Origin of the sequence: Streptomyces sp. WM6378 (genome assembly GCF_001279695.1) — a bacterium.
In the GTDB taxonomy this organism is placed as follows: domain Bacteria; phylum Actinomycetota; class Actinomycetes; order Streptomycetales; family Streptomycetaceae; genus Streptomyces.
Genome location: NZ_LGDD01000308.1, coordinates 1 through 96583, shown reverse-complemented (window position 1 = coordinate 96583; position 96583 = coordinate 1). Strand labels below are relative to the sequence as shown.

Annotated in this window: 89 protein-coding genes and 1 pseudogene; 55 read left to right on the top strand and 35 right to left on the bottom strand. The window is 69.9% G+C overall.

The genetic code is table 11. The features are described from left to right. Nucleotides 1–358: 358 nt before the first annotated feature. Complete coding sequence (locus tag ADK54_RS29830) at nt 359–1606, top strand: PLP-dependent aminotransferase family protein (RefSeq protein ID WP_078966736.1); 1248 nt, start codon at nt 359–361, stop codon at nt 1604–1606. Between the two features lie 22 nt (nt 1607–1628). On the opposite strand, the gene ADK54_RS29825 is transcribed toward ADK54_RS29830, so the two are convergent. Continuing rightward, complete coding sequence (locus ADK54_RS29825) at nt 1629–2243, bottom strand: helix-turn-helix domain-containing protein (protein ID WP_053728852.1); 615 nt, start codon at nt 2241–2243, stop codon at nt 1629–1631. A gap of 74 nt (nt 2244–2317) precedes the next feature. Then, nucleotides 2318–3046 (bottom strand): DUF4232 domain-containing protein, encoded by a 729-nt coding sequence (locus tag ADK54_RS29820; RefSeq protein ID WP_053728851.1) that lies wholly within the window; start codon nt 3044–3046, stop codon nt 2318–2320. Nucleotides 3047–3403: 357 nt separating this feature from the next. Between ADK54_RS29820 and ADK54_RS29815 the strand changes: the two genes are divergently transcribed. Further along, on the top strand, nt 3404–4771 hold the full coding sequence (locus tag ADK54_RS29815; RefSeq protein ID WP_053728850.1) for a helix-turn-helix domain-containing protein: 1368 nt from the start codon (nt 3404–3406) through the stop codon (nt 4769–4771). A gap of 39 nt (nt 4772–4810) precedes the next feature. On the opposite strand, the gene argS is transcribed toward ADK54_RS29815, so the two are convergent. Continuing rightward, nucleotides 4811–6571, bottom strand: coding sequence for an arginine--tRNA ligase (gene argS / locus ADK54_RS29810; RefSeq protein WP_053728849.1), 1761 nt, complete (start codon nt 6569–6571; stop codon nt 4811–4813). A 168-nt stretch (nt 6572–6739) separates the two neighbouring features. Here argS and lysS point away from each other — a divergent pair, with 168 nt between their 5' ends. Further along, nucleotides 6740–8467, top strand: a complete 1728-nt coding sequence (gene lysS, locus ADK54_RS29805; RefSeq protein ID WP_053728848.1) for a lysine--tRNA ligase — start codon at nt 6740–6742, stop codon at nt 8465–8467. 124 nt (nt 8468–8591) lie between these two features. After that, nucleotides 8592–8816 (top strand): hypothetical protein, encoded by a 225-nt coding sequence (locus tag ADK54_RS29800; protein WP_053728847.1) that lies wholly within the window; start codon nt 8592–8594, stop codon nt 8814–8816. 7 nt (nt 8817–8823) lie between these two features. Here ADK54_RS29800 and ADK54_RS29795 read toward each other — a convergent pair whose 3' ends face one another. From ADK54_RS29795 to ADK54_RS29785, 3 genes are all read right to left on the bottom strand, one after another. Beyond that, nucleotides 8824–10146, bottom strand: a complete 1323-nt coding sequence (locus ADK54_RS29795; RefSeq protein ID WP_053728846.1) for a DUF2637 domain-containing protein — start codon at nt 10144–10146, stop codon at nt 8824–8826. A gap of 104 nt (nt 10147–10250) precedes the next feature. Then, nucleotides 10251–11012 carry a hypothetical protein gene (locus ADK54_RS29790; RefSeq protein WP_053728845.1) on the bottom strand — a complete coding sequence of 254 codons (762 nt, stop codon included), beginning with the start codon at nt 11010–11012 and terminating at the stop codon, nt 10251–10253. Nucleotides 11013–11046: 34 nt separating this feature from the next. Further along, nucleotides 11047–11892, bottom strand: a complete 846-nt coding sequence (locus ADK54_RS29785) for a hypothetical protein (RefSeq protein ID WP_053728844.1) — start codon at nt 11890–11892, stop codon at nt 11047–11049. 201 nt (nt 11893–12093) lie between these two features. Here ADK54_RS29785 and ADK54_RS29780 point away from each other — a divergent pair, with 201 nt between their 5' ends. Next, a complete protein-coding gene (locus ADK54_RS29780) occupies nt 12094–13287 on the top strand; it encodes an RtcB family protein (protein ID WP_053728843.1) in 1194 nt (397 codons plus the stop codon). 619 nt (nt 13288–13906) lie between these two features. Here ADK54_RS29780 and ADK54_RS29775 read toward each other — a convergent pair. Then, complete coding sequence (locus ADK54_RS29775) at nt 13907–14947, bottom strand: hypothetical protein (protein WP_053728842.1); 1041 nt, start codon at nt 14945–14947, stop codon at nt 13907–13909. Between the two features lie 597 nt (nt 14948–15544). Between ADK54_RS29775 and ADK54_RS29770 the strand changes: the two genes are divergently transcribed. Continuing rightward, a complete protein-coding gene (locus tag ADK54_RS29770) occupies nt 15545–16372 on the top strand; it encodes a helix-turn-helix domain-containing protein (RefSeq protein ID WP_078966735.1) in 828 nt (275 codons plus the stop codon). 135 nt (nt 16373–16507) lie between these two features. Here ADK54_RS29770 and ADK54_RS29765 read toward each other — a convergent pair whose 3' ends face one another. Together ADK54_RS29765 and ADK54_RS29760 are read right to left on the bottom strand one after the other, a co-directional pair. Further along, nucleotides 16508–17272, bottom strand: a complete 765-nt coding sequence (locus tag ADK54_RS29765) for an SDR family NAD(P)-dependent oxidoreductase (protein WP_053728841.1) — start codon at nt 17270–17272, stop codon at nt 16508–16510. Between the two features lie 293 nt (nt 17273–17565). Continuing rightward, on the bottom strand, nt 17566–17901 hold the full coding sequence (locus ADK54_RS29760; protein ID WP_053728840.1) for a YnfA family protein: 336 nt from the start codon (nt 17899–17901) through the stop codon (nt 17566–17568). A gap of 106 nt (nt 17902–18007) precedes the next feature. On the opposite strand from ADK54_RS29760, the gene ADK54_RS46305 reads away from it, so the two are divergent. Continuing rightward, nucleotides 18008–18670: a hypothetical protein gene (locus tag ADK54_RS46305; RefSeq protein WP_159047933.1), complete on the top strand. Its 663-nt coding sequence runs from the start codon at nt 18008–18010 to the stop codon at nt 18668–18670. A 47-nt stretch (nt 18671–18717) separates the two neighbouring features. Here ADK54_RS46305 and ADK54_RS29750 read toward each other — a convergent pair whose 3' ends face one another. Next, nucleotides 18718–20259, bottom strand: a complete 1542-nt coding sequence (locus tag ADK54_RS29750) for an FAD-dependent monooxygenase (RefSeq protein ID WP_078966734.1) — start codon at nt 20257–20259, stop codon at nt 18718–18720. Nucleotides 20260–20361: 102 nt separating this feature from the next. On the opposite strand from ADK54_RS29750, the gene ADK54_RS29745 reads away from it, so the two are divergent. Both ADK54_RS29745 and ADK54_RS29740 read left to right on the top strand, forming a co-directional pair. After that, nucleotides 20362–20943 carry a TetR family transcriptional regulator gene (locus ADK54_RS29745; protein WP_199827057.1) on the top strand — a complete coding sequence of 194 codons (582 nt, stop codon included), beginning with the start codon at nt 20362–20364 and terminating at the stop codon, nt 20941–20943. 67 nt (nt 20944–21010) lie between these two features. Further along, on the top strand, nt 21011–21511 hold the full coding sequence (locus ADK54_RS29740; RefSeq protein WP_053728838.1) for a MarR family winged helix-turn-helix transcriptional regulator: 501 nt from the start codon (nt 21011–21013) through the stop codon (nt 21509–21511). 86 nt (nt 21512–21597) lie between these two features. Here the strand turns inward: ADK54_RS29740 and ADK54_RS29735 are convergent, their stop codons facing one another. Continuing rightward, nucleotides 21598–22353 (bottom strand): Mut7-C RNAse domain-containing protein, encoded by a 756-nt coding sequence (locus ADK54_RS29735; RefSeq protein WP_053728837.1) that lies wholly within the window; start codon nt 22351–22353, stop codon nt 21598–21600. Nucleotides 22354–22508: 155 nt separating this feature from the next. Beyond that, entirely contained in the window at nt 22509–23348 is an 840-nt protein-coding gene (locus ADK54_RS29730) for an NAD(P)H-binding protein (RefSeq protein WP_053728836.1), read from the bottom strand. Between the two features lie 368 nt (nt 23349–23716). Here ADK54_RS29730 and ADK54_RS29725 point away from each other — a divergent pair, with 368 nt between their 5' ends. Next, a complete protein-coding gene (locus ADK54_RS29725) occupies nt 23717–24148 on the top strand; it encodes a GNAT family N-acetyltransferase (protein WP_053728835.1) in 432 nt (143 codons plus the stop codon). A gap of 33 nt (nt 24149–24181) precedes the next feature. Here ADK54_RS29725 and ADK54_RS29720 read toward each other — a convergent pair whose 3' ends face one another. The 8 genes from ADK54_RS29720 to ADK54_RS29685 form a co-directional block, all read right to left on the bottom strand. Beyond that, a complete protein-coding gene (locus tag ADK54_RS29720) occupies nt 24182–24721 on the bottom strand; it encodes a GNAT family N-acetyltransferase (protein WP_053728834.1) in 540 nt (179 codons plus the stop codon). Between the two features lie 40 nt (nt 24722–24761). Continuing rightward, a complete protein-coding gene (locus ADK54_RS29715; RefSeq protein WP_053728833.1) occupies nt 24762–25586 on the bottom strand; it encodes a helix-turn-helix domain-containing protein in 825 nt (274 codons plus the stop codon). Between the two features lie 27 nt (nt 25587–25613). Continuing rightward, nucleotides 25614–28196, bottom strand: a complete 2583-nt coding sequence (gene mgtA / locus ADK54_RS29710) for a magnesium-translocating P-type ATPase (protein ID WP_078966733.1) — start codon at nt 28194–28196, stop codon at nt 25614–25616. Further along, nucleotides 28180–28533, bottom strand: coding sequence for an ArsR/SmtB family transcription factor (locus tag ADK54_RS29705; RefSeq protein WP_053728831.1), 354 nt, complete (start codon nt 28531–28533; stop codon nt 28180–28182). The genes mgtA and ADK54_RS29705 overlap by 17 nt, the downstream gene beginning before the upstream one ends. A 71-nt stretch (nt 28534–28604) precedes the next feature. Next, nucleotides 28605–30629, bottom strand: a complete 2025-nt coding sequence (locus ADK54_RS29700; RefSeq protein ID WP_053728830.1) for an ABC transporter permease — start codon at nt 30627–30629, stop codon at nt 28605–28607. 111 nt (nt 30630–30740) lie between these two features. Further along, nucleotides 30741–31559, bottom strand: a complete 819-nt coding sequence (modA, locus tag ADK54_RS29695) for a molybdate ABC transporter substrate-binding protein (RefSeq protein ID WP_053728829.1) — start codon at nt 31557–31559, stop codon at nt 30741–30743. 172 nt (nt 31560–31731) lie between these two features. Then, entirely contained in the window at nt 31732–32127 is a 396-nt protein-coding gene (locus ADK54_RS29690) for a TOBE domain-containing protein (RefSeq protein WP_053728828.1), read from the bottom strand. 241 nt (nt 32128–32368) lie between these two features. Further along, the gene (locus ADK54_RS29685) at nt 32369–32953 is read right to left on the bottom strand and encodes a hypothetical protein (RefSeq protein WP_078966732.1); all 585 of its coding nucleotides are present in this window, start codon (nt 32951–32953) and stop codon (nt 32369–32371) included. A gap of 174 nt (nt 32954–33127) precedes the next feature. Here ADK54_RS29685 and hemL point away from each other — a divergent pair, with 174 nt between their 5' ends. The 7 genes from hemL (at nt 33128) to ccsB (ending at nt 40879) form a co-directional block, all read left to right on the top strand. Continuing rightward, on the top strand, nt 33128–34450 hold the full coding sequence (hemL, locus tag ADK54_RS29680; protein ID WP_053728826.1) for a glutamate-1-semialdehyde 2,1-aminomutase: 1323 nt from the start codon (nt 33128–33130) through the stop codon (nt 34448–34450). Continuing rightward, entirely contained in the window at nt 34447–35136 is a 690-nt protein-coding gene (locus ADK54_RS29675; RefSeq protein ID WP_053728825.1) for a histidine phosphatase family protein, read from the top strand. The genes hemL and ADK54_RS29675 overlap by 4 nt, the downstream gene beginning before the upstream one ends. A 248-nt stretch (nt 35137–35384) precedes the next feature. Next, complete coding sequence (locus ADK54_RS29670) at nt 35385–36629, top strand: hypothetical protein (protein ID WP_053728857.1); 1245 nt, start codon at nt 35385–35387, stop codon at nt 36627–36629. Between the two features lie 77 nt (nt 36630–36706). Next, nucleotides 36707–37315 carry a TlpA family protein disulfide reductase gene (locus ADK54_RS29665; protein WP_053728824.1) on the top strand — a complete coding sequence of 203 codons (609 nt, stop codon included), beginning with the start codon at nt 36707–36709 and terminating at the stop codon, nt 37313–37315. A 31-nt stretch (nt 37316–37346) separates the two neighbouring features. Then, on the top strand, nt 37347–38084 hold the full coding sequence (locus tag ADK54_RS29660) for a cytochrome c biogenesis CcdA family protein (protein WP_078966737.1): 738 nt from the start codon (nt 37347–37349) through the stop codon (nt 38082–38084). A 3-nt stretch (nt 38085–38087) separates the two neighbouring features. Further along, nucleotides 38088–39791 (top strand): cytochrome c biogenesis protein ResB, encoded by a 1704-nt coding sequence (resB, locus tag ADK54_RS29655; protein WP_053728822.1) that lies wholly within the window; start codon nt 38088–38090, stop codon nt 39789–39791. Beyond that, on the top strand, nt 39788–40879 hold the full coding sequence (gene ccsB / locus ADK54_RS29650; protein ID WP_053728821.1) for a c-type cytochrome biogenesis protein CcsB: 1092 nt from the start codon (nt 39788–39790) through the stop codon (nt 40877–40879). Before resB ends, ccsB begins: the two co-directional genes overlap by 4 nt. A gap of 193 nt (nt 40880–41072) precedes the next feature. Here the strand turns inward: ccsB and ADK54_RS29645 are convergent, their stop codons facing one another. Continuing rightward, nucleotides 41073–41351 carry a PLD nuclease N-terminal domain-containing protein gene (locus ADK54_RS29645; protein ID WP_053728820.1) on the bottom strand — a complete coding sequence of 93 codons (279 nt, stop codon included), beginning with the start codon at nt 41349–41351 and terminating at the stop codon, nt 41073–41075. An 88-nt stretch (nt 41352–41439) separates the two neighbouring features. Between ADK54_RS29645 and ADK54_RS29640 the strand changes: the two genes are divergently transcribed. The 3 genes from ADK54_RS29640 to ADK54_RS29630 are packed head-to-tail and all read left to right on the top strand — an operon-like array spanning nt 41440 to nt 44571. After that, nucleotides 41440–42897: a menaquinone biosynthesis decarboxylase gene (locus ADK54_RS29640; RefSeq protein WP_053728819.1), complete on the top strand. Its 1458-nt coding sequence runs from the start codon at nt 41440–41442 to the stop codon at nt 42895–42897. Further along, on the top strand, nt 42897–43799 hold the full coding sequence (gene mqnP / locus ADK54_RS29635; protein WP_053728818.1) for a menaquinone biosynthesis prenyltransferase MqnP: 903 nt from the start codon (nt 42897–42899) through the stop codon (nt 43797–43799). The genes ADK54_RS29640 and mqnP overlap by 1 nt, the downstream gene beginning before the upstream one ends. A 46-nt stretch (nt 43800–43845) precedes the next feature. Next, nucleotides 43846–44571, top strand: coding sequence for a UbiX family flavin prenyltransferase (locus tag ADK54_RS29630; RefSeq protein ID WP_199827056.1), 726 nt, complete (start codon nt 43846–43848; stop codon nt 44569–44571). Here the strand turns inward: ADK54_RS29630 and ADK54_RS48365 are convergent. Next, nucleotides 44568–44693, bottom strand: coding sequence for a hypothetical protein (locus ADK54_RS48365; RefSeq protein ID WP_267887050.1), 126 nt, complete (start codon nt 44691–44693; stop codon nt 44568–44570). The two genes, ADK54_RS29630 and ADK54_RS48365, sit on opposite strands and share 4 nt — an antisense overlap. A 142-nt stretch (nt 44694–44835) precedes the next feature. Between ADK54_RS48365 and ADK54_RS29625 the strand changes: the two genes are divergently transcribed. From ADK54_RS29625 to ADK54_RS29600, 6 genes are all read left to right on the top strand, one after another. Then, nucleotides 44836–45285: an Lrp/AsnC family transcriptional regulator gene (locus tag ADK54_RS29625; protein WP_053728817.1), complete on the top strand. Its 450-nt coding sequence runs from the start codon at nt 44836–44838 to the stop codon at nt 45283–45285. 55 nt (nt 45286–45340) lie between these two features. Next, entirely contained in the window at nt 45341–46504 is a 1164-nt protein-coding gene (mqnE, locus tag ADK54_RS29620; RefSeq protein WP_053728816.1) for an aminofutalosine synthase MqnE, read from the top strand. 14 nt (nt 46505–46518) lie between these two features. Then, entirely contained in the window at nt 46519–47043 is a 525-nt protein-coding gene (locus ADK54_RS29615) for a GNAT family N-acetyltransferase (RefSeq protein WP_053728815.1), read from the top strand. A gap of 111 nt (nt 47044–47154) precedes the next feature. Further along, nucleotides 47155–47451 carry a DUF4229 domain-containing protein gene (locus tag ADK54_RS29610; RefSeq protein WP_053728814.1) on the top strand — a complete coding sequence of 99 codons (297 nt, stop codon included), beginning with the start codon at nt 47155–47157 and terminating at the stop codon, nt 47449–47451. A 470-nt stretch (nt 47452–47921) separates the two neighbouring features. Next, nucleotides 47922–49265, top strand: coding sequence for a dicarboxylate/amino acid:cation symporter (locus ADK54_RS29605; protein ID WP_053728813.1), 1344 nt, complete (start codon nt 47922–47924; stop codon nt 49263–49265). A gap of 387 nt (nt 49266–49652) precedes the next feature. Beyond that, the gene (locus tag ADK54_RS29600; protein WP_053728812.1) at nt 49653–50078 is read left to right on the top strand and encodes an RICIN domain-containing protein; all 426 of its coding nucleotides are present in this window, start codon (nt 49653–49655) and stop codon (nt 50076–50078) included. A gap of 350 nt (nt 50079–50428) precedes the next feature. On the opposite strand, the gene ADK54_RS46300 is transcribed toward ADK54_RS29600, so the two are convergent. Continuing rightward, nucleotides 50429–50938: a hypothetical protein gene (locus ADK54_RS46300; protein WP_159047932.1), complete on the bottom strand. Its 510-nt coding sequence runs from the start codon at nt 50936–50938 to the stop codon at nt 50429–50431. Beyond that, nucleotides 50935–54849 (bottom strand): polymorphic toxin-type HINT domain-containing protein, encoded by a 3915-nt coding sequence (locus ADK54_RS29595; protein ID WP_159047931.1) that lies wholly within the window; start codon nt 54847–54849, stop codon nt 50935–50937. The genes ADK54_RS46300 and ADK54_RS29595 overlap by 4 nt, the downstream gene beginning before the upstream one ends. A 358-nt stretch (nt 54850–55207) precedes the next feature. Here ADK54_RS29595 and ADK54_RS29590 point away from each other — a divergent pair, with 358 nt between their 5' ends. The 4 genes from ADK54_RS29590 (at nt 55208) to ADK54_RS29575 (ending at nt 58779) form a co-directional block, all read left to right on the top strand. After that, complete coding sequence (locus ADK54_RS29590) at nt 55208–55747, top strand: hypothetical protein (protein WP_053728810.1); 540 nt, start codon at nt 55208–55210, stop codon at nt 55745–55747. 130 nt (nt 55748–55877) lie between these two features. Continuing rightward, nucleotides 55878–57410, top strand: a complete 1533-nt coding sequence (locus ADK54_RS29585; RefSeq protein WP_053728809.1) for an FG-GAP-like repeat-containing protein — start codon at nt 55878–55880, stop codon at nt 57408–57410. A gap of 215 nt (nt 57411–57625) precedes the next feature. Further along, on the top strand, nt 57626–58042 hold the full coding sequence (locus ADK54_RS48360) for an acyltransferase family protein (protein WP_053728808.1): 417 nt from the start codon (nt 57626–57628) through the stop codon (nt 58040–58042). Beyond that, on the top strand, nt 58000–58779 hold the full coding sequence (locus ADK54_RS29575; protein ID WP_267887048.1) for an acyltransferase family protein: 780 nt from the start codon (nt 58000–58002) through the stop codon (nt 58777–58779). Before ADK54_RS48360 ends, ADK54_RS29575 begins: the two co-directional genes overlap by 43 nt. 77 nt (nt 58780–58856) lie before the next feature. Here ADK54_RS29575 and ADK54_RS29570 read toward each other — a convergent pair whose 3' ends face one another. After that, complete coding sequence (locus ADK54_RS29570) at nt 58857–59099, bottom strand: DUF397 domain-containing protein (protein WP_053728806.1); 243 nt, start codon at nt 59097–59099, stop codon at nt 58857–58859. Further along, nucleotides 59096–59954 (bottom strand): annotated as a pseudogene (locus ADK54_RS29565) (helix-turn-helix domain-containing protein). Before ADK54_RS29565 ends, ADK54_RS29570 begins: the two are co-directional and overlap by 4 nt. Before the next feature lie 121 nt (nt 59955–60075). Here ADK54_RS29565 and ADK54_RS29560 point away from each other — a divergent pair. Both ADK54_RS29560 and ADK54_RS29555 read left to right on the top strand, forming a co-directional pair. Further along, nucleotides 60076–60516, top strand: a complete 441-nt coding sequence (locus tag ADK54_RS29560) for an ATP-binding protein (RefSeq protein WP_053728805.1) — start codon at nt 60076–60078, stop codon at nt 60514–60516. 70 nt (nt 60517–60586) lie between these two features. Continuing rightward, nucleotides 60587–61612, top strand: a complete 1026-nt coding sequence (locus ADK54_RS29555) for an ALF repeat-containing protein (protein ID WP_053728804.1) — start codon at nt 60587–60589, stop codon at nt 61610–61612. Between the two features lie 147 nt (nt 61613–61759). Here the strand turns inward: ADK54_RS29555 and ADK54_RS29550 are convergent, their stop codons facing one another. Next, a complete protein-coding gene (locus ADK54_RS29550; protein ID WP_053728803.1) occupies nt 61760–62272 on the bottom strand; it encodes a DUF4188 domain-containing protein in 513 nt (170 codons plus the stop codon). 117 nt (nt 62273–62389) lie between these two features. Between ADK54_RS29550 and ADK54_RS29545 the strand changes: the two genes are divergently transcribed. Continuing rightward, complete coding sequence (locus ADK54_RS29545; protein ID WP_053728802.1) at nt 62390–63031, top strand: MerR family transcriptional regulator; 642 nt, start codon at nt 62390–62392, stop codon at nt 63029–63031. A 65-nt stretch (nt 63032–63096) separates the two neighbouring features. Here ADK54_RS29545 and ADK54_RS29540 read toward each other — a convergent pair whose 3' ends face one another. Both ADK54_RS29540 and ADK54_RS29535 read right to left on the bottom strand, forming a co-directional pair. Continuing rightward, nucleotides 63097–64248 (bottom strand): lipase family protein, encoded by a 1152-nt coding sequence (locus ADK54_RS29540; RefSeq protein ID WP_053728801.1) that lies wholly within the window; start codon nt 64246–64248, stop codon nt 63097–63099. A 132-nt stretch (nt 64249–64380) separates the two neighbouring features. After that, the gene (locus ADK54_RS29535; RefSeq protein ID WP_053728800.1) at nt 64381–65388 is read right to left on the bottom strand and encodes an AraC family transcriptional regulator; all 1008 of its coding nucleotides are present in this window, start codon (nt 65386–65388) and stop codon (nt 64381–64383) included. Between the two features lie 94 nt (nt 65389–65482). Here ADK54_RS29535 and ADK54_RS29530 point away from each other — a divergent pair, with 94 nt between their 5' ends. Then, nucleotides 65483–67225: an AMP-dependent synthetase/ligase gene (locus ADK54_RS29530; protein WP_053728799.1), complete on the top strand. Its 1743-nt coding sequence runs from the start codon at nt 65483–65485 to the stop codon at nt 67223–67225. A gap of 190 nt (nt 67226–67415) precedes the next feature. Here ADK54_RS29530 and ADK54_RS29525 read toward each other — a convergent pair whose 3' ends face one another. Continuing rightward, nucleotides 67416–67619: a cold-shock protein gene (locus tag ADK54_RS29525; protein ID WP_003967102.1), complete on the bottom strand. Its 204-nt coding sequence runs from the start codon at nt 67617–67619 to the stop codon at nt 67416–67418. A gap of 318 nt (nt 67620–67937) precedes the next feature. On the opposite strand from ADK54_RS29525, the gene ADK54_RS29520 reads away from it, so the two are divergent. Continuing rightward, the gene (locus tag ADK54_RS29520) at nt 67938–68804 is read left to right on the top strand and encodes a menaquinone biosynthetic enzyme MqnA/MqnD family protein (protein ID WP_053728798.1); all 867 of its coding nucleotides are present in this window, start codon (nt 67938–67940) and stop codon (nt 68802–68804) included. A 28-nt stretch (nt 68805–68832) separates the two neighbouring features. On the opposite strand, the gene ADK54_RS29515 is transcribed toward ADK54_RS29520, so the two are convergent. After that, nucleotides 68833–69882 (bottom strand): alpha/beta hydrolase, encoded by a 1050-nt coding sequence (locus tag ADK54_RS29515; protein WP_053728797.1) that lies wholly within the window; start codon nt 69880–69882, stop codon nt 68833–68835. Nucleotides 69883–70094: 212 nt separating this feature from the next. Between ADK54_RS29515 and ADK54_RS29510 the strand changes: the two genes are divergently transcribed. The 4 genes from ADK54_RS29510 (at nt 70095) to ADK54_RS29495 (ending at nt 74530) form a co-directional block, all read left to right on the top strand. Then, complete coding sequence (locus ADK54_RS29510; protein ID WP_053728855.1) at nt 70095–71861, top strand: serine/threonine-protein kinase; 1767 nt, start codon at nt 70095–70097, stop codon at nt 71859–71861. A 14-nt stretch (nt 71862–71875) separates the two neighbouring features. After that, a complete protein-coding gene (locus tag ADK54_RS29505) occupies nt 71876–72592 on the top strand; it encodes a prepilin peptidase (protein WP_053728854.1) in 717 nt (238 codons plus the stop codon). An 87-nt stretch (nt 72593–72679) separates the two neighbouring features. Continuing rightward, nucleotides 72680–73879: a cyclic dehypoxanthinyl futalosine synthase gene (gene mqnC / locus ADK54_RS29500; RefSeq protein ID WP_053728796.1), complete on the top strand. Its 1200-nt coding sequence runs from the start codon at nt 72680–72682 to the stop codon at nt 73877–73879. Between the two features lie 15 nt (nt 73880–73894). Next, complete coding sequence (locus tag ADK54_RS29495; RefSeq protein WP_053728795.1) at nt 73895–74530, top strand: imidazolonepropionase-like domain-containing protein; 636 nt, start codon at nt 73895–73897, stop codon at nt 74528–74530. Nucleotides 74531–74545: 15 nt separating this feature from the next. On the opposite strand, the gene ADK54_RS29490 is transcribed toward ADK54_RS29495, so the two are convergent. Then, nucleotides 74546–75550, bottom strand: a complete 1005-nt coding sequence (locus ADK54_RS29490; RefSeq protein WP_053728794.1) for a chitinase — start codon at nt 75548–75550, stop codon at nt 74546–74548. 123 nt (nt 75551–75673) lie between these two features. Between ADK54_RS29490 and ADK54_RS29485 the strand changes: the two genes are divergently transcribed. Beyond that, entirely contained in the window at nt 75674–76366 is a 693-nt protein-coding gene (locus tag ADK54_RS29485) for a demethylmenaquinone methyltransferase (RefSeq protein ID WP_053728793.1), read from the top strand. On the opposite strand, the gene ADK54_RS29480 is transcribed toward ADK54_RS29485, so the two are convergent. After that, the gene (locus ADK54_RS29480) at nt 76367–76927 is read right to left on the bottom strand and encodes a GNAT family N-acetyltransferase (RefSeq protein WP_053728853.1); all 561 of its coding nucleotides are present in this window, start codon (nt 76925–76927) and stop codon (nt 76367–76369) included. Nucleotides 76928–77027: 100 nt separating this feature from the next. Here ADK54_RS29480 and ADK54_RS29475 point away from each other — a divergent pair, with 100 nt between their 5' ends. Next, a complete protein-coding gene (locus ADK54_RS29475; RefSeq protein ID WP_053728792.1) occupies nt 77028–78311 on the top strand; it encodes a geranylgeranyl reductase family protein in 1284 nt (427 codons plus the stop codon). Between the two features lie 33 nt (nt 78312–78344). Here ADK54_RS29475 and ADK54_RS29470 read toward each other — a convergent pair whose 3' ends face one another. Both ADK54_RS29470 and ADK54_RS29465 read right to left on the bottom strand, forming a co-directional pair. Next, nucleotides 78345–78887: a hypothetical protein gene (locus tag ADK54_RS29470; protein WP_053728791.1), complete on the bottom strand. Its 543-nt coding sequence runs from the start codon at nt 78885–78887 to the stop codon at nt 78345–78347. A gap of 146 nt (nt 78888–79033) precedes the next feature. Next, a complete protein-coding gene (locus ADK54_RS29465; RefSeq protein WP_053728790.1) occupies nt 79034–79864 on the bottom strand; it encodes a C40 family peptidase in 831 nt (276 codons plus the stop codon). A gap of 744 nt (nt 79865–80608) precedes the next feature. Between ADK54_RS29465 and ADK54_RS29460 the strand changes: the two genes are divergently transcribed. Genes ADK54_RS29460 through nuoN form a run of 14 tightly spaced genes read left to right on the top strand, consistent with a single transcriptional unit; the run spans nt 80609 to nt 96481 of the window. Continuing rightward, nucleotides 80609–80968 (top strand): NADH-quinone oxidoreductase subunit A, encoded by a 360-nt coding sequence (locus tag ADK54_RS29460; protein WP_030494815.1) that lies wholly within the window; start codon nt 80609–80611, stop codon nt 80966–80968. Between the two features lie 17 nt (nt 80969–80985). Further along, nucleotides 80986–81540: a NuoB/complex I 20 kDa subunit family protein gene (locus ADK54_RS29455; RefSeq protein ID WP_053728789.1), complete on the top strand. Its 555-nt coding sequence runs from the start codon at nt 80986–80988 to the stop codon at nt 81538–81540. Beyond that, entirely contained in the window at nt 81537–82262 is a 726-nt protein-coding gene (locus ADK54_RS29450; protein WP_053728788.1) for an NADH-quinone oxidoreductase subunit C, read from the top strand. The genes ADK54_RS29455 and ADK54_RS29450 overlap by 4 nt, the downstream gene beginning before the upstream one ends. After that, nucleotides 82262–83596 carry an NADH-quinone oxidoreductase subunit D gene (locus ADK54_RS29445; protein WP_053728787.1) on the top strand — a complete coding sequence of 445 codons (1335 nt, stop codon included), beginning with the start codon at nt 82262–82264 and terminating at the stop codon, nt 83594–83596. Before ADK54_RS29450 ends, ADK54_RS29445 begins: the two co-directional genes overlap by 1 nt. A gap of 17 nt (nt 83597–83613) precedes the next feature. Continuing rightward, the gene (gene nuoE / locus ADK54_RS29440) at nt 83614–84348 is read left to right on the top strand and encodes an NADH-quinone oxidoreductase subunit NuoE (protein WP_053728786.1); all 735 of its coding nucleotides are present in this window, start codon (nt 83614–83616) and stop codon (nt 84346–84348) included. Beyond that, nucleotides 84348–85709, top strand: a complete 1362-nt coding sequence (gene nuoF, locus ADK54_RS29435; protein WP_053728785.1) for an NADH-quinone oxidoreductase subunit NuoF — start codon at nt 84348–84350, stop codon at nt 85707–85709. The genes nuoE and nuoF overlap by 1 nt, the downstream gene beginning before the upstream one ends. Next, nucleotides 85706–88219 carry an NADH-quinone oxidoreductase subunit G gene (locus ADK54_RS29430; protein ID WP_053728784.1) on the top strand — a complete coding sequence of 838 codons (2514 nt, stop codon included), beginning with the start codon at nt 85706–85708 and terminating at the stop codon, nt 88217–88219. Before nuoF ends, ADK54_RS29430 begins: the two co-directional genes overlap by 4 nt. After that, nucleotides 88216–89568, top strand: a complete 1353-nt coding sequence (gene nuoH, locus ADK54_RS29425) for an NADH-quinone oxidoreductase subunit NuoH (protein WP_053728783.1) — start codon at nt 88216–88218, stop codon at nt 89566–89568. Before ADK54_RS29430 ends, nuoH begins: the two co-directional genes overlap by 4 nt. Beyond that, nucleotides 89561–90241 carry an NADH-quinone oxidoreductase subunit NuoI gene (nuoI, locus tag ADK54_RS29420; protein WP_078966730.1) on the top strand — a complete coding sequence of 227 codons (681 nt, stop codon included), beginning with the start codon at nt 89561–89563 and terminating at the stop codon, nt 90239–90241. The genes nuoH and nuoI overlap by 8 nt, the downstream gene beginning before the upstream one ends. Further along, nucleotides 90238–91062, top strand: a complete 825-nt coding sequence (locus ADK54_RS29415) for an NADH-quinone oxidoreductase subunit J (protein ID WP_053728781.1) — start codon at nt 90238–90240, stop codon at nt 91060–91062. The genes nuoI and ADK54_RS29415 overlap by 4 nt, the downstream gene beginning before the upstream one ends. Next, nucleotides 91059–91358, top strand: a complete 300-nt coding sequence (gene nuoK / locus ADK54_RS29410) for an NADH-quinone oxidoreductase subunit NuoK (protein WP_053728780.1) — start codon at nt 91059–91061, stop codon at nt 91356–91358. The genes ADK54_RS29415 and nuoK overlap by 4 nt, the downstream gene beginning before the upstream one ends. Nucleotides 91359–91372: 14 nt before the next feature. Next, nucleotides 91373–93256: an NADH-quinone oxidoreductase subunit L gene (nuoL, locus tag ADK54_RS29405; RefSeq protein WP_053728779.1), complete on the top strand. Its 1884-nt coding sequence runs from the start codon at nt 91373–91375 to the stop codon at nt 93254–93256. A gap of 4 nt (nt 93257–93260) precedes the next feature. Then, nucleotides 93261–94832 carry an NADH-quinone oxidoreductase subunit M gene (locus ADK54_RS29400; RefSeq protein WP_053728778.1) on the top strand — a complete coding sequence of 524 codons (1572 nt, stop codon included), beginning with the start codon at nt 93261–93263 and terminating at the stop codon, nt 94830–94832. Next, nucleotides 94829–96481: an NADH-quinone oxidoreductase subunit NuoN gene (gene nuoN / locus ADK54_RS29395; protein WP_053728777.1), complete on the top strand. Its 1653-nt coding sequence runs from the start codon at nt 94829–94831 to the stop codon at nt 96479–96481. Before ADK54_RS29400 ends, nuoN begins: the two co-directional genes overlap by 4 nt. The last annotated feature ends 102 nt before the right edge of the window (nt 96482–96583 follow it).

The window sequence follows — 96583 nt, the reverse complement described above, 5'->3', positions numbered from 1 at the left end:
GCGGGGGCTGTGGCAGTGGGTCGGGCGGTGCCTCAGGACATGACTCGGCGAGCGGCCATTGCGGTGGCCCGGACATCGCCGCCGCCATCGGCCCGAACATCGCAGCAGGTCGCGGCCCGTACGCCCGCCCGTGAGCCCGCCCGTACAGCGGTCCAGCCGCTGGCCCGGTCGGCGGAGCACGCCGCAGCCCGTACGCCCGGTACGCCTTCCCGGACCGCGGTCCGCGCACACCCCCGCCAGCCCCGCACCCCGCCCCTCCCGCGCCCGCCCGGATCGTGGAACGGCCTGATCGCGGCGGCAGCACGCTGCATAGGGTGCGGGGTAGTTGGACGTCCGAGCAACTGACAGGAGCCGCCCCATGCCCGCCACCTCATCGGCAGCCGCAGAGCTGGCCGGAGCCGCCGAACCGGCCGGAGCCGCAGAGGCCGCCGCCGTGCCCGTGCTCGCTGCGCGGGCCGCGTCCGTCGGGTCCTCTCCGGTGCGGGAGATCCTCGCGCTGACCGCCCGGCCCGAGGTGATCTCGTTCGCGGGCGGGCTCCCCGCGCCCGAGCTGTTCGACGGCGAGGGCATGGCCGCCGCCTTCCGCGCCGTGATGGAAGGGGAGGCGGCGACCGCCCTGCAGTACTCGACCACCGAGGGCAGCCCGGCGCTGCGGGCCGCGACGGCCGCCCGGCTCAGCGCGCGCGGGCTCGCCACCGGCGCCGACGACCTGCTGATAACCACCGGCTCGCAGCAGGGCCTCACCCTCCTCGCCGCCGCGCTGATCGAACCCGGCGATGTGGTGCTCGTGGAAGATCCTTGCTATCTCGCCGCGTTGCAGGTGTTCGGCTTCGCCGGGGCCCGCGTCATCGCCGTGCCCTGCGACGACGACGGGCCCGACCCCGCCGCCCTCGACGAACTCGTCGCGCGCGAGCGGCCCAAGCTCTTCTACTGCGTGCCCACCTTCCAGAACCCCACCGGCCGCACCATGACCGCCGAGCGGCGCCGCGCGGTCGCCGACGTGGCCGTGCGGCGCGGGCTGTGGATCGTCGAGGACGACCCGTACGGCGAGCTGCGCTACGAGGGCGAGCACGTGCCGTGGATTTCGTCGTACGAGGACGCCGCCGACCGGACCGTGCTGCTCAGCAGCTACTCGAAGATCATGGCGCCGGGGCTTCGCCTCGGCTGGGTGCGGGCGCCCCGCGCGCTGCTGCGGGCCTGTGTGATCGCCAAGCAGGCCTCGGACCTGCACACTCCGACCGTCAACCAGCTCGCCGCCGCCCGCTACCTCGCCGACCGCGACCTGGACGCCCACGTCGCCAAGGTCCGCGCCGCCTACGGCGAGCGCCGCGACGCCATGCTCGCGGGCCTCCCCGACGCGCTGCCCGAGGGCTCCACCTGGAACCGGCCCGAGGGCGGCATGTTCCTGTGGGCCCGCCTTCCGGAGGGGAGCGACGCAACTGCCTTGCTGCGTACGGTGGTTGAGCACGACGTGGCTTACGTTCCGGGCGCGCCCTTCTTCGCGGGCGTGCCCGACCCCGCCGCGCTGCGGCTGTGCTTCGTGACCTCCGCCCCGGACGAGATCCGGGAGGGGCTCGGGCGGCTCGGGCGCGCCCTCAAGGCCTGAACTGCCGTGACTGGAAAGCTGGTTACGCCTTCGGCCTCGCCCTCACGTGCATGCGCTCGCCCTGCCTCCCGAACAGGCTCAGCACCTCCACCGGGCGGCTGTCCGCGCTGCTGAACCAGTGGGGCACCTTCGTGTCCCACTCGGCGACCTCGCCGGGGCCGAGCACCAGGTCGTGCTCCGCGAGGACCAGCCGCAGCCGGCCGTCCAGGACGTACAGCCACTCATAGCCCTCGTGCGAGCGCAGGTCCGGCTCGGTGCCCCGGTGCGGGATCAGCATCTTGTACGCCTGAAGGGGGCCGGGGCTCCGGGTCAGCGGGACGAACGTGCCACCGTTCGGCATGGGGTGCGGGGTCAACCGGACCCGTGGGTCGCCCACTTCGGGTGCCCCGACCAGATCGTCCAGGGGCACTCCGTACGCGCTCGCGAGCGGAAGCAGGAGTTCCAGGCTCGGGCGGCGCTGTCCTGATTCGAGGCGGGACAGGGTGCTCTTCGAGATCCCGGTCGTCTCGGCGAGCGCGGCCAGGGTGAGGCCGCGCTGGGCTCGCAGCCGCTTGAGGCGGGGGCCCACTTCGTCGAGTACCGCCTGGTGGGGCGAGGGTTCGGCGGGTGATGATCCTTCGCGCGGTGGTCTGTCCATGGAGGGCAGTCCACTCTCGTATCCCGGAATCGGCAACACGGGTTGCCGTGGGGGAACTCCGGCCCGCAGACCGGCTACCACGCCTCGATCGAGGACAGGTCCGACTGCCAGTAGGTGGCCATGGCCTGGCTGTCCACGACCGCGACGCTCTTGGAGAGCGCGGCGTACGCGGAGGGGCCCGTGGACTCCATGCCGACCTTGCCCCGGAAGTACACGACGACCTGGCCCGTGTTGTACGACTTGCCGCCGTCGTCCTCGCCGAGGGTGCGGACCATCGCGTACGCGGAGGCGCCCGGAGCCAGCGACACCACCGCCTGGGGGATGGTGTCCTTGTCGACCGCGATCGGGGACTGCTGGGCGTTGGAGAAGGAGACGGCGGGGGCGTCGTAGGCGTTGCACATCGTCTTGCCGGTGTTGGTGACGGTCAGGAGGATGTGATTGATCGGGCGGTTCACCGCGGTCGCGGTCAGCTTCACGTTGGCGCCGGTGCAGGGCGCGTCGGTGGCGCCGCCCCCGGAGGGCTTCTTCGTGGACTTTCCGGTCGCCTTGGCGGGGGTGCCGGGGTGCTTGCCGGAGCCCGTACCCGTTCCCTTGCCGGAGTCCGAACCCGAACCCTTGCCGGCGCCCGCCGCGTCACCCGCCGCCGGAGCGGGGCCGCCGGTCGCCGGGGCGGCGGCCGAGGACGAGGCGTCAGGCTGGCCGCCCGCCTTCGCGTCGTCGGAACCGCCGCCACAGGCGGTCAGGGCGAGGGCGGCGACGAGCGTGGTGGTCGCGGCGGCAGCGATGCGGAAGTTGGTACGCATGATGGTGGTGCTCCCCGTGTGTCGGTAAGTGCGTGAAGTGCGTGAAGTACGTGTCCTGGACGCCGTGCCGGCGTCAGGCTCGGTAGTGGTGGATCAGCGTGATGAGGGTCGCGATGGACACGGCCAGGACGACCGCGGCCATCGAATCCGCGACGTTGAACCGGATGCGAAATCGCATGGACTGCTCCCGGAACGAGCTGTTCGGCTGGTTGCTGCACCTACCTTGCGGGCCGGTCGGAGCGGGCCGCAATCAACGGGGGACAATGGGGGAAGCTGGAACGCTGGAACGGCTGTGACCTGGGGGAATGACCTGTCCCTGGAATGCGTTCCTGGGATGGATGGGGAGGGAACCGGGGCATGGCGACAACGGAGTCCGAGCAGTTGGCGGCGCTGCTGAGGGAGTTGAAGGACCGCTCGGGGCGCAGTTACGGAGTACTCGCGGGCAGGCTCCACATGAGTACGTCCACGCTCCACCGGTACTGCAACGGCGACGCGGTCCCGAACGAATACGCGCCCGTCGAGCGGCTCGCCCGGCTGTGCGGGGCGACCCCCGAGGAGTCCGTCGAACTGCACCGGCGCTGGATCCTGGCCGACGAGGCGCGGCGCCGCGCGCGAGGGGCGAACGCGGGGCCGGTCGCGGCCGAGCCGGCGCCGGTGGCCGCCATACCCGCGCCGGTCCAGGAGCCCGAGCCCCAGCCCGCGCCGGTCCAGGAAAGTCGGCCCGAGCCCGCGGAGCAGGAGACCACGCCGGACTCCTCCATCGAGCTCCCCGACGTCGTGCCCACCACCCCGAAACGTACGAGCCGATTCGGCAGCGGGAAACTGAGCGGCAAGAAGGTTCGGCTCGTGCTCATCGGGGCGGCCGTCGTGGCGCTCGCCGTGCCCGCCGTCGCCGTCGCGAGCCTGTCCGGGCGGGACGACGACAAGAGCTCCACGGTCGCCGACGCCAAGCAGAGCGGGCCCCTGCTCAAGAGCCCGTCGGCCCGCCCGCCGAGCGGTTCGCCCAGCGCGCGCCCGAGCCCGTCCGGCTCGCCCTCCCCGTCCCCCTCATCGGGCAGCCCGGCCCCGAAGGGTCAGCAGAAGCACACTCCGGAGGCAGGCGTTCCGCTGAGCGTCGGCATCAGCTCGTACGACTGGGACGCGCCGTGCGGCAAGTTCTACCTGCTCGACCAGAAGCCCGGTGCGGTGCCGCCGCCCCCGACGAACGAGCAGGACCGGCGCTCTTGGGCGCGGGCGCTTGGCGCGGTCGACGGCGGTGACCTGAAGCTGGAGCTGACCGCGACCGGCAAGAGCCAGGACTCGGTGGTGATCACCGGCATCAACGTGCGGGTGGTGGAACGCCAGGCACCGCTCGACTGGACGGCGTACTCGATGGGTTCGGGCTGCGGCGGCGGCATCGTCCCGCAGAGCTTCGACATCAATCTGGACGCGGCCCAGCCGGTCAGCAAGCCGGTCGCCGGCAAGCAGGCCGACACGGTCGTGCCGGCCAAGGACTTCCCCTTCAAGGTGTCCACGACCGACCCCGAGGTCTTCGACCTGGAGGTGCACACCGAGGCGCACGACGTCAGCTGGTACCTGGAGGTCACCTGGAGCAGCGGCGACCGCTCGGGCAAGATCCCGGTCTACGACAACGGGAAGCCGTTCCGCACCAGCGCGGTCAAGGGCCGTCCGGCGTACGAGTACCGCCTGGACACCAACGTGTGGGACCACCTGGCGACCGGGTGAACCGGGCGGCCCCACACGGGAGTTGATGCCGGACAGACCCTAGAGGCGCTCGGGCGTCCGGATGCCGAGCAGGGCCATGCCCTGGTGTAGCGTCCGGGCCGTCAGGTCGCAGAGGAACAGCCGGTTCTCGACCACGTCCTGTGCCGGGCGCGGCTTGATCACCGGGCACTGGTCGTAGAACGTCGTGAACAGCGACGCCAGCTGGTACAGGTACGCCGCCAGCTTGTGCGGCGCGTACTCGGCCGACGCCTCGTAGACCAGATCGCCGAACGCGTCCAGGTGCAGGCCCAACGCCCGCTCGGCCGGGGCGAGTTCGAGCTCCGGGTGCGCGGCGGCGGTGTCGCCCTCGGACTTGCGCAGGATCGACTTGATCCGGGCGTACGCGTACTGGAGGTACACGGACGTGTCGCCGTTCAGGGACACCATCTGGTCCAGGTCGAACTTGTAGTCCCGGTTCGCCGAGGTGGAGAGGTCCGCGTACTTGACCGCGCCGATGCCGACGTACCGCCCGTTCTCGACGATCTCCTCCTCGGTCAGGCCCACCTTCTCGGCCTTCTCGCGGACGACCGCGGTGGCCCGCTCGGCGGCCTCGTCCAGGAGGTCCTCCAGCTTGACCGTCTCGCCCTCACGGGTCTTGAACGGCTTGCCGTCCGCGCCGAGCACCGTGCCGTAGCCCATGTTGTGCGCCGTGACATCGTCGCCGAGCCAGCCCGCCCGGCGGGCCGCCTCGAAGACCATCTTGAAGTGCAGCGACTGGCGCACGTCCACGACGTAGATCAGCGAGGTCGCGTTCAGGTCGGTGACCCGGTTCCGGATCGCCGAGAGGTCGGACGCCGCGTAGCCGAAGCCGCCGTCCGCCTTCTGCACGATCAGCGGGACCGGCTGGTCGTCCTTGCCCCGGATCTCGTCGAAGAAGACCACGAGCGCGCCCTCGGAGCGCACCGCGACACCGGACTCCTCAAGGAGCCGGGCCGTCTCCGGCATCAGGTCGTTGTACGCCGACTCGCCGACGATCTCGTCGTCCCGGATCTCCATGTCCAGCTTCTCGAAGACCGAGTAGAAGTAGACCTTCGACTCGTCCACGAACTGCTGCCACAGCTCCAGGGTCTCCTTGTCGCCGGACTGCAGGGCGACGACCCGCTTGCGGGCCCGCTCCTTGAACTCCTCGTCGGAGTCGAAGACCGCGCGCGAGGCCTTGTACACCCGGTTCAGGTTCGACATGGCCTGCTCGCCGTCGACGTCCTGCGGCGGGGCCAGCTCGCCGGGGTTCTCGATCAGGTACTGGATGAGCATGCCGAACTGGGTGCCCCAGTCGCCGATGTGGTGCCGGCCGATCGTCTTCTCGCCGGTGAAGTCGAGCATGCCGCGCAGCGCGTCGCCGATGACCGCCGAGCGCAGGTGGCCGACGTGCATCTCCTTGGCCACGTTGGGCTGGGCGTAGTCGATGACGGTGACGCCCGGGTGCTCCTTCAGCGGCACGCCGAGCCGGTCGTCGGCCGCGCGGGCCGCGAGCGTCTCGATGATCGCCCGGTCGGCGAGCGTGATGTTGAGGAAGCCGGGGCCCGAGACCTCGATCTCCTTGATCGCGTCGCCCTGGACCTGGTCGACGACCTTGGTCGCGAGCTCGCGCGGGTTGCCCTTGAGCTTCTTGGCGAGCGCCAGGATGCCGTTGGCCTGGAAGTCGGCCCGGTCGCTTCGGCGCAGCAGCGGGTCGGTGGAGTCGGCCTCCGGCAGGGCAGCCGAGAGGGCGTCCGCCAGGCGCTGCTGGACAGTGGAAGCGAGGGAATGGACCGAGGCCATGAGGTGCCGTTCCTGTCGGGAGTGAGGACGATTGCCCCCCGATTCTCCCACGCGGGCCCCTCCCCTTTCTCCTGAGATACGGGCAACCCCGGAGGAGCTCGTTCCGTCTGGGAGAATGGGCGTGCCAGCCTCTTCGAGGCAGACGAAGGCATTACGAGAAAGAAGGACGTGCCGACCGTGGCTCAGAGCAGCACAGAGACCGACTGGGTCTCCCGTTTCGCGGACGATGTCATCGCCGAGTCGGAGCGACGTGCGCCTGGCAAACCGGTCGTCGTCGCGTCCGGACTCTCCCCCTCCGGCCCCATTCACCTGGGCAATCTGCGCGAGGTCATGACCCCGCACCTGGTCGCGGACGAGATCCGTCGCCGTGGCTACGAGGTCCGCCACCTGATCTCGTGGGACGACTACGACCGCTACCGCAAGGTGCCGGCGGGCGTCGCGGGTGTCGACGAGTCGTGGAACGAGCACATCGGCCGGCCGCTGACCTCGGTCCCGGCGCCGGTGGGCTCGGCGCACCCGAGCTGGGCCGAGCACTTCAAGGCCGCGATGATCGAGGCCCTGGCGGAGCTGGGCGTCGAGTACGACGGCATCAGCCAGACCGAGCAGTACACGACCGGCGTCTACCGCGACCAGGTGCTGCACGCGATGAAGCACCGCGGCGACATCGACGCGATCCTGGAGCAGTACCGGACCAAGAAGGCCCCGGGCAAGAAGTCGCAGAAGCCGGTCGACGAGGCCGAGCTGGAGGCCGCCGAGGGCTCCGGCGCGGCGGCCGAGGACGACGGCACCGGCTCGACGGGCTACTTCCCGTACAAGCCGTACTGCGGCGGCTGCGGCAAGGACCTCACGGTCGTCTCGGCCTACGACGACGACACCACGGAGCTGACCTACTCCTGCTCCGCGTGCGCCTTCTCGGAGACCGTCCGGCTCAGCGAGTTCAACCGCGGCAAGCTGGTCTGGAAGGTCGACTGGCCGATGCGCTGGGCGTACGAGGGCGTGATCTTCGAGCCGTCCGGTGTGGACCACTCCTCGCCCGGCTCGTCGTTCCAGGTCGGCGGCCAGATCGTGTCGATCTTCGACGGCGTCCAGCCGATCGGCCCGATGTACGCGTTCGTCGGCATCAGCGGCATGGCCAAGATGTCGTCGTCCAAGGGCGGCGTGCCGACCCCGGCCGACGCGCTGCAGATCATGGAGCCGCAGCTGCTCCGCTGGCTGTACGCGCGCCGTCGCCCGAACCAGTCGTTCAAGATCGCCTTCGACCAGGAGATCCAGCGGCTGTACGACGAGTGGGACAAGCTGGAGGCCAAGGTCGCCGACGGCTCGGTGCTGCCCGCCGACGCCGCCGCGTACGCCCGGGCCGCCCGCACGGCCGCCGGTGAGCTGCCGCGGACCCCGCGCCCGCTGCCGTACCGCACGCTGGCCTCGGTCGTGGACATCACCGCGGGCCACGAGGACCAGACCCTGCGCATCCTCACCGAGCTGGACCCGGCGAACCCGGTCACCTCGCTCGACCAGGTGCGCCCGCGCCTGGACCGCGCCGAGAACTGGATCACCACCCAGGTCCCGGCCGACCAGCGCACCCTGGTCCGCGAGGAGCCGGACACCGAGCTGCTCGGCTCGCTCGACGACGAGGGCCGCGAATCGCTGCGGCTGCTGGTCGAGGGCCTGGACTCGCACTGGTCGCTCGACGGGCTCACCACGCTCGTCTACGGCGTGCCGAAGGTGATGGCGGGCCTGGCCCCCGACGCCAAGCCGACGCCCGAGCTGAAGGTGGCCCAGCGCTCGTTCTTCGCGCTGCTCTACAAGCTCCTGGTGAGCCGTGAGACGGGGCCGCGCCTGCCCACGCTGCTGCTCGCCGTCGGCGCGGACCGGGTGCGCAAGCTGCTCGCCGCCTGACGTAGCGCACGGCCGAGGGCCGCCACCCGATTCCGGGTGGCGGCCCTCGGTGCATCTTTGGGTGTAGTGCGGTTTCCGTCTCGCGCAGGATGATCCCGGCCCGGCGGCGGGCGACCGTTGACCCATGAACGCGAACATCACCAAGCAGGTCGTCGGATCCCTCGGCTGGGTCGTCGGCATCCAAGGAGCGCTCGGCTTCGCCGGCGGGCTGTTCGGCAACGGCCCCTGGGGCTTCCTGCACAAGATCGCCGACATCCCCCCGGGCGGCTATCTGGCGCTCCTGGCGCTCGGCGCCGTCCCGGCCGTGTGGGCCGAGATGGGCAAGAGGCCGCGCCGCGAAGCTTCTTGACGGTCAGTCAGGCGATGTGGTCCTCGGTGAGCTCCGCCTGGAAGCGCTGCTTGAACTGGGGGTGCAGCTTGCGCAGCAGGGCCGCGCTGTCGGGGTAGCTCACCCCGTGGCTGTCGGTGAGGTGTATGTCGAGCACCTCGACGGTGGGGTAGTTGCTGTACTGGTTCGAGTACTGGCGGAAGACCTCGTAGGCCGTCTCCGCGAACTCGTTGAACTCGGCGTCCGTGGGGGCGGGTTCGGCGGGGGCCTGCTGCTGGGCCTGCTGCTCCGGCACGGGCTGCGGGCCGGCCGCGCGGGGGCCGGGGACACCGAGGCGGCGTTCGCGGCCGGGGCCCGCCGGGACCATCACGGGCTCCTGCTCCGGGTCCTGGCCCGGCTGGAGCTCGGCTTCCGCTGCTGCTCCCGCCTCCGCGAAGGCCGGGTCGTACGTGCCCTCGTACACCTCGGCTGAGACGTGCTGGGCGGCGAACCAGGGGCTCTCGTGCGTGGTGGGCTGCTCCGCCTCGGGCTGCGGGGCCGGGGGCTTGGCCTGGTCCTGGGCCTGGCGCGGGGGCTCCTCGGGGGCGGAGCGGTTGTGGGCCGGGGGCAGTTCCGGCTGCGCCTCGTGCTGCACGATCACCGGCGCGGGCGGAAGCAGCACCGGCTCCATGCCGGCGGCGGCGAGGCCGGCCGGGGCGGTCTCGGCGAGCGGCACGCCGAACTTCGCGAGGCGCAGCGGCATGAGGGATTCGACGGGGGCCTTGCGGCGCCAGGCGCGGCCGTAGACGGACTGGAGGCGGGCGCGGTAGACGAGGCGGTCCTGTTCGAGCTTGATGACCTGCTCGTAGGAGCGCAGCTCCCACAGTTTCATGCGGCGCCACAGCAGGAAGGTGGGGACGGGGGAGAGCAGCCAGCGGGTGAGGCGGACGCCTTCCATGTGCTTGTCGGCGGTGATGTCGGCGATCCGGCCGACCGCGTGCCGGGCCGCCTCGACCGAGACGACAAAGAGCACGGGAATGACCGCGTGCATGCCCACGCCCAGCGGGTCCGGCCAGGCGGCGGCGCCGTTGAAGGCGATCGTGGCGGCCGTGAGCAGCCAGGCGGTCTGGCGCAGGAGCGGGAACGGGATGCGCATCCAGGTGAGGAGCAGGTCGAGGGCGAGCAGCACACAGATGCCCGCGTCGACCCCGATCGGGAAGACGTAGGAGAAGTTCCCGAAGCCCTTCTTGAGCGCGAGCTCGCGGACCGCCGCGTACGAACCCGCGAAACCGATCCCGGCGATCACCACGGCACCCGCGACCACCACCCCGATCAGAATGCGGTGCGTGCGTGTCAGCTGAGTCGCGGCCACCCGCGCCCCCTCCCCTTGTCAAGCAACTGGCGGGCACAGCCTGGCACATGCGTACGGAGTCCGGCCCACAGGGGAGGGCCGGACTCCGTATCGTTGCGCGAGCGCTACTTGTTGTTCGCGGTGGCCACCGCGGTGACCGCCTCCTTGGCGGTGACGGTGGCGCCCTCCTGGACCTCGTTGGTCTGGGGGGCGTCCGCGCCCTGGTAGCCGGTGCCGTTGTAGTCGACGGCGAGCACGACGTTGGCGGTGCGGACCACCACGACGCCGTACTTGAAGTCCGCGTCGGTCTTCTTCAGGTCGAAGGTGATCGCGGTCGCCTGGTCGCCGAGGCCGGGGACCGGCGAGGTCTTCACGTTCTTCGCGTCGGCCGTCGACTGAGCGGCCGAGACGGCCCGGTCGAACTGCTTCTGGGCCAGCGAGTCGCCGGTGCCGAGGCCCTGCGTGGAGTCGTAGCGCTTGAGGTCGATGTCGAGCCAGCGGTAGAGCGAGCCCTGGACGCCCTTGTCGTCGAGGCCGTTCCAGGTGCAGCTCGCCTGGGCCTGCGGGTCCGTGGTCTTGCCGACCTCGCCCGCCTTCGTCTTCGCCTTCGGGACGTACTTGTCGATCGACCCCGCGCCGATCGTCTGGCACGCCTCGGGGAGCTTCTTGAACTTCGCCGGGGCGAGCGAGGGCGACGCGGAGGCCTGCGTGCCGCCGGACGTCGACGAGGACGAGGAGTCCGTCTTCTTGTCGCCGCCCGAGTCGGAGGAGCAGCCCACTGCGACGAGCATCACAGGGACGGCGGCACAGGCGAGGACACGGGCGAGCCGGATGCGCGGGGCCGGGGCGTGGGCCTTTTCGGGGGTGGCCGGGGCTGATCGGTGCATGATTCCTTCGCTCTTCGTTCTTCGCGCTGGCGCGCTATTCGCTGAACTGCTCGACGAGCTTGCCGGCCATGGCCTGGGCCTGCTCCTGCAGCTCCTTGCTGTCGGGGACCACGGCGGATGCCGCGGCCTGGGCGGTGTACTCGATGGTCACGATCACGTTGGACGTGCGGAAGACCACAGTGACGGTACGTTGTCCGGCCCCCGAACCGCCGTCGGAGCCGGACGGGGACAATACGTCGTTCAGGAACGCCGCGTCACCGAGCCCGCTCAGCCGGCGCGGCTGGAGGCCGTCCCCGTCGCTGCTCTCCGAGGGGCTCGGGGAGGCCGGGGAACCGCTCGGCGGGGCCACCGAGGCGGACGGGGTGCGGGGGGCGCCGGAGACGGGCGGGCCGGACGGGGTCGGGGCCGCGGAGGAGGTCGGGGCGGGTGCGGAACTCTTGGGGGCGGGCAGGTTCGCCGCCGTCTCCTTCTTCCCGTACAGCTCCTTGGTCTGGTCGTCGTCGCTCACCGCGGGGTCGTAGGAGACGACCCGCTCGAAGTCGACCGTGAGCCTTCGCACACCGTCGGCCGTCTCGTCCTTCCAGCGGCAGCCGACCCGTCGGTCGGTGTCGTAGGTCAGATCGGCGGTGCCCGCGTACTCCTTGGTGGCGTCGGCCTCCGCGAGGGCGGCCGCGCCCGGCAGCATGTCCTTCAGCGCACTCTTGCTCACGGCCCGGCAGGGCTCGGGAAGGGTGCGGTACTTGCCGGGCTGCGCGGCGGCCGACTTGGGCACGCCCGCCTTGGAATCGTCGGTGGAGCCGTCGCCGCCCGAGGCCGCCGAGCAGCCCGAAGCGAGCGCCACAAGCAGCGCGAGACCGGGCACGTACGCCTTTCGCTGCACGGCTTCCAGGCTCCTTTCAGCAGGACGACGTAGGAAAAAGCGGTTGCCGCCCGAGGGCGGTGGCCGGACACAATGTGTATCGCACGCGCACCTGTGAACGCCGGTCCGCTGTCCTGGATGTGGACCTTGGCGCCAGATTTGCCGTATGTGCACTTTCAGGCGCTTTGGTGCCGTTTTCTGCTCTCGGGGGATCGAAGAATTATGTCGTACGTGGAGATGCCCGGCGCACGGGTGCCCATCAGGATGTGGACCGACCCGGCGTCGGTGGACTCGGGGGCGCTGCAGCAGCTGCGCAATGTGGCCACCCTGCCGTGGGTCAAGGGCCTCGCCGTGATGCCGGACGTCCACTACGGCAAGGGCGCCACGGTGGGCTCGGTCATCGCCATGCGGGGCGCGGTGTGCCCGGCCGCGGTGGGCGTCGACATCGGCTGCGGCATGTCCGCGGTCAAGACCTCGCTGACTGCCAACGATCTCCCGGGCGACCTCTCCCGGCTCCGCTCGAAGATCGAGCAGGCCATCCCGGTGGGCCGGGGCATGCACCGCGACCCGGTGGACCCGGGGCGGCTGCACGGCCTCTCGACGTCGGGGTGGGACGGGTTCTGGGAGCGGTTCGGGGGGATCGCCGAGTCGGTCAAGTTCCGCGAGGAGCGAGCCGTGAAGCAGATGGGAACGCTCGGATCCGGAAATCACTTCGTCGAGTTCTGTCTGGACGAGTCGGGTTCGGTCTGGCTGATGCTGCACTCGGGGTCCCGGAACATCGGCAAGGAGCTCGCCGACTTCCATATCGGCGAGGCGCAGAAGCTGCCGCACAACCAGGGCCTGGTGGACCGCGACCTGGCCGTCTTCGTCGCGGACACCCCGCAGATGGCGGCCTACCGCAACGACCTGTTCTGGGCCCAGGAGTACGCCAAGTACAACCGGGCGATCATGATGGCGCTCTTCCAGGACGTGGTCCGCAAGGAGTTCAAGAAGGCCAAGGTGACCTTCGAACCGGTCATTTCCTGTCACCACAACTATGTGGCGGAGGAGCGGTACGACGGCATGGACCTGCTGGTCACTCGTAAGGGCGCGATCCGGGCGGGCTCCGGCGACTTCGGGATCATCCCGGGCTCGATGGGCACGGGTTCGTACATCGTGAAGGGCCTGGGCAACGCGGCGTCCTTCAACTCGGCCTCGCACGGCGCGGGCCGCAGGATGAGCCGCAGCGCGGCGAAGCGGACGTTCTCGACGCGGGACCTGGCCGAGCAGACGCGGGGCGTCGAGTGCCGCAAGGACTCGGGTGTGGTGGACGAGGCCCCGGGCGCCTACAAGCCGATCGAGAAGGTCATGGACCAGCAGCGCGACCTGGTGGAGGTCGTGGCGAAGCTGAAGCAGGTGGTGTGCGTCAAGGGCTGAGGCGCTGACCTGCCAGTACGTCAACGGCTGAGGTTCTCGCCGGCGCAGAGGCCAGGGGGGCCGAGGTTGTCGCCGGTCCTGCGGCTGGCCGGTTCGTACCGGGGGAGCGCGGCCGGGCCGGGGGCTTTCGCCCCCGGCCGCCGCCTCTTCCCGGCCCGCATGCCGGGAAAGCGCCGGAAGGGGCGCGCGGCTGTGCCTTCGGCGAGCCGGAGGCCTGCCGGGCACTGCCCGTATCACGAGGACGTACCGGGGAGGGGTCCGGTTTTGTCCGGGCGGCGGTGGCAGAAGCCGCCCGGTGTCCGCGGGACGCCCGGCAGGGCATCGTCTGCCCATGCCCTGCACTGCCGGTTCTGGCGTACGCGGACAACGTCCTCGTGACAGCGGACGTCTGGGCGATCCGGTGCCGCCCCGTTACGGGGCGTCCCATTGATCGTCCTCAACCAGCATGCAGGAAGCGGCGGTAGTTTTCCGCTGAAGATTTATCCGCTGAAAAGCGGGGTGGGAAAAGATCCGGCCCGGCGGGCGGGATACGGGTGATCAGGTGGCCGGATGCGCCGGGCTGCCGGGCGGGAACTGCTCGCGTCGGGCCGTGGCGGGGCGCCGCTGAACTGACGGTGCATCAGGCGGTGGCCTGACCGTGGTGCGGCGGGCGGTCGTCGATGAGGCGCTCGTCCGACAGGGCCCACTGATAGGTGAGTTCCTGAAGCGTGGACGCTCCGAACAACTGCCGCAAGGTGTGCACCTCCTTGGAAAGGCTGCGCAGGCCGATCCCCAGGCGCTGCGCGGTGAGCCGCTGCTCGATGCCGCGGGCCATGTCGCGCAGGATCTCGCGCTGGAGCAGCGTGGTGCGCGTCCCGCTGCGGCCGGCCGAGCGGGGCGCGCCGCTGTGCGGGTCGCCGTTCCAGGGGTCGGCGCGCCGCCAGCACTCCTCGAAGACCTCGGCGATGAACGCCACCACGGCCCGGTCCCGCACGTGCCAGGAGGCATGGCCGGGCGCGGAGTTGACGATGTGATCAGAGATGAACGCCTGGCGCCGGTCGATGACCACGCAGCGCTGGAACTGGGTGACCTGGGTACGGAACTGGGCGCCGCGGCCCGTCATCGCGCTCACGTAGGCACGGGTCACCACGTCGTCGCGGCCGGTGTCGAGATACAGGCTGCGGATGTGGACCCCGCGGGCGAGCGCGGCGCAGTCCCGCTCCTCGATGGCCAACCGCTGAGACTGGGTTCGGGGGCCGCAGGGCTGTGCGGTGAGCAACTCGGCGCGGGCCTGGCCGACGGCCTGCTCGATACGGGCGTCGACGAGCTCGGGCTCGCCCAGGAACTCCGAGCCGCGGCCCGAGCGCCACTTGGCGCGTTCGAAGTGCAGGCTCAGCTCGTCGGTGACCTGGGGGATACGGGCCGCGAGCGCGGCCTTGGCCGCCATCCGCCGCAGCTCGTCGTCCAGGCGGCGCCGGCCGGCCTCCTGAGGGTCGAGCGCGATGGGCAGGTGCGGCAGCCGCGGGTCGGTGGTGACCAGGCCCCACTCGGCGAGCTCCGCGAGCGCCCGGGCATCCCGCTCCGGGTCGATGTGCTCATGGCGGGTGACCCGGCCGTAGACGTCGACGGCCTCCGGCGACAACGCTCCGGCGTTGGCCACCCGGCTGTCCGGTTCGCCCATGTCTGCCCCCGTTGCGACGTTGCGTGTGTGCGCCCTGCGTACGCGCGCACCCCGCTACCGCTTGATCCATGCACAGCCCATGAGTCAGCGTACCTGTGGGGTCTCTCCTGGCGGGTGCCTCGGTGGCCACCCGAAGGGGCGGGCGCCAAAGCTGTGCCCGGAGGGGCCGACCGTACCCGACCCGTCCACGAAAGGGCACACCTCGCCAATCACCTCCCGGCCCGCGTTCCGGCCGTGATGGCCGACGCCGTCCACGCCCAGACCGCGGTGACCGCTGTGCTCCCAGCCCCTGACGCCTTCGGGCCCGTCCGGGGCCGTCCGGCTGTCGGCGGGCCGCGCCCCCGCCGGTCCGCACGGGCCGCCCGGCGCCTCGCGGCCACCCCGTGCGCTCCGAGGAATCGATCCGCTCCGACAATGGGACGTACGCCGACAATGGAACGTACGCCGACCAGGGGACGCGCGCCGGGAAGCCGGTGCACGCCGATCACCCGGCCCGGAGCCGATGGCAGAGTCGGGACCGAGAGCCGGGAGCGGCTGTTCCAACCGCGCGGCCAATGGCGAAGTCGCCGGCCGCCCGTTACCGGGGGAGAACCACAGATGGACAAGCCCGCTCTGCGCTCTCTGCTGCGCGAGCGCCGCGCGCTGATCACGCCCGAGAGCCACGGGCTGAGCAGACCCACCCGGCAGGGGCGGCGGGCGCCCGGCCTGTCGCAGGCCCAGATCGACCAGATCCTGCACCGCGCCCCCGACACCTACGGCCGCCTCGAATCCGGCCGCTACCCCAACCCGCCCGCGGACCTGCTGCAGGACGTGGCCCGCCTGCTCGGCATGAACGAGCAGGAGTGGATAGCCCTGTGGCGGTACTGCCTGGGCCAGGATCCGCCGTTCCCGCTGCATTCGCAGTCCGGAGAGGAGATCCCCGGCGTGTGGCAGGAGGCCGTCGACGGCATCGGACACATGGCGTACGTCAATGACCGGTCGTGGAACCTGCTCGCCCACAACGAGCGCTGGACCGAGATGTTCCCCGGCCAAAGGGTGCCGCAGAACACCATGCGGTGGATGGCGCTCGACCCCGCCGCCCGCGAGACCCTGACCGACTGGGAGCACTCCTGGGCGCCGCTGGTGCTGCCCCAGCTGCGGGCCGCGCTGGCGGCCGACCCCACCGACGAGACGCTGGCGCAGATCGAGAAGGAGGTCCTGGAGGACCCGCTCGCCGCCGGGATCTACAACCGGGCCAGCTCCTACCTCCACCTCGACGGCGACGAACGCCCTCTCAACCACGCGGCCCAGGGGCCGGGCTGGGTGACGATGTGCGCCGCCCAGCCGATGGCGGCCCCGGGCGCCCGCATGATCATCCTGGTGTTCCACGCGGGCGAGAAGCGGCGGCACACCCGGGCGCCGATGCTTCGGGCGAGGGTGCAGTAGGTCTGGCGGGGCTGGGGCCGGGCTTGGTCCCCGGCCTGCACCGGTGGGGTGGGCCGGGGTGCGGTTTCGGGCCGCGGTGCGGCTTTGGGCGGCCGGGCTGTGGCGGGCCGGCGTGGGGCGGCCGGCCCGGTCCGGCTACAGCTCGCGGTGGACCTTGGTGTTGGAGGCCTGGGCTCGGGGTCGGACCACGAGCAGGTCGATGTTGACGTGGCTGGGCCGGGTGACCGCCCACGTGATGGTCTCGGCGACGTCGTCGGCGGTGAGCGGCTCGGCCACGCCCGCGTACACCTTGGCGGCCTTCTCGGCGTCGCCGCGGAAGCGCGTCGTCGCGAACTCCTCCGTCTTCACCATGCCGGGCGCGATCTCGATGACCCGCACCGGGCGGCCGACGATCTCCAGACGGAGCGTCTCGGCGAGCACGCGGGCGCCGTTCTTCGCGGCCACGTAGCCGCCGCCTCCCTCGTAGGTGGCGTGGCCCGCCGTGGAGGAGAGGATGACGACCGTGCCGTCGCCCGAGGCTTCGAGCGCGGGCAGCAGGGCCTGGGTGACATTGAGCGAGCCGATGACGTTCGTCTCGTACATCTGCCGCCAGTCGTCCGGGCTGCCGGTGGCGACCGGGTCCGCGCCGAGCGCGCCGCCCGCGTTGTTGACGAGCACCCCGATGGTGCGGAAGGCGGTGGCGAACTCGTCCACGGCGGCCCGGTCCGTCACGTCCAGCGCGTACGCCGTCGCCTGGTGGCCCGCCTCGTTGATCTCGGCGGCCAGCGCCTCGATGCGGTCCTTGCGGCGGGCGGTGACCACCACGCGGTATCCGGCGGCGGCCAGTTGGCGGGCGGTGGCGGCACCGATCCCGCTGCTCGCTCCGGTGACGACGGCGATCGGGGTCCCGGCGGCAGTCATGTCGTGCTCCTCGCGCGTGTGGCGACCGGCGCTGCGGTCGAGGGTGTGGCGGTGGTCGATGGGTTGTCGATCGGCAGGTGGCGATCGGCGGGGTGGCGGTCGAAGGGCGGTGGTCGAAGAGGTGATCGAAACCGATACGCGGCCAGGATAGGCGGGGTGACGCGAGCGCGGCACGGCCGACCGGGACGGGCAGGGCTGGGCCGGGACGGGTGGGGCCGGGGGTGGGCGGGGCGCGTGCGGGCCGGGCCGGGCGGTGTCAGGGGTGGGCGGCGTGCGTCAGGTCGGGGCGGTGTTCAGCGGCCGCGCGGGGCGTACATGATCACGGCCATCCCGGCGAGGCAGATCAGGGCGCCGGTGATGTCCCAGCGGTCGGGCCGGTAGCCGTCCGCGACCATGCCCCAGGCGATCGAGCCCGCGACGAAGACACCGCCGTACGCGGCGAGGATCCGGCCGAATTCGGCGTCCGGCTGGAGCGTCGCCACGAAGCCGTAGATGCCGAGCGCGACGACTCCGGCACCGATCCAGACCCAGCCCCTGTGCTCCCTGACGCCCTGCCAGACGAGCCAGGCCCCGCCGATCTCGAAGAGGGCGGCCAGGACGAACAGAAGAGCTGAGCGTGCGACGAGCATGGACTCAGGGTGGCATGGCGCGGGACCTCGTTCGGGATGGCGTTGTTCGGGGCGGCGCTCGGGGTGGCGTTCCTGGAAAATTTCGGGTGAAAGGTACCTTTCGCTCATGGTGGTTCGTGTGATGAGCAGATCAAGCAGGGTGGGCGGAGCTGGAGCGCCCCACCGGGCCGGCGCCCGCTCGGCCGGCGCCCGTCCTGCCCGGGCCCGCGGAACTCTGGCGACGGTCTCCGTCGCCGTGCTCGTGGCGGCGACGCTGATCGCGACGGGCGCGCCGAGCGGCGCGACCGGGACCGTCGGTGGTGCTGGGCCTGAACGTGGTGTCGTCCCCGCCCGGGCAGCGCCCGCCCCAGCAGCGCCCGCCTCAGCCGTGGCCGGCGGCGCCCTGGACGAGGCGGATGTGTCGTATCACGGGCACGTCTCCCTCTGGAACGGCCGGGTCGGCGTCTGGCTCGCGACGGCCAACCACGGTCCTGCGCCGGTCTCGGGAGCCACCGTGCGGCTCCGGTTCTCGGTGGCTCTCGCCCCCGGCGCCACGCTGCCGCCGAGCTGTCTGCGTACCGGCCCGTCGATGGTGGTGTGCGGCACGGGCTCGATGCGGGCGGCGGGAACCGGCGTGCAGCTCGCCCTGGACGTGGCCACCGTCGGCATCCCGGCCGAGGTGGGCCTCACCATCGACACCGTCTGGAGTGGCGGTACGAGCGACCGCAACCTGGCGAACAACACCCACCGCGTGCTGGCCCTGGCCACGGGCGACCCGTACACCTTCTGAACAGCGGGGTGCATGGGGCGGGTTGGGCCTCCTGAGGCGGCCCGCCGTTACGCGCGCCCCGTCCAGCGGGTGAGGGCCGCGTGCAGGCCGGGCGCGTCCGGGCGGTCGCTTGCCCAGGCCACGTATCCGTCGGGGCGGACGAGCAGCGTGCTGCCGCGCCCGCTCTTCCAGTGGGCGCATGTCGCCTCTTCCGGCGCCGCCACCCGGCCGTCCCGTGGTGTCACCAACACGAACTCGCCCCGCCGCAGCACCTCGTAGAGGCGGCCTTCCGTGAGCTCCAGGTCGGGGACGCGCTTTCCGGTGAGCGGGTGCGATCCGCGCTCTGCTCGGTACGAGATGCCGAGGCCGCTGATCATCCCGATCGCCTTGTCGGCGACAGGACGTACGACTTTGAGGAATCGGGTGATCGCTGAACGGCCTGCCCGCTGAAGGGGGTTGTGGGCCATGGCGAGCCGTACGAGCGCGCCGCTGGTGCGCAGCACCATCGCGCCGACCGGGTGGCGCTCGGCCTGATAGCTGTCGAGCAGAGCCTCGGCGTCGGCGGTGCGGCCCCGCAGCACGGCGGCGAGTTTCCAGGAGAGGTTCGCGGCGTCCTGGAGGCCGGTGTTCATGCCCTGGCCGCCGGCCGGGGAGTGGACGTGCGCGGCGTCTCCGGCGAGGAAGACCCGGCCGACCCGGTAAGCCGGAGCCTGCCGCTCGTCGCTGTGGAAGCGGGAGATCCAACGGGCGTCGTGCATCCCGTAGTCGGTGCCGAAGGCCTCGCGGGCGATCGCGCGGAGCTCGTCGAGGTCTACGGGGGCGGTGTCGGGGACCTGGCGGTTCCGGCTCCACCCCATGACCCGGTAGTAGCCGTCGCCGAAGGGGGCGACGAGGGCGAAGGAGTCGCCCGAGCCGTTGACGGTGAGCATGTCCTCCGGCTCCTCGGTGAGCCGCACGTCCGCAAGCACGATCGAGCGGATCACGGCCACGCCGGGGAACGGCAGGCCGAGCGCCTCGCGGACACCGCTGCGCACGCCGTCGGTGCCGACGAGATAGCGGGCCCGGACCGATACGGGCTCCCCGGTGTCTGCGCCGCGCAGCTCGGCGGTCACCCCCTCGCCGTCCTGACGGAGGCCCAACAGCTCGGTGCCGTAACGGAATTGGACTCCTTCGGACAGGGCGCGCCGCTCAAGGAGCTGCTCCACCTCGTACTGCGGAGCGATCAGCACGTACGGGAAGCGCGTGCGCAGCCTGTTCAGGTCGAGGGTGAGGCGGCCGAACATGTTCATCCGTCCCATGGCCCTGCCCCGCTTGACCAACTCGTCGGCCAGGCCGCGGGCGTCGAGCATTTCCAGCGTGCGCGCGTGGACGCCGAAGGCGCGCGTCATGTTGCTGATCCCGTGCGGCCGGCGCTCGGCGACGGTGACGCTCAGGCCCGCGGCGGCCAGGTCACCCGCGAGCAACAGCCCGGTCGGCCCCGCGCCGACCACAAGGACGTCGCTGATTAAGGGGCCTTCGGGTCGGGCCGCGCGCGGGGAACTTGCGGTGTCGGGCGAGCCGGATGAGTTCGTCGAGCCGGTGGAGCCGGACGAGTTTGTGGTGTCGTTCATGGCTGCCTCCTCGGGTGCCAACGGTTGTTGGTCAACACTTGTTGGCAAATGTAGAACCATCCCGGCTGGCATGTCAACACCCGTTGGCCTACAGTCGTTGGCATGATGACCGAAGCCCCCGCAGGAGGCCCTCGCCGCACCTCCGAAGCCACCAAGGCCGCGATCCTCGAAGCCGCCCGAGAGCGCTTCGCGTCCGACGGCTACGAGCGCGCGACCATCCGGGCCATCGCCCGGGACGCGGGGATCGACCCGTCGATGGTGATGCGTTACTACGGGAACAAGGAGGGCCTGTTCGCCGCTGCCTCCGAGATGGACCTGGGCCTGTCCGACCTGGGAGGACTGCCTGGCAAGCACATCGGAGCCGTGCTCGTCACGCACTTCCTCGACCGCTGGGAGGCCGACGACGTGCTCACCGCCCTGCTGCGGGTCGGCGTCACCAACGCGGCCGGCGCCGAGCGGATGCGGACGATATTCGCCGAGCAGATGATCCCGGTCGCCGCCGGCGTCTGCCCCGACCCCGCCGACGCCCCGCGCCGCGCCGCGCTGGTCTCCTCGCAGATCCTGGGCATGGCGATGGCCCGCTATGTACTGCGCTTCCCGCCCGCGGTCGCCATGTCCCGCGAAGAAGTGATCGCCTGGCTGGCCCCCACGGTGCAGCGCTACCTCACGACCGAGCAGCCGTAGGCCTCCGCCCCGCAGGGACTCTGCCGCGCCGTGCGCCCGCGAGTCCTCTGCGCCGTACACTTTCTGCATGGCACAGAAGAAGAGCCCCGGGGGCCGGGACCGCGCCGAGCGGGCCGGTCTGATGCGCGACCTGGGCGCCGTCTCGCGCCGCTACATGGCCTCGTACGCGCTCTTCAACCAGGCGCTCGCCGACCATCTGGGGCTGCACCCGACGGATCTCCAGTGCCTCAACCTGCTGGGGCTCGAACCCGGGCCCGTCACCACGGGGCGGATCGCCGGGCTGACCGGGCTCACCACCGGTTCCGCGACCCGGCTCGTCGACCGCTTGGAGAAGGCCGGGTACGTGACGCGGCGCCGGGACAGCGAGGACCGCAGGAAGGTGCTCGTCGAGGTGGTGCCCGAGCGGATGGCGGAGCTCGGCAAGGTCTGGGGTCGGCTCAACGGTGCCTGGTGGGAGATGTTCGACGCGTACGAGGACGACGAGATCGCGCTCATCGCCACCCATATGCGCCGGACCGTCGACCTCAGCGCGGCCCAGGTCGAACGCCTCAGGAGCGGGCAGCTCTAAGCCGTTAATGGGTGATGGCCCCAATAGGCCGTTTGTCGTGGGGAGTTGAAGGCGGCCATGCCCGACCGGCAGGCCCGGGGTCGTCGCTATCCGGCCCGGTCCGCCGGGCAGGTCCCGGCTGTGCCGAACTCGCGGACGGCCTCGTCGACGATCGCCTCAAGGCTGGCGTGGTGAGCCCCTCGCCAGTAGACGCGCTCGCAGGAGCCGCACTCCGCGAAGACGTCGTACGTGGTGCGGGTGCCGTGTTCCAGACGCTCGCCCACCGTGTCCTTGTCGGCCTCCCGCAGCGGTGCGTTGCAGGCGGTGCAGCGGGTCCAGGGCGCGAGGGCCGGGGCGAACCGGCCCAGCACGTCCCGGAGTTGCTCGTCCGTCCGGTGGCTGTAGACGTACGCCCCGGCCCACAGCTCCCTGCGGTGCAGCAGCCCGCGGTCCCGGGAGAGCAGGACGCGCTGTTCCTGCGCGGAGAGCGCGGCGAGCGCCGGGTCCCCGATGTCCTCGCTCTCGTACGCCGCGTCGACGCCGAGCAGCCTCAACCGGCGTGCCAGCGTGCCGAGATGGACGTCGAGGAGGAAGCGGAGCGGGGCGCCCGGCACCTTCTGCGGGCGTTCGACGGCGCGCACCTCGATGAACTCGCCCGCCACCGGGATGTGCGAGACCGGGACCTCGCGGCCATCGGCGAGCAGCCGGCCGGCCTCGGTGAGCGGAACGCCCAGCGATTCGACGACGTGGCCGAGGGTGGACACGCCGTCGGTCACGACGGCGCTGCGCCCCTCGCGGCGCTTCGTCGGAACGAAGAGCCGCAGCTCAGGGGCGAAGTCGATATGGATCTCCGGTCCGTTCACGCGGTCAGGATCGCATTGCCGCGGGGGCGGGGGCCAGGGATTTCGGGGCGCGCCCCGGTGCTCACGCCGGAGCACCGGGGGCTCGCTCGTGGTGCGGGTGATCGCCATGGGGTGCCCTGGGGGCGCGGCCCCGGCCCTGCCCCGCCGACCGTCGCCTACGGGCGGAAGGCGTCCGCGTTTTCGCCGGCCCAGGCGGCGAAGGTGCGGGCCGGGTGACCGGTCAGCTCCTCGACGGTGGCGGTGACGGAGTCGGGGCGGCCCTCGTGCGCGGCGAAGTAGCCGAGCAGCGCGTCCGCGATGGTCGGGGGGATGAAGTCGGCCATCGACTCCTTCCAGGCCGCGCCGCTCACGGCGTTGACGCCGATCGGCCGGCCGGTGGCCTCGGCGACCACCGCCACCTGCTCGGCGGCGCTGAGGGAGGCGGGCCCGGTGAGGTGGTGGGCGCGGCCGCGCAGCTCGGGCCTGGTGAGGACGGCGAGCGCGGCCTCCGCGATGTCGGCCTCGTGGATGGGGCTGGTCTGCGCCTCGGGGTAGGGGAGGTCCACGGTGCCGGACGACTTGGCCGCCCAGGCCCAGCCGAGTGCGTTGCCCGCGAAGGCGCCGGGCTGCAGGAAGGTCGACTGGATGCCGGAACGTTCGAGGCCGCGCTCGACGGCGAGGTGCATGGCCGCGATGGCGTTCGTGTCGGCGTCGGTGTCGAGCACGGAGCTGGAGGACAGCAGCGCGATGTGCTGGACCCCGGCGGCCTTCGCCTCGGCGAGGAACGCCTCGATGTGCTTCGGGTTGGCATACAGGAAGACCGACTCGACCCCGGCCAGCGCGGCCGGGAACGTCGCAGGGTCGTCGAGGTCGAGGACGACGCGCTCCACGCCGTCCGGAAGGGTCAGCTTGTCGGGGCTGGCGGAGGCCGCACGAACGGCGATGCCGCGCTCCCGAAGCAGCGGGATGAGGGTGGCGGCGACCTTGCCGCGGCTGCCGGTGATCAGAACCGTCATGGTGGAAATACCCTTCGGGAAAAGGAAGTTGAGGGGCTACGGCAGTGCTGACACGCAAGGAACGAGCCTACGTCGCAGCCGCCTGGTCGAGGCGGGCGCCGACGCGGTGGGCGCGTGATGCGAGGTCTCGGCGGGTGTCGCCCGGGCGTCGACGGGGGCGTCGGTGGCGCTCCAGCGGGTTGAGGCTTCGCCATTAGATTGCACTGTGCAGAATCTGCGTTACGCAGATAAATATCCTCGACGAGGCCGCACTCGTCAAGCGCGTTCCGGCGGGGGGGTGCCCGACAGCCCGGCCGGGGGCGGCCGGGGCTGGCCGGGCAGGGCAGAGTCAAGCGGTGCCGGGCAGGGCGGGGCCTTACCCTTCCCGCATGAAGATCATTGACCTTGAGCCGGGCGACCCGCGTCTGACGGACGACCTGCTGCCGGTGCTCAGCGAGCTCCGCCCGCACCTCACCGATGAACTCTTCGCCGAGATCTACGGGGAGGGACACGCCCAGGGGCTGCGCTTCACCGCCGCCTACGGCGACGACGGGACCTGCGTCGGCGCCGCCGGGTGGCGGATCATCGTCAACACCAGCGCGGTCCGCAAGCTGTACGTCGACGACCTGGTCACCGCCGCGACCGCCCGCTCCACCGGCGTGGGGCACGCCCTCCTCGCGCACCTGGAGGGCCACGCGAGGGCGGCCGGCTGCACCTCCCTCAACCTCGACTCCGGCACCCACCGCACCGACGCTCACCGCTTCTACTTCCGCGAGCGCATGGCGGTGACGGCCTTCAACTTCGACAAGCGGCTGGACTGATCCCGGCGGGCGAGGGAGGCGGCTCGGACGGGGTCAGACCCCGGCCTCCAGGTCCATCCGCCAGTCGTTGGAGCGGAGCCAGGTGCCCGGCGGGTACTCGAACTCGACCTCTCCCGCCCACTCGAACCCGGCCCTGCGGCACGTGCTGTTGGACGCGGTGTGGTCCACGGAGGGGTAGGCGTGCAGCCGGCGCCGGCCGCCCGCGGCACGGGCCTCCGCCACGACCGCCAGGAGCGCCGCGACGGCCAGGCCGCGGCCCTGGAACTCGGGGAGGATGCCGTACCCCGTCTCGTACACCGCCTCGCCCTGCCATATGCGCGGCCAGTACCCGACCGATCCGACGGTCTCGCCCGTCCCTTCGAGGACGACCTTGAACATCCGGCCCTCGGTGGCCGGGCGGGCGCTCATCGCCTTGTACTTGTCGTGCCGGGACAGCACCTTCTCCTCGGACTCCGGGCCGCCGAGGTGGTCGGTCATCTCCGGTGCGTTCTTCCTCCGGAGCAGGCCGAGGTCGCCGTCCGACCAGGCTTCGAGACGGATGTGCGGGGGAACTTCACGGGTCGTGTCGCTCATGTCGAAAACAGTAAACGCCGGGTCTGACAACGGCTGTTGATCAGGCGCGGGAGGCCCCGGGGCGCAGGACCGAGGGCGGCACGCCGAGGGTGGCGGTGAAGTCCCGTACGAGATGGGCCTGGTCGGCGTAGCCCAGCTCGGCGGCCAGCCGGGCCCAGTCGACGGCGTCGTCGGATTCGGCGTGTTCGAGGGCCTCGTGGATGCGGTAGCGCAGCACGACCCACTTCGGGCCGACGCCCACCTGAGCCGCGAAGAGCCGTTGCAGGGAGCGCGCGGACAGCCCGGCCTCGCGGGCGAGTGCGCCGACCCGGCGGACCGTGCGGTCGTGGCGGATGCGGTCGACCAGTTCCATCGCGAGCTCCGCCTGCGGGTCGGGCCGCGGATCGAGGCCGAGCAGGAAGGCGTCGAGGGCGGCGACCCGGTCCTCGTCCCGGTCGGGTGAGAGCACCGCCGTGGGGTCGGCGGTGGGAAACACGGGGTCGGCAGGGATCACCCGGTCCGTCCACTCCGACACCGGGAACCCCGGCGCGAAGGGCCGGAAGCCGCCCGGCCGGAACTGGATCCCGCACACCCGTCCCCGGCCCGCCAACTTCCGCGTGTCCAGGGCGAGTCCGACCCCCGAGAGCTCCAGGAAGTCGGGCCGGCCGTCGTCGTACCGCTGGAAAACCAGGTTGATGGAGGGGTGCGGCACCAGGTGCGAGGCGTAGGGCTGGGGCAGGTCCCAGTCGATCAGCCAGTAGTGCTCCAAGTAGGGGCGCAACTCGGGCGCCGGTTCATGGCGGCGGAACCGTACGTGCGCGAAGAGATCGGCGGCGTCGACGATGCCCCGGGTGTCGCGCCGCGGGCCGGAGTTCTGCGCTGGCATGGGCCGATCCTACGAAGCGGTCGCCTCCTACGGAGTGGCCGTGCGCCGGGCCCGTCGGTCGAACCAGTACAGCGCGCCCGCGTACAGGGCGAGCACCAGGGCGAGCAGCGGGTAGTAGGCCAGGGGCAGTGCGGCCATGCCGATGAGCGGGCCCAGGGGCGAGAGCGGAAGCAGCAGACCGGTCAGCGCGAGGACGCCGGCGGTGACGGGGATCCCGCCGCCGCGGCCCGTGCGCAGCAGGACCATCACCAGGGCCTGGGTCAGCAGGTTCTCGGTGAACCAGCCCGCGTGGAAGGCCGTTTCGGCGCGGGTGTCGCTCACGGCCCAGACGAGTACCGCGAAGGTGGCGAGGTCGGCGACGGCGTTGAGCACGCCGAACCCGGTGACGGAGGCGAGGACTTCGCGGGGCCGCAGCTTCAGCGGGCGGCGCAGCGCCCCGTCCTGCGGCCGGTCGTACGCGAAGGCCAGCTGGGCGGCGTCGAAGCACAGGTTCTGGACCAGGACCTGGGCCGGCAGCATGGGCAGGAACGGCAGCAGCAGACCGGCGGTCAGCATCGCGATGACGTTGCCGAGGTTTGAGGAGAGTGTGATCCGCAGATAGCCCGCGATGGTGGCGCCGCTGCTGCGCCCCGCCACGACGGCGTGGTCGAGCGAGGTCAGATCCTTCGCCGCGAGCACGACGTCCGCCGCCTCGCGGGCCACGTCCACGGCCTCGGGCGGGCAGATGCCGACGTCACAGGCGCGCAGGGCGGGCAGGTCGTTGACGCCGTCGCCGAGGAATCCGGTGACGTGTCCACGTTCGCGCAGGACCCGTACGATCCGGGCCTTCTGCTCGGGGGAGCAGCGGGCGAAGACAGTACTACTGTCGGCGAGTTCGCCCAGTTCGGCGTCGCTGAGGGCGTCGAAGGAGGCGGCGGTGACGACCTCGCCGGGCTCCAGGCCGAGCTCGCGGCAGGCGCGGGCGGCGGTGCCGGGGTGGTCGCCGGTCAGCACCTTCACGGCGATGCCTCTGTGGCGGAGGGCGCTGAGCGCGTCGGCCGCGGTCTCCGCCGTCGCGTCGCGCAGCCCGACCAGGCCCTGGAGGCTCAGCCCGCGCTCGTCCCCGGTGGTGTACGGGCGCCTGGCGGCGGGCCGTTCGGCGAGCGCCACCGCGAGGACGCGCAGTCCGTCGGAGGCCAGGCGTTCGGCGAGCGCCAGCGCCCGGTCCCGTTCGTCGTCGGTGAGCGCGCACCGTTCCAGGACGTCCTCGACCGCGCCCTTGACCACCAGGGTGTGGTGGCCGAGCCGGTGCGGTGTGTTGACCACGGCGGTGGACAGGCGGCGTACCGGGTCGAAGGGGAGGGCGGTGACGGCGTCGTACTCCAGGGCGTCCAGGCCTCCGGGGAAACGGTCCTCGGCGGCATCCAGGAGGGCCTCGTCGAGGGCGTCGGCGCTGGGCAGTTCGGCGAGCTGCAACGTCCACAGGCTGTTGACGGCGGCCCAGTGCAGCACCGAGTCGTCGGGGGTGCCGGCCGTGTCCAGCGCGCAGTCCAGGACGGGCCGGTCCTGGGTCAGGGTGCCGGTCTTGTCGAGGCAGACGACGTCGACGGCGCCCAGGTCGTGCAGCGCGGGCAGCCGCTTGACGATCACCTGGTGGGTGCGGGCCAGCGCGGAGGCGCCCCGCGCGAGGGTGGTCGTCACGATGACGGGCAGCATCTCGGGCGTGAGTCCGACCGCGACCGCCACCGCGAACGGCAGCGTCTCCAGACCGCGGCCGCGGAGCGCGGCGTTGGCCATCAGGACCAGCGGCGGGGGGAGCAGCATGAAGCGGATCAGGATCCAGGAGACGCCGTACACCGACCGGTCGAAGGCGGTCGTGCGCCGGTCGTTGCCCGGCAGCCTGTCGGCCTTCGCGAACCGGGTGTCCGCACCGGTCGCGACCACCACGCCGGTGCCGCTGCCGGAGGCGACGCTGCTGCCCTGGAAGCAGACTTCGGGCCGGTCGAAGTCCTGGGCCTCGACGGCGCGCGCCCGCACCTGCGCGAAGGGCTCGTCCACGGGGTACTTGGGGACCGGCGCGGACTCCCCGGTCAGCGCGGCCTGATGCATCGCCAGGCCGGTGGCCCGCAGCAGCCGCAGATCCGCCGGTACGAGATCGCCGGGCGCCAGGCGCACCACATCGCCCGGCACCACCTGGTCCACGGGTACCTCGCGCGACACCGGCGCCGCGTCGTCGGCCGTCCTGCGCAGTACGGTCGCGGTGCTCGCCACCAGCTCCCGCAGTCCGGCCGCCGACCGGTCGGCGCGGTGCTCGCCGGCCGCCCGCAGCGCACAACTCACCACCACGAGCACCGCGATGACCGCGGCCGTGGCCCAGGCGGCGACCGCCGCGGAGACCAGCGCGAGGCAGGCGAGGACAGCCGTGAACGGGTCGCGCAGACTGCGGAAGAAAATGATCGGGAGGGAGGGAACCCGGCGCGCGGGAAGGACGTTTTCCCCATACCGCGCGAGTCGTTTCTCGGCCTCTGACTCCACCAGCCCCCGGGGGCCGGAGCCGAGTGAACGCAGCAGCTGCAGAGGAGTGCTCTTTGACAACTGCAGAGAAGAGATCCGCTCAGGCGCCCAGGTCACGGACGAGTCCCGAGGGTCCCGGCAGCTTTACGCCCCCGCCAAGCCGGGCCACCAGCCAGCGCACCATCTGGGCCACATCGGGGTCGTCGACGAGATAGACGACCCGGCGCCCCTCCCGCCGGGACCGGACGAGCCCCGCGAGCTTCAGCTTCGCCAGATGCTGACTGACGGCCGGCAGCGCACCGCCGACCCTCTCGGCCAGCCCCGACACATCGGACTCGCCGTGGCTCAGCGTCCACATGATGTGCAGCCGCGCGGGCGAGGCAAGGAGTCCGAAGACGCCCGCTGCCTCGCCGAGCACCTCGGCCGACGGGTCGGTGCTGCTCGTGGTCGTCACCGTCGTCTCCCGTCGCCTAGGTGTGGTGGCCGTTCCTGTCGCCCCCGGGCAGCCATTCTAGGGGCGCCGGCTCACAGGGATACGAGGGTCACCTCGGTTGCCTTCACGCTCGACCACACGGCCGCGCCCTCCACCAGGCCCAGCTCGGCGGCCGCCTGCGGGGTGACCTCCGCGATCAGGTCGGGCGATTCGGCGGACCCGATGAGCACCCGCAGCCTGCTCCCGCTCGCTGTGATCTCCCGCACGGTGCCCGGCCAGACATTGCGGGGGCTGCCGTCGGGACGCTTGCGGTGCACGGACACCGACTCCGGCGCGATGATCGCCAACGCCCGGCTGCCCTCGTGCAGTTGCTCGGCCGCGACGATCCGCCCGCCGCCGGTCAGTGCGAGACCGTCGCCGCTCGCTTCCCCGGCCCAGGCGTTGCGGCCCAGCATCCGGGCCACCCAGGGGGAGCGGGGATTCCGGGTGACCTCGGTGGGCGGCGCGTCCTGGAGGGTGCGTCCGGCATCCAGGACGAGGACGCGGTCCGCCAGGGAGACTGCCTCGACCGGGTCGTGGGTGACGATCAGGCAGACCCCGGCGAACCCGGCCAGGTGGGTGCGCAAGGTGTGGCGGACGTGGGCCCGGGTGGTCTGGTCGAGGGCCGCGAGCGGCTCGTCCAGGAGCAGCAGCCGGGGGCGGGCGGCCAGCGCCCGCGCGAGGGCGACGCGCTGGGCCTGTCCACCCGAGAGCTGGGCGGGCTTGCGGTGGGCGAGGTGGCCGACGCCGAGCCGGTCGAGCCAGCGCTGGGCGGCGGCGCGGGCCTCGCCGCGGGCCACGCCCTGGGCGCGCAGCCCGTACGCCGTGTTGGCGAGCGCGGTCAGATGCGGGAACAGCGCGCCGTCCTGGGGCACCCAGGCGACCCCGCGCTTGTGGGGCGGCAGGGCCGTGACGTCGAGGTCGCCGAGGCGCAGTTCGGCGTGGGCGCGGGGGGTGAGGCCGAGCAGGGCCCGCAGGAGGGTGGTCTTGCCGGCGCCGTTCTCGCCGACGACGGCGATGGTGATGCCGGGGTCCGCTTCCAGCGTCAGCTCGTTGAAGCCGGTCACCTCGGCGTGCAGCGACCAACTCGGCGCAGAATCAGGGGAGTTGAGATCCTCGACGGGCTGCGGGGTGTGTCCGGCGCCTTCCGGCCCGCCCTTGGGGGAGCCGGCCGCGTCCGGGCGCGCGGAGTCGGAATCGGCCGGGCTGGTCGGCGCCGGGTCGGAGTCCAGCGGGGAGGGGTCCGCAAGTGCGGTGGTGGCCGACGAGCCGCCCCGTACCCAGGCGGAGCCGGTCCAGCGGCCGCGCAGGGCGATGAGCACTGCCATGGCGATGGCGAGCAGAAGCAGGGAGACCGAGGTCGCGGCCTCGGGGGAGTCCTGGAGGAGGAGGTAGACCTGGAGGGGCAGGGTCTGCGTGGTGCCGGGGAGGTTGCCGGCGAAGGTGATGGTGGCGCCGAACTCGCCGAGCGCGCGGGCCCAGGTGAGTGCCGCGCCCGCCGCGAGACCCGGCGCGACCATGGGCAGGGTCACGGTGAGGAAGACGCGGAACGGGGAGGCGCCGAGCGAGGCGGCGGTCTCCTCGTAGCGGGGCCGCAGTCCGCCGAGCGCGCCCTCCAGGCTGATGACCAGGAACGGCATCGCGACGAAGGTGGCGGCGACGACGGCGCCGGAGGTGTGGAAGGGGAGGGTGATCCCGAAGGTGCCCTCAAGCCAGGGGCCGAGCAGACCGCGCCGCCCGAAGCCGAGCAGCAGGGCGACGCCGCCGACCGTGGGCGGCAGCACCATGGGCAGCAGTACGAGCGAGCGCACCAGGGTCTTGCCGGGGAAGTCGACGCGGGCGAGCAGCCAGGCCAGGGGCACACCGAGAAGGAGGGAGAGGCCGAGCGCCCAGAAGGAGACGACCAGCGAGAGCCGCAGGGCCTCGGTGACATCGGGGCCGGTCAGGTGCGTGCCCAGTTCGCCCCACGAGGTGCGGGCCAGGATGCCGAGGAGCGGCATCAGCAGGAACGCGATGGCGAGCAGCGCGGGCAGGGCCAGCGCGGCGGGCGGGCGCCGGCGGGTGCGGCTGCGAGTCATGGGAGGTCCCCGGTGTCCTGATGGCGCGGGGTCTGCCCGCCCGGTGTGAACGGGCAGACCCCGCAAGGGAGAAGGGAGTTGGAGTGGTTACGGACAGGCCAGGCGCAGGGGTTACGGCTGCTGGAAGCCGGCGTTCTGGAGGATCTTCTGGGCCTCGGGGGTGGACAGCCACTTCACGAAGGCCGCGGCGGCGTCGGCGTTCTTCGATGTCTTGAGGGTGGCGGCCGGGTACTGGGCGACGGCGTTCTGTGCGTCCGGGATGTCGACCGTGTCGACCTTGCCCTTCGCGGAGGCGGCGTCGGTCTTGTAGACGATGCCCGCGTCGGCCTCGCCCAGCTCGACCTTGCTGAGCACGGCGCGGACGTTCGGCTCCTGGGAGACCGGCTTGACCGTGATCTTCTGGGCGTCGAGGACCTGCTTGCTGTAGCGGCCGACCGGCACCTCGGGGGCCGCGAGGACGACCTTCAGGTTGGGTTCGGACAGGTTCTTGAGGCCTTCGACCTTCTTCGGGTTGCCCTTGCCGGTCGCGATGACCAGGCGGTTCTTGGCGATGATCGACGAGTCGTTCACGTCGGCCTTCAGGCCGTCCATGGTCTTGGTGTCGGCGGTCACCAGGGCGTCGGCGGGGGCGCCCTGCTTCACCTGGGCGGCGAGCTCCTGTGAACCGGCGAAGGAGAACTTCACGTGGGTGCCCGGGTGCTCCTTCTCGTAGGCCGCGCCCGCCGCCTTGAAGACGTCGGTGAGCGAGGACGCCGCGAGGACGGTCAGCTGCGCCGCCTTCGGCTCGGAGCTGGAACTCCCGGACGGGGAGGCGGACTTGTCGCTTCCGCTGTCCTTGCTGCTACTGCTGCACGCGGCGGCCAGCGGGATGAGCAGGGCGGCTGAGACGACGGCCGCGGCGGCGCGGCGGCGCTTGGTGCTGAGAGCCATGACAGACATGGGGTGGTGCTCCTTCGGATGCTTGTCGAGCCGCGCCGGGAGGTGAGGGCTTCCCCTGCTTGCCGTCCTTGGTGGAGGTCCTTTTGTCGGACGTCCCTGCGAGGAACGAGGAGTGAGGAAGGGCGACGCCGGGGGGGACGTTCGTGAGTGGCCGGTTTTCGACCTAGGTGCGGTCGATGTGCACGCTGGTGGACTTCACCCGCGCGGTGGCCTGCATGCCCACCTCAAGGCCCAGCTCTTCGACGGCCTCCCGGGTCAGGAGGGAGACCAGCCGGTGCGGACCGGCCTGGATCTCGACCTGGGCGGCGACATCACCGATCTTGACGGCGGTGACGATGCCGGGGAAGGCGTTGCGGACAGAGGTGTAGGGCACCTCTTCCTCGCCGTTGGAGGACTGGCCGACTTCGATGGAGAAGGCGGCCAGATCCCGCCCGTCGATGAGTCGGCGGCCGCCTTCGTCGCGATGGGTCGTGACGCGGCCGCCGTCGGCCCAGCGGCGCACGGTGTCGGGGCTGACGCCGAGCAGACGCGCTGCCTGGCCGATGGTGTAGGACTGCATGTGCGACAAGATAGGCGGCTTCACGCCGCATATACAAAGGGTCCGGCGGAACATACGCCGCAGCTGCAGAGCCAAATGGATGAAGGTCCAAGCTGATCGCCGCACCCGGCCGGGCCCTACGCCCCGCCGCCCCCGGTCACAAGTCCGCGGCCCGCAGGGCCTTGTTCCCCCACCCGCGGTTCCCCGCCCGCCGCGGTTCCCCGCCCGCGTGGCGGGCGCCCCCGGACGGGCGGTCAGGGGCTCAGGGCCAGACCAGGCAGTAGGGCTGATGCCCCGCCTCATGCAACCGATGCGAGAAGTCCTGCCATTCGTGCAGGAGTTGGTAGACGTTGAAGGCGTCGCGCGGGCCGCCGCGGTCCGGGACGGTGGACCAGATGAAGGCGGCAGCGCCGACCGACTCCTCGCCGACGCCGCGCAGCGGGTCGACGACCGTCATGGGGAGCTTCACCACCGCGTAGTCGGGGTGGAGGACGACGAGTTCCAGGGGCGGGACCTTGTGCAGCGGTATGCCCTGGATGCCGGTGAGGACCATCGCGGCCATCGTCTCCGGCTTGATCTTGGTGAACATGCCGCCCATGCCCAGCTCGTCACCGCCGAGCTCCTCGGGGCGCATGGTCACGGGCACCCGGGCAGCGGTCGCGCCGTCCGGGGCACCGAAGTACTTGTAGGTCACCCCCACACGGCCACTTCCGTTCCCCGCCCCTGCGCCGTCCCCGACCCGGTCGATCCGGTCCTGGGCGTCGCGTCGCCGGTGCCGTCCCCGACGGTGGGCGCGCTCGGGACCCCGGTCATCGGTCCCTTCGCCCAGTCCGCCACCGCGATGCATATCCTTCACCCGACTGCTTGTAGCCCGACTGCTTTGTAGATGGCACGGCCCCCACCGCGCAACCCGATCATCCGCCGATGCAACTCGATCATCTGCGGATCATCGTGTCATTGACCTCCCCCGCGCGGGTGCGGTGAAACACCAGTCCGCAAGATCGCCCGGCCCTCTGCCACCATGGCGTGTGTGAGCTATCCGTACGAATACGACGCCCCAGTTTCGCAGAACCTCTTCGACCGCGCGTCCGCCGTGACGCCCGGCGGCGTGAACTCCCCCGTCCGTGCCTTCCGGGCCGTGGGCGGTACGCCCCGGTTCATGGTGTCCGGTGCGGGTCCGTACCTGACCGACGCCGACGGCCGCGAGTACGTCGACCTGGTGTGCTCGTGGGGCCCGATGATCCTCGGGCACGCGCACCCCGAGGTCATCGCCGCCGTGCAGGAGGCCGTCGCCCGTGGCACCTCCTTCGGCACGCCCGGCGAGGGCGAGGTCGCGCTCGCCGAGGAGATCGTGGCCCGGATCGAGCCGGTCGAGCAGGTCCGCCTGGTGTCCTCCGGCACCGAGGCGACCATGTCCGCGATCCGCCTGGCGCGCGGCTTCACCGGCCGGGCCAAGGTCATCAAGTTCGCCGGCTGCTACCACGGCCATGTGGACGCGCTGCTGGCCGCCGCCGGTTCCGGGGTCGCCACGTTCGGCCTCCCCGACACCCCCGGGGTGACCGGCGCGCAGGCCGGTGACACGATCGTGCTGCCGTACAACGATCTTGACGCTGTGCACGCGGCGTTCCACGCCAACCCGGGCGAGATCGCCTGTGTGATCACCGAGGCCTCGCCCGGCAACATGGGTGTCGTCCCGCCGGCGGACGGCTTCAACGCGGGCCTGAAGGCGGCCTGCGCCAAGAACGGCGCGCTGTACATCTCCGACGAGGTGATGACCGGGTTCCGTACGTCCAAGGCGGGCTGGTTCGGAGTCGACGGCGTAGTGCCGGACCTCATGACGTTCGGCAAGGTCATGGGCGGCGGCTTCCCGGCCGCGGCGTTCGGCGGCCGCGCCGACGTCATGGGGCACCTCGCCCCGGCCGGCCCCGTCTACCAGGCGGGCACGCTCTCCGGGAACCCGATCGCGACCGCCGCCGGCCTGGCCCAGCTGCGGCTGCTCGACGACGCCGCGTACGCCAAGGTCGACGCCGTCTCCCGCGAGATCCAGGCGCTGGTGACCGGCGCGCTCAGCAAGGAGGGCGTGGCCCACCGGCTGCAGACCGCGAGCAACATGTTCTCGGTCTTCTTCACGGCCGACGAGGTCCGCGACTACGACGACGCGAAGAAGCAGGAAGCGTTCCGCTTCAACGGGTTCTTCCACTCGATGCTGTCGCAGGGCGTCTACCTGCCGCCCTCGGCGTTCGAGTCCTGGTTCGTGTCGACCGCCCACGACGAGCGAGCGATCGAGCGCATCGCGGCCGCGCTGCCCGCCGCCGCCCGTGCCGCAGCGGAGGCCACCGCATGAGCGAGACCGGCAACAGCGACCTCACCGTCGTGCACCTGATGCGCCACGGCGAGGTGCACAACCCGGACGGGGTGCTCTACGGGCGCCGCTCCGGCTACCACCTGTCCGACCTCGGCCGGCAGATGGCCGACCGGGTCGCCGAGCACCTGGCGGGCCGCGACATCACCCATGTCGTCGCCTCCCCCCTGGAGCGCGCCCAGGAGACGGCGAGCCCGATCGCCAAGACGCACGGCCTGGACCTCGCCACCGACCCGCGGCTCATCGAGGCGGGCAACGTCTTCGAGGGCAAGACCTTCGGGGTCGGCGACGGCGCGCTGCGCAAGCCCGCCAACTGGAAGCACCTGACGAACCCGTTCCGCCCGTCCTGGGGCGAGCCGTACGTCGAGCAGGTCGTACGGATGATGGGCGCGCTCGAAGCGGCGCGCGATGCGGCTCGGGGGCACGAGGCGGTGTGCGTCAGCCACCAACTGCCGATCTGGATCGTGCGCAGCTTCGTCGAGAAGCGGCGGCTCTGGCACGACCCGCGCAAGCGGCAGTGCACGCTGGCCTCGCTGACCAGCTTCACCTATCAGGGCGACCGGATCGTGTCCGTGGGCTACAGCGAGCCCGCCCGCGATCTCGTACCGGCGCATCTGCTGGCCGGTGCCAAGCCGGTCAAGGGCAAGTCGAAGGCCTTCGGCGCCTGACGTGTCCGGCCGGCCGGATCCCCCCGGCCGGCCAGCCGGCCCGCGCCGGCAACCCGGACCGGCCGGCCGGCCCCCCCCCGCCTTTCCACCGCGCACCCCTCACCTCGTACGGTTTACGAAGATTTGTGCGAGCTGTGGGGAACCATCCCTGTTTCACCCGGCATCTCACAGATTGCCCAACTGCGGTGACGTACTTGGGCTTCGAGGACGACGAGACGACGGTGCACGCGATGGGAACGGACGGGCTTATGCGGGAGATCGGCCGGAACTTCAGCCGAAGGGGCATGCTGGGACTGGGTCTGGGGGCCGCGGCTGCGGCTGGGCTCACCGGCTGCGGCACTTCGGGCGGTAGCGGATCGAGCGGCAAGGGCGGCGACGACGCGGCCGCCAAGAAGGCCGACGCGAAACTGATAGGTGACGGTTCCACTTCGGACACCGGCAAGCAGCCGCACCAGCCCGACAAGCCCGTCCCGCTCGAACCCGGCCAGACCCCGCCCCAGTTCGTCATCTTCTCGTGGGACGGCGCCGGCGAGGTCGGCAACGGCCTCTTCCCGCGCTTCCTCCAGCTCGCCAAGGACCACGGCGCGGGCATGACGTTCTTCCTCTCCGGCCTCTACCTGCTGCCCGAGGCCAAGAAGCGGCTCTACCAGCCGCCGAACAACCCGGTCGGCGCCTCCGACATCGGCTACCTCTCCGACCCGCACATCAAGGAGACGCTGAAGTACGTCCGCCAGGCGTGGACCGACGGCCATGAGATAGGCACCCACTTCAACGGCCACTTCTGCTCCGGACGCGGCACCGTGGAGCACTGGACCGCGGCCCAGTGGCAGAGCGAGATAGACCAGGCGATCGACTTCGTCACCAAGTGGAAGACCAACACCGGCTGGACGGACGAGGACCCGCTGCCGTTCGACTACAAGCGCGAGCTCACCGGCGGCCGCACGCCCTGCCTGCTCGGCCAGGACAACCTGCTGCCCACCGCACAGAAGCTGGGCTGGCGCTACGACGCCTCCTCGCCCGGCGGCACCCAGGTGTGGCCGGTCAAGCGGCACGGCCTGTGGGACCTGCCGCTCCAGCAAATACCCTTCCCCGGGCATTCGTTCCAGGTCCTGTCGATGGACTACAACATCCTCGCCAACCAGTCGAAGAATTCGACCAAGGCGCCGCCGGCCAACTATCCCGGCTGGCGCAAGCAGGCCACCGAGGCGTATCTCGCCGGATTCAAGCGCGCCTATGAAACAAATCGCGCGCCGTTCTACATCGGAAACCACTTCGAGCAGTGGAACGGCGGCATCTACATGGACGCCGTCGAAGAGGCCTTCAAGGGCATCGTGGCGCAGCGGGACGAGAAGAAGGATGTGAGGCTCGTCTCCTTCAAGCAGTACGTCGACTGGCTCGACGTCCAGGACCCGAAGGTGCTCGCCAAGCTCCGTACGCTCAACGTGGGAGAGGCCCCCGCCGGTGGCTGGAACGCGTTCATGAAGACCGTTTAAGCCTTCCTGACAAGGGGCTTTACGGGCACTCAGGGGGGCGCGGAAGATCCCCGGAACCGCCATGCGAAACTTTTCACATGTCCGTGAGTCCTGCCTTCCGACGCCGTCGCACCCTGACGCTGGCCGCGGCTGCCGCGGCCGCCGGTGCGCTGACCCTGACGGCCTGCGGTTCCGGTGGTACGTCCGGTGGTTCCGGTGACACCAAGTTCGTCACCGGTACCGGCGGCATCGCCACCGTCGCCAAGGGCGACCGCCAGAACGCCCCGGAGCTCTCCGGTGAGACCGTCGACGGCAAACAGCTCGACGTCGCCTCCCTCAAGGGCAAGATCGTCGTGCTGAATGTGTGGGGCTCGTGGTGTGCGCCCTGCCGTGCCGAGGCGCCGTATCTGGCCAAGGTCTCCAAGGAGACGAAGGCCAAGGGCGTCGAGTTCGTCGGGATCAATACCCGCGACACCGACAAGGGCCCGGCGCAGCAGTTCGAGAAGGAATTCGGGGTCGACTATTCGAGCCTGTACGACCCGATCGGCAAGCTCATTCTGCGTTTCCCGAAGGGCAGCCTGAATCCGCAGGCCATTCCGTCGACGATCGTTCTCGACCGGAACGGAAAGATCGCCGCACGCGCCCTGATGGCGCTCGACGACACAAAGCTGCACCAGATGATCGACCCGCTGATCGCGGAGAAGTGATCGCGTGATGGCACTGGCCGCCGTCGGCGGAATGAATGAGACGGTCTTCAGCGGGGCCCTTCTGGTGGCCCTGCCGGTCGCCGTACTCGGCGGCCTCGTCTCGTTCTTCTCGCCCTGCGTACTGCCGCTGGTCCCCGGCTACCTCTCGTACGTCACCGGAGTCACCGGCACCGATCTGGCCGAGGCGCGGCGCGGCCGCATGGTCGCGGGCGCAAGTCTGTTCGTGCTCGGCTTCACCGCGGTCTTCGTTTCCGGCGGCGCGCTGTTCGGCTACTTCGGCAGGAACCTCCAGGAGTACGGCGACACGCTCTCCAAGGTCCTCGGCGTCCTGATGATCCTGATGGGCGTCTTCTTCATGGGCCTGATGCCGTGGATGACGCAGCGCGAATTCCGCGTCCACAAGCGGCCGGTGACGGGTCTGGCGGGAGCGCCGCTGCTCGGCGCGCTGTTCGGCATCGGCTGGACGCCGTGCCTGGGCCCGACGCTCACCTCGGTGAACGCGCTGGCGATGGACCAGGCGAGCGCCGGCCGCGGGGCGATACTGACGGTCGCGTACTGTCTCGGCCTCGGGCTGCCGTTCGTGCTCGCGGCGGTCGCCTTCCGCAAGGCGCTCGGCGCCTTCGGCTGGGTCAAGAAGCACTACGTATGGGTGATGCGGATCGGCGGCGGCATGATGATCGTGACCGGTGTGCTGCTGCTGACCGGGGCTTGGGCGGAGCTCGTCCAGCAGGTACAGGGCTGGTCCCAAGGCTTTCAGGTGGGTGTCTGACGCATGAGCAAGACCGAATCGACTCCGGAGCCCGACCTCGGCGAGGCCGGGGCACAGCTCTCCACCGCCCCCACCGAGGAACGCTCCAACGGCCCCGTCGGCATCGGCGTCCTCGGCTGGATCCGCTGGTTCTGGCGGCAGCTGACCTCGATGCGGGTCGCGCTGATCCTGCTCTTCCTGCTGTCGCTCGGCGCCATCCCCGGCTCGCTGATCCCGCAGACCAGCGTCGACGAGATGAAGGTCGCCGACTTCCAGAAGCGGCACGACACCCTCACGCCGATTTACGAGAAGCTCGGCCTCTTCCACGTCTACAGCTCGGTGTGGTTCTCCGCGATCTACATCCTGCTGTTCGTCTCGCTCATCGGCTGCATCGTGCCGCGCACCTGGCAGTTCGTCGGCCAGCTGCGCGGACAGCCGCCGGCCGCGCCCGGCCGCCTGACCCGGCTGCCCGCGTACACGACCTGGCGCACCGACGCCGAGCCCGAGCAGGTCCGCGAGGCCGCGCTCGCCATGCTCAAGAAGCGTCGCTTCCGCGCCCGGATCAGCTCGGACGCCGTCGCCGCCGAGAAGGGCTATCTGCGCGAGGCCGGCAACCTGATCTTCCACGTCTCGCTGATCGTGATCCTGGTGGCGTTCGCCACCGGCCAGCTCTTCAAGTCCGAGGGCGGCAAGCTGATCGTCCAGGGCGACGGGTTCTCCAACACGCTCACCCAGTACGACGACTTCAGGTCGGGCTCGCTGTTCGACACCGAGGACCTGGCGCCGTTCAGCTTCACGCTTGACCGGTTCGACGCGTCGTACGAGCGCAGCGGGCCCGAGCTGGGCACGGCTCGCGAGTTCAAGGCGCACCTCACCTACTCCGAGGGCGCCGACGGCAAGCCGCAGCAGAAGGTCGTCGAGGTCAACAAGCCGCTCGTCGTCGACGGTTCCAAGGTCTACCTGCTCTCGCACGGCTACGCGCCGACGGTCACCGTCAAGGACGGCCAGGGCAAGGTCGTCTTCCAGGGCTCGGTCCCGCTGCTGCCGATGGACAACAACCTCACGTCCAGCGGCGCCATCAAGGTGCTCGACGGCTACCGCGACGCCAAGGGGAACAAGGACCAGCTCGGTTTCGCCGCGTTCTTCGTGCCGACCTTCGGCGGCAAGGGCACCGGCGCGACCCAGATGTTCTCGAAGTTCCCCGCGCCCGACTTCCCGGTGCTCAACATCGGCGCCTACCACGGCGACCTCGGCCTCAACTCGGGCCTGCCGAAGAACGTGTACCAGCTGGACACCAGCAGCCGTTCCATCAAGCCCTTCAAGGACGCCCAGGGCAACATCCTGAAGAAGCTGCTGCTGCCGGGCGAGACCCTTCAACTGCCCGACGGCGCCGGGTCGATCACCTTCGACAAGGGCCCCATCAAGCAGTGGGCGAGCTTCCAGATCTCCCACCAGCCGGCCAACGGTCTCGCCCTCACCGGCGCGATCGGGGCCATCGCCGGCCTCGCCGGCTCGCTGTTCATCCAGCGGCGCCGGGTCTGGGTCCGGGCCGTCCGAGGCGATGACGGAGTGACCGTCGTCGAGATGGCCGGGCTCGGCCGCAGCGAGTCCGCGAAGCTTCCCGAGGAGCTGGCCGATCTCGCGGTCACGCTCATCCCACAGGCGCCGACCGCGCCGGATCCCGAACCCGAACCCTCAGTTGTTCCTGCCGAAGGGGCTGAGAAGTGAATCTCGCCGCCACCACCAATGAGAGCCTGGCGCACACCAGCAACTACCTCATCTACTCGTCGATGGCCGTGTACCTGCTGGCCTTCTTCGCCAACATGGCCGAGTGGCTCTTCGGCACCCGCAGCAAGGTCGCCCGCACGGCGGCCGCGCTGACCGGCGCCGGTCAGCAGGCCAAGGACGCGGGCACCGTCAAGGTCGAGGTCGCCACCAAGAACGGCGGCACCGCCGTCCTGGAGCGGCCCAAGGTCGTGACCCGGTCGGCCGCCGGAACCCGCGACGTGCCGGACGGCCCCGGTGCCTCCGGCGGCGACGAGAAGGGCGACCTCTACGGGCGCATCGCCGTCTCCCTCACGGTGCTCGCCTTCCTCATCGAGTTCTCCGGTGTGCTGACCCGCGCGCTGTCCGTGCAGCGGGCGCCGTGGGGCAACATGTACGAGTTCAACCTGACCTTCTCCACGGTCGCGGTCGGCGTGTACCTGACGCTGCTTGCCCTGAAGAAGAACGTCGGCTGGCTCGGCCTCCCGCTGGTCACCACGGTCCTGCTCGACCTGGGCCTCGCGGTCACGGTGCTCTACACCGCCAGCGACCAGCTGGTCCCGGCGCTGCACTCGTACTGGCTGTGGATCCACGTCTCCACCGCGATCTTCTGCGGCGCGGTCTTCTACGTCGGTGCGGTCGCCACGATCCTGTACCTCTTCCGCGACCGGTACGAGGCCAAGCTCGCCGAGGGAGGCAAGCCGGGTGCCTTCGCGACGTCCGTCCTGGAGCGGCTGCCGGCCGCGTCCACCCTGGACAAGTTCGCCTACCGCGTGAACGCGGCGGTCTTCCCGCTGTGGACGTTCACGATCATCGCGGGCGCGATCTGGGCGGGCGACGCCTGGGGCCGCTACTGGGGCTGGGACCCGAAGGAGACCTGGTCCTTCATCACCTGGGTCGCGTACGCCTGCTACCTGCACGCCCGCGCCACGGCCGGCTGGAAGGGCCGCAAGGCGGCGACGCTGGCGCTGATCGCGTTCGGGTGCTGGCTGTTCAACTACTACGGCGTGAACATCTTCGTGAACGGCAAGCACTCCTACGCGGGCGTCTGACCGGTACGGGATCACCCAGTACTGGGGCGGGCCTCCTGGGGCTCCGCCCCAGACCCCGGGGAGTTCGCCCCACCCCGCCCCTTCCCGCAACCCTCCGGGGGAGAGTTCACCTGCTGCGGACCGTGCGTGGCTGGTCGCGCAGTTCCCCGCGCCCCTAAAAGCCCCGGCAACGCACCCCGCGCGGCGAGGAGGGCTACGCCTCTTCGCCCAAGTCGCGCCGCTTCCGGTCCTCCAGGGACGCCAGGAACGCGGGGTTGTCATCCGGCGCCGTCCAGCGGGCCGGCCCGCGGCGGACCTTGCCGGCGACGAGCCAGGCGACCGGGCCGACCAAGACTTCCCCGAACAGCAGCACGATGATGATCCACACCACCTTGGGGAGGCCCTTGACCTCCGCCTCCGGGGTGTTGAGACAGTCGATGAACGCGTAGATCCACAGCGCCAGGACCAGCAGGAACGGCAGATACCTGAGCATGGTTGGAGGGTCCCCCCGGGAACGGTTGCGGGCCGTGCCTCGGCCCCGGTGACCCGGCCAGGGTATCGGGTGCCCGATACTTGACCCCATGGCTTATGACGATCTCCGATCGCTGCTCAGGGCGCTGGAGCGCGAGGGCGACCTCAAGCGCATCAAGGCCGAGGTCGACCCGTATCTCGAAGTCGGCGAGATCGTCGACCGGGTCAACAAGGCCGGCGGCCCCGCCCTCCTCTTCGAGAACGTCAAGGGCGCGTCCATGCCCCTGGCCATGAACGTGTACGGCACCGACCGCCGCCTGCTCAAGGCGCTCGGCCTCAAGTCGTACGAGGAGATCAGCGACAAGATCGGCGGGCTGCTCAAGCCGGAGCTGCCGCAGGGCTTCGTCGGCATCCGCGAGGCCTTCGGCAAGCTCGGCTCGATGGTGCACGTGCCGCCGAAGAAGGTGAAGCAGGAGGCCGCGCCCGTCCAGGAAGTCGTCCTGACCGGCGACGACGTCGACCTCGACCAGCTGCCCGCGCTCTTCACCTGGCCCGAGGACGGCGGCTCGTTCTTCAACCTGGGCCTCACCCACACCAAGCACCCCGAGACGGGCGTGCGCAACCTCGGCCTCTACCGCCTCCAGCGCCACGACAAGCGCACCATCGGCATGCACTGGCAGATCCACAAGGACAGCCGCAACCACTACGCCGTCGCTGCCAAGAAGGGTGAGCGGCTGCCGGTCGCGATCGCGTTCGGCTGCCCGCCGGCCGTCACGTACGCCTCGACCGCGCCGCTGCCGGGTGACATCGACGAGTACCTCTTCGCCGGGTTCATCCAGGGCAAGCGGATCGAGATGGTCGACTGCAAGACGGTGCCGCTGCAGGTCCCGGCCAACGCCGAGGTCGTCATCGAGGGCTGGCTGGAGCCGGGCGAGATGCTGCCGGAGGGCCCGTTCGGCGACCACACCGGGTTCTACACCCCGCAGGAACCGTTCCCCGCGCTGACGATCGACTGCGTGACGATGCGCAGGCGTCCGCTGCTCCAGTCCATCGTGGTCGGCCGGCCGCCGACGGAGGACGGCCCCCTCGGCCGCGCCACCGAGCGGTTCTTCCTGCCGCTCCTCAAGATCATCGTGCCGGACATCGTGGACTACCACCTGCCGGAGTCGGGCGGCTTCCACAACTGTGCGATCGTCTCGATCGACAAGAAGTACCCCAAGCACGCGCAGAAGGTCATGCACGCGATCTGGGGCGCGCACATGATGTCGCTCACCAAACTGATCGTGATCGTGGACGCCGACTGCGACGTCCACAACCTGCACGAAGTGTCCTGGCGGGCCTTCGGGAACACCGACTACGCCCGCGACCTGACCGTCGTCGAAGGCCCGGTCGACCACCTCGACCACGCTTCCTACCAGCAGTTCTGGGGCGGCAAGGCGGGCATCGACGCGACCGCGAAGTGGCCCGAGGAGGGCTACACGCGCGACGGCGGCTGGCCCGCCATGGTCGAGTCGGACCCGGATACGGCGGCGAAGGTCGACCGCCGCTGGAAGGAGTACGGACTCTAGTGAGCGCCTCAGCCGCAGCAGTCCCGCAGCCGGGCCGCACCAAAGCCTTCCTGCGCCTGGTCATGATCGAGCACTCGGTCTTCGCGCTGCCCTTCGCCTACACCGCCGCGCTGACCGCGATGTTCCAGCTCGACGGCAACATCCACTGGGGGCGGCTGCTCCTGGTCACCGTCGCCATGGTGGGCCTGCGTACGTTCGCGATGGCCTGCAACCGGATCATCGACCGGGAGATCGACGCCCGTAACCCGCGCACAGCGGGTCGCGAGCTGGTCACCGGCGCGGTCTCGGTGCGCTCCGCCTGGACGGGCGCGCTCATCGCCCTCGTCGTCTTCCTCGGCGCGGCCGCCGCCCTCAATCCGCTGTGCCTGGCGCTCGCGCCGGTCGCGGTGATCCCGATGGTGGTCTATCCGTACGGGAAGCGGTTCACCAACTTCCCGCAGGCCATCCTCGGCCTCGCGCAGGCGATGGGCCCGGTCGGCGCCTGGATCGCGATCACGGGCTCGTGGTCGTGGGACGCGGTGATCCTGGGCCTCGCCATCGGCATCTGGATCGGCGGCTTCGACCTGATCTACGCCTGCCAGGACGTCGAGGCCGACCGCGGCCACGGCGTGAAGTCGGTGCCGGCCCGCTTCGGCATCCCGGCCGCGATCCACGGCGCGCGCGGCTGCCACTCCGTGACGATGGCCCTGCTCGTCTGGTACGCCCTCGCGACCGGCGCCGGGTTCTTCTTCTGGCTGGGTCTGCTCATCGTGCTCGCGGCGTTCCTCTACGAGCACACCCTGGTCAAGCCGCACGACCTGTCCCGCCTCAACCGGGCGTTCTTCCAGGTCAACGGCTTCATCGGGATCGCCCTGTTCCTCTGCGCGCTGATCGATCTGCTGGTGCGGGGCCTGACGCTCTGACACCTGGCCGGGCCCTGCCCGCGGGCCGCCGGATAGGCTCGGACACGTGGAGCACGTGAACGTACACAGTCAGCAGCGCACGCCATGGGTCGTCGGCGTGTCGGGTGCCTCGGGGACGCCGTACGCGGCGGCGGTGCTGCGCGCGCTGCTCGCGGCCGGGGAGAGCGTGGACCTGGTGGTGTCGCGGGCCTCGCGCCTGACGCTGCTCGACGAGACCGGCATCGCGTTCCGCGACGCGCACTGGCAGGACGACCTGCGTACGTGGCTGGCGCGGGGCGCGGACGGCAAGCCGGATGCCTTCGCGGCGCCTGACGTGTCGGACGTACGGCACTGGGCGGCCGGGGACCTGGCGGCCGGGCCCTCGTCGGGCTCGTACTCCGTGAAGGGGATGCTGATCGTGCCGGCGTCGACGGCCTGTGTGGCCGGGGTGGCGCTGGGGCTTTCGAAGGACCTGTTGCAGCGGGCCGCGAGCGTGACGCTCAAGGAGCGGCGGAAGCTGGTGGTCGCGGTGCGCGAGACGCCGCTGAACGGACAGACACTCAAGCACCTGGTGACGCTGGACGAGGCGGGCGCAGTGGTGCTGCCCGCCTCTCCGGCGTTCTACGCGGGGGCGACGCACATCCAGGATCTGGTGGACTTCGTCGCGGGGCGCGTACTGGATGCGGCAGGGGTGCCGCACGGCCTGTACCGCCGTTGGGAGGGAGAGCTCGGATCGGGATCCCCCCTGGTCGACCGGGGTCGAGACCTTGGGGGAGGCTCTCGCGGGAACTAGCGCTTCTTGGCGGCGCGCTTGGGGGCGCGGAGCTTCGTCGCGGACGGCTGGTGGGCACGGGACCGGTTGGCCAGGTCCTGAAGCTCGCGCATCCGGGCGTAGGCCATCTCGATCGTGTACACGGTGACAACTCCTGAAAGATCGTCTTTGATCTGCTGGAAATTCATGCAAGCAGCTGAATGATTCGCAGGGTGTCATCCCTGCATGCCTTAGATTCTACACGTAAACTCGCGGTATCGCTGAACAATGGAAGGCTTCAGGCATATGGACGCCGTCGATAGGCAGCTCATCCAGGCACTGCGCGAGAACGGCAGGGCCTCGTACGCGGAGCTGGGCCGGCTCGTCGGGCTCTCCGGCCCCAGCGTCACCGACCGCATCAACCGGCTGGAGGCCGCCGGTGTCATCACCGGATACCGCGCCACCGTGGACGCGGCCTCGCTCGGCCTCGGCGTCACGGCGCTGATCGGCATCTCGCTCTCCGACGCCGCCGACCACGAGGACGTGGCCCGGCGCCTGCGCGACCTCGCCGAGATCGAGGACTGCTGGTTCATCGCGGGCGACGACTCGTACATGCTCAAGATCCGGGCCGGTGACGTGGACGGCCTGGAGAAGACGATCCGCCGCCTCGGCTCGACCAAGGGCGTCTCGCGCACCCGCACCACGATCGTGCTCTCCACCAAGTGGGAGAACCGGGTCGGGGAACTTCCCGAGTAGGGCGGGGCGTACCTTTGGTGGAGCCTGAAAGACACACGTATGGGAGGCGGCCTTGATGGACGCGGGACTCAAGCGCGAGCTGGAGCAGAAGGTCCGGGCCGGTGAGCGGCTCAGCCGCGAGGACGGCATCGCGCTCTACGCGTCGGACGATCTGGCCTGGCTCGGCGGGCTCGCCCACGAGGTGCGCACGCGCAAGAACGGCGACGTCGTCCACTTCAACGTGAACCGTCACCTGAACATGACGAACGTGTGCACGGCGTCGTGCGCGTACTGCTCGTTCCAGCGCAAGCCGGGCGAGAAGGACGCGTACACGATGCGCATCGAGGAGGCCGTCCGCCTCGCCAAGGCGATGGAGAACGACAACCTCACCGAGCTGCACATCGTCAACGGGCTCCACCCGACGCTCCCTTGGCGCTACTACCCGCGCTCGCTCAAGGCCCTCAAGGAGGCGCTGCCGAACGTCGGCCTGAAGGCGTTCACGGCGACGGAGATCCACCACTTCGAGACGATCTCCGGGCTCAGCGCCTCCGAGATCCTCGACGAGCTGATCGACGCCGGCCTGGAATCGCTGACCGGCGGCGGCGCGGAGATCTTCGACTGGGAGGTCCGCCAGCACATCGTGGACCACCGCACGCACTGGGAAGACTGGTCGCGCATCCACCGCCTGGCCCACGAGAAGGGGCTCAAGACCCCCTCGACCATGCTGTACGGGCACATCGAGGAGCCGCGTCACCGCGTCGACCACGTGCTGCGCCTTCGCGAGCTCCAGGACGAGACCGGCGGCTTCCAGGTCTTCATCCCGCTGCGCTACCAGCACGACTTCGTGGACATGCAGGACGGCAAGGTCCGCAACAAGCTCCAGGCGCGTACGACGATGGCGACGGGCGCCGAGTCGCTCAAGACGTTCGCCGTCTCCCGCCTGCTGTTCGACAACGTGCCGCACGTGAAGTGCTTCTGGGTCATGCACGGCCTGCAGACCACCCAGCTCGCCCTCCAGCACGGCGCGGACGACATGGACGGCTCGGTCGTCGAGTACAAGATCACGCACGACGCGGACAACTACGGCACGCCGAACAAGCTGACCCGGGACGACCTGCTCGACCTCATCCGCGAGGCCGGCTTCCGCCCCGTCGAGCGGAACACGCGGTACGAGATCATCCGCGAGTACCCGGGCCCGGACACGGAGCTGCGCGAGACGCCGCAGGCCATGCGCTTCTGAGAGGGCCCTGCTCCATGGCGCTCACTTTTCAGCTCGACCCGCCGGTCACGCCCGTCCTGCGCGACGGGCTGCTCGGCCTGTGGACCGAGGTGTCCAACGCGGACGGGGCCGTCGGGTTCGTCCCGCCGGTCTCCGCCGAGGACGTACGGCCCGAACTGGTCAAGCACTTCGTGGCGATGGCCGAGGGGCGGATGCGGCTGCTCGTCGGGTTCGACGAGGCCGGGCGGGTCGCCGCCACCGCGTTCATCGCGTACAACACGCACCGCCTCATGACGCACTGGGTGTGGCTGTACACGGTCATGGTGCACCCCGCGCACCAGGGCAAGGGGTACGGCCGCGACCTGATGGCGGCGACCGCGGACGCGGTGCGGGGCCTCGACGGCATCGAGGCGATCCGGCTCACCTGCCGGGGCGGCACCGGCGTCGACCGGTTCTACGGCTCGTGCGGCTACAAGGAGGTCGGGCGGGTGCCCGGCGCGATCCGGGTCGCGAACGGCGACGACCGGGACGACATCATCATGCTGCTGCCGCTGACCTGAGCGGGCCCTGGGGCGTGCTGCCCGCCCCGGGGAGCCGCGCCCGCTGAACTGATCCATTTGCGGGCGTGCTTCACTAGTCGGGCAGGGGCCACCGTAGAGAGAAGGTCAGTAGTGAACGCCGCAAAGCCGAGCGCCACCATCTGGTACACCATGCTGCGCGTGGGGATCTTCATCGGCAGCCTGGTCTTCGTCGGCCTGCTGGTCCAGTTCGGCGTGCTGCCGAAGGGGCTCGGCCACTCCAACTTCATCTGGGTGATCCTGCTCGCCCTCGTGATCTCCGCGCCGCTGAGCTTCGTACTCCTGCGCAAGCAGCGCGACGCGATGTCCGTCCAGCTCGTCAACAAGGTGGAGAACGCCAAGGCGAAGCTGGAGGCGAACCGGTCGCAGGAGGACGGTCTCGTCCAGTAGGCGATCCGCGTCAGGTAGTTCACACGCTTGGACGGCCCGGTCCCGAAGCTCACGGCTTCGGGACCGGGCCGCCGCTGTTTCCAGCCCAGTTGGAGTGGCTTCCGGTCGACCCGGGAGTACTCGGGGGTCATCCCGGGGTAAAAGAACTGCTTTGAGGTTCTCAAAGTTCAAGTGTTAACGTGTTCGACATGACGACAGCAGCTGTGCACCAGCACCCCACCGGCGGAGCCGTTCCGCTCGTGGCGCGTCTGCACGTCGACCTCTGCCGCTGCATGTCCGCGGTCTGTTGCCGCGACGTCTGACCCCGGCATCATGCGGCGGTGTCCCCAGCGTTACGTGACCGGTCCACGCTGACCGGTCCCTTGTGAACGGGCGCCGCGCTCATCCGTCAGAACGCCAGAACGTCAGCACCTCTGAAGGTCTCCTGAACGTCTGAACGTCCCCGTCTCCGCTCACCAGGGAGTGTTTCCGTGTCCTCCGCGACCACCGAGGAGAAGCCCAAGCGAGGCTTCTCCATATCGTCCAAGTTCCCCTTCTGGGCCCAGATCATCGCGGGTCTGGTCCTCGGCGGCCTGCTCGGCTGGCTCGCCCGCAGCCAGGACGTCGGCTGGCTCAAGGACACGCTTGAGCAAATAGGCAGCATCTTCGTCCAGCTCCTGAAGCTGGCCGTCGCGCCGCTCGTCTTCTTCGCGATCCTGGTGTCGATCACCAACCTGCGCAAGGTCAACAACGCCGCCCGGCTCGCCACGCGCACGCTGCTCTGGTTCATGATCACGTCGCTGATCGCGGTGGCGATAGGCCTGGTCATAGGCCTGCTCACCAACCCGGGTTCGGGTACCGGCCTGACCCCGAAGGACGGCAAGCTGCCCAAGCACACGGGCTCCTGGCTGGACTTCCTGACGGGCATCATCCCGACGGACGTGGTGACGCCGTTCACCGAACTGAACGTCCTGCAGATCGTGTTCATGGCCGCCGTCGCCGGCATCGCGCTGCTCCAGCTCGGCGAGAAGGCCAAGCCGATCCTGACGCTCAGCGAGGCCGTCCTCGAACTCCTGCAGAAGGCCCTGTGGTGGGTCATCCGGCTCGCCCCGCTCGGCACGCTCGGCCTCATCGGCTTCGCCATCGCCGACTACGGCTGGGACCTCATCGGCAAGTACGCCACCTTCACCGCCGACGTCTACATCGGCTGCGCCCTGGTGATGTTCGGGGTGTATCCGCTGCTGCTCGCCACCGTCGCCAAGGTCAACCCGCTCCAGTTCTTCAAGGGTGCCTGGCCCGCGATCCAGCTGGCCTTCGTCTCCCGCTCCTCGGTCGGCACGATGCCGCTGACGCAGAAGGTCACCGAGCGGCTCGGCGTGCCCAAGGAGTACGCGTCCTTCGCGGTGCCGTTCGGCTCGACCACCAAGATGGACGGCTGCGCCGCGATCTACCCGGCGCTGGCGGCGATCTTCATAGCCCAGATCTTCGACGTGCACCTGGGTGTCGGCGACTACGTTCTGATCGCCTTCGTGTCGGTCATCGGCTCGGCGGCGACGGCGGGCCTGACGGGCGCCACGGTCATGCTGACCCTGACCCTCTCCACGCTGGGCCTCCCCCTGGAGGGCGTCGGCCTGCTCATGGCCATCGACCCGGTCCTGGACATGATGCGTACGGCTACGAACGTGGCGGGCCAGGCGCTGGTGCCGGTCATCGTGTCGGCGCGGGAGAACATCCTGGACCGGAAGGCGTTCGACTCGGTGCACCTTTCTCCGGTCGGCGACGACTACGACGTCCGCGAGGCGGAGCAGAAGGTGACGGTTTCGGCCGCTGCCTGACCACTCCACTCCTGAGACGCCCGTGCCCCCGCCCGTGTGGGGGTGCGGGCGTCTGGCGTGAGGCCCCGAGACCCTTTCCGGGCGGATGGTGGAGCGCCGCAGTGGCCGGTCCCGACCGCCCTCTCGCACCTTGGCGCGGAGCCCACTTGACGGAGACGAGCCCGCCGCTCAGGCCGCACGCGAACGGGCATCCGGAACCGCGGACGAGCCGGATTCCCGCCGCGCCGATGCACCCGCCGGGCGCATATGTACGCCCAAGTCCCTTATAACCAGGCCAAGTTGAATTGTGCCGGATCGGCCGGACGCATCCGTTACGCTCCGACCACTCCACACCTAGGGTGAGGGAGCTCGATCAGACCCGTACACCGTCCTGACCTGGAGGCTTTCATGCCGATCCTGCCCGATGGCGAGTACCTGATCAAGAACGCGGCCGAAGACCTGTACGTGGACGTCTCCGGCGGGAGCCCGCACCCCAACACGCCCATCATCGGCTGGCCGCTCAGCAAGGAGCCCAACCAGAAGTGGCGTCTGACCTGCATCAACGGCATCAACGAGTTCCACATCAAGAGCTCGCTCAGCACCGGTGAGCCGTTCTTCGCGCTGAGCGCCCTGCGCATCTTCCCGCCGCGCATCGCGGTGCAGCCGTTCCCGGAGCGCTGGTCGATCGAGCCCGTCGGCGAGCACCTGTTCCGCATCGCCTTCCCGTACATGGACGGCGTCGTGACGCTCCCCGAGGGCCAGAAGGGCACGCAGCTCACCGTCCAGCCCTTCGAGGGCCTCCGCTTCCAGAAGTGGACCTTCGAACAGGCCTGACTTGCCCCAGCCAGTGGCCGTACCCCTTCTCGGAAGGAGTGCGGCCGCGCTGCGCACCACACAACAGCTCCGTTGGACGGCTCGGGTCCCAGGGCGTCCCGATGTCCTTCGCCAAGGGGGTGAGCGAACGCGCTGGCGGACCGGGCGCGGGAGTCGTCCCAGCCGTCCCCGCAAACAACAAGGCAGCGCCCCTCGGCCGAGATAGCTCCCGGCGAGGGGCACTGCTTTGAAGGCGCAAAGCTATGGCTTGGGCGCGCGGTGAGGCATCGGCTCTCCTCCCGCGGGGGAGATGTGGTCAGCGGGCTCGACTACGCATGAGTCCGAGCTATGTCACCTGCCCCGTTTACTTCTCACAGGAATTTCGGGTCTACGATATCCAGGCTCCAAATATCGCCATGCCCGGGATATACGCCACGCGCGGAGGCCGGATCGCCGATCACGTGGACGCTTACTCCTGTCGTTTTCGATCGATACGTTCTGTACTCCTGCGTGACGGATGGCGGATCGAAAGGCTGACTGCCACCCAGGCGTTGGAGCTCGTCCTCCACGTCCGACCAGGCCGTGTACGGTGCAAGATCGATGCCTGTCAAGCCCTTTACCTTGTCCGCAAGGTCAGGCATGGAGGAAAGTCGGTGAATTTCCAGGACGACGGACTGGCATACCCATTCTGGTTCACCGATGAAGGTGACCTCGAAGAGGCCGTAGTCTCGCCGAAGACTTCTTTTACCTCGACGTCCTTGGAATTCCTCAATGTAGTCGAGAGTGATCTTCTTGTCGACTGCGGCCAGCTTTGCTCCGACGGAGAAATCGAAGACCGATCCTGTAGCGACTGCTCTCGCGATAAATTCTGGTCCGTTCATCTCATCTTCTTCAGTGCGTTGATCAGGCGACTCATCTCGGCTGCACGGTTCTTTTCGTTGCCCCAGTTGTGCTTATTCATCTCGGCCATTGCAGCGCTGGCTTTATCGAGCAGATCTTCGCGGAGCTCGGGGCTGTTGTTGAGGGTATCGAGAACTTTTTGCACGCTCTTGTCGGACGCCCAGCCGTTGCTCATCCTGAGCGGCTTTGCCCCGAGCCCACCGGATTCGTTGGCAAACACGCGGACCTCGTCAGCACCGAAGTGGAGGTGGGCTCCCTTCGTGGCCCAGTCCGAAGCCATTGGAGATACTCGAACTCCGCAAACCTCGTTATGGACCAAGACCGGCGTACGTCCCGCGAACACATAGTAAGTGTGCAGGCTGCCAACCGTCAGGTTGTAGGTTCGGGCGCGCTCGGTGAACGGGGAATTGGACTGCACTGCCGCCATACTGCCGTCGGCGGTTTTCAAGATCATTCCCGGACGAAGGCTGCCAGCTTTCACCCACTTGCTCTCCGACGGGGACCAGAAAGGGTGCTCCCAGGTGGCAGTGAGCAGTTCACTCCCGCGATCGGTGGCTATGATGAGCTTGTTGAAGCTCTTGTCATAGTCGGTAATGATCAGGTCGGACACTTCTTGCGGCTCGGTCTTACCGGATATGGGGTCTGTCGAGACGACCCTGTCGCCGATCTTCACCGCCTCAATGTTCTTCGCGGATTTGTCCGCCATCAGAACCTTGGTTCCGGCAAGGAAGCATGTAGCACACTTGATCAGCCGGCTGGCGCGGGATGCCTCGGCGATGTCCTCGACCCCATCAGCGGCCTTCTTGAGGAGCTTGAGCTTTCCGACCGGGAGGACGCCGGCTACAGCGAGGGCGCACTTTCCGATGGTGGGGTCGTTGACGCAGTCGAGAAGGTCGTTGACGCCGAGGACTTCCATTCCGCCTTGGAGAAGGAGCTTGGCGAGGGCGGGATCGGTGGTCGGGACGACGATGACGGCGTTTTCATCGTATCGGCAGGGCGCGAGGCTGTCCCGACTAGCGAACTGGATACACTCGTGCGTTTTGGGCTTGCTCTGTTCCTGTTGCTTGCGCAGCTCTTCGGCGAGTCGGCGCTCTTCGGCTTCTTCGGCCTGCCGCTTCGTCAGCACGTCTGCCCAAGCCTGCGAGGCAATGGTGTTGGCCTCATCTGCGGACTTGCCCGCCTCCAGGGCCGAGGCTCTGGCATCGGATGCGGCGCTGTCGGCTTCCTGGGCAGATGCCCGAGCGTAGCTCGCGGAGAATGCAGCCTGGGCTGCAGATCCTGAGGCTGCTGCTGCGTCGCGGTCTGCGGCGTCGGCGGCGTTTCGCGCGGTGGCGGCGGACTCGGCAGCCCGATTCGCGCTGGCTTCGGCCTGGTCGGCAGATGTCTTGGCGTCGCTGGCGTACCCCGCAGCGAGCTTGGCGTTCCTATCGGCCTCGGCTGCGGCCTTGTTGGCCTCGCTGCTGGCCTGATTCGCCTCGGCTGCAGCCTTTGCAGCAAGCCATCGGTTCTGCTGCGCCGTGGCCGCGATCCCGTCCGCTTCGTTGATCAGACGCTGGACCTGGGCGACGTGATTGGCGGCGAGCTGGTCCTTGCGGTCGGCCATGTACTGGCCGGACTCGACGAAGGTGTGCAACTCGTCTGCCGGTCCCTGCAACGCAGCCATGGCCGCGCCCTTGACCTCGGGACCGCCATCGTTGAACAGCTTGGTCGCGATCACACGCTCATCGGTGTTGCGAGCCTGATACTGACCGCTGTTGAGGAACGTTGCCATGGCCTTGGCGCTGCCGTCGGCGAGGGCGGCCTTGGAGGCCTCCTTGACGCTCGGCCCGCCCTCGTTATTGATCTTCGAGATCAGAACCCGGTAGTCGGTGGAGGCCACGTCGTACTGGCCGGTGGTCAGGAAGTCACGGACCTCCTGGTCCTTACCGTTCAATACATTCGTGGCGGCTGTCCGCACCGCCTCGTACGGGCTGGCCGAGGCCAGGTCGGAGACTTGTTGGCGCGACTCGTCCGCAGCGGCCTTCTTGGCGCCGGTGCGGAGGTAGGCGATTACCTCGGTGTCCGTACCGGACAGGGCCTGCGCCGCTGCCTCCTGGCGCCAGGAGCCGTACTGCTTCAGGGCGCGCAGCGCGACCGCGCGGCCCTTCGTGGCGATGGACTTGAGGTCGGCCCCGTCCTTGTCGGCCTCGGCGGCCAGCCCGGCGGTGTCGGACGTGATGTTCGCGTCCTCCAGGGCGACCTGAGCCAACTGCCTGGTGAATTCGTCACCGGCCGCCTTGTTGGACTTGGCGCGCTCGACGGCGGCGTTGGTGCGCGTGGCGAGTTCCTCGGCCTCGGTTTCGCGCGCGAGGGCGAAGACCGATTTGGCCGTGGCGACCGCGGAAGTGGCCTGGTCGGCCGCTTCCTTCGCCATACCTGCCTGCTTGGTGGACTCAGCCGCGGCACGGCTGGCGTCTCCCGCGTGGTTGGCGGCGTCTTCCGCTGCCGCCGCGGCCTTGTCGGCGTGGTCGGCGGCTTCGTTGGCGGCGGTACGCGCATCGGACGCGGCCGCTGCCGAACGCCTTGCCAGCGCCTCTGCCGCATTGGCGGCACGGTTGGCCTCGGCGGCATGACGACGAGTCTCCGCGGCGGCAGCGGCGGCCACACCGGAATGGACTCCGGCGGCCTGGGCGGCCGCGTCGGCTTCGTCGGCCGACGCCGCGGCCGCGTTGGCGTTGCCGACGGCACTCCTCGATGCCACGGCGGCAGTGGCCGCGGCGAGGGAGGCCTGGGAGGCCTTCTGGGCCGTGATCGCCGATGTCCTGGCGAGGGCGCCGGCCATCTGAGCGTTCTTGGCGTAGTTCCTGGCCTCTTCGGCCTTGTTCTTGTCGCCGAGGGCGGCGATGGATGCCTTGTACGCATCGTTGGCCGCACTCGCGGCCGTGGCCGCGGCGCTCGCGGTCTGTGCCGCTGCGAGAGCAGCGACGCGGGCGGAGCGAGTAGCCGCGTTCGCCGCGCCGATCGCGGTCTGCGCGGCTTCAGCTGCGGCCTTCGCCGCATTGGCCGCCTGCTGCGCCTTTAGGGCGGCCTCTCCCGCCTTGCCCTTGGCGGCACGGGTCTCGTCGGCTGCCGTTGCCGCAGACTCCATGGCGAGCTTGGACGCGGCGATTGCCTTGGCCGAAGCTTCCTGGGAGGCCGTGGTAGCGTCCTCAGCCTGTTTGCCGGCTTCGATGGCCTGCGCGTTCAACTGGGCGATGGTGGCGTGTTCCTGGTCGCGGTTGCGCGCGGTGAACTGCCCCACTTCCAGGAACTCGGCGACGTCCTCGGGGGTGCCCTGCAGGGCGACCTTTCCGGCCGCCTTCATGGCGGGGCCACCGGAGTTGATCAGCTGCGAGACCTTGACCCGGTTGTCGACCTTCCTGGTGTCGTACTGGCCTTGTGTCAGGAACTTCTCGACGTCGTCCGGGGTGCCCTCCAGGGCCGCCTTGCCGGCGTCCTGGATGCCGGGGCCGCCCAGGTTCATGATGCGCGACACCTCGACGCGCTGGTCGACCTGGAGGGGGGCCTTCCAGCCGTCCCTGATGAATGCGACGACGTCATCGGGGTTCTTGGTGGCGAGCGCCTTCTGAGCCGCGTCCCGCACCTGCGGACCACCCGCGTTGATGATGCGGCTGACCGTCGTGCGGTCGTCGATGGCCTGGGTGGTGGGGGCGTCGGTGAGGAACTGTTTGATGTCCTCGTCAGATCCCAGGAGCGCCTTTTCCGCCGCCTCCTTGATTCCCGCTCCGCCCGTCTCCCACAACTCGACCGCCTGGCCGCGGAAGACGGCCGCTTCGAGGTCCTCAGAGGCAGCCGCGGGCGTGGCCGCGAGCAACCCCGCGGTGAGAGTGACGGGCAGAAGGCCAGCGGTCATGGCGCGTAGGCCGAGGGACTTTCGCCCCAAGGCGCGAGTGGCTGAGGCGCGTTGCGCTCCAGGAGAGCGCATGAGGGATTTCACCTGCTCAGTTCCTTTCGGGTCGGGCGCGCTCAACTGCGGCTGCCCGCCCGGGAAGGCGAGATGAAATGCGGACATGTCCGTCTTGGTGTCGTCAGTGGAAAAGAATGCACTCGTGAAGGCAGGTCGCAGCGAATGCCGCTGAGTCTGGTCAGCGGCAACCCCCCACCTGTGCACACGTAGTTGGGCGCGCGCTCGCATGCATCTTACATATGTTTTACTTACGTGCATCTCATGGGTATCTCATGTACCTGTGCTACACGAATGTGAGGATTCTGTGACGACAATTCGTGCCCGAAAGGCGCTTATTTCGGGCGCTGTCGGCGCTGCCGCGGCAGCCACCGCGCTGGTCGCGTTCACAGCGGCCGAGGCTGCTCCCCGATCGGCGGCCGCTGCGGCCGCGACGACCACGGCTGCTGACATGCCGTCGACCGTCGAGACCTTCGCCTATCCGAACGCGGCGAAGATCCTTGCCGATCAGAAGATCGTCCTGAAGCGGGGTGACGGGCGCATCCTGCTGACCGACTGTGCCTCGGCGTGGGACATTCAGGTCGAATCTCGCACCGGAGGCGTCTACTTCTGCTTCGCCGTCTCCGGCAAGCAGGGCTACCTGACGATGGAGCTGCCCGACACGTACGGAATCTGGACCAAGGAGCACCCCGTCAAGGCCACGCTGACGGCCAAGTCGGACGGTGAGCAGTCCGTTGTCAACGCCCCGGCAGCAGAGGCGGGTCAGGAAACCGGCTATACCCCGGTGGGCGAGACCGGCAACATCGGCAAGCGTTCCGCCCTGGTCGAGCTTCGCGTCACTGGCTGACGGCCGCCTCAGGGTGCTGCCTCCATGCGAGGCGCCCTCAGACGCGAAGGCGTGGATCAGCGCCCATGCCTGCTACGTGGTCCCTGGGTCGAGTGACCCCGTCTCAAACCATCACATTCAAAGGACTGTCATGTCTGTACGAGGTTCACGCGCCGCGTGGACAACCGCCCTGCTCGCCACCACCATGGGTGCCGGGCTCCTGACCGCCGCCCCCGCCTCCGCCCTCGGCGGGGTCGACGTAGCCGCGGGGAACTACGCGTTCACCGCGAAGCTCAATGTAGGTGAGAACTCGGCGTGCACCGGCGCGCTTGTCGCCCCGCAGTGGGTGCTGACCGCCGCCAGTTGCTTCGCCGTGGACGGTGCGCCGGCGAAGGCGGGAGCGCCGGCGGTGAAGACGACGGTGACCGTGGGGCGTAGCGATCTGACGCAGACGACCGGCGCCGTTCGGCAAGCCGTCGAGCTCGTTCCGCGTGCGGATCGCGACCTCGTGATGGTCAAGCTGTCCAACCGGGTCCAGAACGTGACGCCGGTCCAGATCTCCACGACCGCTCCGGCCGCCGGTGACCAGCTCGTGTCGGCCGGGTTCGGCCGGACGAAGGCCGAGTGGGTGCCGAACAAGCTGCACTCGGCCGCCTTCACCGTCGCCTCCGCCGATGCCACGTCCGTGGCGCTCAACGGCTCGGCCGACGCCGTGCTGTGCCAGGGCGACGCAGGTGCCCCGGCGCTTCGCGGCACTGGCGCTCAGGTGGAGCTGGTCGCCGTGAACTCCCGCTCCTGGCAAGGTGGTTGCCTCGGGATGGACGCCGCCGAGACCCGTACCAGCGCGCTCGACGTCCGGGTCGACGACCTGGCTGGCTGGGTGCAGCAGACCTCGTTCCGCACCCAGGACGACTTCACGGGCGACGGCATCGCCGACCTGGCAGCGATCTGGAACGACGGCACCATGCACCTCTACCCCGGCGACAAGGCCAAGGGCCTGGCCGGGACACAGACGCAGCAGCTCGGCGGCAACGCCTGGAAGACCATGAAGCAGCTCGCCAAGGGCGACTTCACCAACGACGGTGTGGCCGACATCATGGCCATCTGGTTCGACGGCACGATGCACCTCTACAAGGGTGACGGCAAGGGCGGCGTGACCGGAGCCGTCACCGTCACGGCCGGTGGCAACACCTGGGGTACGACCAAGCAGATGACCGCCGGTGACTTCACCGGCGACGGCATCGCGGACCTGATGACCATCTGGTCGAACGGAACCATGCACCTCTACCCGGGCAAGGGCGACGGCCAGCTCGAGGAGCAGCGCACCATCACCGTGGGCGGCAACACCTGGGACACGGTCCGTCTGCTTCCGGGCGGCGACTTCGACGGTGACGGCATTGCAGACCTCATGGCCGTCTGGTCCGACGGGACTCTGCATTACTACGCTGGCAACGGCGAGGGGCAGATCACGGACGGCCGCGCGGTCGCCATGGGTGGCAACACCTGGAAGACCGCTCTGTTCATGACGGGCGGCGACTTCACCGGCGACGGCGTCTCCGACCTCATGACCGTCTGGTTCGACGGCACCATGCACCTCTACAGGGGCGACGGCAAGGGCGGCGTGCTGGCCGGTACGGACGTGTGGGGCGGCAACACCTGGAAGACCTCCATCGAAATCGCCTGACCCCCAGGGGCCGGTGGTCGGGCCACGCATCTGCAGGGCCCGGCTGCCGGACGAGAGTGACGCTGTCGACATGAGGTGTTGACCAGGAGCTATGGACTTCGGGCGGTAGGGCCGTGAGAACATGGCTCGCACACAATCTACCCATAGGTAATTCCCGGCTGCCGGGAACAGTCGACCCGTCGCGCTTCTGACCAGGGCGCCGTGGAGGTTTCCCAATGTCCCAGCGCCGGTTGACGGCCAGGCCCCCCCGGCTCGCGGCGTTGGACGGGCTCCGGCTCGTCGCCGCTCTGATGGTGGTCTGCTACCACTACCTCGCCCTCAGTCGGCCCTGGGGCCACAACCCGGCCACGATCTTCCCGACGCTGCACAGGTTCGCCGAGTTCGGCTGGCTGGGCGTCGAGGTGTTCTTCCTGGTCAGCGGGTTCGTCATCTGTATGAGCGTGTGGGGCCGCAGCCTCGGCGACTTCGCCGTCTCCCGCGTCTCCCGGCTCTTCCCCGCCTACTGGGTCGCCGTGCCGCTCACCGCGCTGGTCGTGAAGAAGTGGCCTGAGATCACGTCGATACGTGGCTGGGACGAAACGTCGACGACGTGTACTGGACGCTCTTCGTGGAGCTCAAGTTCTACGTCCTGATGGCGATCGTGGTGCTCTGCGGGGTCACCTATCGCAACCTGCTCATCTTCATCGGGGTGTGGACCGTCGCGGCGGCGCTCGCGCCCAGCCTCGGCTTCCCGGCCCTGGCGGCGTTCGCGATGCCGCAGTACGCGCCGTTCTTCATCGCCGGCATCGCCTTCTACCTGATGCGCCGTTTCGGACAGAACGCCCTGCTCTGGGGCATCGTCCTGTTCCAACTGCTGCTCGCGCAGCGGTACATCCACTACCGCATGGCCAGCAACCTCGGGCACGTTGCAGCCGAGCACCTGCCGACCTGGCCGGTCCGGCTGATCATCATCGCCGGGTTCGCGGTGGTCGGCGCGATAGCCCTCGGGGTCTTCGACAAGATCCAGTGGAAGTGGCTCTCCACCGCCGGAGCGATCACCTATCCGCTGTACCTGATCCACATGTTCATCGGCATGACCCTCATCCACCACTTCCGCGACCGGCTCCCCGCCCCGGTCCTCGTGGTCTCGGTCATCGCGCTGATGATGGCCACCGCATGGCTCATCCACCGCTTCGTGGAACGCCCCGTCGGCAAGTGGATACGCAACTCCATGAAGCGCGGCATCGAAGACGTACGCCTCCACACACCCGCCCGCCGACACGGCCGGACCCGTGTCGTCATCGAGTCCCCCGCCGTTTCCGCTGCGCCAGTGGAATCCGAGAGGGACGCAGCGCTCCTCATGGGAAGTGCCGAACCGCAGGCTCGCTGATCGCGACGGGGGCCGTTCTGGGCGGGCCCGGCAACGACGCGTACGTCAGCCCCGCCCTTTCGAAGGGCTGAGCGTCTTTACTGCGTGGCGTACGCGGTGAACGCCGCCCATGCGGCTGGGGCCACCGCCAGTTGGGGACCCTGGGGGGTCTTTGAGTCCCGGATGTGGATTGCGGTGGGGTGGGCGGCGATTTCTATGCACGCCCCACCTCCTCCGCTGCTGTAGCTCGACTTGCGCCAATTGCAGGCGACCTCGATGCACTGGCCGCCTTCGCCGTCGCTGTAGCTGCTCTTGAACCAGTCAAGTTCCTTGGAATTCATAGCGCTTTCAGCATCTCCTCGATCAGAGACATCGATCTCCGGGGCGTTAGAGCCTGCGCCTGCATGATCCCATAGCGCTCGCTGAACACGCGGACTTCTTCCGGCTCGGTGATCAGGCGAGGATGCCCGTGGAGTTCCGTGTACGCCACCTGCTGGCGTCCTTTGGGGTTGAGTAGGGTGAACGCGCCGCTCAGGCTGGGGTGTTCCTCGCGATCGGTGGGCATCACCTGCAATTGCACCGTTCTCAACCCTCCGATGCGGAGCAACTGTCGTAGCTGCCCTGCCAGGACGCTTCGGCCGCCGATTGGGCGTTGTAGAACGCTCTCCCCCAGGATGAAGCTGAACGTGGGGGGGAGGCCGGCGCTCGAAGATCTGCTGTCGAGCCAGTCGGTCGGTGACCCGCTTCTCGATGGTCGCCTCATCCAGCAAAGGGCAGCGGTGGGTGAAGACTGCCCGCGCGTAGTCTTCGGTTTGCAGCAGTCCCAGAACTGCTTGGGTGCTGTAGTCATGCAGCGCTACCGCCTTGGCCTCAGTGTCCGCATAGTCCCGGAACCAGTCCGGATGCCGGGTCCGTGACCGGGCCAGGGCCTCTCGTACCTCCGGCACTGCTGCCTTCAACACCCCACCAGCATTGAGGAGTTCATCCACGCATTCAAGGAAGTCGGGTTGTGGGGTGCGCGCCCCGCGCTCGATGGCCGAGATCAGGTCTTCGCCGTAGTTGACCGCCGCCCCCAGCTCCCGCTGGCTCGGCCCGGCCCGTTCTCGTAGCACCTTGATCTGTCTGCCCAGCGCCTTGAAGAGGTGGGCCGTGCCGTCCGATTCGACCGGGCGCTCCGGTCGGGCTTCCTGATTCATGCCCCGCACCTCCCGGTTACGGCCGACGTCCCGTACATCGCGCGGCCCGTGGGCGTACAGCTCGCCGGGGTCGTGGTTGTACCCCTGTTCAGGTTACGCACGCCTCGTCACGCTCGGTCACATGAATCCCCAATCTGCCGTCACGGCAACCGAGTTCGTCCAGAGGTTCAGCAGTACGCGGCGCGGCGCGCGGCTCGCTCGGTGGCTGGCGGTGCAGCAGTTGGACGCGTGGGGCATCCCGTACGGGAGCCCGCGTTCCGATGCCGCGGCCCTCGTCGTCGCCGAGTTCGCCGCCAATGCCGTGACCCACGGTCACGTACCCGGGCGGGACTTCGAGCTGCGGCTCGCGCTGGGGGAGCTGTTGCGGATCGAGGTGGGTGATGCGCGAGGAAAGAAGGAGCCCGTCGGCTCGGGGCCGCTCGCGGAGGACGCCGAATGCGGGCGCGGGCTGCTGCTCGTGGCGGCGGTCGCCGTGGCGTGGGGTGTGAAGGCGCGGCCGGGCGTCGGCAAGGTCGTCTGGGCGGAACTCCATTCGTGTGACGAAGGGGTGGGGGTCATGTAAAGGGAAAGTCAAGGGCGGCATAGCATGCGGATGACCATTTCTGGCTTTCTTGGGCAACCGGGGGAATCACATGAAGTTCACGCGTATATCGGCGCTCGTCGCGTCCGCGGCCATCGCGCCGGCTGTTCTGCTCGCCTCTCCGGCGTACGCCGCCGACGCCAAGGCGCCTGCCGTCTCGGCGCCGGACGCCGGGTCGAAGACCCCGGACGAGCAGGCGGACGCCGACATGGAGGAGATCCTGCGGCTGAAGGCGGCGAAGGGTGCGGGGCCCATATTCAAGGAGGCTGCGAACAAGGCGCTCGACGGCGGTCCGGCCGCCATGCGGAAGTTCCTTGAGACTGGCCAGTTCGTGGCCCGCGACAACGACAACCGTGTGGCGATCGCCCAGATCGTCGACAAGGGTGGCCGCGGCGTGCGCGAGGCGGGCGACAAGGCGCTCAACGGCACCCCCGAGGACCGCGTGCGGTTCCTGGAGAAGGGGCAGTTCGAGCAGCGCATCATCGACAACCGCGTCCTCGTCAGCCAGATCATCAACGTCGGTGGCCCGGGTGTGAAGGAGGCCGGGATCAAGGCGCTCCTGGGTACCCCCGCGGACGTCCAGGAGTTCATCGACAAGGGCCAGTTCAAGGCCCGCATCGTCGACAACCAGCTGCTGGCCACTCAGATCGCCAGCAAGGGCGGCCCCGCCGTGAAGGCAGCTGCGAGGAAGGCGCTCAACGGCACCCCCGAAGACGTCCAGGCCTTCCTCGACAAGGGTCAGTACGAGGCTCGCAAGAAGGACGAGGCCGACGCCGCGGCCGCGGCCGCGAAGGACAAGGACAAGGGCAAGAAGGACGACGGGAAGAAGGGCGAGCCCAAGCCCGGCGCCTCCAAGGAGGCCGGCAAGGGCGCCGGTGCTGCCACCGGCACTGGCACCGGCGACAAGGGGGGTATGGCTGTGACCGCTGCCTCTCAGAACACCCCTGCCGGGGGCACCTCCCTCGCCTCCACCGGAGCGGGTTCGGCGCTGCCTTGGGCCGCTGGGGGTACTGCCGTTGCCCTTGCGGGCGGTGCGGGGATCTTGGTGGCCACGCGTCGCCGCCGCGCTGCGGAGTAGGCGCCGGCTGCGGGGCGTCGGGGGATTGCGCAGCTCCCCGCGCCCCTAGAGGGTCGGATGTCGGGTGCGGGTCGTGTGTGGCTGGTCGCGCAGTCCCCCGCACCCCTGTAGGGCGCCCATAGGACGCCCACCCCGCGAAGGCGCCGGCTACTCCGGTGTGGCCGCCTTCACCCGCCGCCCCAACCGCTCCGCCGCCGTCCTCCCCCTGGCCTCCAAGGGAAGGGAGTCCGTCGCCGCCGCCAGGCCGAACGGTGGCATGTCCGCGTAGATCGACTCGTACGAACCCTCGGGCACGATGTACGTCTCGTGCCACAGGCCCACGTGCCCGCGCAGCTTGCCCTTGCGCTCCTTGCGGTTGAGGATCGCCCACGCCCGGTGGTGGAACATCTCCGGCGAGTGCGCGTAGGCGTACAGCTTCTCCTTGGACTCCCAGTACTGGACCACGTAGTACGTGCGCGGTGACGCGGTCAGCATGACGTGTCCGAGGAGGCCGCGGCTCTTGTCCTTCTTGAGTTCGCCGAGCATGCGGAACATGGCTGCGCCCACCGGCACCCACTGGTGCACCGCCCAGAAGTGGTTGACGCGCATCCCGATCAGGAGCACCACCACGTCGCCCTCGGCGGCGGCGGTCGTGCGATTCGGGCTCGGCTTGGCGAACATGGTGCCTCCAGCTCCTCGACGGACGGCTTCCCCGGCTGCCAACTCCCGTGTTGGATAACGGAGTTACCCAGGGTCGATATCTTGGATAATGGCGTTATCCGAGGAAGGGCGCAAGGGATGCGGCTGGCCGAGTTGAGCGAGCGGAGCGGGGTTTCCGCCGCGATGATCAAGTACTACCTGCGGCAGGGCATGCTCGCGCGAGGGCGCAAAGTGGGTGCCACCACGGCCGACTACGACGAGAGCCATCTGCGTCGGCTCCGCCTCGTCCGTGCTCTGATCGAGGTCGGGCGGCTCCCGGTGGCCACGGCCAAGGAAGTCATCGGGTACGTCGACGACGACTCCCTCGACCGCACCATCCGGCTCGGCGCGGCCCTCTGGGCACTGCCCCACGGACCCGACCCGGACGACGGTGACGAGTCCGTGGCCGCCGCCCGGAGCGAGGTGGACCGGCTGCTCGGCATGCTGGGGTGGTCCACCGCCCGAGAGCTCGGTGAACTCTCACCCGATCACCGGGCTCTGATCGTCGCCGTCGCCACGCTCAACCGGCTCGGCTATCCCTGGGACGCCGAGCTCATGGCCCCGTACGCCCAGCTCATGCACCAGGCGGCCGTCCGCGATCTCGACTTCGTCGAGACCCACCCCTCCGAGGCCGAGAAGGTCGAGGTCGCCGTCGCCGCCACCGTCCTCTTCGACCCGATCCTGCGAGCCCTGCACCGCCTCGCCCAGCAGGAAGAATCGGCGCGGCGCTACGGGCTGTAGGGCGCTCGCATGCGCTGAGCCCGCCCCCGGGGATCCCGAAGGCGGGCTCAACTCGACTCAATCCGCTAGCAGTTGGAGCTGGTCGGCTTGCCCGCGAACCTGTCCGCCAGCCAGTTCGCCGCCGGGACTCCGCCCACCGTCACCCCGCCGATGTGGCCGAGCAGCGGCAGTGCGTGCCACTCCACGTTCGCGCCCTTGGCGCACCAGTCGGAGCGGAGCTGCCGGCCCACCGCGTACGGGATCAGCTCGTCGACCGTGCCGTGGTAGAGGTACACCGGCGCGTCCGGGCGGTGCGTGCCGAGCTTCGACTCGGCCAGCCTGGCCTGCCAGTCCGGCTGTTCGAGCGGGTTCTTCACGGTCAGGTCGGTGACGTGCTTGAACGAGCCCACCGTCGTGTCGATCGCCACGCAGTTGTTCTTGAAGTAGTCGACCAGCGCCTTGCCCGCCGGGTTGAGGTACGAGTCCAGCTTCAGCTCGGGGAAGGCCGCGTCCTGGCCGGCCGCCGCCATGAAGATGAGGCCGGAGCCGAGGCCGCCGTCGTTGGACGCGGCCACCTTCATGAGGTCGGCCGGGACGCCGCCGGTCGCGGTGCCCTTCACCTTCAGCTCGGGGGCGTACGAGTCGTGCAGCTCGGCCGCCCAGCTGCTGGCCTGGCCGCCCTGCGAATAACCCATGATCCCCACGGGCGAGTTGGCGTCGACGCCGGGGATGCCGAGGCGCTCGGCCGCTCGGGCCGCGTCCAGCATGGCGGTGCCCTCGGCGCGGCCGACCGTGTAGGTGTGGTCGCCGGGGGTGCCCAGGCCCTCGTAGTCGGTGACCGCGACGGCCCAGCCCTTCTGCACGACCTGGTTGATCAGGGTGGCCTCGACGGCCGTCCCGTACGGGAAGTTGGCGCTCGGCGCACACGAGTCGCCGAGCCCGACCGTGCCGACGGCGTACGTCACGACCGGGCGCGGGCCCGTGCGGCCGTCGTCCGGCACGATGACCGTCCCGGACACGACGTTCGGGGAGCCCTTGGCGGTGGTGGAGCGGTACGTGACGTGCCAGGCCTTGGTGTTGGTCCACTGACCGGGCAGCGGATGGAACTCGGTGGGGGACCGGGTGACGATGTCCCCGGGTGAAGCGGTCGCCGTGTAGTCGGCGAACGCGGTGGGGGTGGCTGCCGACAGGAGGAGTGCGGCGGTGATGGCACCGGCCACTCTGGTACGGACGTGCATGCGGCTCTCCCAACGGTCCTATGGGGCGCGGGCAGTTGAGGAGAAGGTAGTGACTGACCGGTAGGTACGGAGCTGACCGTACCGCTCACCTTCACTGACCCCGGAGACGGCGGAAGGCTCCGGGGGCCGGGCTCAGCGGCCCAGTCGGTACGACCCCGGTGTCGTGCCCGTCCAGCGGCGGAACGCGCGGTGGAAGCTCGTGTCCTCCGAGAAGCCGAGGCGGGCCGCGATCTCCGCGATCGGCTCGCGGCCCTCCGCCAGGCCCGCGATCGCGGCATCGCGCCGCACCGCGTCCTTGAGCTGCTGGAACGAGGTGCCCTCCTGCGCCAGGCGGCGGCGCAAGGTCGCCGGGGACATGGCGAGGCGGGCCGCCGTCTCCTCCAGGGTGGGCAGCCGGGGAGAGGCGCGCAGGGCGCCGGAGAGAGCCCGGCCCACCTGCTCGCCGACCGTCGTCCCGTAGGCGTGGCGGCTGAGGAGTTCGAAGGGGGAGCGGCGCAGCATCTGGGCCAGCGCCGCCTCGTCGCGTACGAGCGGGGCGGTCAGCCAGTGCGCGTCGAACACCGCCTCCGTGCGGGTGTCCCCGAACCGGACCGGGCAGCCGAAGAGCGACTCGTACTCGTCCTTGTGCGGGGGCGGCGGATAGCCGAAGGCTGCGCGGGTCAGCGGGATGCGGCGGCCCACCAGCCAACTGCACAGCCGGTGCCAGATGATCACCAGGCACTCGGTCAGGAACCGGTCCTCGTCCCGGCCCATCAGATCGCCCCGTACCGCGAACACCGCCTCGGGGCCGGTGATGTCGAGGGTGAGGTCGGGCCCGTGCGCGAAGAGGCCGTAGAAGGTGGTGCCGCGTCGCATCGCCCCGCCGAGGTCGCGGCAGCCGAGCACCGCGTAACACATCATCGCGAAGGTGCCGGGGCGGCTCGGGGCGCCGCCGAGCCCGAGGAACTCGTCCCCGGTCGCCCGGTACAGGGCCCGGAAGAGCTGCGCGAACTGGGCCGGGGTGACCCGCGCCCGGTCGTCCCCGAGCAGCAGCGGGGGGATGCCGGACGCCTGGAGCAACGGCACGGTGTCGATGCCGTGCCGCTCGGCGCCGCGCAGCACGGCCCGCACGTGGTGCACGGTGATCGTCGGCTTCGCCATGGTCAACGACGTTAGCCGGGTTGAGCGTTGAGGTCAGCCGGGGTGACGTTTCCCGTCATCCCGCGCGGCCCGGGACCGTACTTACCGTCGGGTCATGAACCCCCAGAGCCCGCACCAGCGCCCGCGCCCCGAGACGCTCGCCGTGTTCACCGAGTGGGCGGCCGGGCGCCACCCGGACCGGCCGGCCCTCAGGTTCCGCGAGGCGGGCGGGGGCTGGGCGACGGTCACGTACGCCGGGCTGCGCGACACCGTACGCCGCACCGCGCGGGGGCTGATCGCGCTCGGCATCGAGGCCGGTGACAGGGTCGCGATCCTCGCCGAGACCCGCCCCGAGTGGACGTACGCGCACTTCGCCTGCCTGGCGGTGGGCGCGGTGGTGGTGCCGGTGTATCCGACGGCGGGCGACGAGGAGACCACCTGGGTCCTCGCCGACTCCGCCGCGAAGGCGGTCATCTGCGAGGGTCCCGCGGAGGCGGCCCGGGTGGAGGGGCTGCGCGGGAAGGTGCCTGCGCTCGCTCACGTACTGCTGATGACCGGGCCCTGTGAGGGTAGGGCGGTGCCGCTGGCGGATCCGGGGGCCCGCGCCGAGTCCGTGCCGCTCGACGACCTGCGGGCCCGGTCCGCGGCCGTCCGGCCCGGCGACGACGCCGAGCTCGTCTACACCTCCGGGACCACCGGCCTTCCCAAGGGCTGCCGGCTCACGCACGGCAACATGGGCGCGGTCCAGGACGCGACCATGCACCTCATCGAGGGCGGCCCCGGCGACCGCACGTACCTCTACCTGCCCCTCGCGCATCTGCTCGCCCAGCTGATCCAGTTCTCGACGCTGCTCTACGGCGGCGAGCTCTGCTACTTCGGCGGCCGGATCGAGGACGTGGTCGGCGAGCTCGCCGAGGCGCAGCCGACCCATCTGCCGTCCGTACCGCGGCTTTTCGAGAAGGTCCACTCGGTCGTGCGCTCGCTCGCCGAGGCGAAGGAGGGCGGCGGCGAGCGGTTCGACGCGGCGGTCGCGATCGGCGTCCTCGCGGCGGACGGGGAGCTTCCGCCCGAGCGTCAGGGCGAGTACGAGGCCGCCGACGCCTCGCTGTTCAGCCTGGTCAGAGCGGCCTTCGGCGGGCGCCTGCGCTGGGCGCTCACCGGCGGCGCCCCCATAGACCCGGCGATCCTCGACTTCCTGCGGGCCTGCGGGATCCAGGTCTTCGAGGGGTACGGGATGACCGAGTCCGCGGGCGTGATCTCGCTCAACCACCCGGGGGCGGTGCGGTACGGCACGGTGGGGCGGCCGGTCGCGGGGTGCGAGGTGAAGATCGCGCCCGACGAGGAGATCCTTGCGCGCGGGCCGATGATCTTCCCCGGGTACCACGCGAACGCCCTGGGCACGGCGGAGGCGCTGGACGCGGAGGGGTGGCTGCACACGGGGGACCTGGGGGCGCTGGACGCGGACGGTTACCTGACGATCACCGGCCGCAAGAAGGACCTGATCATCACGTCCGCCGGCAAGAACCTGACGCCCTCGCACGTGGAGCAGGCCATCGAGCGGGCCCGGATCGTCTCGCACGCGGTGATGGTGGGGGACCGGCGGCCGTATCCCGTCGCGCTGATCACGGTGGATGCGCAGGAGACGGCGGGGCGGGGTCCGGACGAGGTGCACGAGCTCGTGCGGGCTGCGGTCGAGGCGGCCAATGCGCAGGTGTCCCGGCCCGCGCGGATCCGGGGGTTCGCGGTGCTGCCGCAGGACTTCACGGTGGAGCGGGGTGAGCTGACCCCCACCTTGAAGGTGCGGAGGAAGGCGATTCTTGAGCGGTACGCGGCTGAGGTCGAGGGGCTTTACGGCTGAGCGGGGTGCGGGGGCGGTTCGCTTTCGGGTGCGGGCCGTGGGTGGCTGGTCGCGCCCACGCGGCGGACCGCAAAACGTCACAGCCCCGCGCCCCTGTAGGGCGCCCAGCACTGCAAAAGGCAGGAGCCCCGGTCCGGATGGACGGGGCTCCTTGGGTACTGCTAAGTCAGCGATCGCCAACCCGGGCAAGTTAGGCCGGGGTGACGTTCTCCGCCTGCGGGCCCTTCGGGCCCTGGGTGACGTCGAAGTTCACGACCTGGTTCTCCTCCAGGGAGCGGAAACCAGACGCGTTGATCGCGGAGTAGTGGACGAAGACATCCGGGCCGCCGCCGTCCTGGGCGATGAAGCCGAAGCCCTTTTCAGCGTTGAACCACTTCACGGTTCCGGTAGCCATAAGCCCTCCTTGGGCCAAAGGGTTGCCCTGCTCCAGAACCTGCAAACAAGTCTGAAAACTACAAAAGCCTGCGGGTTACATGCTCCGCAGGCTCTGTACTGCAAGGGAAACCAAACTGCAACTTGCGCTGAGCGTAGCACGCAGCTCAGGTGCTGCGGTAGAGGGAAAGATCACTCCGTCCGGACGTTTGACCGGGGGCGGAGCAGGCGATCAGGCTCCCTCGCGAGGCACCCCGTACGGCCCAGCAGGGACGCTCCCGCGGCACCCCTGGCAGGGCCCGGCGCGGTCCACCCAGTGGGACGGGTCTAGCCTCGGCACGTGGACAATTCAACCAGCCCCCAGCACCACGGCGGCCGGCCGCGCGTCGGTCACATCCAGTTCCTGAACTGCCTGCCCCTGTACTGGGGCCTGGCGCGGACGGGGACGCTGCTCGACCTGGAGCTGACCAAGGACAGCCCGGAGAAGCTCAGCGAGCAGTTGGTGAACGGTGACCTGGACATCGCGCCGATCACCCTCGTGGAGTTCCTGCGCAACGCGGACGACCTGGTCGCCTTCCCCGACATCGCGGTCGGCTGCGACGGGCCGGTGATGTCCTGCGTGATCGTCTCGCAGCGTCCTCTTGAGGACCTGGACCGGGCCCGGGTCGCCCTCGGGTCCACCTCGCGGACCTCCGTGCGCCTGGCGCAGCTGCTGCTCGCCGAGCGGTACCAGGTGGCCCCCGACTACTACACGTGCCCGCCCGACCTCGGCCTGATGATGCGCGAGGCGGACGCCGCCGTGCTGATCGGGGACGCCGCGCTGCGGGCCTCGCTGCACGACGCCCCGCGGCTCGGGCTCCAGGTCCACGACCTGGGCACGATGTGGAAGGAGTGGACGGGGCTGCCGTTCGTCTTCGCCGTGTGGGCGGCCCGCAAGGACTACCTGGCCCGCGAGCCCCACGTCGTACAGCAGGTGCACGAGGCGTTCCTCGCGTCCCGGGACCTCTCCCTGGAGGAGGTCACCAAGGTGGCCGAGCAGGCCGCGCGCTGGGAGGTGTTCGACGCCGAGCTCCTGCAGCGCTACTTCACGACGCTCGACTTCCGCTTCGGACCCCAACAGCTCGAAGGCGTAAGGGAGTTCGCGCGGCGGACGGGTCCGACCACCGGGTTCGCCGCGGATGTGAACGTGGAGCTGCTCGCTCCGTAAGGGCTTCGCGCGAAGAACCTCGGACCGTTCAGGAGGAGGGGACCGGGGCGAGCATCTGCTTGCTGATCCACTCCATGGTCCCCTCGCCCATGCCCTTCACGTAGGTGTGGGCGTTGTGGGTGCCGCCCTGGATCAGCTGGAGGCGGGTCTTCACCGGGCCCTTCCCGTACGTGTCGATGAACTTCTTCACGTTCGGCACGACGGTGCCTTCCTTGGTGCCCACCTGGAAGGCGAGCGCGACCTCGGGACCCTTCTCGTCGATCAGGTCCTGGGCCAGCTTCTCCGGGTTGTTCGCCTGCTTCTCGGCCTCGTGGCCGGCCCACAGCGGGGAGTCCGGCACGGTGTCCGGGCCCGAGGCGATCGCGGCCTTGAACAGATCGGGCCGCTTGAGCACCGACTTCAGGCCGACGAAGCCGCCCGACGAGGAGCCCATGAAGGCCCAGCCGTCACGGGACTTGAAGGTGCGGAAGTTGGCCCGCACCAGGTCCGGCACGTCCTCGGTCATCCAGGTGCCCATCTTGGGCTGGCCCGGAATGTCACTGCCGTCGTAGTAGTGCTTGGCGTCCGGGTTGAGGACCGGCATGACCACGATGAACGGCAGGCTCTTGCCGGTCTTGGACCACTCGCTGATGCTGCTCTGCAGCTTGAGGTCGGTGCCCATCCAGTAGTTCTTGGGGTAGCCGTTTCCGCCGGGCAGTGCGATGAGCACCGGGAAGCCGCTGTTCTTGTACTTCTCGTCGAAGTACTGCTTCGGCGCCCACACCCACACCTTGCCGGTGAACCCGGACTTGGCGCCCTTGAGCGTGGTCACGCCGATCTTGGTGCCGTCGCCGAGGCTGCTCTGCGTGGTGAACTCGGCCTTCGGGCCGGTCGGCAGGAGCGTCTGGGCTGCCGCGCCGTTCTTCGCGGAGGCGTCGTCGTTCTTCTTCTGCCCGCCCTGCGCCGAGGCCCCCGGCGACGGACTGCTCGGCCCCGAGTCGAAGCTGACCGGCTTGCCTTCGTCGGAGCAGCCGGAGACCAGCACGACCGAGCCGATGACGGCGGCTGCTATCAGAGCGGCAGGGCGGCGACGCTTCATTCGGGGCTCCGTGAATCTGGCTGAGGGCGGTGGCATTTTGGGCGATTAAGCATGAACTACGCCAGTCAAGAGGGCGGAACCCGCTATTCGGTTCGCTCACATAAGCATGGGATCAGTCTCGGTTGAGGGTGATCCCGCGCACGTACGGCTCTACGCTGCTGTGCGACCGGCTTGACCAGGGTGGGCGTTGGGGGAGCACCGCGATGCAGTCTTTGCAGCCGCTGGAAGCGGGCGAACCGCGGACGATCGGCGCCTACCGGCTGCTCGGCCGGCTAGGGGCGGGCGGCATGGGCCGGGTGTACCTGGGCCGCAGCGCGGGCGGCCGCACGGTCGCGGTCAAGGTGGTGCACCCGCACTTCGCCCTCGACGAACAGTTCCGGGCACGCTTCCGGCACGAGGTCGAGGCGGCCCGGCGGGTGGGCGGCGACTGGACCGCGCCGGTCCTCGACGCGGATCCGGAGGCGCCGGTTCCGTGGGTGGCGACGGGTTATGTGGCCGGCCCCTCGCTGACCCAGGCCGTCATGGACCGCGGCCCGCTTCCCGATCACTCGGTACGGGTCCTGGGCGCCGGCCTCGCCGAGGCGCTTGCCGCGGTCCACGCGCTCGGCCTGGTCCACCGCGATGTGAAGCCCTCGAACGTGCTGCTCACCCTCGACGGGCCCCGCCTCATCGACTTCGGCATCGCCCGCGCCACCGACGGCACCGCCTCGCTCACCGCAACCGGCGTCTCCATCGGCTCGCCCGGCTACATGTCGCCCGAGCAGATCCTGGGCCGGGGCGTGACCGGCGCCGCCGACGTGTTCTCGCTGGGCGCGGTCCTCGCGTACGCGGCGACCGGCGAGCCGCCCTTCCCCGGCGACTCCTCGGCGGCCCTCCTCTACAAGGTGGTGCACGAGTCGCCCGAACTGGGCGCCGGCCTCACCGGCGAGCTGCGCGACGCGGTCGGAGCCTGCCTCGCCAAGGACCCCGCGGACCGCCCGGCCCCCGCCGCCCTCGCGGCCCGCCTCGCCCCGGCAGGAGCGGCCGCGCTGGTCCGGAACGGCTGGCTGCCGGGCCCGCTGGTGGAGGAGGTCAGCCGGTCCGCGGTGCGGCTGCTCGACCTGGAGCCCGGCGAGTCGGTGAGCGGCTCGGGCCCGATCCCGTTCAGCAGCCCGGCGGTCGGGGGCGGGGCGGGCAGCGGTACGGGGCCCGGGTCCGGGTCCGCCGGCGCTTTCGGCCCGCCGGACGCCTCGTACGGCCGGGACGCGGCCCCCTTCCCGGGCCCGCGCACACCCCCGCCGCCCACCGCCCCGCCCGGCCCGGCCGACCGGGGCCCGCGCGTCGCCCTGTCCGTCGCGACGGCCGCCGAGCCGGGCGAACGCGGCCAGGGCCGCAAGGTCAGCTGCACTGTGGCCCTCGCGGTCGCGGGCGCGCTGGCCGCCGTGACGGTGGGCGCGGCCTTCCTCTTCGACCTGCTGCCGGGCGGCGGCAGCGAAGCGACCAATACGGGGGCGAAGCCGCCCGCTTCGAACGGGGCCACGGGGGAACCCGAGCCGGGCACGCGGGCCCCGACCGACGCCGCGACCCCGTCGGGTTCGCCCTCGGGTTCGCCGTCCGGAACCCAACTGGCCGATCTGCCGAGCCAGTTCATCGGAACCTGGCAGGGCCCGACCACGGAGCAGAGCACCGGCCAGCCGCACGGCACGGTCACCGCCGCCTTCACGGCCGGCGGTACGGGCAGCGACGTCGTCCTGACGACCTCGACGATCGACGTGCTGGGCACGAAGGTGGAGTGCCACGGCGTGGGCAAGCTGCTCTCCGGCACGGCGGGCGAGGTGCGCATCGAGGAGCGCACCGACCCGCGCAAGCCCGGCACCGCGGGCCTGTGCACCACCGGCACCGCCGAACTGGTCTTCACCCTCGGCAGCGACGGCAAGCTCACGTACCAGTCCGAGGAGGCGGCCGCCGGAAGGCCCTCCGGCATCCTGACGAAGCAGTGAACGGGCTTGAAGCGGTGAACGGTCCTCTCGTCGCCGGGGCCGCGCTGTGGGGCGCGGGCGCCGGGGTGCTGCTGCCACGCCCGGCCCACCGGCTCTCCGTCGAACCCGACGAGCCGTGGCGGCCCGCCGACCCCGACGGGCGGCCGTTCGCCGGGCCCGCCCGGGGCTGGCTCGGGGCCGCCCGCGGATACGGACCCTCGACTCCGGTCGTCGCGGCGCTGACCGCGCTGGTCTGCGTGGGGCTCGCCGCCACCACCGGTGCCCGCCCGGAGCTGGGGGTCTGGCTGCTGCTCGCGCCGGTGGCCGTGCTGCTCGGGGTCGTCGACCGGGGCGTGCACCGGCTGCCCGATGTGCTGACCCTGCCGCTCGCCCTCGCGGCGACCCTGCTGCTCGGCCTGGCCGCGGTGCTGCCCGGGCACGCGGGGGCCTGGACCACGGCTCTGCTCGGTGAACTCGCCCTGGGCGGTGGGTACTTGGTGCTCGTGCTCATCAACCCGGCCGGCATGGGTCTCGGCGACGCCAAGCTCGCGCTCGGGCTCGGGGCCGCTCTCGGGTGGTACGGCTGGCCGGTGCTCTTCGCGGGAGCCCTGCTCGGGCTCGTGCTCGGCGCGGTCTACGGGGGCGGGCTGCTGGTGCTGCGAAGGGCGAACCGTAAGGCCGCGTTCCCCCTCGGGCCCTTCATGATCGCCGGAGCCTTCGGCGGCCTGCTCCTCGGCGGGCTCGCCAGCTGAGGGCCTGCGGCCCCCGCTCGGGTGGGCAGAGCCGCTGGCGTACGCTGGATCCGCCCGCCCGTAACCCCCTAGAAAGGGACACCTCCGGTGACTGAGAAGGCCGATCTTCAGTCCGTTCTCGACCGTGCCGCCGAGGGTGGGCGGATCACCCCGGAGGAAGCGCTCGACCTGTACCGGTCCGCGCCGCTGCACGCGCTCGGCGCCGCCGCCGACGCGGTGCGCCGCCGCCGGTACGCCGGTACCGAGCACATCGCGACGTACATCATCGAGCGGAACATCAACTACACGAACGTCTGCGTGACGGCGTGCAAGTTCTGCGCCTTCTACGCCGCGCCCAAGGACACCGCCAAGGGCTGGACCCGCGACCTCGACGACATCCTGCGCCGGTGCGCGGAGACCATCGAGCTCGGCGGCACCCAGATCATGTTCCAGGGCGGCCACCACCCCGACTTCGGCGTCGAGTACTACGAAGAGCACTTCTCCGCGATCAAGAAGGCGTACCCGCAGCTGGTCATCCACTCCCTGGGCGCCTCCGAGGTCGAGCACATGGCCCGGATCTCCAAGGTGTCGGTGGAGGAGGCCATCTCGCGCATCCACGCCGCCGGGCTCGACTCCTTCGCCGGGGCCGGCGCCGAGCTGCTGCCCGAGCGGCCGCGCAAGGCGATCGCGCCGCTGAAGGAGTCCGGCGAGCGCTGGCTGGAGATCATGGAGACCGCCCACGGCCTGGGCGTCGAGTCCACCTCCACCATGCTCATGGGTACGGGCGAGACCAACGCCGAGCGCATCGAGCACCTGCGCATGATCCGCGACGTGCAGGACCGCACGGGCGGCTTCCGCGCCTTCATCCCGTACACGTACCAGCCGGAGAACAACCACCTCAAGGGCCGCACCCAGGCGACGATCTTCGAGTACATCCGCATGATCGCGATCGCCCGGATCTTCCTCGACAACGTCGCGCACATCCAGGGCTCCTGGCTGACCACGGGCAAGGAGGCCGGGCAGCTCACCCTGCACTACGGCGCGGACGACCTCGGCTCGGTCATGCTGGAGGAGAACGTCGTCTCGTCGGCCGGGGCCAAGCACCGCTCCAACCTCATCGAGATGATCGACATGATCCGCAAGGCGGACCGGGTGCCCGCCCAGCGCGCCACCACCTACGAGCACCTCGTCGTGCACGAGGACCCGGCGAACGACCCGGTCGACACCCGCGTCCAGTCGCACATCTCCTCGACCGCGATCGAGGGCGGCACCGCCCACCCGGAGCTGAAGCTCCTCGCCTCCAGCTGAGGCCGCGTTCCCGACGTGCTGACGCTTCACGCCGCCGACCTTCTGCTGCCCGGGGACCGCGAGCCGGTCCCGGGCGGTGCGGTGCTCATCGACGGTGACCGGATCGCGATGATCGCCCCGTACGAGGACGTCGCGGCCGAGCACCCCGCCGCCCGCGTCCGCCGCTGGCCCGGCGTGCTCACGCCTGGTCTGGTCAACCGGCACGGGGCGGCCCTGCTCGAACTCGCCTATTTCCCGGACGACCCCTTCGAGGTCGACGAGCTCGGCCCCGAACCGCTGACCGGCGCCGCGCTCGCCGCCCTCGCCCCGAGCGAGTCCCGCCGGGGCAACAGCGCCCGCCGCTGCACCCAGAAGCTGCTCGCGCACGGAGTGGTGGCGGTGACCGGGCCCCTGGTCACCCCGGCGGTGCGAACTGCCGTACGGCGGGCGGGACTTGAGGTGCTGCCGAGCGGTGGCGCGGAGGGTCCGGCGGCCCTCGATCCGTTCGCCGACGCCGAGCCGGGCGAGGCCTTCCGGGCTCCGCTCGCCGTGGGCGGCCCGGCCCGGTTCGCCGTCTTCGCCGTGCCGGACGAGGCCGCGCCGGCCGCGCGGGGCGCCGGGACCTGCATCGCCACCGTCATCGGCGGACGGCTGGTGCACCGGCGCCGGTAAGCCCGGTCGGCCCGGTCAGCTTCCCGACAGGGCCTTCGCGAAGGCGCCCGGCTCCTGGTCCACGCCGCTGCAACTCGCTTGCGCCACGGCCGAGTTGACGCCTGAGCCGCACTTCTGGTCGCGGTACGTCACCCACATGGACAGCCGTCCGACACCCTTGTCCTGGGCGAACTTCCGCACCTTCGCGGCGTCGTCCAGGGTGAACGTCTCGCCCTTCACATCGTTGACGCCGATCATCGACGTGACCCCGAGCCCCTGCCAGGCCGCCGCGTCCGAGAGGCCCAGGACCTGCTGGAGCTGGCCGTGCGCGGCGGTCGCGGCCCGCACCGCGTAGTCGCCCATGTCGCCTCCGTAGGAGGTGCCGTAGTTCATCGTCATCACGTTGACGGCGGAGACCTGCACGCCGTGGTCCTTGGCCGACTTGAGCAGTGCCGTGCCCTCGGGCGTGAGCCCCGTCGGCATCACCGCGAGCGTGAACGTCACCTTGAGGCCGCGCTCCTTCTGGAGCAGGGCTATCGCCTCCGCGCGCCGGGTGAGCGCGGCGGAGTCGGCGAGGGCCGCCCCCTCGATGTCGAAGTCGGCCTCGCCGGCCCCGGCCGCGTCCAGCGCCGAGCCGTAGGCGGCGGCCAGCTGGGCCGGGGTCTTGCAGGTCAGCGCGAGCTCCTTGCCGGCCTGCCCGCCGAAGGACACCCGCACCGCGGCGCCCGACTTCTTCAGCTCGGCCGCCCGGTCCTTGACGTCCTGGTCCACGATGGCCGTGTCGTCGTCCCAGACCGCCCGGCAGGTGTTGCCGTGGGCGACGGCGAACGCCAGGTTGTAGACGGCCGGGGAGCCCACCGCGTCGGTGGGCGAGGCCGTCGTGGCGCTGACGTAGGGGGAGTACGCGCTGTTCAACGGGCCGTTCGCGGCAGGCTTGGCCGGGGCCTCGGGCGCCGCGTCCGGGGTCGAGGAGCACCCCGCGCACACCAGCGCGGCCAAGGCGCCGAGCCCCGCGACCGGCACCCTCAGGAAACTCCGCATGTCGTGTGCACCCGCTCTCGTGGTTCCGCGCCCCCGTGGCACGGAAGGGAGAATGTACGTGGCCCGGCTGTGCCGGTGAGGGCCGGGCACCCGGCTGTGCGGCCTACTGCTTGAATGGGAAGCGTGACCCGCGCATCCCTGGACAAGCAGCCGCACGAAGTCGCCTCGATGTTCGACGACGTCGCGGCGCACTACGACCTCACCAACGACGTGCTCTCCCTCGGCCAGACCCGGCTGTGGCGCAAGGAGGTCGCGAAGGCGGTCGACGCGCGGCCCGCGCAGAAGGTGCTCGACCTCGCGGCCGGCACGGCCACCTCCTCGCAGCCCTTCGCCGCGGCCGGCGCGTACACCGTGCCCTGCGACTTCTCGCTCGGGATGCTCAAGGTCGGCAAGGAGCGCCAGCCCCACCTGCCGTTCACGGCGGGCGACGCGACGAAGCTGCCCTTCCGCGACGACACGTTCGACGCGGTGACCATCTCCTTCGGGCTGCGCAACGTCCAGGACACGGACGCCGCGCTGCGCGAGATGTACCGGGTGACCAAGCCGGGCGGCCGGGTCGTGATCTGCGAGTTCTCGCAGCCGACGTGGAAGCCGTTCCGGACGGTGTACACCGAGTACTTGATGCGGGCGCTGCCCCCGGTGGCCACGGCGGTGTCCTCCAACCCGGACGCGTACGTCTACCTCGCGGAGTCGATCCGGGCCTGGCCCGCCCAGGGCGCGCTGGCCGCGCGGCTTCAGCAGGCGGGCTGGTCCAAGGTGGCGTGGCGGAACCTGACGGGCGGGGTGGTGGCGCTGCACCGGGGTTTCAAGGGCTGATCAGTCCTCACCAAGGTCCAGCCGGAAGCACGGGATCTCCAGGCCCGACACCTTCGACTCGTACGTTCTCGACAGGGTCATCCCCAGCCGTTCCGTCACCGCCAGCGAGCGGGTGTTCTCCGGGTGGACCATCGCCACCACGTGGTCGAGGCCCTTCGCGCGGACCCGCTCGATCGTGGCGCGGGCCGCCGCGGTCGCGTAGCCGCGGCCCCAATGCGCGCGGCCCAGGCGCCAGCCGATCTCCACTTCGCCCGCCGGGCCCCAGTCGTCCAGGGGCCAGGGCTGGGCGCCGGTGAAGCCGACGACCTCGTCGTTCTCGTCCAGCATCGTCCAGAAGCAGAAGCCGTGCTCGGCGTCGTGCCTGCGCTGGCGGGCGGTCAACTCCTCGTAGACGGAGACCTCCGCGGACCGGCCGCCGTGGAACTCCATCACCTCCGGGTCGTCGAACACCCGGTGCCAGGCGTACGCGTCCTCCTCGGTGGGCACCCGCAGCCGTACTACGGGCAGCGGCTCGTCCGGTGCGGCGGACGGTATGGCGGACTCGGGGGAGTCGGAGGTCATGGCGTGGCAACCCTTCGCGATGTCGATCAACAGCCACCCATAGACTGCACATGTCCTGTGCTTCTCGGCACGCAAATTCGAGTCTTCGGGAGATCCCGCTGTGACCGAGCCGCTCTCCGAACACACCGCGGACGTGATCGTCGTCGGGGCCGGTCCGGCCGGTTCGACGACCGCGTACTACCTGGCCAAGGCCGGACTCGATGTGCTGCTCCTGGAGAAGACCGCGTTCCCGCGCGAGAAGGTGTGCGGCGACGGACTGACCCCGCGCGCCACCAAGCAGCTCGTCTCGATGGGGATCGACATCTCCGAAGAGGCCGGCTGGCTGCGGAACAAGGGCCTTCGGATCATCGGCGGCGGCGTCCGCCTCCAGCTCGACTGGCCGGACCTCGCCTCGTACCCGGACTACGGACTCGTGCGCAAGCGCGACGACTTCGACGAGCAGCTCGCCCGGCAGGCGCAGAAGGCCGGCGCGCGGCTGTACGAGCGCTGCAACGTCGGCGCCCCGATCGTCGACGAGCGCACCGGCCGCATCACCGGCGTCAACGCCAAGCTCGGCGAGGAGAAGACCCCGGTCACCTTCCACGCCCCGCTCGTGGTCGCCGCCGACGGCAACTCGACGCGGCTCTCGCTCGCCATGGGCCTGCACCGGCGCGAGGACCGCCCGATGGGCGTGGCGGTGCGCACGTACTTCACCTCGCCGCGGCACGACGACGACTACCTGGAGTCCTGGCTCGAACTCTGGGACCGGCGCGGCCCGCAGGACCGCCTCCTTCCCGGCTACGGCTGGATCTTCGGCATGGGCGACGGCACGTCCAACGTCGGCCTCGGCATCCTGAATTCGTCCTCCGCGTTCCGCGAGCTGGACTGGCGCGAGATCCTCAAGGCGTGGTGCGCGTCCATGCCCGAGGACTGGGGCTACACCCCCGAGAACATGACGGGCCCGATCCGCGGCGCCGCTCTGCCGATGGCCTTCAACCGCCAGCCGCACTACACCAAGGGCCTGCTGCTCGTCGGTGACGCGGGCGGCCTGGTGAACCCGTTCAACGGCGAAGGCATCGCGTACGCCATGGAATCGGGGCAGATCGCCGCGGACGTCATCGTCCAGGCGCACGCCCGCGCGACGCCGTCCCAGCGCGAACTGGCCCTGCACGCCTACCCGAAGATCCTCAAGGACACCTACGGCGGCTACTACACGCTGGGCCGCGCCTTCGTGAAGCTCATCGGCAACCCGAAGGTCATGAAGATCGCGACCCAGCGCGGGCTCACCCACCCGATGCTGATGAAGTTCACCCTGAAGATGCTGGCCAACCTGACCGACCCGACGGGCGGCGACGCGATGGACCGCATCATCAACGGCCTCTCGAAGGTAGCCCCCAAGGCCTGAGCCGGGCGCGGTCTCCAGAAGCGCCGCTCCCTTCTAGAAGCGCCGCTCCACCTCGTCCGTCCAGCGGACGGGGACTTCTCCGGCGAACCGGGACAGACCGGTGCGCAGTTCGTCCGCGGAGAGGTCCCCGCCCTGGCGGCGGGCCACGTATTCGTGCCGCTTGCCGCTGTGCAGCGTCACCCACACCGCGCGATGGTGCTCGTAGCCGCCCGCGTGGCTCTCGTCGCCGTGCTCCCAGATCGCCACGGTGCCTACCTCGATCTCCCGGACCTCCGCCCAGGGCGCGTCGAAGCGCGTGGCGAGGTGTATCCCCGCCGCGTCCGCGCGGATGACCGGGCGCACCGCCCCGTACACGCACGCCAGGACCAGGAACGCGCCGGCCCCCAGGACGAACAGGGCGAAACCCCAGCCAAAGGCGAGTTTGGCCCAGTCGACGGGCCCGTGCCAGGGCCGGATGCCGGTCAGCATCCACAGGCCGAGCACCATGAACACGATCCCGATCGCGGCGAACATGCCGAGCCCGTCGGCGTAGACCTCGTACGACTGCGGATCCGAGTCCCGCACCTGCTCGTCCATGCGCACACCCCCTGATACGTGCATGTTGCCCCGGAACGGGCAGAGTTCAACACATTCCGGGCATGCCGAAGGGCCGTCGCTCCCGAGCGGGGGAGCAACGGCCCTTGCAGGCGGTGCGGATGCGGCTCAGAAGGCCGCTGTACGCCTCAGAGAACGCGGACGGCGCCGGTGGGCTGGTCCCAGTCCAGGCTGCGCTCGACGACACCCGTGGAGGGGTTCTGCGCGCCGACGAACTTGCCGCCGCCCACGTAGATCGCCACGTGGTACGCGGAGCCGGAGCCGCCCCAGTACAGGATGTCGCCCGGCTGCAGGTTGGACAGCGAGACCTGGGTGCCGGTGGCCGACTGGTCCTGCGAGACGCGCGGCAGGTCGACGCCGATCTGGCGGTAGGCGGCCTGCACGAGACCGGAGCAGTCGTACGCGCTGGAGCCGGTGGCACCCGAGACGTACGCCTTGCCGACCTGGGCCAGCGCGAAGTTCACGATGGTGGCGGCGGAACCGGTGGCGTTGGACGCCTTGAACGACGTGCCGGTGGAGGTGGAGCCGCTGTCCGACGAGGACTTGAGCGTGGTGCGCTCGGCGGAGCGGGAGGCGCGCTCGGCGGCGTCGGCCTTGGCCTTCGCCTCCGCTTCGGCCTTCGCCTTGGCCTCGGCGGCCTTCTGCTCGGCGTCGTCCTTGGCCTTCTTCGCGTCCTTGGCGGCGTTGGACGCGGCGGCGTCCTGGGCGGCCTGGAGCTGGAGGTCGGCGGCGACCGTCTTGGTGGCCTGCGCCGTGGCGGCCGCGGTGGTCGCGAGGTCGCCCGTCAGGGTCGGCATCTCGATGGTCTCGTTCACCGGCTGGGCGGCGATGGCCGGGGCGGCCGCGCCTGCCAGCGCGATGGTGCTGAGTACGCCACCGGCAACTCCGGCCCGAAGCGAGACCTTCGAGGCGCTGCGGCGGGGCTTCCGGTGGCTGGGTATGTGAGCGGTGTGGGACATGGGTACAACCGCTATCAGGGGTTCAGGGTTCCCTTCAAGAAACGTGTGCTGCGCCACAGTTGATGGCGGAAGAGGTGAATCCGCTTCTTGCCAGCACTTATTGACGCCGTAACGGACAAAGCTGGCATGCGCGATCAGGGCTGTGATCATGTGTTTTCCATGAAACGCCCGAATTGCCCGACGCCTACCATCCCCTCACGTCGATGGCCAAGCCCCGTTGATTCGACGACCGTTGACGAGTGACGCAGGTCACATCGCGGGTTGATCCAGTCGGCCGAGGGGTGGGGGTGGGCCTCTCGGGGGGTGAGGGTGGCTCTCGTGAAGGGGTGCACGCGTCCACCTTTGGGCGCGGAAGCCCCCCTCTCGGGTGACGGGCGCCCGCTTATCACCGGACGGCCATCCATCGCCAATTTGCCTGTAGCGCACATCTCTTGATAATGCCAGACGGCCGACGACCAGCGGTAACACCTGTAGATGTCACGTCTCGTGATCACTCGGGCGCTTCACGTATGAAGATCACCGCTCATCCGACTTCATGATCCTTCGTCAGGTGGTGGAGATCACAAAGACGTTGGCGCACCCCGTGTCGCAGATCACAGACCGCCGGGCATAGGATGCGGGGCAGTCGGGCTTGTGAACTGCCTCACATGTACGCGATCTTCGCGCTCAATGGGAGGCGGCGAGGCGTTCGCGAGACCCGCTGTGCGGTCCAACGGTCAAGGACGACTGGAAGGAGCGAGGAGCGTGAATGCCTACGCGCCCATCCTCGTGCTCGGCGCCCTCGGGGCAGGGTTTGCGATCTTTTCCGTGGTCATGGCCACGCTAATCGGCCCAAAAAGGTACAACCGGGCGAAACTTGAGGCGTACGAGTGCGGCATCGAACCCACTCCCACGCCGGCCGGCGGCGGCCGCTTCCCCATCAAGTACTACCTGACGGCGATGCTCTTCATCGTCTTCGACATCGAGATCGTCTTCCTCTACCCCTGGGCGGTCACCTTCGACGCCCTGGGGCTTTTCGGGCTCGTGGAGATGCTGCTCTTCGTGCTCACCGTCTTCGTCGCCTACGCGTATGTGTGGCGGCGCGGCGGCCTGGAATGGGACTGAGGGGCTGAGGGGCACCTATGGGACTCGAAGAGAAACTGCCTAGCGGCTTCGTACTGACCACTGTTGAGCAGGCCGCGGGCTGGGTGCGCAAGGCGTCCGTCTTCCCCGCCACCTTCGGCCTGGCCTGCTGCGCCATCGAGATGATGACGACCGGCGCGGGCCGCTATGACCTGGCCCGCTTCGGCATGGAGGTCTTCCGCGGCTCCCCGCGCCAGGCCGACCTGATGATCGTGGCCGGCCGGGTCAGCCAGAAGATGGCGCCGGTCCTGCGGCAGGTCTACGACCAGATGCCCAACCCCAAGTGGGTCATCTCCATGGGGGTTTGCGCCTCGTCGGGCGGAATGTTTAACAATTACGCAATTGTTCAGGGTGTTGACCACATTGTCCCGGTAGATATCTACCTGCCCGGTTGCCCACCCCGGCCCGAGATGCTGCTCGACGCCATCCTCAAGCTCCACCAGAAGATCCAGAGCTCCAAGCTCGGGGTCAATCAGGAGGAAGCGGCCCGCGAGGCGGAGGAGGCGGCCCTCAAGGCGCTCCCCACCATTGAGATGAAGGGGCTGCTGCGGTGAGCTCTCCCGATACTCCGGACACCCCCGAACAGAACGGCGTGCCCGCCCAGCGCGACGACACCGGCGAGGTCATCGGCGTACGCAAGGGCATGTTCGGCGCCGCGAACAGCGGCGACACCAGCGGCTACGGCGGTCTGGTGCGCACCGTCACGCTGCCCGGCGCCTCCTCGCGGCCCTATGGCGGCTACTTCGACGAGGTGGCCGACGAACTCGAAGGCGCCCTGGAGGAGCAGGACCTGCTCCCCGAGAACGCGATCGAGAAGACGGTCGTCGACCGCGGCGAGCTCACCTTCCACATCGCGCGCGAACACCTCCAGCGCGTCGCCCGCACCCTGCGCGACGACCCCGCCCTGCGCTTCGAGCTCTGTACGGGCGTGAGCGGTGTCCACTTCCTCGGGGACAAGGGGCGTGAACTGCACGCCGTCTACCACCTGCGCTCCCTGACCCACGGCCGGCTGATCCGGCTCGAAGTGAGCGCCCCCGACAGCGACCCGCACATCCCCTCGCTCGTCGAGGTCTATCCGACCAACGACTGGCACGAGCGCGAGACGTACGACTTCTTCGGCATCGTCTTCGACGGCCACCCCGCCCTCACCCGGATCATGATGCCGGACGACTGGCAGGGCTTCCCGCAGCGCAAGGACTACCCCCTCGGCGGCATCGCGGTCGAGTACAAGGGCGCCCAGATCCCGGCTCCGGACCAGCGGAGGTCGTACAGCTGATGTCCACATCTAACGGAACGTCGCACGCTTCGGCCCGCGAGACCACCGAGGGACCCGTCTATACGGTCACCGGCGGCGACTGGGACGAGGTCGTCCAGTCCGCGGCCAAGGCCGACGACGAGCGCATCGTCGTCAACATGGGCCCCCAGCACCCCTCCACACACGGAGTGCTCCGGCTGATCCTGGAGATCGAGGGCGAGACCGTCACCGAGGCCCGTTGCGGAATCGGTTATCTTCACACCGGCATCGAGAAGAACCTCGAATACCGAACCTGGACGCAGGGCACCACCTTCGTCACGCGCATGGACTACCTGACGCCGTTCTTCAACGAGACGGCGTACTGCCTCGGCGTCGAGAAGCTCCTCGGCATCACCGACCGGATCCCCGACCGGGCCTCGGTCATCCGGGTCCTGCTCATGGAGCTCAACCGGCTCTCCTCGCACCTGGTCTGCATCGCCACCGGCGGCATGGAGCTCGGCGCGACCACGATCATGATCTACGGCTTCCGTGATCGTGAACTCATTCTCGACCTCTACGAGTTGATCACCGGCCTGCGCATGAACCACGCGTTCATCCGGCCGGGCGGACTCGCCCAGGACCTGCCAGCGGGCGCGGTGGACCAGCTCCGCGAGTTCGTGAAGACCATGCGGAAGAACCTGCCGGAGTACGACAAGCTCGCCACCGGCAACCCCATCTTCAAGGCCCGCATGCAGGACGTCGGATACCTGGACCTGACCGGCTGCATGGCGCTCGGCGCCACCGGCCCGATCCTGCGCTCGGCCGGCCTGCCGCACGACCTGCGCAAGACCGACCCGTACTGCGGCTACGAGGACTACGAGTTCGACGTCCCGACCGCCGACACCTGCGACTCCTACGGCCGCTTCCTGGTCCGCCTGGAGGAGATGCGCCAGTCGCTCAGGATCGTCGAGCAGTGCCTGGACCGGCTTGAGCCGGGGCCGGTCATGGTCGAGGACAAGAAGATCGCCTGGCCCGCGCAGCTCGCGCTCGGCCCGGACGGGCTCGGCAACTCCCTCGACCACATCAAGAAGATCATGGGTACCTCGATGGAGTCCCTGATCCACCACTTCAAGCTGGTGACCGAGGGCTTCCGGGTCCCCGCCGGACAGACCTACGTGGCCGTCGAGTCACCCAAGGGCGAACTCGGCGTGCACGTCGTCTCCGACGGCGGCACCCGCCCCTACCGGGTCCACTTCCGCGACCCGTCCTTCACCAACCTGCAAGCCATGGCGGCCATGTGCGAGGGCGGCCAAGTCGCCGACGTCATCGTCGCCGTCGCGTCCATCGACCCCGTGATGGGAGGCGTCGACCGGTGACAGACATCCAATTGGGCATGCCTCAACTGCCCGCGCCCGACTACCGGGCCGATGTACGCGCCCGGCTGGAGGCGGACGGCAAGGAGATCGTCGCCCGCTACCCCGACAGCCGCTCCGCGCTGCTGCCGCTCCTCCACCTCGTACAGGCGGAGGAGGGGTACGTCTCGCGCACCGGCATGGCCTTCTGCGCGGACCTCCTGGAGCTGACGACGGCCGAGGTGACGGCCGTCGCCACGTTCTACTCCATGTACCGGCGGGGGCCCTCCGGCGACTACCAGGTCGGCGTCTGCACCAACACGCTGTGCGCGGTGATGGGCGGCGACGCCATCTTCGACGAGCTGAAGCGGCACCTGGGCGTCGGCAACAACGAGACCACCGACGACGGCAAGGTCACCCTCGAACACATCGAGTGCAACGCCGCCTGCGACTTCGCGCCCGTCGTGATGGTCAACTGGGAGTTCTTCGACAACCAGACCCCCGAGTCCGCCAAGCGCCTCGTCGACGACCTGCGCGCGGGCCGCCAGGTCGAACCCACTCGGGGCGCGCCCCTGTGCACGTACAAGGAGACCGCGCGCATCCTCGCCGGCTTCCCCGACGAGCGGCCCGGCGCGGTGGCCGCGACCGGCGGCGCGGGACCCGCCTCGCTGGCCGGCCTCAGGCTCGCCCGGGGCGAGACGCAGGGAGCCCGCGTGGTGCACCCCCGCGGCGAGGAACCGCACGACGAGCGCCCGGCCAACGAGGAGGGGGAGTGATGACCTTGGCAACCGAGATCGAAGGAAACGGGAACGGGAGCAGCCCCGAGAAGCTCCTGTCCCCGGTCCTCTCCGCGTTCTGGGACCAGCCCGAATCCTGGACCCTGGAGACCTATCGGCGTCACGACGGCTACCAGGGTCTGCGCAAGGCGCTCGCCATGACGCCGGACGACCTCATCGCGTACGTCAAGGACTCCGGTCTGCGCGGCCGTGGCGGCGCCGGCTTCCCCACCGGGATGAAGTGGCAGTTCATTCCCCAAGGAGACGGCAAGCCGCACTATCTAGTTGTCAACGCCGACGAGTCGGAGCCCGGGACCTGCAAGGACATCCCGCTCCTGTTCGCCAACCCGCACTCCCTCATCGAGGGGATCGTGATCGCCTGTTACGCGATCCGGTCGTCGCATGCCTTCATCTATCTGCGGGGCGAAGTCGTCCCCGTACTGCGGCGGCTGCACGAGGCCGTCAAGGAGGCCTACGCGGCGGGCTACCTCGGCAAAAACGTCCTCGGCAGCGGTCTGGACCTCGAACTCACCGTGCACGCGGGCGCGGGCGCGTACATCTGTGGCGAGGAGACCGCACTCCTGGACTCCCTCGAAGGCCGTCGCGGCCAGCCCCGGCTGCGACCCCCCTTCCCCGCGGTAGCCGGTCTGTACGCGTGCCCCACTGTCGTCAATAACGTGGAATCCATCGCGTCGGTTCCCGCGATCCTGCACCGCGGAAAAGAGTGGTTCAAATCGATGGGCAGCGAGAAGTCGCCCGGCTTCACGCTGTATTCGCTGAGCGGGCACGTCGCGGGCCCCGGCCAGTACGAGGCGCCGCTCGGCATCACGCTGCGCCAGCTGCTCGACATGAGCGGCGGGATGCGCAAGGGCCACCGGCTCAAGTTCTGGACGCCGGGCGGCTCTTCGACCCCGATGTTCACCGACGAGCACCTCGACGTGCCGCTGGACTACGAGGGCGTGGGCGCGGCCGGATCGATGCTCGGCACCAAGGCGCTCCAGTGCTTCGACGAGACCACCTGCGTGGTGCGGGCGGTCACCCGCTGGACCGAGTTCTACGCCCACGAGTCCTGCGGCAAGTGCACACCGTGCCGTGAAGGGACGTACTGGCTGGTCCAGTTGCTCCGCGACATCGAGGCCGGCCAGGGCTCGATGGACGACCTCGACAAGCTGAACGACATCGCCGACAACATCAACGGCAAGTCGTTCTGCGCGCTCGGCGACGGCGCCGCCTCGCCGATCTTCTCCTCGCTCAAGTACTTCCGCGACGAGTACGAGCAGCACATCACGGGCAAGGGCTGCCCCTTCGACCCCGCCAGGTCCACGGTCTGGGCGGACGACAGCACGGAGGTGAACGCATGACTGTGACGACGAGTAGCGCTTCCTCCGGGGGCGGCGAGGCGGCGGGGCCGTCCAAGGCCGTTGAGGAAACAGTCTCGCTGACCATCGACGGCATCGTCATCAGCGTCCCCAAGGGCACCCTGGTGATCCGCGCCGCCGAACAGCTCGGCATCGAGATCCCCCGGTTCTGCGACCACCCGCTGCTCGACCCGGCCGGCGCCTGCCGCCAGTGCATCGTCGAGGTCGAGGGCCAGCGCAAGCCGATGGCGTCCTGCACCATCACCTGCACCGACGGCATGGTGGTCAAGTCCCAGCTCTCCTCGCCGGTCGCCGAGAAGGCCCAGCGCGGAGTGATGGAACTCCTCCTGATCAACCATCCGTTGGACTGCCCGGTCTGCGACAAGGGCGGCGAGTGCCCGCTGCAGAACCAGGCGATGCAGGTCGGTGACACGGATTCGCGTTTCGAAGGCAAGAAGCGCACCTATGAGAAGCCGGTCCCGATCTCCACCCAGGTGCTCCTGGACCGCGAGCGCTGCGTCCTGTGCGCCCGCTGCACCCGGTTCTCCAACCAGATCGCCGGCGACCCGATGATCGAGCTGATCGAGCGGGGCGCGCTCCAGCAGGTCGGGACGGGGCAGGGCGACCCGTTCGAGTCGTACTTCTCCGGAAACACCATCCAGATCTGCCCGGTCGGCGCGCTGACCTCGGCGGCGTACCGATTCCGCTCCCGGCCCTTCGACCTCGTGTCGTCGCCGTCGGTGTGCGAGCACTGCGCGGGCGGCTGCGCGACCCGCACCGACCACCGGCGCGGCAAGGTCATGCGGCGCCTGGCGGCCGACGACCCCGAGGTCAACGAGGAGTGGATCTGCGACAAGGGCAGGTTTGGATTCCGGTACGCGCAGAAGGCGGACCGTCTGACCACGCCCATGGTGCGCGACTCGGGGACCGGTGAGCTCCAGCCGGCCAGCTGGCCCGAGGCACTTGAGGCGGCCGCCGCCGGACTCGCCGCCGCGCGCGGCCGGACCGGGGTGCTCGCCGGAGGCCGGCTGACCGTCGAGGACGCGTACGCCTACGCCAAGTTCGCCCGGATCGCCCTCGACACCAACGACGTCGACTTCCGGGCCCGCGTGCACTCCGCCGAGGAGGCCGACTTCCTGGCGGCCCGGGTCGCCGGACACGGCCGGGACCTCGACGGGCGGGGCGCCACCTACACATCCCTGGAGAAGGCACCGGCGGTTCTGCTCGCCGGGTTCGAGTCCGAGGAGGAGGCGCCCGGCGTCTTCCTGCGGCTGCGCAAGGCCTGGCGCAAGCACGGCCAGCGCACCTTCTCGCTCGCCACACACATGACCCGCGGCCTGCACAAGGCGGGCGGCACGCTGCTGCCCGCCGCGCCCGGCACCGAGACCGAGTGGCTGGACGCGCTCGCGGGCGGCGTCGGCCTGGACGCGGACGGCACGAAGGCGGCCGAGGCACTGCGCTCCCCGGGCGCCGTCCTCGTCGTCGGCGAACGGCTCGCGGCCGTGCCCGGCGCGCTGACCGCCGCCGTGCGCGTGGCCTCGGCGACCGGCGCCGACCTGGTGTGGATCCCGCGCCGGGCCGGCGAGCGCGGCGCGGTGGAGGCGGGCGCGATCCCGTCGCTGCTGCCCGGCGGCCGTCCGGCCACCGACCCGCGCGCCCGCGAACAGGTCGCCTCGGCCTGGGGCGTACGCGAACTCCCGCACCGCTACGGGCGCGACACCGGCCAGATCGTCGAGGCCGCGGCCACCGGCGAGCTGGGCGCCCTGCTCGTCGCGGGCGTCGACCCGGCGGACCTGCCGGACCCGGCGCGCGCCCGCGAGGCCCTCGAAGAGGCCTTCGTGGTCAGCCTGGAGCTGCGGCCCACCGAGGTCACCGCCCACGCGGACGTGGTCTTCCCGGTCGCGGCCGTCGCCGAGAAGCCCGGCACCTTCCTCAACTGGGAAGGCAGGGCCCGCCTGTTCGAGTCCGCGCTCAAGCCGGAGCAGCTGACCCGCACCCCGGCGCCCACGGACGCCCGCGTGCTGCACATGCTGGCCGACGCACTCGACGTCCATTTCGGTCTGCCCGATCTCCGTTCCGTACGCGGCGAGATGACGCGGCTCGGCACCTGGGACGGGCCGCGCGCGAGTGAGCCCCTGGAGTCGGCGCAGCCGCTGCCGAGGCCCGGCGAGGGCGAGGCGGTCCTGGCAGGACACCGGATGCTGCTCGACCAGGGCTCGCTCCAGGAGGGCGACGAGGCGCTGGCGGGCACGCGGCACGCGGCCGTGGCCCGGCTTTCGGCGACCACCGCGGCCGAGTCCGGCGTCAAGGACGGCGACCTCCTGGAGGTCACCGGACCGTCCGGAAGCGTCCAACTCCCGCTCCAGGTCAGCGAGATGCCCGACCGGGTGGTGTGGCTGCCGCTGAACTCCGTCGGCGCTGGCGTCACCGCCGACACCGGCGCGGTCCCCGGCCAGGTCGTCCGCATCGGCCCGGCCGTTACGGAAGCCCCCTCGGAGGTGGTGGAGGCGTGATCACGCTCGCTGCGGAGGACCTCTCCCTGTTCGGCCGCGACCCCTGGTGGCTCGTCGTCGTCAAGGCCGTCTTCTGCTTCGCGTTCCTGATGGTGACCGTGCTGTTCTCCATCGTGTGGGAGCGCAAGGTCGTCGCCTGGATGCAGCTGCGCATCGGCCCCAACCGGCACGGACCCTGGGGCATGCTCCAGTCGCTCGCCGACGGCATCAAGCTGATGCTGAAGGAAGACGTCATCGTCAAGCGGGCCGACAAGGTCGTCTACGTCCTCGCCCCGATCATCGCCGCGATCCCGGCGTTCATGGCGATCGCCGTGATCCCGTTCGGGCCCTCGGGCAACGAGGTGTCGATCTTCGGCCAGCGCACCACGATGCAGCTCACCGACCTGCCGATCGCCATGCTGTACGTGCTGGCCGTCGCCTCGGTCGGGATCTACGGAATCGTGCTCGCGGGCTGGTCCTCCGGCTCGACGTACCCGCTCCTCGGCGGTCTCCGCTCGTGCGCGCAGATGATCTCGTACGAGATCGCCATGGGCGCGGCGTTCGCCTCGGTCTTCCTCTACTCCGGCTCGATGTCGACCTCGAAGATCGTCGAGGCGCAGGGCGACCGCTGGTACGTCGTGCTGCTGCCGGTCTCCTTCATCATCTACATCATCACGATGGTCGGCGAGACCAACCGGGCCCCGTTCGACATGCCGGAGTCCGAGGGCGACCTGGTCGGCGGCTTCAACACCGAGTACTCGTCCATCAAGTTCGCGATGTTCATGCTCGCCGAGTACGTCAACATGGTCACCGTCTCGGCCGTCTCGGTCACCCTCTTCCTCGGCGGCTGGCGCGCGCCCTGGCCCATCAGCACCTTCTGGGCGGGCGCGAACCACGGCTGGTGGCCGATGCTCTGGTTCGTCATCAAGGTCCAGCTGCTGCTCTTCTTCTTCATCTGGCTGCGCGGCACCCTGCCCCGGGTCCGCTACGACCAGCTGATGAAGCTCGGGTGGAAGGTCCTCATCCCGGTCTCCGTGGTCTGGCTGATGCTGGTCGCGACCGTACGGGCGCTGCGAAACGACGGCTACGACTTCTCGAAGATCGTGCTGTACGTCGGCGGCGCGGTCATCGCGGTGCTCCTTGTCTCCTTCGTCGCGGACGTCTTCCGCGGCAAGAAGGAAGCCGAGGAGGCGAAGGCGCCGCCCGCGGCCTTCGACCCGATGGCCGGCGGATTCCCGGTGCCCCCGCTGCCCGGCCAGACCCTTCCGCCCGTACCCCGCCGACGGCCGCGCCAGGAACGCGAGTTGATTGTCAGTGGTGGAGTCGATACTGAGAGTGACCGAGAAGGAAGGGAGGACGACGGTGCCTGAGTCATCGACCGGTAAGTCGGGGAAGCCTGGAGAGTCGGGGAAGCCCGGGGAGCCGGGGGAGAAGTTCCTCAATCCCGTGGCCGGCTTCGGCGTGACCTTCAAGGCCATGTTCAAGAAGCGGCTGACCGAGCAGTATCCGGAACAGCACAAGACCACCGCGCCGCGCTTCCACGGCCGCCACCAGCTCAACCGGCATCCGGACGGCCTGGAAAAGTGCGTCGGCTGCGAGCTGTGCGCCTGGGCCTGTCCCGCCGACGCCATCTATGTGGAGGGCGCGGACAACACGGACGAGGAGCGCTACTCGCCGGGCGAGCGCTACGGCCGCGTCTACCAGATCAACTACGCCCGATGCATCCTGTGCGGCCTGTGCATCGAGGCCTGCCCGACCAGGGCGCTGACGATGACCAACGAGTTCGAACTGGCCGACTCCTCCCGCGAGAACCTGATCTACACCAAGGAGCAGCTGCTCGCCGGGCTCGACGACACCATGGTCGACAGCCCGCACGCGATCTATCCGGGCATGGACGAGCAGGACTACTACCGGGGCCTGGTCACCGAGGCCGCGCCCGGCACCGTCCGGCAAGTGGCGCTCAGCAAGGGGGAGCGGCCCCAGGAGGGCGCCTCCACCTTCGGTGAGGACGAGCCCGCGTCCAGCAAGGCGGTGGGGGCATGAGCGCGCCCACCGAGCTGCTCGCCGCGGCCGCGTCGCACACCTCGACCGGTGAGGCCTTCCAGTTCTGGGTGCTCGGCACGGTCGCCGTGATCGGCGCCCTGTGCACCATCCTCATGAAGAAGTCCGTGCACAGCGCGCTCTGCCTGGCCGGAACCATGATCATCCTTGCGGTCTTCTACCTCGCCAACGGGGCGTACTTCCTGGGCGTCGTACAGATCGTCGTCTACACCGGCGCGATCATGATGCTGTTCCTCTTCGTCGTCATGCTGGTCGGCGTCACCGCCGCCGACTCGCTGAAGGAGACCATCAAGGGCCAGCGCTGGTGGGCCGCGGCCTGCGGGCTCGGCTTCGGGGTGCTCCTGATCGCCGGCATCGGCAACGCCTCGCTGAAGACCTTCACCGGGCTCGGCCAGGCCAACGCCAACGGAAACGTGGAGGGGCTGGCCACCCTCATCTTCACCAAGTACGTCTTCGCCTTCGAAATCACCGGCGCCCTGCTGATCACCTCGGCGGTCGGCGCGATGGTGCTCACCCACCGGGAGCGCACCGAGCGCGCCAAGACCCAGCGCGAGATGTCCGAGGAGCGCGTACGCGGCAAGCACCTGCCCCCGCTGCCCGCCCCCGGCGTCTACGCCCGGCACAACGCGGTGGACATCGCGGGCCTGCTCCCCGACGGCACGCCCTCGGAGCTCACCGTCAACCAGACGCTGCGCGGCCGGGGCCAGATCCGTGACGTGTCCAGCGAGGCGCTCGCCGACCTCAAGGCCCTGGAGCAGCGCTCCGAGGAGCGGCTCGGCCGGGACGAGGAGGCGGTCAAGTGAATCCGGTCAACTACCTCTATCTGGCAGCCCTGTTGTTCACCATCGGCGCCGCCGGAGTGCTCATCAGGCGGAACGCGATCGTGGTCTTCATGTGCGTCGAGTTGATGCTCAACGCCTGCAACCTCGCGTTCGTCTGCTTCTCCCGGCTGCACGGCAACCTCGACGGCCAGGTCATCGCGTTCTTCACGATGGTCGTCGCCGCCGCGGAGGTCGTCGTCGGGCTCGCGATCATCGTGTCGCTCTTCCGTTCCCGCCACTCGGCCTCGGTCGACGACGCCAGCCTGATGAAGCTGTAAGGGGTCGCTGAATCGTGGACAACCTCATTGCGCTGCTCATCGCGGCGCCTCTGCTCGGAGCGGCCGTACTGCTGTGCGGCGGACGGAGACTGGACGGGATCGGCCACTGGCTGGGCACGCTGCTCGCGGGCGCGTCCTTCGTCCTCGGCGCGGTCCTCTTCGTCGACATGCTGGGCCGCTCGGCCGACAGCCGGACGGTGACCAAGCACCTGTTCAGCTGGGTTCCGGTCGAGGGCTTCCAGGCCAACGTCGGCTTCCAGCTCGACCAGCTGTCGATGACCTTCGTCCTGTTGATCACCGGTGTGGGCACGCTGATCCACATCTACTCGATCGGCTACATGGAGCACGACGAGAAGCGCCGCCGCTTCTTCGGCTACCTCAACCTGTTCCTCGCGGCGATGCTGCTCCTGGTGCTCGCCGACAACTACCTGCTCCTGTACGTCGGTTGGGAGGGCGTGGGCCTCGCTTCCTACCTGCTCATCGGCTTCTGGCAGCACAAGCCCAGCGCGGCGACCGCAGCCAAGAAGGCCTTCCTGGTCAACCGGGTCGGCGACATGGGCCTGTCCATCGCCATCATGGTGATGTTCACGACGTTCGGCTCGTTCGCGTTCTCCACCGTCCTGAACGGGGCGGACGGGGCGAGCTCGGGCCGCGACACCGCCATCGGCCTGATGCTGCTGCTCGCCGCCTGCGGCAAGTCGGCGCAGGTGCCGCTGCAGTCCTGGCTCGGCGACGCGATGGAGGGCCCGACCCCGGTCTCGGCCCTGATCCACGCGGCGACCATGGTGACCGCGGGCGTCTACCTGATCACCCGCTCCGGCGCGGTCTTCAACGCGGTGCCCGACGTCCAGACGGTCGTCGTGATCGTCGGCGGGGTCACGCTCCTGTTCGGTGCGATCGTCGGTTGCGCGAAGGACGACATCAAGAAGGCTCTGGCCGGCTCGACGATGTCGCAGATCGGCTACATGATCCTGGCCACCGGCCTCGGCCCGATCGGCTATGCCTTCGCGATCATGCACCTGGTGACGCACGGCTTCTTCAAGGCCGGGCTCTTCCTCGGTGCGGGCTCGGTCATGCACGGCATGAACGACGAGGTCGACATGCGCAAGTACGGCGGTCTGCGCCGGTACATGCCGGTCACCTTCGCCACCTTCGGCCTCGGCTACCTCGCCATCATCGGCTTCCCCGGCCTGTCCGGCTTCTTCTCCAAGGACAAGATCATCGAGGCGGCGTTCGCCAAGGGCGGCACCGAGGGCTGGATCCTCGGCGCGGTCACCCTGCTCGGCGCGGCCATCACCGCGTACTACATGACGCGCGTGATGATCATGACCTTCTTCGGCGAGAAGCGATGGAACCCCGAGGAGGTGCACCCGCACGAGTCCCCGAAGTCCATGACGATCCCCATGGTCGTGCTCGCCTTCGGTTCGGTCTTCGCGGGCGGCATCTTCGGCATCGGCGACCGGTTCGTGAAGTGGCTGGAGCCGATCACGTCCTTCGACCACGGTGACTCACCGGTCGGCCAGTGGACCGTCACCGGCGCCACCATCGTCTGCCTGCTGATCGGCGTGGGCCTCGCGGTCGCCCAGTACGGCCGGGGGACCGTCCCGGCCGTCGCCCCGCGCGGCTCGCTGCTCACCCGGGCCGCCCGCCGCGACCTGCTCCAGGACGACTTCAACCATGTCGTCCTGGTCCGCGGCGGCCAACACCTCACCCGCTCGCTCGTCTACCTCGACCACAGCCTGGTCGACGGAGTCGTCAATGGAACCGCCGCCTCGGTCGGCGGGCTCTCCGGCCGGCTGCGCAAGCTGCAGAACGGCTTCGCCCGCAGCTACGCGGTCTCGATGTTCGGAGGTGCTGTGGTGATCATCGCCGCGACTCTGCTGATGAGGGCGGTGTAACGCAATGTCCTTCCCCCTCCTCACCGCGACGGCGGCCCTCCCGGCGCTCGGCGCGATCGCCACCGCGGCCGTCCCCGCGGCCAGGCGGACCGCCGCCAAGTGGCTGGCCCTGCTGGTCTCGGTCGGCACCCTGGCGCTCTCCGCGATCCAGCTCGTGCGGTTCGAACCGGGCGGCGCCCGCTACCAGTTGACCGAGTCGCACGCCTGGATCAAGGACTTCGGAGTCCGCTACGAACTGGGCGTGGACGGCATCGGGGTCGCCCTCATCGGGCTCACCGCGCTCCTGATCCCGTTCATCATCGCGGCCGGCTGGCACGACGCCGACCCCCTGGAGACCAACAGCAGCCGCTGGCGGCCGACCCAGGGCTTCTTCGCCCTGATCCTCGCCGTCGAGGCGATGGTGGTGCTCTCCTTCGAGGCCACCGACGTCTTCCTCTTCTACATCCTGTTCGAAGCCATGCTCATCCCGATGTACTTCCTCATCGGCGGCTTCGGCGACCGGGCGCACGCACAGGGCGACGAGGCGGCGGCGACCCAACGCTCGTACGCGGCCGTCAAGTTCCTGCTCTACAACCTGGTCGGCGGCCTCATCATGCTGGCCGCCGTCATCGGCCTGTACGTGGTGGCGGGCTCGTTCTCGCTGAACGAGATCGCCGCGGCCCGCGCCAGCGGCTCGCTCCACATGGCGACCAACACCGAACGGCTGCTGTTCCTCGGCTTCTTCTTCGCCTTCGCGGTGAAGGCCCCGCTGTGGCCGCTGCACACCTGGCTGCCGAACGCGATGGGCGAGGCGACCGCGCCGGTCGCCGTGCTGATCACCGCGGTCGTCGACAAGGTCGGCACGTTCGCGATGCTGCGCTTCTGCCTCCAGCTCTTCCCGGAGGCCAGCAAGTGGGCGACGCCGGTGATCGTGGTGCTCGCCGTGATCAGCATCATCTACGGGGCGCTGCTCGCGGTCGGCCAGCGCGACATCAAGCGCCTGGTGGCGTACGCGTCGATCTCGCACTTCGGCTTCATCATCATGGGCATCTTCGCCATGACCAGCCAGGGCCAGTCCGGCGCGACGCTCTACATGATCAACCACGGGATCTCGACGGCCGCGCTGATGCTGGTGGCCGGCTTCCTGATCTCGCGGCGCGGCTCGCGGCTCATCTCGGACTACGGCGGCGTGCAGAAGGTCGCCCCGGTGCTCGCCGGTACGTTCCTGATCGGCGGTCTGGCCACCCTGTCCCTGCCGGGGCTGGCCCCCTTCGTCAGTGAATTCCTGGTCCTGGTGGGCACGTTCAGCCGCTACCCGGTGGCCGGAGTGGTCGCCACCCTGGGCATCGTCCTGGCCGCGCTCTACGTCCTCGTGCTCTACCAGCGGACGATGACCGGCCCGGTCAAGGCCGAGGTCCAGGGCATGCCGGACCTCAAGGTCCGCGAACTGCTCGTGGTGGCTCCGCTGATCGCGCTGCTGATCTTCCTCGGGGTCTACCCGAAGCCGCTGACGGACATCGTCAACCCGGCGGTGCGGCAGACCATGTCGGACGTACAGAAGAAGGACCCCAACCCGGTGGTGGAGGCGGCCAAGTGAGCTCATCAGCTGTCCACAGCCTGTGGACCACGGCGGCCGAAGGCAAGCTGGACAAGATCCCCGCGCCGCACATCGAGTACGCCCAGCTCGCCCCCACGCTGATCGTGGTGGGCGCGGCGATCATCGGCGTCCTCGTGGAGGCCTTCGTCCCGCGCCGCAGCCGCTACTACGTGCAGGTGTTCCTGTCGGTGGTCGCGCTCGCCGCCGCCTTCGCCGCGGTGGTCGGCCTCGCGGCCGGCGGCTACGGCACGACCAAGGCGCACATCGCGGCCATGGGCGCGATCGCGGTCGACGGCCCGGCGCTCTTCCTCCAGGGCACGATCCTGCTGGCGTCCATCGTCGCCGTCTTCACCTTCGCCGAGCGGCGCCTCGACCCGGTGGCGCACGGCAACAAGGTGGACTCCTTCGCCGCGCAGGCGGCCTCGGTGCCGGGCAGCGACAGCGAAAAGGCCGCGGTCAAGGCCGGGTTCACCACGACCGAGGTCTTCCCGCTGGCCCTGTTCGCGGTCTCGGGCATGCTGGTCTTCCCTGCGGCGAACGACCTCCTGACCCTCTTCGTGGCCCTGGAAGTCTTCTCCCTCCCGCTCTACCTGCTGTGCGCCCTCGCCCGCCGCAAGCGGCTCATGTCGCAGGAAGCGGCGGTCAAGTACTTCCTGCTCGGCGCGTTCTCCTCGGCGTTCCTGCTCTTCGGCATCGCGCTCCTGTACGGCTACGCGGGCTCCGTCTCGTACGCCACGATCGCCGACGTCGTCAGCGGCTCGGTCCAGAACGTGGACCCGGCCCTTGCCGGCACCATGGGCAACGACGCGCTGCTGCTCATCGGCGGCGCGATGATCCTGATGGGCCTGCTGTTCAAGGTCGGCGCGGTGCCGTTCCACATGTGGACGCCGGATGTCTACCAGGGCGCGCCGACCCCGGTCACCGGCTTCATGGCGGCGGCCACGAAGGTAGCGGCCTTCGGCGCCCTGCTCCGCCTCCTGTACGTGGTCCTGCCCGGCATGAGCTGGGACTGGCGGCCGGTGATGTGGGGCGTCGCGATCATCACGATGCTGGGCGGCGCGGTCGTCGCGATCACCCAGACCGACATCAAGCGGCTGCTCGCGTACTCCTCGATCGCGCACGCCGGGTTCATCCTGGCCGGTGTCATCGCGACCAACGCGGACGGCATCTCGTCGGTCCTCTTCTACCTCGGGGCGTACTCGTTCGTGACGATCGGCGCGTTCGCGGTGGTCACGTTGGTGCGGGACGCGGGCGGCGAGGCGACGCACCTGTCCAAGTGGGCTGGCCTGGGCCGACGTTCACCACTGGTGGCGGCGGTGTTCGCGGTCTTCCTGCTCGCCTTCGCGGGCATCCCGCTGACGTCCGGCTTCTCCGGAAAGTTCGCCGTGTTCAAGGCGGCGGCGGAGGGGGGTGCCGGGGCGCTGGTCGTGGTCGGTGTGATCTCCTCGGCGGTCGCCGCGTTCTTCTACATCCGGGTGATCGTGCTGATGTTCTTCAGCGAGCCGAAGGCGGATGGGCCGACGGTGGCGGTGCCGTCGCCGCTGACGATGACGGCGATCGGGGTGGGGGTGGCTGTGACGCTGGTGCTGGGTGTGGCGCCGCAGTACTTCCTTGACCTTGCGCATAGTGCGGGGGTGTTTGTGCGGTAGGGGCGGTTCGGGGGGGGGGGGGGTCCCGGCGCGGGGGGGGGGCGCCGGGGCCTTTTTTTTTCCCCGCCCCGCCCCTTCCCGGGACCCTCCGGGGGTGGGGGA

Bases quoted from the DNA above. Each gene is read 5' to 3' on its own strand.
- ADK54_RS29595 (WP_159047931.1), bottom strand. From the start codon at position 54,849: ATGACCGCTGGCCTTCTGCCCGTCACTCTCACCGCGGGGTTGCTCGCG.
- ADK54_RS29720 (WP_053728834.1), bottom strand. From the start codon at position 24,721: ATGAGCGACACGACCCGTGAAGTTCCCCCGCACATCCGTCTCGAAGCC.
- ADK54_RS29530 (WP_053728799.1), top strand. From the start codon at position 65,483: ATGAACCCCCAGAGCCCGCACCAGCGCCCGCGCCCCGAGACGCTCGCC.
- ADK54_RS29740 (WP_053728838.1), top strand. From the start codon at position 21,011: ATGGCACAGAAGAAGAGCCCCGGGGGCCGGGACCGCGCCGAGCGGGCC.
- ADK54_RS29535 (WP_053728800.1), bottom strand. From the start codon at position 65,388: ATGGCGAAGCCGACGATCACCGTGCACCACGTGCGGGCCGTGCTGCGC.
- ADK54_RS29600 (WP_053728812.1), top strand. From the start codon at position 49,653: ATGCCGATCCTGCCCGATGGCGAGTACCTGATCAAGAACGCGGCCGAA.
- argS (WP_053728849.1), bottom strand. From the start codon at position 6,571: ATGGCCTCGGTCCATTCCCTCGCTTCCACTGTCCAGCAGCGCCTGGCG.
- ADK54_RS29525 (WP_003967102.1), bottom strand. From the start codon at position 67,619: ATGGCTACCGGAACCGTGAAGTGGTTCAACGCTGAAAAGGGCTTCGGC.
- ADK54_RS29670 (WP_053728857.1), top strand. From the start codon at position 35,385: ATGCGGGAGATCGGCCGGAACTTCAGCCGAAGGGGCATGCTGGGACTG.
- ADK54_RS29825 (WP_053728852.1), bottom strand. From the start codon at position 2,243: ATGGACAGACCACCGCGCGAAGGATCATCACCCGCCGAACCCTCGCCC.
- mqnE (WP_053728816.1), top strand. From the start codon at position 45,341: ATGGACGCGGGACTCAAGCGCGAGCTGGAGCAGAAGGTCCGGGCCGGT.
- ADK54_RS29665 (WP_053728824.1), top strand. From the start codon at position 36,707: ATGTCCGTGAGTCCTGCCTTCCGACGCCGTCGCACCCTGACGCTGGCC.
- ADK54_RS29780 (WP_053728843.1), top strand. From the start codon at position 12,094: ATGTCGTACGTGGAGATGCCCGGCGCACGGGTGCCCATCAGGATGTGG.
- ADK54_RS29550 (WP_053728803.1), bottom strand. From the start codon at position 62,272: ATGTTCGCCAAGCCGAGCCCGAATCGCACGACCGCCGCCGCCGAGGGC.
- ADK54_RS29730 (WP_053728836.1), bottom strand. From the start codon at position 23,348: ATGACGGTTCTGATCACCGGCAGCCGCGGCAAGGTCGCCGCCACCCTC.
- ADK54_RS46305 (WP_159047933.1), top strand. From the start codon at position 18,008: ATGGTGGTTCGTGTGATGAGCAGATCAAGCAGGGTGGGCGGAGCTGGA.
- ADK54_RS29800 (WP_053728847.1), top strand. From the start codon at position 8,592: ATGAACGCGAACATCACCAAGCAGGTCGTCGGATCCCTCGGCTGGGTC.
- ADK54_RS29415 (WP_053728781.1), top strand. From the start codon at position 90,238: ATGAGCGCGCCCACCGAGCTGCTCGCCGCGGCCGCGTCGCACACCTCG.
- ADK54_RS29820 (WP_053728851.1), bottom strand. From the start codon at position 3,046: ATGCGTACCAACTTCCGCATCGCTGCCGCCGCGACCACCACGCTCGTC.
- ADK54_RS29465 (WP_053728790.1), bottom strand. From the start codon at position 79,864: ATGTCCCACACCGCTCACATACCCAGCCACCGGAAGCCCCGCCGCAGC.
- ADK54_RS29445 (WP_053728787.1), top strand. From the start codon at position 82,262: ATGTCCACATCTAACGGAACGTCGCACGCTTCGGCCCGCGAGACCACC.
- ADK54_RS29690 (WP_053728828.1), bottom strand. From the start codon at position 32,127: ATGCAGTCCTACACCATCGGCCAGGCAGCGCGTCTGCTCGGCGTCAGC.
- ADK54_RS29570 (WP_053728806.1), bottom strand. From the start codon at position 59,099: ATGAATTCCAAGGAACTTGACTGGTTCAAGAGCAGCTACAGCGACGGC.
- ADK54_RS48360 (WP_053728808.1), top strand. From the start codon at position 57,626: ATGTCCCAGCGCCGGTTGACGGCCAGGCCCCCCCGGCTCGCGGCGTTG.
- ADK54_RS29660 (WP_078966737.1), top strand. From the start codon at position 37,347: ATGAATGAGACGGTCTTCAGCGGGGCCCTTCTGGTGGCCCTGCCGGTC.
- nuoE (WP_053728786.1), top strand. From the start codon at position 83,614: ATGCCTCAACTGCCCGCGCCCGACTACCGGGCCGATGTACGCGCCCGG.
- ADK54_RS29490 (WP_053728794.1), bottom strand. From the start codon at position 75,550: ATGCGGAGTTTCCTGAGGGTGCCGGTCGCGGGGCTCGGCGCCTTGGCC.
- ADK54_RS29675 (WP_053728825.1), top strand. From the start codon at position 34,447: ATGAGCGAGACCGGCAACAGCGACCTCACCGTCGTGCACCTGATGCGC.
- ADK54_RS29615 (WP_053728815.1), top strand. From the start codon at position 46,519: ATGGCGCTCACTTTTCAGCTCGACCCGCCGGTCACGCCCGTCCTGCGC.
- ADK54_RS29745 (WP_199827057.1), top strand. From the start codon at position 20,362: ATGATGACCGAAGCCCCCGCAGGAGGCCCTCGCCGCACCTCCGAAGCC.
- ADK54_RS29640 (WP_053728819.1), top strand. From the start codon at position 41,440: ATGGCTTATGACGATCTCCGATCGCTGCTCAGGGCGCTGGAGCGCGAG.
- ADK54_RS29540 (WP_053728801.1), bottom strand. From the start codon at position 64,248: ATGCACGTCCGTACCAGAGTGGCCGGTGCCATCACCGCCGCACTCCTC.
- ADK54_RS29515 (WP_053728797.1), bottom strand. From the start codon at position 69,882: ATGAAGCGTCGCCGCCCTGCCGCTCTGATAGCAGCCGCCGTCATCGGC.
- ADK54_RS29775 (WP_053728842.1), bottom strand. From the start codon at position 14,947: ATGGGCGAACCGGACAGCCGGGTGGCCAACGCCGGAGCGTTGTCGCCG.
- ADK54_RS29455 (WP_053728789.1), top strand. From the start codon at position 80,986: ATGGGACTCGAAGAGAAACTGCCTAGCGGCTTCGTACTGACCACTGTT.
- ADK54_RS29555 (WP_053728804.1), top strand. From the start codon at position 60,587: ATGAAGTTCACGCGTATATCGGCGCTCGTCGCGTCCGCGGCCATCGCG.
- ADK54_RS29765 (WP_053728841.1), bottom strand. From the start codon at position 17,272: ATGACTGCCGCCGGGACCCCGATCGCCGTCGTCACCGGAGCGAGCAGC.
- ADK54_RS29645 (WP_053728820.1), bottom strand. From the start codon at position 41,351: ATGCTCAGGTATCTGCCGTTCCTGCTGGTCCTGGCGCTGTGGATCTAC.
- ADK54_RS29700 (WP_053728830.1), bottom strand. From the start codon at position 30,629: ATGACTCGCAGCCGCACCCGCCGGCGCCCGCCCGCCGCGCTGGCCCTG.
- ADK54_RS29815 (WP_053728850.1), top strand. From the start codon at position 3,404: ATGGCGACAACGGAGTCCGAGCAGTTGGCGGCGCTGCTGAGGGAGTTG.
- ADK54_RS29585 (WP_053728809.1), top strand. From the start codon at position 55,878: ATGTCTGTACGAGGTTCACGCGCCGCGTGGACAACCGCCCTGCTCGCC.
- ADK54_RS29470 (WP_053728791.1), bottom strand. From the start codon at position 78,887: ATGGACGAGCAGGTGCGGGACTCGGATCCGCAGTCGTACGAGGTCTAC.
- ADK54_RS29750 (WP_078966734.1), bottom strand. From the start codon at position 20,259: ATGAACGACACCACAAACTCGTCCGGCTCCACCGGCTCGACGAACTCA.
- nuoF (WP_053728785.1), top strand. From the start codon at position 84,348: ATGACCTTGGCAACCGAGATCGAAGGAAACGGGAACGGGAGCAGCCCC.
- ADK54_RS29400 (WP_053728778.1), top strand. From the start codon at position 93,261: ATGTCCTTCCCCCTCCTCACCGCGACGGCGGCCCTCCCGGCGCTCGGC.
- ADK54_RS29725 (WP_053728835.1), top strand. From the start codon at position 23,717: ATGAAGATCATTGACCTTGAGCCGGGCGACCCGCGTCTGACGGACGAC.
- ADK54_RS29760 (WP_053728840.1), bottom strand. From the start codon at position 17,901: ATGCTCGTCGCACGCTCAGCTCTTCTGTTCGTCCTGGCCGCCCTCTTC.
- ADK54_RS29830 (WP_078966736.1), top strand. From the start codon at position 359: ATGCCCGCCACCTCATCGGCAGCCGCAGAGCTGGCCGGAGCCGCCGAA.
- ADK54_RS29770 (WP_078966735.1), top strand. From the start codon at position 15,545: ATGGACAAGCCCGCTCTGCGCTCTCTGCTGCGCGAGCGCCGCGCGCTG.
- ADK54_RS29685 (WP_078966732.1), bottom strand. From the start codon at position 32,953: ATGCATCGCGGTGGCGGACTGGGCGAAGGGACCGATGACCGGGGTCCC.
- modA (WP_053728829.1), bottom strand. From the start codon at position 31,559: ATGGCTCTCAGCACCAAGCGCCGCCGCGCCGCCGCGGCCGTCGTCTCA.
- ADK54_RS29545 (WP_053728802.1), top strand. From the start codon at position 62,390: ATGCGGCTGGCCGAGTTGAGCGAGCGGAGCGGGGTTTCCGCCGCGATG.
- ADK54_RS29480 (WP_053728853.1), bottom strand. From the start codon at position 76,927: ATGACCTCCGACTCCCCCGAGTCCGCCATACCGTCCGCCGCACCGGAC.
- ADK54_RS29790 (WP_053728845.1), bottom strand. From the start codon at position 11,012: ATGCACCGATCAGCCCCGGCCACCCCCGAAAAGGCCCACGCCCCGGCC.
- ADK54_RS29715 (WP_053728833.1), bottom strand. From the start codon at position 25,586: ATGCCAGCGCAGAACTCCGGCCCGCGGCGCGACACCCGGGGCATCGTC.
- resB (WP_053728822.1), top strand. From the start codon at position 38,088: ATGAGCAAGACCGAATCGACTCCGGAGCCCGACCTCGGCGAGGCCGGG.
- hemL (WP_053728826.1), top strand. From the start codon at position 33,128: ATGGCGTGTGTGAGCTATCCGTACGAATACGACGCCCCAGTTTCGCAG.
- ADK54_RS29430 (WP_053728784.1), top strand. From the start codon at position 85,706: ATGACTGTGACGACGAGTAGCGCTTCCTCCGGGGGCGGCGAGGCGGCG.
- ADK54_RS29560 (WP_053728805.1), top strand. From the start codon at position 60,076: ATGAATCCCCAATCTGCCGTCACGGCAACCGAGTTCGTCCAGAGGTTC.
- ADK54_RS29625 (WP_053728817.1), top strand. From the start codon at position 44,836: ATGGACGCCGTCGATAGGCAGCTCATCCAGGCACTGCGCGAGAACGGC.
- ADK54_RS46300 (WP_159047932.1), bottom strand. From the start codon at position 50,938: ATGAACGGACCAGAATTTATCGCGAGAGCAGTCGCTACAGGATCGGTC.